Raw genomic sequence first — 115,343 nt, forward strand, 5'->3', positions numbered from 1 at the left:
TCTGCACGGTGTTCGTGCTCCTGCGCCGGCATTTCCCCGACCTCACGGCCAATCTGCTGCAGACGATCGTGTTCGTGTCGTTCCTGTGGGAGCTCGGCTACCAGGCCTGGGGTCCGGCGCTGACGATCCCGTTCGCCCTCATCCAGGGCTTCCTCTTCTTGAAGACCCGGTCGCTCTGGTACGTCGTGACGGTGCACCTGCTGTTCGACGCCGTCGTCTTCGGAGTGCTGGTGCACGCCCACAACCCCGGCGCGGCGTCGATCTTCCTCATCTGAGGTCGATCCCGGATGCCGGGCCCCGGCGTCGTTCGCGTCGTCCGACCCGTGCACGGGCGCTGCCCAGGCGCGCTCGCTAGCCTGAGGGTCGGACGCCTCCCGCGTCCCCGGACGACGGATCAGTACCCGGACTGCGACAAGACTGGCCAAGGAGCACAGCCATGTCGTGGATCGTCCTCATCGTGTCCGGTGTCCTCGAGGCCGTCTGGGCCACCGCCCTCGGGCGTTCCGAGGGCTTCACCAAGCTCTGGCCGAGCGTCGTCTTCGGCGTCGCGCTGGTGGCATCCATGGGCGGGCTCGCCTATGCGATGCGGGACATCCCCACCGGCACGGCGTACGCGGTGTGGGTCGGCATCGGCGCCGCACTGACGGTGGTGGTCGCCATGATCAGCGGCGCCGAGGCGATCTCGGTCGTGAAGGTGCTGCTCGTGCTGGGCCTCGTCGGGTGCGTGATCGGCCTCAAACTGGTGGGCGACGCCCACTGACCAGGGGATTTCCTGAAAGTCAACCGCAGGGAACGTTCGGGTTGATCCGCTACTATCTGGCTTCACTGCACTTGTCCGGGCCCGACACCGTCGTCACTCGCCCACATCTTCCCCTGTGAAAGGTTCCGAGTGAGCGCACCGCCGAGCGAGCTTGCCTCCCCGACGCGTCCGTCGCGCGTCATCGAGCGACCGAGTCGACTCGACCGCTTGCGCGACTCCCGAGCGGGTCGGGCACTGCGTCAGTACGGGCACGACGTGCTGCGTACGCCCGAGGGCATCGTCCCCGTCGAGCGCGGCGCGTTCACGCGCGTGCTGCTGCTGTGGGCCATCGCCCGCGCGGTCAACTTCGGTTTCCTGTGGGGCTTCTACTCCATCGCCAAGGCGGCGCGGTGGGGCTTCGGTCCCGACAGTGAGCGCCTCGGCACGTTCTTCGACTACCTGACCGGGTGGGACGCCGACCGCTACGGCCAGATCGCCGCGCAGGGCTACCCCACCTCGCTGCCGATGAACGTCTCGGGCGACATCCTTCCGAACAACTGGGCGTTCCTGCCGGTGTTCCCCACGATGGTGCGCGTGCTCTCGGGCGCGACGGGCCTGGGGTGGCAGCCGGTCGCGATCCTGCTGAGCATGGGCGCGAGCCTGGGTGCGACGTGGCTGCTCTTCCTGCTGCTGCGCACGGTCACCAAGCCGCAGCCGGCGTGGTGGGCCGTGGTGTTCTTCTCCTTCGCCCCGATGTCGTTCCTCTTCGTGATCGGCTACAGCGAGGGCCTGTTCATGCTGCTGATGTTCGCCGGCATGCTGCTGGCGATCAAACGGCGGTACCTGTGGATCCTGCCGATCGGTCTGATGACGGCGTACACGCGTCCCGGGGTTCTGGCCCTGGGGTTGGCGCTCGGCATGGTCTTCCTGGTGCGGTTCTTCCGCCGCCGGGTCGACCCGTTCCCCGTGCGCGAGTGGGCCTCGCTCATGGCGAGCGGGCTCGTCATCGCCGCCGCGGGTCTGTCGTGGAACCACATCGCGCAGCACTTCACGGGCACGCACAACGCCTACATCCGCACCGAGCTCGGATGGTGGCTCGACTACGTCGGAAACGACGAGTTCACCCCGTTCACGCCGTGGTTCCGCCAGGCGGGAACGCACCTGGGCGTCGTGGGCATCATCCTGGTCGTCGCCCTCATCGTGGCCTTCCTGGCCCTGATGTGGTCGCGTCCCGTTCGCCGCATGGGCCTCATGGTCGTCACCTACGGCTTCAGCTACGGCATCTACATCCTGGCCGTGTTCCTCCCGCAGCAGAGCACGTTCCGACTGCTCATGCCGATGGCGCCCCTGATGGGCGACGAACGGTGGTCGTCGACGCCTCGGCGTCGCACGGCGATCCTCGTCGGATGCCTCGTGTTGCAGGTCGTGGCGATCCTGCTGCTGTGGACCCGTGGCAACCCGTGATCCGCTGACCTCCGAACGATGAAGGGGCGACGCCGTGACGGCGTCGCCCCTTCGTCGTTCTCACGGGCGTCAGTCGGGTCGGCCGGCCGGATCGATGGCGTCGATCATGTCCTGCTCGACGGCGTTGTCGGCATCCATCTCGGCCGTGCCGACCGCGCCGCTCTCGTCGTCGGCGAAGGCTCCCGCGGAGTCGTCGTCGTGACCGGCCGGTGCGGGCGCGGTCTCGGGAGCGAGCGGCACCGTGGGTTCGGCGGGGGTCGGGACCGTCGGTTCCGACGGGGTCGGAGCGAGCGGTTCGTCGGGAATCGACGGGGTTCCCGGGTCGGAGGGAGCCTGGGGGAGGGGGGTCGGGGTGCTCATGCCCCCACTCTGGGTGCCGCGTGCCGATCGGGCGACCCCCTTTCCGCCGGACCCCGCGGGGTGTACCGGCGCTAGGCTCGACGACGGAGGAACGACGTGAAGGGAAAGACGTGTCCACGGCGCACGATGTGACGCGACGCGAGGCGATCGCGCAGTACCGACTTGTCGGCGAACCCTCCGAGCCCGATCTTCAGGGGCTCGTCGAGCTCGCGGCGACCATCTGCGGCGTTCCCACCGCGGTGATCAACATCATCGACGATCGCATGCAGCACCAGATCGCGGCGGTCGGCATTCAGGCGGCGTCGTGCGCCCGCGAGGACTCCATGTGCGCCGCGGTCATCAGCACGCCCGGACGCGTCGTCGTGCCCGACGCGCGTCTCGACGAACGGTTCGCGCGGAGTGGTTTCGTCACGGGCGAGATCGCCCACGTGCGTTTCTACGCGTCGAGCCCCCTGATCACCCCGGCCGGTGTCGCGATCGGGACGCTGTGCGTCTTCGACGACGTGGTCGGAGAACTCTCGGATGCCAGCAGCCGCGCCCTCGATCTGCTCGCCCACCAGGTGATCGACGTGCTCGAGCTGCGTCGCGTGCAGCGCGACCTGATCGAATCGAACGCGTCGCTCGAGCACTTCGCCGTGCAGGTCAGTCACGACCTGCGCAACCCGCTGACGGCGCTGACGGGCTTCATCGAGCTCGCCTCGGACAGCCCCGAGATGGCGGCCGCGCCGCGCGCGGCGCAGTCGCTCGTCCGCGCAGAGGCCGCCGCCGGACGCATGACGTCGATGGTCACCGACCTGCTCGACTTCGCGCGCATGGGGGGCACGCGCCCCCACCTCGTCGAGGTCGACGTCGCCGACACCGTCGATGCGGTGCTCGAAGACCTCGATGGCGCTCTCGTGCGCACCGGCGCCGAGGTGACCGTCGACGCCTCGGCCCGGGTGATCGCCGATGACACTCTGCTCCGCGTGCTGCTGCAGAACCTCATCGCCAACGCGGTGAAGTTCACGGTGGCCGCCGAGAAGACGCCGACCATCCGCGTGAGCGTCGAGGTCCTGCCCGACGGCTGGCGCATCAGCGTCGACGACAACGGCGAGGCGGTCGAGCCCGAGCTGCGCGAACGCGTGTTCGAGCCCATGCAACGCGGCCACGGCGGCGAGGTCCCGGGCATCGGCATCGGCCTGGCGACGTGCCGGCGCATCGTCGACGCACATCGGGGATCGATCGGACTCGACGCCTCGCCCGCCGGAGGTACCCGGGCCTGGTTCGTGCTCCCTCTGCAAGACGCGGCCTGACCGATACCGGCCGCAGCCGTCGGACGCAACCATCGCGACACGGTGCCGCGTGAGCCGTAGCGTGGGCCCATCGAGACGCGGCGGCCCCGTCATCCGTCTCGCCCGAACCCCGCCGCCGAGGAGGAGCGTCCCATGGCCCGCAACGTGCGACTGATGCGCTGCACCCCCGACGACGTCTTCCGCGTGCTGGCGAACGGGTGGCTCTACCCCCTGTGGGTGGTGGGGACCTCGCGGATGCGCGACGTCTCCGAGGCCTGGCCGGCCGAGGGTTCCACGCTTCACCACTCCTTCGGGTCGTGGCCCGCCCTGATCAACGACACCACCACCATGCGCGTGTGGGAGCCGCCGTATCGCGCGGTGCTCGAACCGCACGGCGGTCCCATCGGTGTCGCCCGCGTGGCGATCGACGTGAAGGCGCGCGGTGACATGTGCGTCGTCCGTATTCAGGAAGAGCCGGTCACCGGACCGACGACCCTGCTTCCCGACACGGTCTTCGACGCGATCACGCGCTGGCGCAACGCCGAGACCCTGCACCGCCTCGCCTACCTGGCGGAGGGGGGCGCCCCCGGAACGCAGGGCGGAGCGTCGGCCCTCGGGTACGAATCCACCGCCGAGAGGGAGGCGATCGACCGATGAGCGAGACCTACGACGCGATCGTCGTCGGATCCGGACCCAACGGCTTGGCCGCGGCGGTCACGCTGGCGCGCGCGGGGTTGTCGGTCGCGGTCTACGAGCGTTCGACGACCTTCGGGGGCGCCGCCTCGACGGCCGAACTGACCCTCCCGGGTTTCCGGCACGACGTGGGCTCGGCGGTTCATCCCCTCGCCCTCGAATCGTGGTTCTTCCGCGAGTTCGGTCTCGATCGGCGCGTGCCGCTCATCGTCCCCGAGATCTCGTACGCGCACCCCCTCGACGGCGGGCGCGCCGGGCTCGCCTACCGCGATCTCTCCCGCGCGGCCGAGGGCCTGGGCGTCGACGGTCCCGCCTACGAACGCCTCATGCGCCCCCTCGTCGATCACCTGCGCGGGGTCGCCGACTTCACGGGCAACGCCCTCCTGCGCGTACCGGGCGATCCCCTCGCGGCCTTCTTCTTCGGCATCCGCTCTCTCGAGCAGGGCGGGCCCTGGTGGAACGCGCGGTTCCGCGAAGACGTCGCGCCGGCGCTGGCCACCGGTGTCTCCGCGCACACGATCCTGCACCAGCCGAGCCTCGCGGCCGGCGGTGCCGGTCTCGTGCTCGCCACCTACGGGCACGGCCGCGGATGGCCGATCCCCGTCGGCGGCAGCCAATCGATCGCCGACGCGATGATCGCCGACATCCGCGCGCACGGGGGCGTGTTCCACGCGGGCGTCGAGGTCACCGCCCTCGACGAGTTGCCGCCGTCGCGGGCGGTGCTGCTCGATACGACGCCGCGGGCATTGATCCGCCTGGCCGGTGACCGGATGCCGGCGGGGTACCGCCGCGCCCTGCAGCGGTTCCGCTACGGCGGGGGTGTCGCCAAGGTCGACTTCGCGCTGAGCGACCCCGTGCCGTGGACCCACCCCGACATCGGCGGCGCCGGAACGGTGCACATCGGCGGGACGCGGGCCGAGATCGCCGCCGCCGAGAACGCCGTCGCGCGCGGCGATCTGCCCGACGCGCCCTACGTGCTCGCCGCGCAGCCGACGCTCTTCGACCCCACCCGTGCGCCCGAGGGCAAGCACGTGCTCTGGGCGTACACGCACGTGCCGGCGGGGAGCCCCGCCGACCGGGAGGAGGCGGTGGTGCGTCAGATCGAGCGCTTCGCGCCCGGCTTCCGCGACACGGTTCTGGCCTCGTCGTCGCGCACGGCCGTCGACATCGCCGCGTGGAATCCGAACTTCCCCGGCGGCGACATCTCGGCGGGCGCGCCGACGCTCCCTCAGCTGCTGGGGCGGCCGGTGTACAGCCCCGAACCCTGGCGCACCCCGATGAAGGGCGTGTACCTGTGCTCCTCGTCGACCAGTCCCGGCCCCGGAGTGCACGGCCTCGCCGGGTGGCAGGCGGCCCTCAGCGCCCTGCGGCACGAGTTCGGCACGCGCCTGCGGCCCGACCTCGCCCCGCGCGCCGATCAGGTCTTCACCTCGGCGCCCTGACGGTGCCCGAGGGCGACAGCGTTCTGCGCCTGCGTCTGCGGTTGGATGCCGCGACGCGCGGCGCCCGCGTGGCCGAGGGCGAGCTGCGCTCCGGTTCGGCGGCCGGCAGGTCGCTCGCGGGGCTGCGGATCGAGGGGTACGACACCCACGGCAAACACCTGCTCACCCGGTTCGACGATGCCACGACCCTGCACACGCACCTGCGCATGCAGGGCAGCTGGACGATCACGCGCGCCGGGCGCTCCCTGCCGACGGCCGAGCGCGAGCGGGCGCGCGTGCGCCTGCGGTTCGACGACGGCCGGGAGATGTGGGGCATCGACCTCCCCGTCGTCGAGCTCGTCGCCACGGCCCGCGAGCGCGACGTGATCGGCCACCTGGGCCCCGATCCGTTGCGCGACGACTGGGATGCCGCCGAGGCGGTGCGTCGGCTGTCGGCGCGGCCGGAGCGCACGTTCGTCGCCGCTCTGCTCGACCAGACGCGCCTCGCCGGTCTCGGCAACCTGTGGGTGAACGAACTCGCCTTCCTCCGCGGCATCCATCCCTTCGCGCCGATCGGGGCGACGGATCTGCCCGCGCTGGTGGCCCTCGCCGCGCGGTGCCTGCGGACGTCGGCGACCGTGCCGGGGATGTACCAGGTGACAACGGGCGACCGACGCCGCGGTTCATCGCACTGGGTGGCGGGCCGAGCGGGGCGCCCGTGCCTGCGGTGCGGCACCCGGGTTCAGGTGCGCGCCGAGGTTGTCGACGACCCCGAGCGACGACGCACCTGGTGGTGCCCGCGGTGCCAGCCGGTGCCCTCGGCCGCCGAGGTCGGATCACCGGGGTAGAACAGCGCGGCCGCCGAGAACGAGAACTCGCTGCGGGTCACGGCGCGGTGTCGGCACCGCCGAAAGCCGGGGCCGTCGCGGCGCCGGCGGCCCTCGTCGCCGAGGAGCCGCCGGACCGTCGCGTGCAGCGCGCGATCAGGAGATGTCGCCGGTGGGGGAGTCCGCGGTGTTCGAGGCGTCGTCGGCGTCCTTCTGGGCCGCCGCTCCTTCTTCGGGGGATTCGCTTCCCGCGCCGTTCGAGTCCTGGTCGGGAGCGTCGTCGGTGCGTCCGTCGATGTCGGTCATGTCATCTCCATCCGTCAAGGGTCGTCGTGTCGACCCGGGCCGACGCTGTCACGCGTCGACGTGCGTGTCCAGGGGGTCGACGAGGGCCCAGCGGTCGGGCGCCGCCGCCGTCACGCCGACGGTGGTGTGGCGGGGAGCCCGGTTGGGCTCACAGGAACGGGGCGAGGGCGCCGGCTGTCAGCGCGAACGCCAGGGCCGTGCCGCCGACAACCGTGGCCGCGGTGGCGGTCGCACGTTCGGCGCGGTGACGCCGGGCGGTGTTGGCCGGGTGCGTCGTCGAACGCAGCGAGGATTTCGCGGCGGAGAGCTCGTCGTAGCGACCGACGGGGATGCCGTGCGCGTCGCGCGAGACGTATCCGCCGGTGACCTGGTCGACGCAACCGAAGTACTCGCCGCCGCGGTGGGCGACCCAGAAGCCGGTGTCGACCTTCGCCCAGAGGACACGGGTGGAGGCGAGCGCGCTGAGAGGCGCGAGGGAAGCGGTGCTCACGTCACGCCGCCACAGACAGGCTGGGGCGCCGAGCAGCGGGCGCGGTGCCGCGCGTCGCGGCGGCACGGGCGGGTGCCTCGGCCGTGGGGATCTCGGCGTTCAGGTCGACGACCAGACCGGCCGACGAGTTCGCCATGTCGGCCATGTCCTTGAGAACGCGGGGGTTGAGGGCCTCGGGCTCGGCCGAATCGAAGACGAAGCGCATCGGGATCGCCGGCTGCAGCCAGATCGTCGATCGTCCCGGGGTGCCGTCGACGTGAGCCCAGCTCAGAGTGAAGCTCTCGCTGCGGCGGAGTTTGGTGGTCGCGACGACTTTCAGGTGCGACAGCAGTCGATCGGGGATCTGGATCGACTCGCTCGTCGTGCCGTAGAACAACTGCCCCATGGGGTACTCCTCTCGCAGCGGTTTGCTGGGTTACGAACATACTCGACTAGTAACTAGTTTGTCTAACTATTGGTTTGGCGATATGGTTTCTCCACCAGGGAGGAGTGTGTCGTGACAGATGTCCGCGTCGCGCCTCGCGAGAGCGCCCCTCCGACCGACTCCGCTGAGCCGAGCTACTGGTACGGCGACGAACCCGCCGACCGACGTATGCGCAGCAAGGCCGTCCTCGAATCGCTCCGGGTGTACCGCGCGGCCGAGGTCGCGATGCGTCGCCGCACGCGCGACTCGATGTCGATGGGCGAGAACGAGCTGCTCGTTCTGCGTTACCTGCTGCGCGATTCCTCCCGCCGCGTACGACCGGGGGAGTTGACGAAGTACCTGGGTCTGTCGACGGCGTCCACCACGGCCATCCTCGACCGGTTGGAGCGATCCGGGCACCTCACCCGCGCCGCCAATCCCGACGACCGCCGCAGCATCTTCGTGCAGGCGACGCCGCGCGCCGATGCAGAGGTGCGGCAGACCCTGGGCACCATGCACGACCGCATGCTGGCCGCGGTGATCGACATGACACCCGAAGAATCGGCGAGCGTCGTCGCCTTCCTCCGGCGGATGAGCGACGCGGTCGACGGCGTCGCGGTCGAGACCCCGGCGGTCGACTCCCCGTGATCTACGTGCTCGTCGGCGGCCCCCGCGACGGACAGCACGTGGATGATCTGCCGCGCGGCTACCGTCTGTCGCTGGGCGACCCGCAGCCCGAACCGTTCGGCGAGTTCGAGACGGTTCGCGCCGTGTGGTTCGAGCTCGACGAGGCGATGTTCCGCACGGTGCAGCGACGCGACTGATCGGTACCTCACGTCGGCACGCCCGGCAACCCGCCCCCGTCGGGCGTCGAAGGCCCGCAGTCTGTGAGCATGCGCTGTGTCACCTACGCCGGAGAAACCGTCCTCACCACCGATGACGTCGCGTCGTCCCTGATTCTGTTGACGGCGGCGGTGGCGAAGGAAGGCCAAGCCGAGGCCGTCAGCATCCCGATCGTCACCGACGACAAGAAGGTCGCCCAGGCGGAACTCGTCATCGGAGTCGGCAACGACGTGCTGTCGGCACCGGTGGACTGGACCGACGAGGAGCCGGACTTCTCGCACGCGGCCCAGGAGCTGAAGGACCACCGTCTCTTCCCGCGGACGCACCTGCGCGCCGTCGAGCCCGCGGAGTCCGACGAGGGCGACGGCGAGCCCATCGACTGGGACTTCGACCAGCCGACACGGGCCTGACGCCTCCACGGGTGAGGCCCGGGCTCCGCAGGGTGGGAGTCACGCCGCGAGCCTTGCGCCGGGCTCGCGGCATCCGCTATGTTCGCAAGTCCGTGCCGACCGGCACGATGAGCCGAGGGGACGACACGATGACCGCGATGCGCGATCTTCGTCAGGAGCAGCAGGATGCGTACCTGCCGTTCCTGCTTTCGTCGTACCCTCCGGTGCCGGCCGCCTAGACCTCGTTCTCTCGCGCCCCGCCCGTCAGGTCGGGGCTTTTCTCTTTCCACCGTGTGGGGGAGTGCTCCGACCGGAGCTCACCCCAACCGCGCATCCGCGCACCACACGAAGGAAAGGATCCATGCAGAAGCTCACCGAACGACTGGTGTCGTGGGCGAGTCTGATCGATGACAAGACCATCGAGCAGGCCCGTACCTCGTCACGCATGCCGTTCATCTACCCCCACCTCGCCCTCATGCCCGACGCCCACCTGGGCCTGGGCGCGACGGTCGGGTCGGTCATCCCGACTCTCGGAGCAATCATGCCCGCGGCCGTCGGGGTCGACATCGGCTGCGGCATGATCGCGGTCAAGACGCAGTTCACGGCTGCCGACCTGGCCGGTCGCGACCTCGCGGAGCTGCGGCAGCAGATCGAGCGAGCCATCCCGCTGTCGGCCGGTCGCGACAACCGCAAGATCGTCGCCACCGCCGAGCCGCGCGTGGCCGAGCTCGAGTCGCTCGCCGAGAAGGCCGAATTCGACCCCGCGAAATACGCCGGTCACTGGCGGCACCAGCTCGGTTCGCTGGGCAGCGGCAACCACTTCATCGAGATCTCGCTCGACGAGAACGACGACGTGTGGATGTTCCTGCATTCCGGCTCCCGGGGTGTCGGCAACCGCATCGCGCAGCACCACATCAAGGTCGCGCAGCGCCTGGCGAAGCAGTGGTGGATCGAGCTCCCGCATCCCGACCTGGCGTACCTCGTCGAGGGGACCCCGGAGTTCACGCGCTACATCCGCGAGCTCCGGTGGGCACAGCACTTCGCCCTCCTGAATCGTGAGGAGATGATGGATCGCGTCGCGAATCAGCTCGGACGTTTCCTCGAGACGACCGTCGAGGAGAGGGAGCGCATCAACTGCCACCACAACTTCACGGAGTCCGAGAGGCACTTCGGCAAGCGCGTGTGGGTGTCGCGGAAGGGCGCCATCATGGCCGACGAAGGTCGGCCGGGACTCATCCCCGGGTCGATGGGCACCGCGTCGTACGTCGTCGAGGGGCGCGGCAATCCTGTCCCGCTGAATTCGTCACCGCACGGAGCAGGCCGGGAGTACTCACGCTCGGCGGCCCGCAAGACCTTCACGCACGAGCAGTTGCGTGACGCGATGGCGGGCATCGAGTACCGCGACACCGACGCGTTCATCGACGAGATCCCGCAGGCGTACAAGCCGATCGATCAGGTCATGGCGGACGCCGCCGACCTGGTGAGCGTGCGACACACGCTGCGGCAGATCGTCAACGTGAAGGGCGACTGAACAGGATGCCACGGGTGCGGCCGACGTGCCCGTGGCATCCTGCTCCCGCCGGTGGCGTTCGCGGGTCGCTCTCAGCGGGTGATTCCACCGATCAGCGGGGGGAGATACACCTCTGGGAGGATGCGGTCACTTCCCCCGGTTCGACAGCATGGGGTCAACGTCTGCCGCACCGCGCAGGCGTCGAATGCCCCCCCGGAGCGGAGAACCCATGCCCCCGACCGCCGACTCGGCTCCCGTGCCGACCGTCGAGCGCCCCGTCGACACCGCAACCGCAACGCTCGAGCGGCAGAGAGCCCGCATCCGCGCGGCGCAGGCCCGCCTGGCGGCATTCATCGCCAGTACGGCTGCTGATGTCGACGAGGTCGCCGGCGAGGCGGAGGCGGCGCTGCGTGCCGCGGTGTCGTCGGGCGCGGGTGTCGAGCGCGTCTCGGCCGAACTGGAGCTCAGCCCCCGGGCGCTGCGCGCGATCATCGACGGGTCGGTCCGGCTTCGTAATCTTCACCCCGACGAGCGCCTGAGGTCGGTGTAGCGAGGGCCCCCGCGAGCACGCGCCGTGTGCGCTCGCCGGGGCCCCCGTGGTGGCATCCGATCCGGGTCAGCTCAGACGCTCGGCCCGGTACTTGTCGCCGCTGAAGCCGAGGATGAGGTAGCCGATGACATGGAACACCACGAGCAGAACGAGCGAGAAGAACCACCCGTGGCCGAAGGCGCGGCCCACCCGCAGCGACACGATGATGTGGAAGACGAAACCGACGATCGGCACCAGGTAGAGCAGCGCGAACCAGCCCGAGAACCCGGCGATCTTGGTGAGGTAGACGACGTTCACGAGGGGGATGATCGCCAGCCACCCGGCATACCCCGCCTTGGTGAAGACACGCCAGAGCGCGATGACCAGCACGACGTACACGGCGATGGCGAGAAGCGAGTTGGTCGCGCTGAGCGCGAAGAGCGAGGTCTGCTCGGTGATGGAGGACGGGCTCGAAGTCAGCATGGGCTCATCGTAGGGCGTTGTCAGGGAGTTCCCAGGGTGGGCGTTCCGGCGCCGGAGCGCACCGCCGGGATTACGCTCGGTGCAGGTCGAGCGATGGCGGAGGCGGACGGCATGGGCGAGAGCCGATTCGAGTGGGGCGGCCTGAGTGCCGGTCGGGGCGATTTCGTCACCGCGCCCGAGGCCCTCGCGATGCTCGAGGTGCTGGCGATCGCGCACACCGACCTCGAGGTGTCCACCGAGCTGCGCGATGGCGCCGCCCGCGCGCGATTCGCCCGAGGCGCGCGGTGGGCCGTCGTCTCGACCCCCGGTTCGCGCTGGTTCTCGGTCGAGACCGACACCGGTCACCGCACGGAGCTCATCGACGCGTCGTCGTCGAAGGACGAGAGCGCGCGCTTGCTCGCCGCGTACGTGGATGTCGCCGAGGCCTACGTCCGCGGCGATGCGGTGCCCGCGCAGGGGCATGGGTTCGCGGGGTCGACCGTCACCCTCGACGTCGAGGGCCGACGCGTGGTCCTGACGCAGCCGCTCGGTCGTCGGGTGCGCGGGATGTTCGGACGCTAGGCCTCCGTCGCCTCCGCGGTCAAGCCGTTGGGGCCGAGGCCCCCTCGTTGACAGGCTGGACCGGTACGCGACGAAGGGAACACCATGAGCGACCCGCAGAACTCCGCCCCGGCCGACGACGCAACCGACCTCGGCGACGACCCGACGGTCAAGCCGAGCCAGGAGACCGACCCCGACGAGGGCTCCAAGGCCCCCACCAAGGACGACCCGAACGCCGACCACCAGGCCACCGGCATCGGGATCATCGACGGCGAGTGAACCGGATGCCGTGGGGTCGGAGCGCGAGTCCTCGCCCCCGCCCCACGGCGTCGGGGATGCCGCGGACGCGGTGATAACCTGGACCGGTCCGCCTCCGTAGCTCAGGGGATAGAGCGTTGGTTTCCGGTACCAAAGGTCGCTGGTTCGATTCCAGTCGGGGGCACCATACGAGACAAGGGATCGCGGGTCATTGAGACCCGCGGTCCCTTTCGTCTAGCGGCGGGCCTCGTCGGAGCGTCATCGTTCGCGCCGGGTGAGATCACGCGTTCGTGGCGAGATCACACGCTATGTGGCGTGATGTCGTGCGTAACGTGTGCGTTGGCGCCGGGCGTGTGCCGTCGCGCCGTGCGACGTGACGCCGCTGCCAGCCCGCGTGCGGCGATGCTGTCCTTCACCAGAGACGCCGGTCCGAGCGAATCGTCGAGCAGCAGCGGCCCGATGGAGGCTCTGCGCTACTCCGGGAGCGCCACTCCCTCATCTCAGATCTGCGCGATCAGAGCGTGCCGTGGTCTTCTCTGGGGATGCGCACGGGCCTCAGCCGCCAGGCGCTGAGTGAGCGCGTTGTCGGCGCCGACAGATAGGGAGCCACGCGTCATCGCCGGCCCGGTTTGTCGGCTGGAAGTTCCTGCCCCGTCCAGATTCGACAGCTCTGGAACGGAGCGACGGATTGACGTAGAATATGACTCTGAAATCATACTGCGATGGAGGGTGCAATGACTGCCTCGACGCTCATCCGCGCCGCCCGCAAGAGCCAGCGACTCACTCAGAAGCAACTCGCAGACCGCACTCAGATCGACCAGAGCCGCGTTTCCCGGTCAGAGGGCGGGCGAGATACCGAATTCGGCACGGTGGAGCGACTGCTCGCCGGCGCAGGGCATCGGCTGTACTCCGCACCGACCCAGCGTGACGACGCGGCGACTGCGGCTGAAGAGATTCGGCATCGGCTAGCGGAAGGGCAGAGGGACCGCGCTCTTCGCGCGCTCCTGCAACTCAACGACAATCTTCTCGCCGAGCGAGGGTTGGTGCGAGGGATTCTCGGCTTGGCCGAGCCTGCATCGACGCTGGATCGAGCGTGGGATGCTGCGCTCGCGGGTCTCGTCGCCTGGCGGCTGCGAGAGGGAGGACTCCCCGCACCCGAGTGGGTTTCAGATCCGAGCCGGTATCTCCGTGCGCCCGCGACGCTCGACGTCGACCCGGCCGACCCGACTCCGCCCCCGTCGGAGGTGCCAGACGAGTTCGCCGAGCGCGGTGTGCTCGTCTGGCGTGACACCTTCGCGAGCGTGTGAGCGTGGCGACGACGCTCGACAGAGAGGACATCCTCGACGGGCTCAGGGCCCTCATCGCTGAGCTGCACGACTCACACCAGGTCGCGGGTATCCGGATCGTCGGTGGAGCAGCTCTCGCGCTCCGCTACTTCGACCGTGGCACGACGCAGGATCTCGATTCGCTCCACATCGAGCCGGGAAGTGACGCCGAAGTCGCAGCAGCCGCGGCGAAGGTAGCCCAGTCCCGCGGGTGGGATCCGGGCTGGCTGAACTTCGACGTCGAGAAGGCCGATGCGCTTCCCACGTTCGGTCGTAGATCGGTCGAGTGGGAGACCATCTACGACCACGACGGCATCGTTATCCACGTCGCCGCTCAGGAAGCGATGCTGGCGATGAAGCTGCGCGCCAACCGGCCCGGCCGCGATACGAACGACATCCGGCAGCTTCTACGACTGTGCGACGTCACCACACTCAACGACGCCGAGGAACCCTACGAGGACTTCTACCCGGGGGATGCGCTCTCGGACCGCGCCGTGAATATGGTCGCCGCCATCCTCGAGGGCGGGCTGCCAGACGAGGTCCCCTCGCCGGGGTCCGATTCCCGTCGGGGGCACGTGTCAGCAGAGGGCCGCGAGTCGTTCAGACTCCGCGGCCCTCTTCTCGTTCGCCGACGCGTGCACACCCGGCGACTCACCCGTTCATAAAGCGAATTCACCCGCATCGGTGGTGAGTGCCAGCCGTCGTCGGTCGAGGGTGAATGGCCGCCCGGCGTGGTCGCGCGGCGGGTGCTCAGCCGTGATCGTCGCTGTGACGCGGCCCCGTGAGCAGCCCCACGTCGAGCAGCGAGTCGAGAGTCTGCCGAACCGACGCCCGCGCGTCGCCCCCGTCCGGTGCCCCATGGGTCTCCACGGCGGCGGTGACGAGTTCGTCGAACGAGGCGCCGTCGGCGGCGAGCCACAGGGTGGGGCCGATCCCGTCGAGGAGGTGCACGGTGGTCTGGTCGTCGGGAGCTCTCGTCAGCAGCGCCAGACGCCCGTCGAGCTCGACGGCATCCTGAACCGGTGTCCGGCGGAAGGGGTGCACGTCGGTGCGATGGCGATTGTTCCGGGCGAGGGGAACATTCAGCGCGATGGCACCCGGCAGGGCCGCCCGTTCGGTGTCGAATAGGGCTCGCACGAGGGGGAGTACCTCTTCGGCCTCGCGATAGCGCAGGCCGAGCGCGCCTCCCGTCCCCTGGATGTGGCCGATGAGGGTCTGCAGGGGCGCCGTGAGCTCGCCGAGATAGCTGCACTGCGGGGCGAGGGCGGCGACGGCCTCGTCGACGGGAAGCTCGACGAGTCGCGGCGGCGCGTCGTCGCTCAGGCGATCGAGAGCCACGATGGCGTGCAGCCGCAGAGGTACGTCGGGAAGATCCCGCAGCCCCAGGCTGCGCGGAGACAGCTGTCGCTTGGCCCGCGCGACATCGTCGATGATCGACAGCGGTTTGCGGTAGGCCACGACCCCGCCCTCTGCGGTGACGCCGACGCTCTCGTCGCTGACGTAGGCGTACTCGCGGGCGAGACGCGACATGAGCGTGGTCTTGCCCATGCCGGACCGACCGGAGAAGAGGATCACGCGGCCCCGGTCATCGGCGATGGCTCCCGCGTGGACCATCCAGAGGTGACCGCGTCGGGCAGAGAGCGCGGCGTGGGTCACCTGGGTCGTCAGATCGGCGACGGTCGCGTCGAAGTGGAAATGCGCCCGGGGAGCCACCGTGGCGACGGGCGACCGCGGATGCGCCGGGCGAGTGCCCGACCAGGCTTCGCCCAGCAGATCGCGGTCGGACGGGCGGAGCCCTGCGATCGCCATGCGCACGACGACCCCGAGTGCCTCGATGTCGAGATCGGCGTCGGCGGTGGTCGGCACGGACATGAGGCCCTCCCCGTGCCGTTGCGGGGGCGACACGGCTACCGAGTGTGCGAGGTGGTCGATACCGGCGGTGCCCGCCGAGCGCGATGGTCGACCGGGTGAAACCCTCGGCGCCCGCGGCGGAATCGCGCGCGCCGGCCCTTTGTCAAGACCGGTCGACGCATTCGTCACCGCTTGCGATGCTGGACCCACCTTGGAAAGGGGTCTGTCATGAGTATCGGAGCCGGCATTGCGCTCTTCGTCATCGGCGCCATCCTCGCGTTCGCGGTGAACCTGCCGAACGAATTCGTGGACCTCAGCATGATCGGGTACATCATGATGGGCGCGGGGGCGGTCGTGTTCGTGATCGGGCTCGTGCTGCTCGTTCGCCGCCGTCAGACCGACACCGTCACCCGCACCGAGGCCGCGGGCGGCGCGCAGGTCACCCGTTCCACCACCCGCTCCTCGAACGACGACCTCGTCTGATCGCTCTCGGGGGCATCACCCCGAGGGACTCGCCATGACCGAACCCCCTCCCACCGTCGCCGACGATTCCGCTGTCGACGGCCTCTTCGACGGTCGGTACCGTCTGGGCCGCGTGCTCGGACGGGGTGGGTACGCCCGCGTGTACGAGGCTGTCGACACGAGTCTCGGGCGCACCGTCGCGCTGAAGGTGATCGACGCGGGCAGCGCCGACCCGTCGGACGCCGCGCGCGTGCGCTCCGAGATCCGCCTGCTCGCCTCGCTCTCGCATCCCTCGCTCGTCACGCTCTACGACGCGCGTCTCGCCGCCGAACCGGCCTACCTGTCGATGGAGCTGATCGCCGGCCCGACGCTCAGCGAGCTCATCGCCCGCGGACCCCTCCCCGGCCCCGACGTCGCCCGCACGGGGCGCGAGATCGCCGAGGCGCTCACCGTCATCCACTCCCGCGGCATCGTGCACCGCGACGTCAAGCCGTCGAACATCCTCGTGCGCCCTGCCGCCCACGCGGGAGAGAGCCCCCGCGCGACGCTGGCCGACTTCGGTATCGCGTCGCTGGTGGGCGCGACGCGCCTCACGCGCGCCGACACCGTCATCGGCACCGCCGCGTACCTCAGCCCCGAGCAGGCGCGGGGGATGCCCGCGGCCCCGCCCAGCGACGTCTACGCCCTCGGCCTCGTGCTGCTCGAGGCGCTGACGGGAACGCGCGCCTTCGCTGGCCGCACGCCGCACGAGGCGCTCGCCGCGCGTCTGGTCGCAGCCCCCGAGATCCCGCCGTCGATCCCCGACCGCTGGCGTACGGTGCTGCAGGACATGACGGCCGTCGACCCGGCGAAGCGACCGGATGCCGCGGGCCTCATCGCTGTGCTGCGCCCCCTGTCCGACCTCGAGACGTCGCCGGCCGCGTCCTCTCCGCGCACCGCGCCGCTGCCCGACGCAACCGCGCCCACGCGCGTCCTCGACTCATCCGCATCGACGTCTCGACGCCCCTCGCGTCGGCTCGTGATCGTGGCGTCCGTGCTCGCGGTGCTCCTCGCCGCCGGAGCGGTGACGGCGGCCGTCGCCGTGTCGAGCGCGGGATCGAGCGTGCAGCCCGAGCTCCCGTCGCTCCCGCAGCCGCTCGACCAACACGTCGATGACCTCTGGAAGGAAGTCGCTCCATGAGGCGCCGTATCGCTCCCGCCGCCGGTCTCGTCTTGGCTGCGGTCCTGACCCTCTCGGCGTGCACGCCGCCCGCGGCCGAGCCGACCGCGTGGCAGTCGACGGTCGAGACGGTCGCCGCGCAGGCGTCCGGCGGTGACTACGTCGCCGCCCTGGCGACGCTCGATGCTCTCGAAGCCGAGGTCACCGCCCGCCGCGACGCCGGAGAACTCGCCGCCGACGAGGCCGAAGCCATCCTCAGCCGCATCGCCACCGTGCGCGCCGACCTCACCTCACTCACGCCGACGCCCACTCCCACGCCGACGCCGGAGCCGGTGCAGACGAGCGAGCCCGTGCAGCAGCCGACCGTGCCGGAAGAAGACGGTTCGAGCGATGACGGCACCGACGACGAGGTCGACCCGGGCGACCAGGGACCGGGCAACGGGCCGTCCGACCAGGCGCCGGGCGGCAGTGGCAACGGGAACGGCAACGGCAACAACGGGAACGGAAAAGACGGCGGGGGCGGCGGACAGGGAAAGAAGAACGGCTGAGTCCGCGTGAGGACCGGGGCGGCGGCCGTGCCCGCGTAGAGGGCGGTCGCGGGAGTCGGCCACGCAACGATCTCGACCCCGGACGACGACGCCCCATCTCGTTGCGCGGCCGCCGAATGGCATCCATTCATCCGCATTCGCCGGTCGCGAGCCGTCGTCCCCGCGCGGCGTGCGAGGATGGCCCGGTGCCGCGCCGAGTGACCGCTGAACTCGACCTCGATCTGGGGTCGTCCGTCGACCTGATCTTCCAGATCACCGCCGCCCAGGGGGTGCCCCTCGTGAGCGAGACGTTGACCTTCTCGCAGGGCGATCGCGTGTACACGCCGACCGAGATCGTCGACCAGTCGGGCAGCCGCTTGCACCGTCTCACGGGGGAGCAGGGCCCGCTGTCCGTGCGGTACGAAGCGCGGGCGCACGGCCCGTCGCAGAACCCCCGCACGAGCGACCTCGAGACCATCACCTACCTGCGCCCCAGCCGGTACTGCCAGTCCGATGAGGTGTTCGCCCAGGCTCGCCGCCAGTTCCGCGGGCTCACCGGCGCGGAGTTGGTCTCGGCGGTCTCGAGCTTCGTGGCGTCCACCGTCACGTACACCCCCGGGCTGAGCCTCGGGACCGACAGCGCGGTCACCACGCTGATGACCGGCCAGGGCGTCTGCCGCGACTACGCGCACGTCGTGATCGCGCTGCTGCGGGCCATGGACATGCCCGCCCGCTACGCCGCGTGCTACGCGCCGGAACTCGAACCGATGGACTTCCACGCCGTCGCCGAGGCGTACCTCGACGGCGCCTGGTACGTGATCGACGCCACCCGCCTCGCCGACCGGCGCTCGCTCGTGCGCATCGCGACCGGACGCGACGCGTCGGACTGCGCATTCCTGAGCTTCTACGGCGGCTACGTCGGCCTCGATCGCCTGCACGTCGACGCGGTGCTCGAGAACGAGGTCCCGGATGCCGCGACCCCCGACGACCACGAAGCCCTGGTGCAGATCGCCTGAGACCCCGCCCAACCGCAGACACGGCGTCAGACTCCGCGCGTCGTCGCCCACGGCCGCGACTCTCGCATCGTGCGCGCGGGGAGCGTGCAGCCGGCTCGGCCTAGAATTGCAGGGCTATGGATCCCGCTGCCCTCTCCGCTGCCCTGCTCGCCGTCATCGCCCCGCTCGCGGAGGCGCGCCGAGAGGGCTCTTCGGCGGGGATCACGGCCGCCGACCTTCCGCTCGAGCGCCCGAAGAACCGTGACCACGGCGACTGGGCCTCCAACGCCGCGATGAAGCTGTCGAAGGTCGTCGGCGCCAACCCGCGGGAGTTCGCCGCCGACATCGCCGCGGGTCTCGAGGCCGTCGACGGCATCGCCAGCGTCGAGGTCGCCGGTCCCGGCTTCATCAACATCCGCCTCGACGCGGCCGCCGCGGGGGCGCTGGCCAAGACGATCGTCGACCAGGGCGCGGCCTTCGGCACGAACGACTCCCGCGCCGACGAGATCATCAACCTCGAGTTCGTCAGCGCCAACCCCACCGGGCCCATCCACCTCGGCGGCACGCGGTGGGCCGCCGCCGGAGACGCCCTCGCCCGCATGCTGTCGGCGCAGGGCGCCCAGGTGACGCGCGAGTACTACTTCAACGACCACGGCGCGCAGATCGACCGCTTCGCCCGCAGCCTCGTCGCCGCCCACCAGGGCGACCCGACGCCCGAAGACGGCTACGGCGGCGCCTACATCGGTGACATCGCGCAGCGCGTGGTCGAGGCGTACGACGGTGACATCGACGCCCTCGACGCCGAGGCCAAGCAAGAGGCCTTCCGCGAGCTCGGCGTCAACCTCATGTTCGGCGAGATCAAGCAGTCGCTGCACGAGTTCGGCGTCGACTTCGACGTGTACTTCCACGAGAACGACCTGCACGACTCGGGTGCCGTCGAGCGCGCGGTCGCTCGCCTGCGCGAACTCGGCCACATCTTCGAAGCCGACGGGGCGACCTGGCTGCGATCGACCGAGTTCGGCGACGACAAAGACCGCGTCATCATCAAGTCCGACCGGCAGCCCGCCTACATCTCGGGCGATCTGGCGTACTACCTCGACAAGCGCGAGCGCGGCTTCAACCGCTGCATCATCATGCTCGGCGCCGATCACCACGGCTACGTCCAGCGCCTGATGGCGATGTGCGCGGCCTTCGGCGACGAGCCGAACGTCAACCTCCAGGTGCTGATCGGCCAGATGGTCAACCTCGTGCGCGACGGTCAGCCCATGCGCATGTCCAAGCGCGCCGGCACCGTGGTCACTCTCGAAGACCTCGTCGAGATCGTCGGGGTGGATGCCGCCCGCTACGCCCTCACGCGCAGCTCGGCCGACTCGAACCTCGACATCGACCTCGACGTGCTGCAGAAGCGCACGAACGACAACCCGGTCTTCTACGTGCAGTACGCGCACGCCCGTACGCACAACGTGGCGCGCAACGCCGCCGCCTCCGGGGTCGACCGCTCCGAGTTCGCGCCCGAGCTGCTCGACCACGAGACCGAGTCGGCTCTGTTGGGCGCTCTGCAGGAGTTCCCGCGCATCGTGTCGTTCGCCGCCGAGGTGCGCGAGCCGCACCGCGTCGCGCGGTACCTCGAGGAGCTCGCGGGTCTCTATCACCGCTGGTACGACAACTGCCGCGTCATCCCGCTGGGCGATGCGCCCGTCGAGTCGGTGCACCGCACGCGCCTGTGGCTGAACGACGCCACCGGCCAGGTGCTGCGCAACGGCCTGACGCTGCTGGGCGTCAGCGCTCCGGAGCGGATGTAAACGATGACGGATGCCACGACGCACAGCCGTCGGCCCCGTCGCCGGATCGCGGTGATCGTGGTGATCATCGTGCTGGTGGTGGCGGCCGTGGTCGCGGCGGAGTTCATCGCGCGCTCGGTCGTGACCGGGACGGTGCGTTCGCTCGTGGTCGAGAACGTCGGTCTCCCCGACGACCAAGACGTCGATGTGCAGGTGGGCGGTGGCCTGGTGCTGCCGCAGGTGCTCGGCGGACGACTGTCCGAGGTCACCGTCGCCTCGGACGATGTCACCCTCGGTCCGATCACCGGTGACGTGCTCGTCGATCTGCGGGGCGTCCCCGTATCGGGTGGCGCCGCCGCCGAGGGGGGCACTGCTTCCGTGCGTCTCGACCAGGATCAGCTCCGCGAGCTCCTCACCCAGATCCCCGACCTGCCGGCGAGCACCGTGACGATCGCCGCGCCCGACGTGATGCTCCAGGCGTCGTTGTCGTTGTTCGGCATCGCCATCCCGGTCGGCGTCGGGGTGACCCCGGGCGCCTCCGACGGAGACCTCACCCTGGCCCCCTCCACGTTCTCCGTCGGCGGCAACGCCGTGGATGCCGACACGCTCCGTCAGCAGTTCGGCGGCGTGGCCGACGCGGTGCTGCAGACCTCGAGCCTGTGCATCGCCGATCGTCTGCCCGCGGGGCTCACCCTGACCTCGGCGACCGTGCAGGGCCCGGATCTGGTGGCGACGTTCGACATCGCCGGTGGCATCCTGAACGACCCGGCCCTCCAGGCCGACGGTTCCTGCGGCTGACGTCGCCCGAGACGCGTCGTCCGCCGGGGCGACGGGTCGGCGCCACTCACCCTGCGCGTGACCGTATTTCACCTGCGCATGTCGAAGTGTCCTGCGTGATCGGTCGGTGACCACTCCTCATAGCGTGACGACGTCGGTGGCCTCGGCTCGAATCGAGGTCGGCGACGTTCATCGCCCACGTCGCCGTCACGGCGCATCGTCACGCACGGGAGCACCCCCTCATGGCCGACATCAGCTCTGTCTCCTCGATCCTCGAATCCCCTCCGACCGCATCACCGGCCGGCGCCGCTCTCTCGCGCCGGTCGGTCGTGGCAGCCGGTGTCTTCGCCGTTCCGGCCGTCACCCTCCTCAGCCAGTCGCCCGCGTCGGCGAACACCTCCGTCCTGCCGCAGATCGCGATCGAGGCGGCCGGGGGAGTCATCCCGGCCACGGGACCCGTCGCCGTCACGGTGACCGTCCGCTCACTTGCGGGCGCCTTGCTCCCCGGGCAGGTGGTCTCTCTGACGGGTCCGCCCGACTCGAACTTTGCCTCGAGCGACGGCACCACCGACGGCTCGGGTCGGTTCACGACGACGTTCTGGCTGGCGAAGCCGTGGATCACCCCCGGAACGACGATCACGATCACCGCCGTCTCCACGGGAACGAGCGCGTCACAGGCGTTCACGGTGGTCGGCTCCAACATGCTGGCGACGGGACCGAACACGTGGGGCCACATCGGTAATGGCGCTCCCGGCGGCCAGTGGGTCACGCCCGCGCAGACGCTGCCGGTGTTCCCGAGCCCCGTGGTGCAGGTGGCCAGCGGCGAGGCGCACACGGTGGTCCTGCTGGCAAACGGGACGGTGTGGACGGCGGGAAACCCCGCCTATGGGCGCCTGGGCCGCGACACGAACGTGGTGCCCTACACCCAGTTCGGTCAGGTGCCCGGCTTGTCCGACGTCACCCAGATCGCGGCGCAGCGCAACGGTTGCTACGCCCTGAGCGCGGGAAAGGTCTACGCGTGGGGCTGGAATAACTGGGGCCAGGTGGGTGATGGCACGACGGTGGACCGGGATCGCCCGACCCTGGTCAGCGGTCTGTCCGGCGTCATCACTCTGGCGGCGGGCCGGGTGAACGGACTGGTGATCCTGGCCGACAAGACCGTGCGCGCGTGGGGTGCCGCGAACGAGAAGGGGCAGGTGGGCAACGGCAGCACGAGCAACCAGCTCACCCCGGTGACGGTGACCGGACTCTCCGACATCGTGCAGCTCGCGGGCGGAAACGACACGCACTCCGCGCTGAAGTCCGACGGGACGGTGTGGGCGTGGGGTGCGAACGACCAGGGCCAGGTGGGTGACGGCACAAACATCACTCAGCTGACACCGGTGATGGTCGCTCCCCTGAACCCGGTCCGGTACTCGGCGATCGCCCGCGGTGGAGACACGGGGTACGCCATCGTCGCCGACGCCAAGCAGGTCGTTGCATGGGGAAGGAACAACGAGGGTCAGGTCGGCAGCGGCCCGGCAGGGGCGCCCACCGAACTCCTTCCCCGCGAGGTCGACGGAATGACGAACATCGTCATTCTCGCCGCGGGTGTCTCGAGCGCCTATGCCAAGAAAGCCGATTCCACGGTCTTCGCGTGGGGTCTCAACACCAACGGCGAACTCGGTGTCGGCGACACGACCAGCCGCAACCTCCCGACGCCCGTCGCAGGGCTCTCCGGCCGCTTCATCAGTGCGATCTCCTCGGGTGCGCAGATGACGGCGGCCTACTTCGTCGCCGAGTCCGCGACGGTGACGGTCGACGTCGACTCGCAGGTGACCGCGGGCGCCGCCGGCGCCGTGACAGCCTCGGTCGTCGCCCCGTCGAGCGCGGTGATGAACACGGCGCTGACGCTGTCGGCGACGGGGGACACAACCCTGGGTGCCACGTCGGGAACGACCGACGGCGCCGGGCACTTCAGTACGACGGTGACTCCGAACGTGTGGACGCGGCCCGGTTCGGTGTTGCGCGTGACCGCGTCGTGCGATGCCGGCGCGGCGACCGATACGTTCACGGTGCTCGGCGCGAACACGCTGCACGCGGGGTACTCGGCCTGGACCGCCGGCGGCGACGGGACGTGGAACAACCACACCGTGGCCACGCAGTCGTCGCGACAGTTCCCTTCGCCCGTGGTGCAGGTCTACACGGGCTTCATCTTCGCAGTGGCATTGCTCGCCGATGGGACGGTGTGGTCGGTGGGCCGAAACGACTCGGGGCAGCTCGGCGATCCCTCCATCCCCGTGTACGACGGCGGAGCGTCGTCGGGTCCGTCGATGCAGGGACGGTCGACCTGGGGACGGGTTCCCGGGCTTCCCACCAACATCGTTGAGATCTCCGGCGGACGCAGCACGGTCTACGCGCTCGGCGCCGACGGCATCGTCCACGCGTGGGGATGGAACGGCAACGGCCAGGTCGGCAACGGCAACACCGTCGATCAGACCGGCCCGGTGCAGGTGGCCAACTTGACCGGGGTGAAGCGGGTCTGCGGGGCCTATCGCTCGGCGTTCGCGATTCTGAACGACGGTTCGGTGATGGCGTGGGGCAGCGACCGTAGTGGCAACCTGGGTGACGGCCGTGGCGATGGCACCGCGACGGTCGATCAGTTGACCCCTCTCGCGGTTCCGGGATGGGGCACCGTCACGGACATCGGCGGCGATCACCAGCAGACCGCCGCCCTCCGCACCGACGGAACCGTCTGGACGTGCAGCGCGACCAGCGGAACACTTGGCAACGGCACGGCAGCTACCAGTGCGGTGCCCGTGCAGGTGTCGGGTCTGTCGAACGTGTCGGCGCTCGGTTTCGGCTTCGGCTTCTTCCACGCCCTGCGTGCCGATAAGACTGTCGTCGGCTGGGGCGCGAACGACGTCGGGCAGCTGGGTATCGGCTCTGTGTCGACGTCGCCGGCGCTGAGCCCGACTCCGGTGTCCGCACTGGCCGCCGTGTCGCAGATCGCCGATGGATGGGGCGGCGGCTACGCCCTCCTTTCCAACGGTCAGGTGTGGGGATGGGGTCAGAACAGCAGCGGGGAGCTCGCCGACGGGACCACGGCCCTCCGCAAAGCCCCGGTGCAGATGACCGGCATCGGCGCTCGCCCGATTTCTCGGATCGACGCCGGTATCTCCGCCGCCGGCGCCTACCTGATCACCGCAGACGCCACGGTCACGGTCGACGTCGATGCACAGGTGCCGGCAGGAACGGCGGGGGTCGTGCAGGTCGCCGTCACGGCGGCGTCGGCGCCGGTGGCGAACGCGTCGCTGACGTTGTCGGCCACGGGCGGTGCCGTGCTCGGCTCGGCCTCGGGCTCGACCAGCAACGCGGGTGCCTACCAGACGAGCGTCACCCCCGACGTCTGGACCATGCCGGGTTCGGTGCTGCGCGTCGCCGCGAACAGCGACCTCGGTTCCGGGGCCGACACGTACCGGGTGCTGGGGGCCAACGCGCTGGGGTTCGGTCGGCAGACGGGATACGAGTTGGGTGGTGATGGGGCGACAGGGCCGCAGTCGTCGTCGTCCAGCGTGTCGCGAACGCAGGCGACGCAGTTGTGGCGGGAGTTCCCGTCCCCGGTGGTGCAGATGGTGTCGACGGGGTCGAGCGGCGACTCGTTCTACAGCTACAACTCCTCGTTCGCGTTGCTGCAGGACGGGAGCGTGTGGGCGGTCGGTGGCAATAGTCACGGTCAGATCGGCGATGGTGTGCAGACCTACCACGCGTCCTGGACGAAGGTGCCGGGTCTTCCGGCTATCACGCAGATCAGCGCGGGCAACCTGTCGGTCTACGCCCTGGACAGTTCGGGCAAGGTCTGGGCGTGGGGTGACAACTATTTCGGTCAGATCGGAGCGAACGCTCCGGCGCAGGGTCGTGCGCAGACTCCGGTCCAGGTGCCGGGGCTGGCGACGGTGAGGCAGGTCAGCGCGGCGTCTCAGAACGCGTACTTCCTGGTGACCGACGGTTCCGTCTGGTCCGTGGGTCTCGGAGGTGCGTCTCTGGGGGCGGGCAGCACGACGCAGCCCGACACCTCGACGCCGGTGCAGGTATCGGGTCTGTCAGGTGTGACGCAGATCGCGGGCCGTGCAGGCGGAGGTATCGCGCTGAAGAACGATGGGACCGTGTGGTCGTGGGGTGTCGACTACTCCGGCGCCTTGGGCTCGGGGACGACTCCGGTCCCGCCGCGGTGGTCCTCGGGGATTCCGGAGTACAGCTCGGCGACGCCGGTGCAGGTGGCGAGGCTGACGGGCAAGACCGTTACCGCGGTGGCCGGGTTCCTGAGCGGTGGTGTGGCGCTGACGTCGGACGGCGCCGTCTTCGCGTGGGGTGACGGTGTGAGCGGCACCCTCGGTGACGGGGCGAGCACGTCGCGGTCGGTGGCGACACCGGTGCAGGGCTTGGACTCGGGGGTACGGGTCATCTCGGCGTCGGGTCTCTCGGCGTACGCGATCAAGACCGACGGTTCGGTCGTCGCGTGGGGAAACAACTCCTCCGGTCAGCTCGGTGACGGTTCCACGGCCAACCACGCCGCACCGGTCGCCGTGGCGGGACTGGCCGGACGCTCGGTGACCGCACTGATGACGAACTCGCCCGTCTCGTACCGCATGTTCACCATCACCTCCTGACCTGGGGAGTCCCTCAGTGCTCGATCGTCGCCCTGCCCGGGCGCGGAATGCGCCGGGCGGGGCGACGTCGCAGGTCGGCGACGNTGCCTGTCACCAGACCTGCCGCCACGAGCGCGTCGAGCGCGGCCCGTGTCGCCGCGACGGCGTCGGGGGCGCGGTGGCTCCGGGTCACGGCATCGACGAGGTCCTCGAAGAGGGTGTACTCGGCGGCCAACCAGACCTCGGGGGCGACCCCCGCCAGCACCCGCAGGGTGCCCTCGCCGCTCGTCTCGGCGGTGAGCACGGCCAGGAGCCCGCCGTCGAGGCGGCACCAGTCGACGACCGGCACTCGTCGGAAGCGCCGGCCCGATGCGGCAGCAACGTCGCCGTGGTCGAGCGGCGGAGTGCTGCCGGCCCGGTCGGGCTCGGGCCGCGCCGCGCCGCCGACCGCTGCGCGCGCTGTGATGAGGTCGTCGAGGAGCGGCACCAGGTCGCGTGCCTCGGAGTACTGCGCGCGGACTGCCCCTCCCGTCTGCGCGAGGAGCTGCACGATGGTCTGCAGGGGGCGGATGGTCGTCGTGAGGGCGCTCGAGTGCCCGGCCAGGTCGGCCAGTGCGTCGACGTCGGCGAGGGGGACCAGCACGGCGGGGGATATCCCTGGCTGCCGGTCGAGCAGCACGAGGCGCGACAGGTGCAGCGGGGCATCGGGCAGGGGCTGCAGGCCGAGGTCCTCGGGGGCGCGCTGCACCTTGAATCCGTAGCCGTCGGTGATCACCGAGAGCGGCTTTCTGTACGCGTGGACGGCGCCGTCGGCGTCGATGCCGATCGTCTCGTCTGAGACATACCCCCATCGCCGGGCGAGGAACCTCGTGGCGGTGGTCTTGCCGGCGCCCGATCGGCCGATCAGCACCACCACGCCACCGTCGGGGCCTGCCAGCCCGGCGGCGTGCAGCATCCACCGGTCGTGGCGCGGTGCCGTGATGGCGGCATGGGTCACCGCACCCGAGAGGCGCGCGAGCATCTCGCCGGTCTCGGCGAACCGCTGCGGCGAGACGGTGCGATCCGGCTGCGCCGACGAGGCCGAGACGGTGCTCCGCCAGGCCGAGCGCACGGCCAGGCGCTCCGGTGGATCGAGGGCGGTGAGATCGATGCCGATGCGCACGCCGACGGCATCCACGGTCATCACGTTCGCTGCGGGGGAGGATGCACGGCTCGACACCGCCTCACGGTAGGCGACGGATGCCGACGCGTTCGGCGTCCCGGAACCGCGTGCCGTGCGGGGCGGGATGCCGGCCGGGAAATGTTCACCTTCCGCTTCACCCGCACCGCCGGAGCCGCGCGCTCCTGAGTCGGGCGGCATCCGCGTGTGCCCTAGACTGCAGGGACTACCCGGCGCGTGACTCTCCGCGCGGGTGGGCGCCGTGATCCGCGGCCGTCGCGTCGCCGCAAAACCCGATTGGTTCTCCTGTGTCCGCCTCGCACTCCGCGCTCGTGCCCGAGTGGCTCACCGCCCCGGCCGAAGCGAATGAACTCGTCGCCCCCGTCTGGCCGTCGTCCGCTCACCGCGTCGACGACGGTTCCGTCGAGATCGGCGGCGTCTCGGTGTTCGACCTCCGTGACCGCTTCGGTACCCCCCTCTACGTCCTCGACGAGAACGAGGTGCGTGCCCACGCACGGCGTGCGCGCGAGGCGTTCGAGGCCGCGGCGGCTCGTCATGGCATCCGGGCTCGCGTCTACTACGCGGGCAAGGCGTTCCTGTCGACCGAGGTCGTGCGCTGGGTGGTCGACGAGGGACTCGCCGTCGACGTCTGCACGCGCGGTGAGCTCGAGGTGGCTCTGGCCGGCGGTGCCGAGCCCGCGCGACTGGGGTTCCACGGCAACAACAAGAGCGTCGGCGAGCTGGAGCGCGCGGTCGAGGTCGGTGTCGGCTCGGTCGTCGTCGACAGCCCCATCGAGATCGAGCGTCTGGCCGCCCTCGCCGACCGTCGCGGCGCGGTGCAGTCGGTGCTCGTGCGCGTGCGCACCGGGGTGCACGCCGAGACCCATGCTTTTCTCGCCACCGCCCACGAAGACCAGAAGTTCGGCTTCTCGCTCGAGGGTGCGGCCGACGCGGTCGCCCGCATCCGCGAGCTGCCCAGCCTGCGCTTCGTGGGCCTGCACGCGCACATCGGCTCGCAGATCTTCGACTCCTCCGGCTTCCGCGAATCGGCCGCCCGACTGGTCGACCTGCACGCCGACCTGCTCGCCGGGGGAGAGATCCCTCTGCTGAACGTCGGCGGCGGCTTCGGCATCTCGTACACCTCGGTCGACGACCCGAAACCCCTCGAAGCGATCGCCGACGGCATCCTCGACGCCATCGCCGACGAGTGCGCGGTGCGCGGCATCCCCATGCCCGACGTCGCGTGCGAACCCGGACGCATCATCGTCGGTCAGGCCGGCGTCACCCTGTACGAGGTCGGCACCGTGAAGACCGTCACCGCGGGCGAGAACCTCGACCGCACCTACGTCAGCGTCGACGGCGGCATGAGCGACAACGCCCGCCCGGCGCTCTACGGCGCCGATTTCTCTGCCCGCATCGTCTCGCGCAGCAGCCCCGAGACCCCCGTGCTGTCGCGCGTCGTCGGGCGGCACTGCGAATCGGGCGACATCGTCGTGGATGCCGAATACCTGCCGGGCGATGTCACCCCGGGCGATCTGCTCGCCGTGCCCGCGACCGGCGCCTACTGCTTCTCGCTCGCGAGCAACTACAACTACACGCCGCGTCCGCCCGTCGTCGCCGTGCGCGACGGAGCCGCCCGCGTGATCGTGCGCGGCGAGAGCATCGACGACCTCCTCTCTCGCGACGTCGGCGTTCCGGCATCCACCCTGATCGACACACCCCACGGAGACACCGAATGACCGACTACCGCACGCTCCGCGTGGCGCTCCTCGGCGCCGGCGCCGTCGGCTCGCAGGTCGCCGACCTGCTGCTCAAGCACGGCGACGAGCTCGCCGACCGCGCGGGCGCCAAGCTCGAACTCGCCGGCATCGCCGTGCGCAACCTCGACGCCAAGCGCGAGGCCGACCTGCCCCGCGAGCTCTTCACCACCGATGCCGAGACGCTCATCGTCGGCTCCGACATCGTCATCGAGCTGATGGGCGGCATCGAGCCGGCCCGCACCCAGGTGCTGCACGCGATCGCCTCGGGAGCCGACGTGGTCACCGCCAACAAGGCGCTGCTCGCGACCCACGGCTCCGAGGTGTTCGAGGCCGCCGATCAGGTCGGCGCCGAGGTGTACTACGAAGCCGCCGCCGCCGGCGCGATCCCGATCATCCGACCGCTGCGCGACTCGCTCGCCGGCGACCGCGTCGTGCGCATCATGGGCATCGTCAACGGAACGACGAACTACATCCTCGACCGCATGGACACCGAGGGCGCCGACTTCGCCGACGTGCTCGCCCAGGCGCAGGCCCTCGGCTACGCCGAAGCCGACCCCACCGCCGATGTCGAGGGCTACGACGCAGCCCAGAAGGCCGCGATCCTCGCGAGTCTCGCCTTCCACACCACCGTGCCGCTGGATGCCGTGTACCGCGAAGGCATCACCTCGGTCGACGCCGCGATGATCGAATCGGCGCGTCACGCCGGCTACGTCATCAAGCTGCTCGCCGTGTGCGAGCGTCTCGCCGCCGAAGAGGGCGGCACCGAGTCGATCTCGGTGCGCGTGTACCCGGCGCTCGTCGACCGCAGCCACCCCCTCGCGAGCGTGCACGGCGCGAACAACGCCGTCTTCGTGCAGGCCGAAGCCGCCGGCGACCTCATGTTCTACGGCGCGGGCGCCGGTGGCGTGCAGACCGCGTCGGCCGTGCTCGGCGACGTCGTGTCGGCCGCGCGCCGCCACATCGCCGGGGGAGTGGGCGTGGGCGAATCGACCCGCGCGAACCTCCCCGCCGTGCCCATCGGTCACGTCATCACGCGGTACCAGATCACGCTCGAAGTCGACGACAAACCGGGCGTCCTCGCCACCGTCGCCGGCATCCTGAGCGAGGGTCGCGTGTCGATCGCGACGGTCGAGCAGACCGTCATCGAGGCCGACGAGAACACTCAGACCGGCGGCTCCGCCCGTCTGGTCATCGGAACACACAAGGCCCGCGAGCAGGACCTGAGCGAGACCGTCGAGCGTCTCGCCGCGAGCGGCGTCGTCGAGCGCGTGGTCTCCGTGCTGCGCGTGGAAGGGAACTGAACATGGCACACCTCTGGCGCGGAGTCCTCCGCGAATACGCCGACCGTCTGGGCGTCACCGACGCCTCCACCGTCGTCACCCTCGGCGAGGGCGGCACGCCGCTCCTGCCCGCCCCGTCGCTGTCGCGCCGCACGGGCGCCGACGTCTGGGTGAAGTTCGAGGGGATGAACCCCACCGGCTCCTTCAAGGACCGCGGCATGACGGTCGCCCTCTCGCGCGCCGTCGAGCACGGCGCCAAGGCCGTCATCTGCGCCTCGACCGGCAACACCTCGGCGTCGGCGGCCGCCTACGCCGCGCACGCCGGCATCACCGCCGCGGTGCTCGTGCCCGAGGGCAAGATCGCCATGGGCAAGCTGAGCCAAGCCGTCGCGCACAACGGCCGCCTCATCCAGATCCGCGGCAACTTCGACGACTGCCTCGAGATCGCCCGCGAGCTCGCCGACCACTACCCGGTGCACCTCGTGAACTCGGTCAACCCCGACCGCATCGAGGGGCAGAAGACCGCCGCGTACGAGGTCGTCGAGCAGTTGGGCGATGCCCCCGACTTCCACTTCATCCCCGTCGGCAACGCGGGCAACTACACCGCCTACTCGCGCGGCTACCGCGAAGAGGCCGCCCGCGGCGCCGCCACGACCGTGCCCCGCATGTTCGGCTTCCAGGCCGCCGGCTCCGCCCCGCTCGTGCGCGGCGAGGTCGTGAAGAACCCCGAGACGATCGCCAGCGCCATCCGCATCGGCAACCCCGCCTCGTGGGATCTCGCCCTCGAAGCGCGCGACGCCACCGACGGCTGGTTCGGCGCGATCGACGATGCCCGCATCCTCGAAGCGCAGAAGATCCTCGCCGGTGAGGTCGGCATCTTCGTCGAGCCCGCCTCGGCGATCAGCGTCGCGGGACTGCTCGACCGGGCCGAGGCCGGGGTCATCTCCGCCGGCGCCAAGGTCGTCCTCACGGTCACCGGGCACGGACTCAAGGACCCGCAGTGGGCCCTCCGTCAGCCCGACGGCACCGACGTGCAGCCCACCGTCGTCGACGCCACCACCTCGGAGGTGGCATCCGTCCTGGACCTGCGGCCGGTGAGCGCGTGACCGCAGGCCCCGGCCGTCGGGTCGCGGTCCGCGTTCCCGCCACCAGCGCGAACCTCGGGCCCGGCTTCGACACGCTCGGCCTCGCGCTCAGCGTGTACGACGAGCTCGTCGTCGAACAGCTCGACGGCGACCGCCTCGAGATCGAGGTCGAGGGCGAGGGCGTCGCCGACGTCCCGCGCGACGCCTCGCACCTCGTCGTGCGGGCCATGGCGCACACCTACGCCTCCGTCGGGCGCGCCCTGCCGGGGCTGCGGCTGACGGCACGCAACGTGATCCCGCACGGGCGCGGCATGGGATCGTCGGGGGCCGCCGTGGTCGCCGGCATCCTCGCCGCGAAGGGACTGCTCGAGGGCGAGGCCGACTTCAGCGACGTCGACCTGCTGCGCCTGGCCACCGAGCTCGAGGGGCACCCCGACAACGTCGCGCCGGGCCTCTTCGGCGGACTCACCATCGCGTGGATGGACGCCGAAGGCCCGCAGCACAAGCAGCTCATCGTGCACCGCGGAGTGTCGCCCCTGGTGTTCGTGCCGAGCTTCACCATGTCGACCGCGGTCGCCCGCAGCCTGCAGCCGCTGCAGGTGCCCCGCGAGGACGCCGTGTTCAACGTCTCCCGCTCGGCGCTGCTCATCGCCGCGATGACGCAGAGCCCCGAGCTGCTCATGGCCGCCACCGAAGACAAGCTGCACCAGAACTACCGCGCGCAGGCCATGCCCGAAACCGACCGCCTCGTGCGGGCGTTGCGGGCAGAGGGCTACGCCGCGGTCGTGTCGGGTGCGGGGCCCAGCGTGCTCGTGCTCGCCGACGGTCCCGGACAGCGGCTCGCCGCGGCGGATCTTATGGCATCCGTGGTCGACACCCCGTGGCAGGCGCTCATGCTCGCCGTCGACGTCAAGGGTGGTACAGTGAAAAACGCAGAGGGTTCCGCGTAACTTCGCGAATCTGAGCCTCTGCACCACCTGCGAAATCCGCAACACATCGCGAACCCGGTATCGGCTGCAGTCTCCCGAACCGCTGGTGTCTCTTCGTCTGCGTTCTGCACGGCGAAGCGCGATCTGATCACGTAGCACTTCAGAGGAGCACTCGTGGAGTCCATCTCCGAGACCCAGCCCATCGACGCGCCCGAGGGCGCCGAGACCCCCGCCGAAGAGCAGCCCACGGCTGCGACGCCGGGTACCGACACCGCGCAGGCCGAGGCCGTCGCCGAGACGACGGATGCCGAGGGCGTCGACGCTCCGGATGCCGCTGCCTCCGCCGCCGCGACCGACGCGGCGCAGCCCGAGGCGCTGTTCACCGACGAGGCGCTCGCCTCGGACGCACCGGCCGCCGAGGCCGCGTCCGACGTCGCGGAGCCCGCCGCCACCGAGGCGCCCGCCGCCGAAGCGCCGGCCGAAGAGCCCGCGCCGGCCGAAGAGCCCGCGCCGGCCGAAGAGCCCGCGCCGGTCGAGAAGCCCGCCCGGGCACCGCGCAAGCGCGCACCCCGCCGCGCGACGACGGCCACCGCCAAAGAGAAGGCCGCCGCCGAGGCCGCTGCGGCCGAAGAGAAGGCTGCGGCCGACGCCGCCGCCGTCGAAGCCCCCGCCGCCGACGAGGCCGCAGCCGACGCTGCGGTCGTCGAGGCTCCCGCCGCCGAGTCCGTCTCGGACGACGCCGCGACCACTCCCGTGACCACCGCGGCCGATGTCGCCGACGAGGTGGCCGCCGCCGAGGCGACCTCGACCGTCGAGGCCGACGCCCCGACCGCTGGCGCGCCCGTCGCTGACGCACCCGCCGTCGACGCCCCGGCCGCCGACGAGGCCGCTGACGCGTCCGCCTCCGACGCCGACGGCGCAGACCAGGCCGACGAGACCCCCGCCCGCGGCCGTGGCCGCAGCCGGTCGCGCAACCGCAACCGCAACAAGCCCGACGCCGCGGACAAGCCCGAGGCGCAGACCGCGGCCGCCCCCGCCGACGAGGCCGAGGCCCCGCAGCAGGGTGGCCAGCGCGACAATCAGCGCGACGGTGGTCAGCGTGACAACCAGCGCGACTCGAACCAGCGTGACAACCAGCGCGAGGCCGGGCAGCGCGACAACCAGCGTGACTCGAACCAGCGTGACGGCAACCAGCGTGACGCCGCGCAGCGTGACGGCAACCGTCAGAACGGCCAGCAGGCCCAGCAGCAGCAGGACGGCACGAGCAACCGCAACCGTCAGCGCAACAAGCGCCGCGGCCAGAACACCACGGGCGACGAGTTCGAGACCGAGATCGGTGAGGACGACGTGCTCGTTCCGATCGCCGGTGTGCTCGACGTGCTCGACAACTACGCCTTCGTGCGCACGACCGGCTACCTCTCGGGTCCGAGCGACGTCTACGTCTCGCTCGGCCAGGTGAAGAAGTACAACCTGCGCAAGGGCGACGCCGTCGTCGGCGCGATCAAGCAGCCCCGCGAGGGCGAGCAGCAGGGGCGTCAGAAGTACAACGCGCTCGTGCAGGTCGACTCCATCAACGGCCTCTCGGTCGAAGATGCCGCGACGCGTGTCGAGTTCAACAACCTCACGCCGCTCTACCCGCAGGAGCGGCTGCGCCTCGAGACCGGTCCCGAGAAGCTCACCCAGCGCATCATCGACCTGGTCGCCCCGGTCGGCAAGGGCCAGCGCGGTCTCATCGTGGCGCCGCCCAAGGCCGGCAAGACGATCGTTCTGCAGCAGATCGCCAACGCGATCGCCACGAACAACCCCGAGGTCCACCTCATGGTCGTGCTCGTCGACGAGCGTCCCGAAGAGGTCACCGACATGCAGCGGACCGTTCGCGGCGAGGTCATCGCCTCGACGTTCGACCGCCCGGCCGAAGACCACACCACGGTCGCCGAGCTCGCCATCGAGCGCGCCAAGCGTCTGGTCGAGCTCGGCCGCGACGTCGTCGTGCTGCTCGACTCGATCACCCGCCTCGGCCGCGCGTACAACCTCGCCGCCCCCACCTCGGGCCGCGTGCTCTCCGGTGGCGTCGACGCGTCGGCGCTGTACCCGCCGAAGCGCTTCTTCGGTGCCGCGCGCAACATCGAGAACGGCGGATCGCTCACGATCCTCGCCACCGCGCTCGTCGAGACCGGCTCCAAGATGGATGACGTGATCTTCGAGGAGTTCAAGGGCACCGGCAACAGCGAGCTGCGCCTGAACCGTCAGCTCGCCGACAAGCGCATCTTCCCGGCGGTCGACGTCAACGCGTCGAGCACGCGTCGCGAAGAGATGCTCCTGTCGAACGACGAGGTCAAGATCACCTGGAAGCTCCGCCGCGCGCTGGCCGGTCTTGAGCCCCAGCAGGCCCTCGAGGTCGTGCTCGGCAAGCTCAAAGAGACCCAGTCGAACGTCGAGTTCCTCGTGCAGATGCAGAAGTCGATCCCCGCGCCCGCGCGCGGCGGTGACGACAACAGCATCCGCTGATCCGACAGGGAGTCGCGATGTCGGTACCCGCGATGTTCGAGTCGGTGCGCAGCCTGCTCGACGAGCACAAAGCCGTTCAGGAGGAGCTCTCCGACCCGGCCGTGCACGCCGATGCGGTGCGCGCCAAGCGGGTCAACCGGCGCTACGCCGAGCTCAGCCGCATCGTGCACGCGTACGAGTCCTGGGTCACGGCATCCGATGATCTGGACGCTGCCCGGGAACTCGCCCGCGAGGACCAGGCGTTCGCCGACGAGGTGCCGGCACTGGAGGAGCGCGTCGTCGAGACGCAGGAGCGTCTTCGGCGCCTCCTCATCCCGCGCGACCCCGACGACGCCCGCGACGTGATCATGGAGATCAAGGGCGGCGAAGGCGGGGCCGAGAGCGCCCTCTTCGCCGCCGACCTGCTGCGCATGTACCTGCAGTACGCGGCATCGATGGGGTGGAAGACCGAGATGCTCGAGCGCACCGAGTCCGACCTCGGCGGCTACAAAGACGTGCAGGTCGCGATCAAGGGGTCGTCGAGTGATCCCGCGCAGGGTGTGTGGGCGCACCTCAAGTACGAGGGCGGCGTGCACCGCGTGCAGCGGGTGCCGGCGACCGAGTCGCAGGGGCGCATCCACACCTCGACGACCGGCGTGCTGGTGTTCCCCGAGGTCGACGAGCCCGAAGAGGTCGGGATCGACCCCAACGATCTGAAGATCGACGTGTTCCGCTCGTCGGGACCGGGCGGCCAGTCGGTAAACACGACCGATTCGGCCGTGCGCATCACGCACGTGCCGACGGGGATCGTCGTGTCGATGCAGAACGAGAAGTCGCAGCTGCAGAACCGCGAGGCCGGCATGCGCGTCCTGCGCGCCCGCCTGCTCGCCAAGCAGCAGGAGGAGCGCGACGCGGTCGCCGCCGACGCGCGCAAGTCGCAGATCCGCGGCATGGACCGCTCCGAGCGCATCCGCACCTACAACTTCCCCGAGAACCGCATCGCCGACCACCGCACCGGGTACAAGGCCTACAACCTCGACCAGGTGATGGACGGCGCCCTCGGCCCGATCATCGAGTCGGCCATCACGGCCGACGAAGAGGCGCGTCTGACGGCACTGGCCGGCGAGTGACGCCACCGCGCCGCGGCCCGAACTCCTGACGAGTTCGCGATCTGGCGACTCCGCTCGCGCCGGGCACCGGTGCGAGACGAGAGTCTCAGGAGTCCGGCTCGCCCGCGGGCCCCGAGACGCTCAGGCGTACCACACCGGCGGGTGGGGGAGCGCTCCGCGGCGGCCCTCGAGCTGAGCGGCGAGCGACAGCAGCGCGGCTTCGCCGCCGGGGCGACCGACGAGCTGCACCGAGACCGGGTGCCCGGCGGGATCCGTCGTCACCGGCAGCGTCAGGGCTGGGAGCCCTGCGACGTTGACGAAGCTCGAGTACGGCGCGTACTCGACCTGCATCGCGAAAGTGCGTTCGGGATCGTGCCCCGCGTAGGAGCCCACGGGCTGGGGAGCCTGCGCCAACGCGGGGGTGAGCACCGCGTCGAACGCGGCGAAGTCGGCGATCGTGCGCCGTTCGAAGGCGCGCGCCGAGGCGAGACCTCCCAGCAGGTCGAGCGACGACAGTCGGCGCCCCTCGCGCACGAGCCACGCCGTCAGCGGCTCGACCAGTGTCATGTCGTCGTCGCTGAGGGGGATGCGCGCGGCGCTCGCGCGCCACAGCACGTGGAAGAGCGACGCGTAGCCGAACGGATGCCAGTCCGCGCCCTCGACGTCGTGCCCCGCGTCGGCGAGCCAGGCGGCGGCCGTGTCGTAGGCCGAGCGCGCATCGGGATCGAGGGTGATGTTCTCGTCGTCGTCCCACGGCGAGACCGTGGTGACGCCGATGCGGAGCGGGCCCGGGTCGCGCCGTGCGGCGTCGACGAACGGGCCGGTGCCGGGGGCGGCCGTGGCGTAGGTGAACGGACCGAGTCCCACCAGGGCGTCCAGCAGCAGTGCCGCATCTTCGACGCTCCGCGCGATCGGGCCGGTGACCGACAGCCCGTCGGGGGAATCGAAGCCCGAGCCGATCGGCAGCCGTCCGCGCGAGGGCTTCAGCCCGACGACGCCCGTCGTCGCCGACGGGATACGGATCGATCCGCCGCCGTCGGACCCCACCGCGGCGGGCAGCAGCCCCGCGGCGACGGCGACGGCGGCCCCGCCGCTCGAACCGCCCGCGCCCGCCGAGAGGCGCCAGGGATCGCGGGCCGGCGCGTGGATGAGGGGTTCGGTGAAGCCGGTGAGGCCGAACTCGGACGTGCTCGTCTTGCCGAGGTTCACCGCGCCCGCGGCATCGAGCGCCTCGGCCAGCGGGTCCGACGTCGAGGGGACGAGATGGGCGCGGGAGCGCGAGCCGTACCGCGTCGGCACCCCGGCGCGGGCGACGAGGTCCTTATCGGCGAGGGGGATCCCCCACAGCGGACCCCGGGTGGGGGAGGCCGTGACCTCTCCGGCTCGGCGGAGCGCGGCATCCGGGGTCACCTCGGCGAACGCCCCCAGATCCGCGAATCGCCGGATGCGGGCGAGGTAGTGGGCGGCGAGGTCGGTGGGCGAGAGATCGCCCGCGCGCAGCGCTGCGACCTGTGCGGCGAGGGAGAGATCGTGCAGCCGCGTCATGAGTGGAGGCACCGCGTCAGATCGAGTACTCGGGCGCGGTCAGCAGGGCGCGCGTGTCTTCGCCGCCCCGTCGCGAGCGCGCCGTGGCGGGAACACCGACCAGAACGCTGCCGGCGGGGGCGTCGCGCGTCACGACGGCGTTGGCCCCGACGACGGAGTGCGCACCCAGGGTGATCGGGCCGAGGACCTTCGCTCCGGCTCCGACGGCGACGCCGTCGTGCAGGGTGGGATGCCGCTTGCCGCCCTCGCGCTGACGACCGCCGAGCGTGACCCCGTGATACAGCATCACGTCGTCGCCGACCTCGGCCGTCTCGCCGACGACGACACCCATGCCGTGGTCGATGAAGAAACGTCGGCCGATCGTGGCGCCCGGGTGGATCTCGATCCCGGTGAGCCACCGCGTCACCTGCGACAGGGCCCGCGCCGGGAAGCGCAGGCCCTGTCGCCACAGGCGGTGCGAGACGCGGTGCATCCACACCGCGTGCAGGCCCGGGTACAGCAGGGCGATCTCGAGCCCGCTCCGGGCTGCCGGATCACGGAGTTTGGCGGCGGCGACGTCTTCGCGGATGCGGGAGATGGCCCCCACGTCAGTCTTCGCGCAGGTGCTCGTACAGGGCCGTCGAGAGGTACCGCTCGCCGTACGAGGGGATGATCACGACGATGTTCTTACCGGCGGCTTCGGGGCGGCGGGCCACCTCGAGAGCCGCCCAGATGGCGGCACCCGACGACATGCCGACCAGGATGCCGTCTTTGGCCGCGGTCTCGCGGGCCAGACGGATCGCGTCGTCGAACTCTACGTCGATGACCTCGTCGATGATGTCGCGGTCGAGGATCGCGGGCACGAAGTTGGGACCGATGCCCTGGATCTTGTGGGGTCCGGGGTGGCCCTTGGTGAGGACGGGGGAGTCGGCCGGCTCGACGGCGACGATCTGCACCCCGGGCACGCGCTCTTTGAGCACCTGGCCGACGCCCGTGATCGTGCCGCCCGTGCCGATGCCGGCCACGAAGTAGTCGACCTTGCCGTCGGTGTCGCGCAGGATCTCTTCGGCCGTCGTCTTGCGGTGGATCGCCGGGTTCGCCTCGTTCTCGAACTGGCGGGCCCAGACGGCTCCCGGGGTCTCGGCCACGATGCGCTTGGCCTCGTCGACGGCGTGCGACATGCCCTTGGTGGGGTCGGTCAGCACGAGGTCGGCGCCGAAGGCCTTGAGCAGGATGCGACGCTCTTTCGACATCGACGCCGGCATCGTCAGGATGACCTTGTACCCGCGGGCCGCGCCCACCATGGCGAGGGCGATGCCGGTGTTGCCGCTGGTGGACTCGACGATCGTGCCGCCCGGCTTCAGCTCGCCCGAGGCTTCGGCCGCGTCGACGATGGCGATGCCCAGTCGGTCCTTCACGCTGGAAGCCGGGTTGTAGAACTCGAGCTTCGCGAGGATCTGCGCGTCGGTACCCTCCGCCACGCGGTTCAGTCGCACGAGCGGCGTGTCGCCGAACGCAGAGGTGATGTCGGAGTGGATGCCGGGCATGGCTTGCCTTTCGCCGTCGATCAGAACCCCCTCATTTTAGGCGAGGCCACCGACATCTCCGGCCGTATGACGCCGCGCGACTAGGCTGGGCTCCCGTCATGCCAGAGACCGTCCCCGCCCCCGCCCCGCCGTCGGTCGCCGACGTCGTCCGCGACACCGCCCGGCGCTTCGGCGCAGCCGGAGTCCCCGACCCGCAGGTCGACGCCGAGCTGCTCGTCGCGCACGTGCTCGACTCCTCTCGCGGGGGAGTGCAGGCCGCCGCCATCCGGGGCGATCGGATGCCACCCCCCGCCGTCGCGGCCCTGGCGCCGCTCGTCGACCGACGCTGCGCGCGCGAACCGCTGCAGCACCTGACGGGTCTCGCGCCCTTCCGCTCCCTGGAACTGGCGGTCGGGCCGGGCGTCTTCGTGCCGCGACCCGAGACCGAGATGGTGGCGCAACTGGCGATCGACGCGTTGCGCTCCGTGGCATCCGAGAGTCCGATCGCCGTCGACCTCGGCACGGGCAGCGGCGCGATCGCGCTCGCGATGGCCACCGAGGTGTCGCACGCGCGGGTCTTCGCGGCCGAGAACTCGGTCGACGCCTACATCTGGACGAAGCAGAACGCCGCCCGCATCGGCGCGCGCAACGTCACGCTCGCCTTCATCGACCTCGCCGACGCGTTCCCCGAGCTCGACGGCACGGTGTCGGTCGTGGCATCCAACCCGCCCTACGTGCCCGACGACGCGATTCCCCGTGATCCGGAGGTGCGGCTGTACGACCCGCCGGCGGCGCTCTACGGCGGACCCGACGGATTGGATGCCGTTCGACAGCTGAGCCGGGTGGGTCTGCGTCTCGCCCATCCCGGCGGCTCGATCGTCATCGAGCACGGCGAGTGGCAGGGAGCGGCCATCCGCGACATCCTCACCGCCGACGGCTGGCGCGCGGCGGCGACGCACCCCGACCTCACTGCCCGGGACCGCGCGACGACGGCCGTACGACCCTGACCGTGACCGAGCGCGCGCGCGACTAGACTGGCGCGCGTTATGTCACCCGTCTACGACTGCCGTGACGAGTCGCAGCTGCTTCCCGGAATGCGCCACGCGCGTCAGGCGATCGGCCGAGGCGAACTCGTCGTGCTCCCCACCGACACCGTCTACGGAATCGCCGCCGACGCGTTCAATGCGCGCGCCGTCGCGGGACTCCTCGAGGCGAAGGGCCGCGGCCGCCAGCAGCCGCCGCCCGTGCTCGTCGCGGGCGTCGGGACGCTCCGCGCCCTCGTCGCCGAGATCCCGCCCGCGGTCGACGACCTCGTGCGCGAGTTCTGGCCCGGGGGTCTGACCATCGTGCTGCCCGCCCAGCCCTCGCTCTCGTGGGATCTCGGCGACACCCACGGCACGGTGGCCGTGCGCATGCCAGCCCACAAGCTCACCCTCGAACTGCTCGAAGAGACCGGTCCCCTCGCCGTCTCGAGCGCCAACCGCACCGGCATGCCCGCCGCGGTGAACATCGACTCCGCGCGCGACATGCTCGGCGACAGTGTCGCGGCCTATCTCGACGCCGGGGTGAGCGAGACCGGCATCGCCTCGACCATCGTCGACGCCACCACCCTGGTCGGGGGAGCGGAGCCCCGGGTGCGGGTGCTGCGCGAGGGGGCGATCTCGCGCGAGCGCCTTCGCGAGGTGCTCGGAGACCTGCTCGAGCCCGACCCGCTCGACGACCGCGACGTGACCCCGTCCGCTCCCGTGTCGCTCGACACCCCCTCGTCGTCCGACCCCGCGCCGCGGGCCGACGCTCACGAGACCCCGGATTCCGAGGCGCCGGGTCCGTGACCCAGTACCTTCTCACCATCCTCTTCACGGCAGCGGTGACGCTGGCGCTGTCGTGGGTGGTGTGGAAGCTCGCCCTGCGGTTCAAGCTGTACCCCGGGATCCGCGATCGCGACGTGCACAAGACGCCGACTCCGCGCCTGGGCGGGGTGGCGATGTTCCTCGGCGTCGTGGCCGCCTTCGCACTGTCGAGCCGCAACCCCTACTTCTCGATCTTCTGGACCGACCCGGTTCCGGTTCTCTCGCTGCTGGGTGCGGTGCTGCTGATCGTCCTCGTCGGTGTCGCCGACGACCTGTGGGACCTCGACTGGATGATCAAGCTCGGCGCGCAGTTCATCGCCGCCGGGATCATCGCCTGGTTCGGCCAGTTGCAGATCCTCTCGCTGCCGATCGGCGCCCTCACGGTCGGGTCGAGCTGGGTGAGTTTCCTGCTCACCGTCTTCGCCCTCGTCGTCGTCATGAACGCCGTGAACTTCATCGACGGCCTCAACGGTCTGGTCGCGGGGGTCTGCCTCATCGCCAACGGGGTCTTCTTCGCGTACTCGTACCTGCTCGTGCGCGACACCGGCGCCAGCACCTACTTCAACCTGGCGTCGTTCATCGCGGCGGTGCTGGTGGGGGCCTGCCTCGGGTTCCTCCCGATGAACTGGACGCCCGCCAAGCTCTTCATGGGCGACGCCGGCGCTCTCATGCTCGGTCTGCTCATGGCGAGCTCGGCCATCGCGATCACCGGGCAGCTCGACCCCGCCGTGCTCGACCCCGAGAAGATCGGGCGATCGCAGCTGCTGGGTGCGTTCATCCCCATCCTGCTGCCGGTCGTGATCGTGCTGCTTCCCCTGCTCGACTTCGGGCTCGCCGTCGCGCGGCGCCAGTGGGCCGGACGCTCGCCGTTCTCGCCCGACCGCAAACACCTGCACCATCGCATGCTCGACATGGGTCACACCGATCGCGATGCCGTGCTCATCTTCTACAGCTGGACCGCCGTGGTGAGCCTGGCGTTCCTGCTCATGTACATCGGCACCCAGCAGAGCTGGCCCGGCGACTACGCCTTCGGCATCGTCTTCGGCATCGTCGGCGTCGCCGCCTGCGTGGTGCTCACCCTGCTTCCGTCCCGGCGCTTCGCGCGTCGCCCCGTCCGTGAGGAACCGTCATGACCGCCCCGCTCTCCAGCACCCCCGTTCTGCGCGCCGCCCTGATCTGGTCGGCGGTGGTCGCGGTGGTCGTGCTCGTCGTCGCCGTCGGGGTGGGCGCTCTCGTCGCCGGGGGTGACGGAGCGCTCAGCGGGGGAGTGGGAGCCGCGGTGGGCGCCATCTTCCCGGCGCTGACGGCCGTGAGCATCCTGGTCGCCAACCGCTTCTACGGCCACCCGTCGTGGCTGCAGATCTTCTTCGGCGTGGTGCTGGGCGGATGGCTGCTGAAGTTCGTGCTCGTCATCGTGGCCTTCCTGGTGCTGCTGCGCCTGGAGTGGGTGGTGGCGCCGGTGTTCTTCTTCGCACTCCTGGCTACGGCCGTCAGCTCGCTCGTCGTGGACCTCGTCGTCATCTCGCGCATGCGTCTTCCCGCGGTCTCCGAGACCGTCCTGCCGACGCACAGTGATCCCAATGAGGTCTGACCACACTCGGATGCCGCAAATCCACCGATCTTTGATACTGTGTTCATACGCACCTCGGCCGGTGTGCGGCGGTAACGCCGAGGCCCCGGGGAGAGACGTTTCCCACCCTCCCCGAACCGCTTCGTTGCGGCTCGAGAAGCTGGAGCCACCCCGTTGACTCAGGCGAATACGATCGCGCACATCGTTGCTGACGCGAACACATTCCACCCCCCGTCCATCTCGGACTTCTTCCCGCCCGAACTGCTGTTCGCCGGGACGCCGTTCGCGGTCACGCGCATCACCGTCGTGCAGCTGCTCGCCACCGCGGTGATGGTTCTCATCATCGTCGTCGGCACGCGCCGCATGACGGTCGTGCCCGGTCGCTTCCAGAGCGTGATTGAGCTCGGCTTCGGATTCATCCGCGAGCAGATCGCCTTCCAGGTCCTCGGCGAGAAGGACGGCAAGCGCTTCCTTCCGCTGCTGACCGCGATGTTCTTCACGATCCTCGCGCTCAACCTCACCGGTGTCATCCCCGGACTCAACATCCCGGGTACCTCGGTGGCCGGAGCACCGCTGGTCTTCGCCCTGACCGCGTACGTCGCATTCGTCTACGCGGGCATCCGGCGCCACGGCGTGGGTCACTTCCTGAAGAACTCGCTCGTGCCGAGCGGTGTGCCTGTCTACCTCGTGCCGATCATCGCGATCGTCGAGCTGATCTCGGTCTTCATCGCACGGCCCGTGTCGCTCTTCCTCCGACTGCTGCTGAACATGATCGTCGGGCACCTCATGCTCGTCTTGTTCTTCTCGGCCACCCAGTTCTTCTTCTTCAGCTTCAACCTGCTCACGCCTCTCGCTGCGGGAACGCTGGCCCTCGGGTTCGCGTTCACCCTCTTCGAGGTGTTCGTGGCGCTGCTGCAGGCCTACGTCTTCACGATCCTCACCGCGGTCTACATCCAGCTCGCGGTGGCGGAAGAGCACTGACGACCAGCCGCCCGGCTGTTCGCCCTACGAAAGGAAACCCTCAGTGGACGCAACGACGATTCTCGCTCAGGTCACGGGCAACATCGCGACCGTGGGCTACGGTCTCGCTGCCATCGGCCCGGCCATCGGTCTCGGCATCATGATCGGCAAGACCATCGAGTCGACCGCCCGTCAGCCCGAGCTCGCCGGCCGCCTGCAGACCACCATGTTCATCGGTGTCGCCTTCATCGAGATCCTCGCGCTGATCGGCATCGCCACGCCCTTCATCTTCGGCGCGCTCTGATCCACCCGATCCCCGAGTAAGGAGACAGGATGCTTCAGGCTCTTGTCACGGTCGCAGCCGAGGAAGGCTCCAGCGGTAACCCGCTGCTGCCCGCTGTCTACGACATCGTTTGGTCGCTCGTCTGCTTCATCATCATCGCCTTCGTCGTGTGGCGCATCGCGCTTCCGCGCGTCGGCGCGGTGCTGGATCAGCGCAGCACGGCCATCGAGGGCAACATCGCGAAGGCCGACGAGGCTCAGCGCAAGGCCGAGGCCGCTCTCGAGGAGTACACCGCGCAGCTCGCCGCCGCTCGTAAAGAGGCCGGCGAGATCCGCGAGTCCGCTCGTGAAGACGGTCGCAAGATCGTCAACGAGGCCAAGGACACCGCGTCTCTCGAAGCGGCTCGTCTGACCGCTGCGGCGCACACGCAGATCGAGGCCGAGCGTCAGACCGCTCTGGTGTCGCTGCGCGCCGAGGTGGGCACGCTCGCCGTCGACCTCGCCGGCAACGTCATCGGGGAGTCCCTCTCCGACGACGTGAAGGCGCAGGCCGTGGTCGACCGCTTCCTGGCCGACCTCGAGGCATCCGAGAAGGCGGCCAAGTAATGGGCAGCGCGACCACTCAGGCGCGGGCAACCGTCGCCGGCGCCCTCGGCGCCGCGAGCGGTGTCGACCTCGACGTCACCCGCGAGCTCTTCGCCGCGGCACGCACCGTGGACTCGTCGTCGCACCTGAGCGGCGCGCTGGCCGACTCGTCGGCGCCCGCTTCGGCGCGGGCCGACGTGGTCACGGCCGTCTTCGGCCCGTCGTTCGCTCCGACGACGGTGGCGCTGCTGCGCTCCGTCGTCGAGCAGCGCTGGTCGAGCGTCAGCGACCTGATCGACGGGCTCGAAGAGCTCGCGATCCGTGCCGCCGCCGTGGCCGACACGCAGAGCGACGTCGAGGGGGAGCTGTTCCAGTTCTCGCGCACCGTCGCCGCCAACGGCGAACTCGAGCTCGCGCTCGGCAGCCGTGTGGGCGAGCCCGCCGCGAAGGGCGCGCTCGTCGCGTCGCTTCTCGAGGGTCGCGTCAGCGCCGCCACGGTGCTGGTCGCCTCGTCGCTCGTGCGGCAGCCCCGTGAGCGTCGCGTGCGTTCGCTCCTGCGGTGGGCCGAGCGGCTCGTCGCCGAGCAGCGCGGTCGCGTCGTGGCCACGGTGCACGCCGTCGCTCCGCTCAGCGAGGAGCAGGCGACCCGTCTGCAGAACGCCCTCGGCGCCCGGTACGGCGCCGTCGTGACCCTCAACACGGTCATCGACCCGACGGTGGTGGGTGGACTGCGCGTGCAGATCGCCGACGACGTCATCGACGCGAGCGTCTCGGCGCGTCTCGCCGACCTGCGGCAGCGGATCGCAGGCTAAGACTTCCCGCCTGAACGGGCGGAGATCTGGGGGCCGATGGCCCCACGAACGAAGGAAGACAATGGCAGACCTCTCTATCAGCCCCGACGTCATCCGTGACGCGCTGAAGGACTTCGTCAACGCCTACGAGGCCACTGGCGCCGCGGCGAACGAGGTCGGTTCGGTCGTGGATGCCGGTGACGGCATCGCTCACGTCGAAGGCCTCCCCGGTGTCATGGCGAACGAGCTCGTGCGCTTCGCGGACGGCACGCTCGGCCTGGCGCAGAACCTCGACGAGAACCAGATCGGCGTCGTCGTGCTCGGCGAGTTCTCCGGCGTCGAAGAGGGCCAGCCGGTCACCCGCACCGGCGAGGTGCTCTCGGTCGGCGTCGGCGAGGGCTACCTCGGCCGCGTGGTCGACCCGCTCGGCAACCCGATCGACGGCCTCGGCGAGGTCGCGACCTCCGGCCGTCGTGCCCTCGAGCTCCAGGCTCCGGGCGTCATGCAGCGCAAGAGCGTGCACGAGCCCCTGCAGACCGGCATCAAGGCCATCGACGCCATGATCCCCGTCGGCCGTGGCCAGCGTCAGCTGATCATCGGCGACCGCCAGACCGGTAAGACGGCCATCGCGATCGACACGATCATCAACCAGAAGGCCAACTGGGAGTCGGGCGACGTCAACAAGCAGGTGCGTTGCATCTACGTCGCCATCGGCCAGAAGGGCTCGACCATCGCTTCGGTGAAGGGCGCGCTCGAAGAGGCCGGCGCGATGGAGTACACCACCATCGTCGCGGCCCCCGCGTCGGACCCAGCCGGCTTCAAGTACCTCGCTCCCTACACCGGTTCGGCCATCGGCCAGCACTGGATGTACGAGGGCAAGCACGTCCTGATCATCTTCGACGACCTGTCGAAGCAGGCCGAGGCCTACCGCGCCGTGTCGCTGCTGCTGCGCCGCCCGCCGGGCCGCGAGGCGTACCCCGGCGACGTCTTCTACCTGCACTCGCGTCTGCTCGAGCGTTGCGCGAAGCTGTCCGACGAGCTCGGCGCCGGTTCGATGACGGGTCTGCCCATCATCGAGACCAAGGCCAACGACGTCTCGGCGTACATCCCGACCAACGTGATCTCGATCACCGACGGCCAGATCTTCCTGCAGTCCGACCTGTTCAACGCCAACCAGCGTCCCGCGGTCGACGTGGGTATCTCGGTCTCGCGCGTCGGTGGTGACGCCCAGGTGAAGTCGATCAAGAAGGTCTCGGGAACGCTGAAGCTCGAGCTCGCTCAGTACCGCTCGCTCGAGGCGTTCGCGATGTTCGCCAGCGACCTCGACGCGGCGTCGCGTCGTCAGCTCGCCCGCGGTGCGCGCCTGACCGAGCTGCTCAAGCAGCCGCAGTACTCGCCGTACCCCGTCGAGGAGCAGGTCGTCTCGATCTGGGCCGGAACGAACGGCAAGCTCGACACGATCGAGGTCTCCGACGTGCTGCGTTTCGAGCGCGAGCTGCTCGATTACCTGCGTCGCAACTCGACCGTGCTCGACACGCTGCGCGAGACCAACGTGCTGGGCGACGACACCGTCGCCGAGCTCACGCAGAAGGTCGACCAGTTCATCCTCGAGTTCCAGGCGGGCGACGACCAGGCTCTGGTCGGCACCGAGAAGGTCGAGGCCGCCGAGGCCGAAGACGTCAACCAGGAGCGGATCGTCAAGGGCCGTCGCTAAAGCGACGACACGAGAACGGAATCATGGGCGCACAACTACGGGTCTACAAGCAGAAGATCAGTTCTGCTCAGACGACCAAGAAGATCACGAAGGCGATGGAGCTCATCGCTGCGTCGCGCATCCAGAAGGCGATGGCGCGTGTGCGCGCGGCGTCGCCCTTCGCGCGTGCCGTGACCAGCGCGGTGTCGGCGGTGGCGACGCACTCGAGCGTCGACCACCCGCTGACCACCGAGCGTGAGACCATCCGTCGCTCCGCCGTGGTGATCTTCACCTCCGACCGCGGACTCGCGGGCGCGTTCAACTCGCAGATCCTCCGTGAGGGTCTCGAGCTGAGCGAGCTGCTGCGTTCGCAGGGCAAAGAGGTGGAGTACTACCTCGTGGGTCGCAAGGCCGTCGGCTACTTCCAGTTCCGACGCATGGCCAGCAAGGCCCAGTGGACCGGCGACACGGACACGCCCCAGTTCTCGACGGCCGAAGAGATCTCGGCCGCCGTTCTGGAGTCGTACCGCCGCTCCGGCGAGAACGACGGCGTCGATGAGATTCACCTCGTCTACAACCGTTTCGTCAGCATGATGACGCAGTCGCCCGAGACGGTGCGCCTGCTTCCTCTCGAGGTGGTCGAAGCAGACACCGCCGCGGCCCCCGCGACCGTCTACCCGCTCTACGAATTCGAGCCGGACGCCGAGACCGTTCTCGACGCGCTCCTGCCGGTGTACGTGCAGAGCCGAATCTTCAACGCCCTCCTGCAGTCGTCGGCGGCAAAGCACGCCGCCACGCAGAAGGCCATGAAGTCGGCCAGCGACAACGCCGACAAGCTCATCACCGACTACACCCGCCTGCGCAACAACGCGCGTCAGGCGGAGATCACGCAGCAGATCGCCGAGATCGTCGGCGGCGCCGATGCTCTGGCATCCGGCAAGTAAGTCCCAAGGAGAGAAGAAGCCATGAGCCTCACCGCCGAGAAGAGCGACGCGACCGTCGTCGGGCGCGTCGCGCGCGTCACCGGCCCGGTCATCGACATCGAGTTCCCCCACGACTCGATCCCCGAGATCTACAACGCGCTGAAGACGACGATCGTCATCGACGGCGTCTCCAACGAGATCACGCTCGAGGTCGCCCAGCACCTCGGTGACGACCTCGTTCGCGCGATCGCCCTGAAGCCGACCGACGGTGTCGTGCGCGGCCAGGAAGTGCGCAACACCGGCGGCCCCATCTCGGTGCCCGTCGGCGATGTCACCAAGGGCAAGGTGTTCGACGTCACCGGCGAGGTGCTCAACGCAGCGCCCGGCGAGACCGTCGAGATCACCGAGCGCTGGGGCATCCACCGTAAGGCGCCGAGCTTCGACCAGCTCGAGTCGAAGACCACGATGTTCGAGACCGGCATCAAGGTCATCGACCTTCTCACCCCGTACGTGCAGGGTGGAAAGATCGGCCTGTTCGGTGGTGCCGGCGTCGGCAAGACCGTCCTCATCCAGGAGATGATCCAGCGCGTCGCGCAGGACCACGGTGGCGTGTCGGTGTTCGCCGGTGTCGGTGAGCGCACCCGTGAGGGCAACGACCTGATCCACGAGATGGAAGAGGCGGGCGTCTTCGACAAGACCGCCCTCGTGTTCGGCCAGATGGACGAGCCGCCGGGAACGCGTCTGCGCGTCGCCCTGTCGGCGCTGACGATGGCGGAGTACTTCCGCGACGTGCAGAAGCAGGACGTGCTGTTGTTCATCGACAACATCTTCCGCTTCACGCAGGCCGGTTCCGAGGTCTCGACGCTGCTGGGCCGCATGCCCTCGGCAGTGGGTTACCAGCCCAACCTCGCCGACGAGATGGGTGTGCTCCAGGAGCGCATCACCTCGACGCGTGGCCACTCGATCACCTCGCTGCAGGCCATCTACGTGCCCGCCGACGACTACACCGACCCGGCGCCGGCGACCACGTTCGCCCACCTGGATGCCACCACCGAGCTCTCGCGTGAGATCGCGTCGAAGGGTCTGTACCCGGCCGTCGACCCGCTGAGCTCGACGAGCCGCATCCTCGACCCGCGCTACATCGGTGCCGACCACTACCGCGTGGCCACCTCGGTGAAGCAGATCCTGCAGAAGAACAAGGAACTCCAGGAGATCATCGCCATCCTCGGTGTCGACGAGCTCTCCGAGGAAGACAAGATCGTCGTGTCGCGTGCACGCCGCATCCAGCAGTTCCTCTCGCAGAACACCTACATGGCGAAGAAGTTCACCGGCGTCGAGGGCTCCACGGTCCCGATCAAGGAGACCATCGAGTCGTTCGACGCCATCGTCAAGGGTGACTTCGACCACGTCGCCGAGCAGGCGTTCTTCAACGTCGGCGGCATCGGCGACGTCGAAGAGAAGTGGGCGCAGATCCAGAAGGAGAACGGCTGACATGTCGTTGCGTGTGAGCCTGGTCTCGGCCGACGCCGAGGTGTGGACGGGAGAAGCATCTCTCGTCGTGGCCAAGACCGTCGAGGGCGAGATCGGCTTCATGCAGGGTCACGAGCCGGTGCTCGCTATCCTCGCTCAGGGTGAGGTGCGCATCACGCGGACCGACGGCACGAAGATCCTGGCCAACGCCAAGGACGGCTTCCTGTCGATGGCCGACGACGAACTCACCATCGTCGCCGGTAACGCCGCCCTCGTCTCCTGACGACTTCTTCGATCACGACGCGCGTCGCCCGGTTCGCCGGGCGGCGCGCGTCTTTCCCGTGCAAGGGTGTTCATGCTGGTCCTGCTTCCCCCGTCGGAAACCAAGCGCCCGGGCGGTGACGGCACCCCGCTCGACCTCGGGGCTCTCGCTCTGCCCTCCCTGCGACCGCACCGTGCGGCCGTGATCGACGCGCTCGTCGCTCTGTCGTCGGACGAGGACGAGGCCGCCCGCGTGCTCAAGCTCAGCGCGAAGCGCCGACACGAGGTCGCCGACAATGCGGCCCTGCGCTCGGCGCCGACCCTGCCGGCGATCGACCGGTACACCGGCGTGCTTTTCGACGCGCTGGATGCCGGGACCCTGAACGCCGAGCAGCGCTCCTGGCTCGGCGCGCACGTGCTGGTGCACTCGGCGCCCTTCGGGCCGGTCGGCGCCCTCGACGGCATTCCGGCGTACCGGTTGGCCGCGGGGACGTCGGTGCCGGGGCTGCCGGCGCTGCGCCGCGTCTGGGCGGAGGCCGTGACGACGGCGTTGTCGGCGCGGGGCGCGTCGTTCGTGCTCGACCTGCGCTCGGAGGCGTACGTGGCGCTCGGACCGGTGCCGGCGGGGGTCGACGCGGCATACGTGCGGGTGGTGACCGAGGGCGAGGGGGGCGCGGTGCGTGCGCTGAACCACTTCAACAAACACGCCAAGGGTGATCTCGTTCGCGCGCTGGCCCTGTCGAGCCCCGACATCGCGACGCGCGCCGACTTCGTCGCGTGGGCGGGCGGCGCGGGGTGGATCGTTCGCGAAATGCCGGCGGGTGAGGTGGAGCTTGTCGTCTGAGCCCGGCGTGGCCCTGTCAGGAAAGTCTCAGCTTCGCTAGCATGTGACTCGCACGGGGCGCACGGACGCTCCGCCGCGCATTCGCCTGGAAAGGAATCCGCAATGGATGACTCCTACTACTACTCAGACGACGGCGGCTTCGCAGCGCTGGCGTTCCTGGCCATTCTGATCCCCATCCTGCTCTTCTTCGTGGCCATCGCCTACGTCGTCTCGTCGTTCCTCTACATGAAGATCTTCGAGAAGGCGGGTGTGCAGGGCAAGTGGCGCGCGTGGGTGCCGATCTACAACACCCTGGTCGCCGCGAAGCTCGGCGATCTCTCGCCGTGGGTCTTCCTCATCGCCGTCGTCGCCTCCAGCGTCCTCTCGAACATCCCGGTGATCGGCTGGATCCTGTCGCTCGTGCCCCTCGCCGCGGGTCTCATGTACTCGTACCGCATCGGGCTCAAGCTGGGTAAGGACTGGCCCCTGCTGTTCCTCTGGCTCATCCCGGGCATCGGTGGCTTGATCTGGCTGGCGATCGTCGCCTTCAGCAGCAACCGCTGGAACCCCGAGGTCGGTCCCTCGCCGTGGGCGAAGACGTTCCTGGCAGACAAGACCGTCTGGAACGGCATCCCCGTTCAGCCCTACCAGAACGTCTCGGGTGGCGCAGGCGGTGCCGGTTACGGCTCGCCCGCCGCGGGGCCGGGCTACGTGCCGCCCACCGCTCCTCCGGCGCGGGGCTACACGCCCCCGCAGACCCCGCCCGCGGCAGGCCCGACGCCGCCGCCCCCGGCTCCGCCGGCCGGCCCGCAGGCCTGATGCCGCAGGTCTGATTTCGCAGAGGGCCCTCCGCTTCGGCGGGGGGCCCTTCGCTGTGCTCCTTCGCGGTGCGCCGGGATGCCGAGAGCCTTCACCCGGCCGGAGCACGCGGGGTTCGGGTCCCGGTGTCGTCGGTCGGGGATAGCGTGGAGGGATGACATCCCCCGCGCTTCCCCTTCGCTCCGTCGGTCGCTCCGGTCTGCGTGTCTCGGCCGTCGGGCTCGGCTGCAACAACTTCGGCCGAGCCGGCACCGCCACCGAGACCCTCGACGGCACGCGCGCCGTGCTGGGCGCCGCGATCGACGCGGGGGTCACGTTCCTCGACACCGCCGACGTCTACGGTCGCGAGTTCGGGTTGTCCGAGACCCTCATGGGCGAGGCGCTCGAGGGGCGCCGCGACGAGGTGGTGCTCGCGACGAAGTTCGGCCACTCGCACCTGGCGCCCGCACTCCCCGGCGGCTCCAAGGGTTCTCGCGCGCACATCCGTCGTGCCGTCGAGGGCTCGCTGCGGCGCCTGCGCACCGACTGGATCGACCTGTACCAGCTGCACACCCCCGACGACTCCACGCCGATCGACGAAACGCTCGACGCCCTGGCCGACCTCGTCCGCGAGGGCAAGGTGCGATACATCGGCCACTCCAACTTCGCGGGGTGGCAGATCGCCGAGGCCGAGTACGCGGCATCCGGAGTGCGGTTCGTCTCGACCCAGAACCAGTACAGCCTGCTGGCGCGCGCGGCCGAGCGCGAGGTGCTCCCGGCGGCCGAGCGCTTCGGGCTCGGGCTGCTGCCCTTCTTCCCGCTGCACAACGGACTGCTCACCGGCAAGTTCACGCGCGAGGGCGGTCCCGAGGGGAGCCGCATCATGCGTCAGCGTCCCCACCTGTGGCGCGACGCGCCGTGGGACGCCCTCGAGCGCTACCAGGCCTTCTGCGACGCGCGCGGCATCAGCATGCTCGAGGCGACGTTCGCCTGGTTCCTCGCGAACCCCCACGTGGCGAGCGTCATCGCCGGGGCGACCAGCGCCGACCAGGTGCGGGCCAACGCCGCGGCCGCCACGGCCTGGACCCCCGCCGCCGCCGACCTCGACGAGATCGACGGCATCTTCGCCCTCCCCGCCGATCCCGCGGCGGGATGATGGGGCGCGGCGCGTCCCCGGGCGATGCCGGGGTGTCCACTAAGATGACAGAGCCGTGCGTTTCCGCCGGCGCAGCTGTCGGCCAACCGGAGGATCTTTCGTGCCCGAGGTGACCACCCACACGCGTACCGTTCCCCTCGGCGCGGGCGACGTCGAGCTGTCGTGGGCGGCGAGCACCGACACGGGCCGCCGTCGCGAGGTCAATCAAGACGCCGTGCTCGCCGAGTATCCGCTGTTCGTCGTCGCCGACGGCATGGGCGGACACCTGGGCGGTGAGATCGCCAGTGCGAGTACCGTCGACCGGCTGAGCGCCGTCGTCGCCACCGGATCCGTCTCGTCGAAGAGCATCGAGAAGGCCCTGTCGCGCGCGGTGAAGGACATCATCGCCCACCCCGAGACCACCGACGAGGGCACCGGCACGACGCTCACCGGCCTGTATCTCGAGACGCACACCGACGAGCCGCACTGGGTCACCCTGAACATCGGCGATTCACGCGTCTACCTGCTGCGCGACGACGAGATCGTGCAGGTCACCACCGACCATTCCGTGGTGCAGGAACTCATCGCGGCAGGACGTCTCAGCCCCGAAGAGGCCGAGAACCACCCCTACGGCAACGTGATCACGCGCGCCGTCGGCCCGAGCGAAACCGTCAAGCCCGACTACCTGCGCCTCGACGTTCTCGACGGTGACCGTTTCGTCATCTGCTCCGACGGGCTCACGAAAGAGCTGACCGATTTCGGCATCCGCCACTTCCTCGAGGCCAACGCCGATCCGGCCGCAGCGGTCGAAGCCATGATGGCGGCGGCGCTCGAAAACGGCGGTCGCGACAACATCACGATCGTCGTCCTCGACGTGGCCCGCCGCTCCGCCTGAGAATCTCCTCTTGACCGCGGTGACCCGCGGATTCTACGTTCGGCATATGACCTCCGCTCCCGAACGGACGTCGGGCAAGGGATTGGCCAGCGGGACGCTCGGACTCTGGGGTTCGACCGTGATCGGACTGGCCTCCACTGCTCCCGTCTACTCCCTCGTCGCCACCCTCGGTTTCGTCGTGCTCGCCGTCGGCGCCTCGGCGCCGATCGCCTTCGTGCTCGCGTTCATCCCGATGCTGTTCATCGCCTTCGCCTACCGCGAGCTGAACAACGAGATGCCCGACTGCGGCACCACCTTCACGTGGGGGACCAAGGCCTTCGGCCCCTGGATCGGGTGGATGGGCGGCTGGGGCGTCGCCGTGGCTGGCATGGTCGTGCTGGCGAACCTCTCGCAGATCGCCGGCATCTACCTCTGGTCGCTGATCGGCGACGGCTCGCTCGCCGAGAACGTGCCCCTGGTGACGGCGACGGGCGTGGCGTTCATCGCCGCGATGACCTACATCAGCTACCGCGGGGTCGAGATCGGCGAGCGGATCCAGAACATCCTGCTCGCGGTGCAGTACCTCGTGCTGGTGCTGTTCGTCGTCGTGGCCCTGTGGAAGTTCTTCGACGGCACCGCACCCAACCCGACGCCGTTCGACCTGGCGTGGTTCAACCCGCTGGGGTTCACCGACTGGAGCGGCTTCACCGAGGCCGTGCTGCTGGCGCTGTTCATCTACTGGGGCTGGGACACCTGCCTCGCCCTGAACGAAGAGACCAAGGACCCGAAGCGCATCCCGGGCCGCGCCGCCCTGCTGACCACGGTCATCCTGCTCGCGACCTACGTCACCGTCACGGTGGCCGCCATGATGTACGCCGGGGTCGGCGAAGACGGCGCGGGACTCGCGAACGCCGAGAACGCCGACGACGTGTTCCTCGCGCTGAAGGACGACCTCTTCGGGCCCTTCGCCTGGGTGCTGATCGTGGCCGTGCTGATCTCGGCGGTCTCGTCGACGCAGACGACCATTCTGCCCACGGCGCGCGGCACGCTCGCGATGGCGGCGTACAAGGCGCTGCCCGAGCGGTTCCGCACCGTGCACCCGCGCTTTCACACGCCGTCGTTCTCGACGCTGGTGATGGGTATCGTCGCGAGCGTCTACTACGTCGGAATGACGCTCATCAGCGACAACATCCTGCAGGATTCGATCCTGTCGCTCGGGCTGGCGATCGCGTTCTACTACGCCATGACCGGCTACGCCTGCGTCTGGTACTACCGGCGCGAGCTGTTCCGCTCGGGCAAGAACCTCGTGTACCGCGGCATCCTGCCCCTGCTGGGCGCGCTCATGCTGACCTACGCCTTCGTGCAGTCGGCGATCGACATGTGGGACCCGGAGTACGGCAACACCGTGCTGTTCGGCATCGGCGGCACCTTCGTCGTCGGTATCGGCGCGTTGGCGATCGGCGTCGTGCTGATGGTCGTGTGGTTCCTCTTCCCCGCGTCGAAGCCGTTCTTCCGCGGCGAGAGCCTCAACCGCGAGACCGAGGTGCTCGTGCCCGACGAGCCGATCGCGTACCCGCGCTCGGTCGACGGCGGTATCTAGGCCGCGCTCCGCTCGGCCGGGCGTCGGGGAGACGCGTCGTGGTGCCCGGCCGGGCACGCGCACCCACGAGAGCACACGTTGCGCGTCTGGTCTCGCGACGGATCGGGGCGGGTCAGACCGCGGAGCGGATGGCGCCGACCTCGCGGCCGCCGCCCGAGATGCTGAGCGGCAGCAGGGCCAGAGTGTCGGCGACGGCCTCGGGCGACAGGGCTCCGGCGCGCTCGAGCAAGCGCAGCGCGACGGCGTGGCCGGCGCGGTTGGAGCCGTCGAGCATCTTCAACGCCACGGTGGTGCCGTCGGGGGCCGTCATGACCTGCACGCCCTCGGCGCCCATCTTCGAGAAGACGCCGAGACGCTCGATCACCACGGTGTCGGGGCGACCGGAGCCGTCGATCGTCCACGGGTGCTCGCGCACGGCCCGCACGAGGGTGCCGGCGCTGCGGTGCAGGGCGAAGGGGGAGCGCTCCGACGAGGTCGCGATGCGCTGGATCGCGCGCGCGAGGCCGATGAGGCTCATGGCGTAGACCGGGGCGCCGCAGCCGTCGATCGCGGTCGTGGTCATGCGCTCGCCGACGAGACGTTCCAGCACCTCGCGGATGTGCACCTGCAGGGGGTGCTGTTCGTCGAGGTAGTCGGCGGTGGGCCAGCCGTTCGCCACGCACGTGAGCAGCATGGCCGCGTGCTTGCCGGAGCAGTTCATCCGCAGGGGTGAGGGGGCACCGTGATCGCGGACGAGCTCGTCGCGCGCGGCGGTGTCGCTCGGCCACGCGGCGGGGCAGCCCAGGTCGTCTTCGGTCAGCCCGGCCGACTGCAGGATGCCACGGGCCACCTCGACGTGACGCTCGGTGCCGCAGTGGCTGGCCATCGCGATCGCCAGACGCTCACCGGACAGGTCGGCGCCCGCAGACAGGCAGGCCAGCGCCTGCAGCGGCTTCATGCTCGAACGCGGGAGGAACGACGCGGACGCCTCGCCCAGAGTCAGCTTCTCGGAACCGTCGGGGGCGAGCACGACGGCGACGCCGTAGTGGCGGGACTCGACGAATCCGCTGCGTTCGATGACGGCGAGCTCGACGGAGGCGGGGGGCGTGGCGGGCATCCCTCCATCGTATCCCCGCGGCCCCCTCGTATCCCGGGCCTGCCACCCGCGTGAGGTGCCGGTATTCGTCGCTTCGGCCGCGGGCTAAGCGACAAATACCGGCACCTCACGCCCGAGGGTCGGCGGGGGCGGCAGACTGGACAGCATGAACGGAGAACACCACTACCGCCTGCGCTCGACCTGGACCGGCGACCGGGGGAGCGGGACGAGCGGCTACCGCGACTACGACCGCTCCGTCACGCTCCACGTCGACGGCAAGCCCGAGGTCGCGGCATCCGCCGACACGCCCTTCCGCGGCGACCCCGGCAAGTGGAACCCCGAAGAGCTGCTGCTCGCGGCGCTGAGCGAATGCCACCTGCTGTCGTACCTGCACGCCTGCGTCACCACCGGCGTCGTCGTGACCGCGTATGTCGACGATGCGTCGGGCACGATGCAGGAGGACGGCAACAGCGGCGGGGCGTTCACCGAGGTGGTGCTTCGTCCTCGCGTGCAGGTCGCGGAGGAGTCGATGGTCGAGGCCGCCCGCGCCGCACACCGGCAGGCGCGCGAGTGGTGCTTCATCGCGAACTCGGTGAACTTCCCCGTGCGTCACGAACCCGAGATCACCGTCGGCTGAGCCGTCCGCTGCGGCGGCGCGCGGCGGCGTCGTACAGTGAGCGCATGCAGTTCGAACCGGCCCTCCGCCGCCTCGACCGGATCGCCGGCGGACGCCACGCCGATCATCGCGTCGCCGTCTCCGACGACCCCCGCGTGGTCCGGTCGTTCCGCTCGGTCACCGTCCTGCTGGCGATCGGCTTTGTGCTGGGGATCGCCACCGTCGTCATTGCGCTGGTCATGACGCTCGACGGCGCCGACGTCGGCCTCGCGGTGTGGATGCGCTGCCTCGTCGTGCTCGCCATCACCACGACGTTGTTCTACTTCCTGTGGCGCGCTCGCGCCGGGTGGTACTGGGCGTTCCGCCGCCTGCAGCTGTTCAGCCGGATCTTCCCCATCGTGGCCCTGGTGCTCGCGGCCATCCCCGGGTTGTACCCGTTCTGGGTCGTCACCGAGCAGATCCTCTTCGCGGTGCTGCTGATCGGGGTGTCGGACTACCTGCAGTCCGATGTCATGCGGGCGGCGTATCCCAAGCCTGAACGCTGAGTTCTCGGCATCCGGATGCCGGAGACCCGGCGTGTCGCGGGCGCCGCGGCGAGCACGGCTCCGGCATCGTGACCTCGCGAGGGGCCCTTCGCGCTCCGAGCGCGGGGTGTGCAGGAGTCGTGCGTGCCCCGCCGGGAGTCCCGACACGTTGGGCACCGCCGGCGATGTCGCTCGGTCGCGCAACGGAAAGGACCCCGCCGGCGCGAGGCCGACGGGGTCCGTTTCGTGAAGAGGGTGCTCAGCGCACGTCGTCGTCGACCCAGTCCATCGACTTGGTGACGGCCTTCTTCCACAGGCGCAGCTCGCGGTCGCGCTCGTCGGAGTCCATGTCGGGCTCCCAGCGCTTGTCTTCCTGCCAGTTGGCGCGGAGGTCGTCGAGGTTGTTCCAGAAGCCGACGGCGAGGCCCGCGGCGTAGGCGGCACCGAGGGCCGTCGTCTCGGCGACGACGGGACGCACGACCGGCACGCCGAGGATGTCGGCCTGGAACTGCATGAGCTCGTCGTTGGCGGTCATGCCGCCGTCGACCTTGAGCTCGGTCAGGTCGACGCCCGAGTCGGCGTTGACGGCCTCGAGCACCTCGCGGGTCTGGAAGGCCGTGGCCTCGAGGGCCGCGCGGGCGATGTGGCCCTTGTTGACGAAGCGGGTCATGCCGACGATCGCACCGCGGGCATCCGGGCGCCAGTACGGCGCGAACAGACCCGAGAACGCCGGGACGAAGTACACCCCGCCGTTGTCGTCGACGGTGCGGGCCAGGGCCTCCACCTCGGGAGCCGAGGAGATGATGCCGAGCTGATCGCGCAGCCACTGGATGAGCGAGCCGGTGACGGCGATCGATCCCTCGAGTGCGTAGTGCGCGGGCTGGTCGCCGAGCTTGTATCCGAGGGTGGTCAGCAGCCCGTTCTTCGAGCGGACGATCTCTTCACCCGTCTGGAAGATGAGGAAGTTACCGGTGCCGTAGGTGTTCTTGCTCTCACCCGGGTCGAAGGCGGCCTGGCCGAAGGTCGCGGCCTGCTGGTCGCCCAGGATGCCGGCGATCGGGGTCTCGCGCAGCAGCGACGAGGACTCGACGGCGCCGTACACCTCGGACGAGGAGCGGATCTCGGGCATCATCGAGCGCGGCACGCCGAAGTCGGCGAGGATGTCGTCGCGCCACTCGAGGGTCTCGAGGTCCATGAACAGGGTGCGGCTGGCGTTGGTCACGTCGGTGGCGTGGACGCCGCCGTCGATACCGCCGGTGAGGTTCCACAGCACCCAGGTGTCGGTGGTGCCGAACACGAGGTCGCCGGCTTCGGCCTTCTCGCGGGCTCCGTCGACGTTCTCGAGGATCCAGACGATCTTCGTGCCCGAGAAGTACGTCGCCAGGGGCAGGCCGACGACGCTCTTGTAGCGCTCCGGGTCGCCGTCGGCGAGACGGTCGACGATCGACTGCGTGCGGGTGTCCTGCCACACGATGGCGTTGTAGACGGGCTTGCCGGTGTTCTTGTCCCAGACCACCGCGGTCTCGCGCTGGTTGGTGATGCCGACGGCGGCGATGTCGTGGCGGGTGATGTCGGCGCGGCTGAGGGCCAGGCCGATCACCTCCTGGGTGTTGCGCCAGATCTCGAGGGGGTCGTGCTCGACCCATCCCGCGCGCGGGAAGATCTGCTCGTGCTCCTTCTGCCCGACGGAGACGACGCTCCCGGACTTGTCGAAGATCATCGCGCGCGTCGAGGTCGTGCCCTGGTCGATGGCGAGGACGTAGTCGGCCATGGAAGGACTCCTTTGTCTAGTTCAGTGTGAGGAAGGGATGAAGACGGGTGCGGGGGCGACGCGCAGTCGAGGGGCGCGTCGCCCCCGCGGGAGTGTCAGTTGCCGAGGCTGAGCAGCACGGGGGCCAGCAGACCCGCGAGCAGACCACCGACGAGGGGACCGGCGACCGGCACCCAGGCGTAGCCCCAGTCGCTGGAACCCTTGCCCTTGATGGGGAGGATCGCGTGCGCGATGCGGGGGCCGAGGTCACGGGCCGGGTTGATGGCGTAACCGGTGGGACCACCGAGCGAGGCGCCGATGCCGACCACGAGCAGGGCGACGGGAACGGCCGCGAGACCGCCGATGCCACCCGGAACGCCGATGTCGGCCACGCCGTAGTCACCGAAGCCGAAGATCACGAAGACCAGGACGAAGGTGGCGATGACCTCGGTGAGGAAGTTGAAGCCGTACGAACGGATCGCGGGGCCGGTCGAGAACACGCCCAGCTTGGCGGCCGGGTCGGGCTCGTCGTCGAAGTGCTGCTTGTAGGACGCCCACGCGAGCACGGCGCCGATGATGGCACCGACCAGCTGCGCGGCCACGGCCACGAGGAACTGGACGAAGGCGATCTTGCCGGCCACGAGGAGGCCGATCGAGACGGCCGGGTTCAGCTGCGCACCGGAGTACGCCGAGACGATGACACCGGCGAAGACCGCCAGGCCCCATCCCCAGTTGACCATCAGGGTGCCGCCGGCGTTGCCCTTGGTCTTGGCCAGGGCCACGTTGGCGACCACGCCACAGCCCAGCAGGATGAGCATCGCGGTGCCGACCACCTCCGAGAGGAAGTACAGCCCCAAGTTGACTTCTTGCATGTCGTCATCGACCTTTCTTCTGTCACCCGGACAACTTCGGCACGGGTGGTGTTATGCGGCTCGGTGCTCCGAACCTACGGCGAGCGTGCGGGCGCGCAACAGGCGGCGCGCCCGCACGTTCTCTCAGATTCGCGCGACGCCGGCCGACGCCAGATCGACGCGGTGGGCGGAGCGCAGGATCTCGGTCGTGCGGTTCACTTCTTCGTCGACACGGGCGGAGTCCCAACCGAGGGGCTCCGCGATCGTCTCGGCGACCTCTCGCAGCGTGCGCTCGGTCATCCCGCCCACGAAGGCGAGGTGGGTGCGGCGCAGCAGCACGTCGATCAGGTGCACGACCTGCTCGTTCTGGGCGATCCAGACCAGCTCTTCGCGGTAGTAACCGGCCGCGTCCGCCAGGGCGGTGGGCTCGGCGGGGAGAACCGCGAGGATCGCGTCGGCGCGCGTGCCGTACCGCTCGAGCATGGCATCCACGAGCTCGGCCGAGTGCGCATTCGTGCGCGTGGCGATCCAGCGGCGCCGCTGCTCGGGGGTCGAGGGGAAGCCCGCGCCGCCACCGATGGGCAGGCCCTGCGTGCTGATGCGGTGCGGACGACGCAGCTTCTGCAGCGTTTTCATGCTCAAGTGCTCGGCCAGCGCGCGGAACGTGGTCCACTTGCCGCCGACGAGGCTCATCGAGGGGACACCGGCGACCTCGTCTTCGACGATGCGGTAGTCGCGCGACACGAAGCCGGGCGCGGTGTCGTCGTGGCGGGGGAGCGGACGGATACCCGAGAAGGTGTACACGATCTGCGAGCGGTCGACGGCGACGCGGGGGAACACATGGCCGATCAGGTCGAAGAAGTACTCGATCTCGTCGTCGGTGCACACGACCGGCTTCGACGGGTCGGCGTCGATGTCGGTCGTGCCGACGAGGACGCGGTCCTTGAGCGGGTAGATGAGCACGATGCGGCCGTCGGAGTGCTCGAAGAAGATCTCGCGCCCACCGGTCGCCGCGAACAGCTCCGGGTTGTCGAGCACGATGTGCGAGCCCTTGGTGCCGCCCATGAACTGCGTCGTGAGCCCCATGGCGGAGTTCGCGAGGTCGGTCCAGGGGCCGGCGGTGTTGAGCACGACCTTCGCCTTGACCGAGAACTCCTCGCCCGAGACCTCGTCGCGCACGCGCACGCCGTTCGCGTCGGCACCGACGGCCGAGACGTAGTTGACGGCCTGGGTGCGACCGGCACCGGCTTCGATGCCATCGCGCAGCACGTCGAGCGCGATGCGCTCGGGGTCGTGCATCGAGGCGTCGAAGTACGTGGCCGTGTAAGCCAGGTCGGGGTTGAGCTGGGGGAGCTCGGTCAGCGACTTCTTCTTGCCGAGGAACTTGTGGCGGGGAACGGAGCCGCCGTCGCGCGAGAAGGTGTCGTACATGATGAGGCCGACCTTGATCAGCAGCGCACCACGCTCGTTGGGCTTTCCGCGGCCGTGCGTGACGAGCAGGCGGAAGGGCGCCGACAGGATGCCGGAGAACGTCTTGTAGATCGGGATCGTCGTCTCGAGCGGCTTGACGTAGTGGGGCGCGGTCTTGAGCAGGTCGTTGCGCTCGGTCACGGCCTCTTTGACGAGGCGGAACTCGCCGTTCTCGAGGTAACGGATACCGCCGTGCACCATGTGGCTCGACGCCGACGAGGCGCCCGACACGAAGTCGCCGCGCTCGACGAGGGCGACGCTGACGCCCTGCAGGGCGAGATCGCGGAGGGTGGCGAGGCCGTTGATGCCCCCGCCGATGATGAGGACGTCGAGGTTCTCGGCGTCGCGGAGCGCCTGGACGTCGGCGCGGAGCTGTGTTGCGGGGGACGACATGTCGACTGCGACCTTTCGTTGTTGGTACGACAGTCACAATGCGCCTGTCTGCACGTTGTTGCAAGCCCCTTGAACAAACGTGCACAATGGTGTTCATGGGAACGCAACCATGGTGACGCAGGCGGAAGAGCGGTCCCGTGATGCACTGCGCGCGGCGCAGCTGTACTACATGCAGGACCTGACGATGGACGCCATCGCGCACGAGATGCGCGTGTCACGCTCGTCGGTGTCGCGCCTGCTCCAGCACGCCCGCGACGTGGGTCTCGTCACGATCTCGATCAGCCCGCCCGACGACGCCCGGGGCCAGATGGCACAGCGCATCGCCGATCGATTCGGCATCACCGCGCACGTCGTGCCGACCCCGGCCCGCACCTCCGAGGCCGAGCGCCTGGAGCGCACGGCGCTGACCGCGGCGCGCATCCTCGCCGAGCGGGTGGAGTCGTCGATGACCGTCGGCGTCGCCTGGGGGTCGACCCTCTCGGCCGTCGCCCGTCACGTGCCGCTGAAAGACGTGCATGACACCCACATCGTGCAGATGAACGGAGCCGCGAACGTGCGCACCTCCGGCATCCCGTACGCCGGCGAGATCCTGTCGAAGTTCGGCACCGCCTGGTCGTCGTCGGTGCACCAATTCCCGGTGCCCGCGCTGTTCGACGACCCGCGCACCAAGCAGGCGATGTGGCGGGAGCGCTCGGTGCGCTCCGTGCTCGAGATCCAGCAGCGCGTCGGCCTGTTCGTCTTCGGCCTCGGCTCGCCGCACGCCGACGTGCCCTCGCACGTCTACAGCGGCGACTACTTCGACGAGCGCGACCGCGCCGTCATCGAACGCGAGGGCATCGTGGGGGACTGCGCGACGGTGTTCTACCGCGCCGACGGCTCGAGCGACGTCCCCGAACTGAACGCGCGCTCCAGCGGGCCCGACCTCGACACGGTCCGGCGCATTCCGCGCCGCTTCTGCGTCGTGTCGAGCCTCTCGAAGCTCGACGGCCTGCGAGGGGCCCTCGCCGCCGGTCTGATCACGGAGCTCGTCGTCGAGGAGTCGCTGGCGCGCCGCCTGCTGAGCGTGACCCGCTGACCCGCCTCGGTCAGCGCTCGCCGAAGCCCTCGTCGATCAGGGCGCGGAGCTCGTCGAGGGCCTGACGGGCCTGCGGGCCACTCGCGCTCACCCGCACCCGTGCACCCTGCCGGACGCCGAGCGCCATGAGAGCGAGCAGGCTCCGCGCCGACACCTCGTCGGAGCCCGCGTCGAGGTCGGCGATACGCACCTCGGCGTCGTACCGCGACGCCGCCTTGACGAACGTGGCCGCCGGGCGCGCGTGCAGGCCCGACGGGTTGACGACCACCGTCTCGAACGAGATCGCGTCCTTCTCGCCTAAGGGTGCAGAACTCTGGGAGTCGATGCCGTGCGCCGTCGGTTCGTCGTCGCGATCCGCGGATGCCGTGGCCTCGCCCTCGCCGAGCTGACGCTGTTTCGCCGCGCCCGCGCCCCGCACCTCGGCGGCCACGGCGTCGAGGTCGGCGCCGCCGGCCGCGGTGACCACCGCGGCCACGAGCCCCTCGACGAACGGCGCGGAGCTCAGCCGCACCCGGTCGGGCGCGGCGACGAACCCGAGGGCGGTCTCGGCGCTGAGGATCGCGGAACCGAGGTCCATCAGCACGAGCACCCCGTCGCCGGAGTCGGCGTCGTCGATCGCGGCGGCGATGGCGACGGCATCCGTGCCCAGATCGCCGTCGGGACCGCCCGCGGCCACGCGCACCCCGGGCGGCTGCTCGCCGCCCATCTGCAGGGCCAGGTGCACGGCGGCATCGGCCAGCGCGCGGCTGTGCGAGACCGCGACGATCCCGATCACTCGGACGCCGCCAACGTGTCGCGCAGTGCCTCGAGCAGCATCGTCGCCGAGGTCGCCCCGGGGTCGAGGTGGCCGGCGCTGCGCTCGCCGAGGTAGCTCGCCCGGCCCTTGCGGGCGACGAGCGGCTCGGTCGCGTCGCGACCGCGGGCCGCCGCCTCGGCCGCGGCCCGCGCGGCGTCGGCCGGCGTCGCCCCGGCGGCCGCGGCGGTGTCCCAGGCGTCCACGGCGGGCGAGAGCGCGTCGATCATCGTCTTGTCGCCGAGCTCGGCCTTGCCCCGGGCGACGACCCCCTCGACGCCGGCGCGGAGGGCGGCACCGAGGGTGGTGGCATCCACCTCTCCCTCGCTCAGCGCGGGCCCCATGCGCAGGAACAGGGTGCCGTACAGCGGACCGCTCGCGCCGCCGACCGACGAGACGAGCGTCATTCCGACGGTCTTGAACAGGTCGGTCGGGCTGGCGGGCAGGGGGTCGAGCCGCGCGACGACGGCATCGAGACCGCGCGCCATGTTCGAGCCGTGATCGGCGTCGCCGATGGCGGAGTCGAGCTGCGTCAGCTCGTCTTTGTGCTGCTGGACGGTGTCGCGGAACGCCCGGATCCACGACACGAGGTCGTCGAGCGCGACGGTGCCGCTCATGCGCCCCACCGCAGGCCCGGGGTCACGACGGGCGCATCCCAGAGGCGCAGCATCTCGTCGTCGGCCTTCACGACGGTGAGCGAGGCGCCGGCCATGTCGAGACTCGTGATGTAGTCGCCGATGAGGACCCGCTGCACCTCGACGCCGGCCGCGGCCAGCAGCGGAGCGATCTCTCCGTAGAGCAGGTACTGCTCGATGAGGGGCGTTGCGCCCAGACCCGACAGCAGCACGATCGCCGGTCCCACCGGCTCGCCGAAGTCGTGGACGATCGGGTCGACCAGGAGGCCGGCGATCTCGTGCGCGGATGCCAGCTTCACGCGCGAGCGGCCCGGTTCGCCGTGGATGCCGACTCCGACCTCCATCTCGTCGTCGGGCAGCTCGAACGTGGGGCGACCGGCGGCGGGCACCGTGCAACTCGTGAGCGCGACGCCCATCGAACGCCCGGCGGCGGCGACACGTCGGGCGAGATCGGCCACGGCGGCGAGGTCGGCGCCTTCTTCGGCCCGTGCCCCGACGATCTTCTCGAGGATGACGGTGGTGCCGGTCCCGCGGCGTCCGGCGGTCCAGGTCGAATCCTGCACGGCCACGTCGTCGGCGACGAGGACCGACTCGACCTCGACGCCCTCGGCGGCGGCGAGCTCGGCCGCCATCTCGAAGTTCAGCACGTCGCCGGTGTAGTTCTTCACGATGTGCAGCACGCCGGCTCCCGCATCGACCGCCTGCGTGGCGGCGAGCACCTGGTCGGGGGTGGGGGAGGTGAACACCTCGCCCGCGGCGGCGGCGTCGAGCATGCCCCGCCCGACGAACCCGCCGTGCATCGGCTCGTGACCGGACCCTCCGCCCGACACCAGCGCCACCTTGCCCGCGCGCGTGGGCTCCGCCCGCAGGATCACCCGGTTCTCGGCATCCACCCGTAACTCGGGGTGCGCGGCCTGGATCCCTCGCAGAGCTTCGGCCAGAACGTCGGCCGGGTCGTTCACGAACTTCTTCACGGGTGCCTCCTCGTCGTGGCGTCGACGGCTCGGGGCCGTCACTCCCGACCCTGCTCGCCGTGCGTCGCCGCGTCAAGCGGCAAAGGCTCAGAGGCGCTCGTGCGGCAAGACCTGCTTGATGCGCTCGAGAGGGTTCTGGGCCGGAGCCTCGTTGTACGCGTTCGCGAGCTGCTGCTCGCTGAGCGCGTGGATCGCGGCCATGATCTCGTCGGTCGCGAGTCGACGGGCGCGGCCCGAGGACGCGGGGCCGTGCGGGGAGAGGTCGAGGGGCGTGCCGAAGCGCACCGTGATGCGCTCCTGGGTCGTCGGGATCTTCGCGCCCACGGGCATGACCTTGTCGGTGCCGATGAGGCCGACCGGAACGACGGGGGCCCCGGTCTGCAGAGCGAGGAACGCCACACCCGTGCGCCCCTTGTACAACCGGCCGTCGAGAGACCGCGTGCCCTCGGGGTACAGGGCCACCGCGCGGCCGTCGTCGAGCAGGGCGCGTTGCTGATCGAGCGCGTCGAGGGCCTTCTGACCGGCGCCGCGCTCGACGGGGATGGCGCCGATGGCGGTGAAGAACTGCCGCGAGGCCCACTTCTCGAAGTACGACGACTTCGCCATGAAGTGCACGGGGCGGGGAGCGGCGACCGGGATGGCGATCGAGTCGATGAACGACAGATGGTTGCTGGCGAAGATCACCGGGCCCGTGCGCGGCACGTTCTCACGACCCTCGATGCGCGGGCGGTAGACGGCCCGCGCCAGCGGGGCGATCAGGAAACGGCCGAGGCCGTAGGCCGCACCCATCTGCTGCGGCGCGGCGGCGGGGGTCTCGGCAGCGTCGGAACTCACCCGTCGAGGTTACTCGCCGCCGCATGCCGGGTCGCGCATGCCCGCCCGCGTGTGCGCACCCGCGTCTGCGTGCCCGGGCGCGACGGTGTGCGCGCGGGGACTCCCAGGATCGACAAAGCCGGGTGCGTCAGGATGGACGTTCCCCGTTCTTCTCGAGAGGTCTCCCGTGCGCTTCCGCCCGATCGCTTCCCTGTCCGTCGCCGCCGCCGCCGTGCTGCTGCTGGCCGGATGCACCGGTTCGCCCGACCAGGCGCAGACCCCGGATGCCAGTGCGACCCCGGACGCCGGAGCGTGCCAGACCCCGTTCACCGGCGAGGTCCCCGCCGGGCTCGAGGTGTCGGGCGACTTCCAGGGCCCCGTCACCGTCACGCGTCCCGACGGCTTCGCGCCGACCGACGTGCAGCGCACCACCCTCATCGAGGGCTCGGGCGCCGAGATCGCCCCCGGCGACATCGTCAAGGCGAACTACACCGTCATCGACGCCGCCAGCGGTGCCGTCGCGCTCGACTCCCTGACGACCGATCCCGCGGGCATGGACATGGTCGTCAACGCGCAGCAGATCTTCGGCGCGGCCCTGTCGTGCGTGCCGATCGGCTCGCGCACGGTGTCGACCTTCCCCGCCGGGCTGCTCGGCGACGGGTCGCCGGCCTACGTGCTCGTGGCCGACGCCATCGCAGAGCTGCCCACGCGCGCCACCGGCACCGAGGTCCCGCCTGTCGACGGCATGCCCACGGTCACGCTGGCCGACGACGGCGCTCCCACCATCACCGTGCCGACCACGCCCGCTCCCGCCGAGACGCGCATCGAGAACCTGCGCCGGGGCGACGGCGACGTGGTCAACCCCGGCGACCAGGTGATCGTGCAGTACACCGGCGTGCTCTACGACGGCGGTACCGTGTTCGACTCGAGCTGGGACAAGGGCATGCCCACCGAGTTCCCGACCACGGGTGTCGTCGCGGGCTTCCGGCAGGCACTCGAGGGCCAGACGGTCGGTTCGCAGGTGCTCGCCGTCATCCCTCCCGCCGACGGCTACGGCGACCAGGAGCAGGGAGCGATCCCGGCGAACTCGACCCTCGTCTTCGTGGTCGACATCCTCGGCGTCCAGCACGCTCCCGCCGCCGCTCAGTAGGCTGACGGGATGCGCCGCGTCCTCATCCTCGGTTCCACCGGTTCGATCGGCACGCAGGCGCTCGACGTCATCCGCGCCAACGCCGACCGCTTCGAGGTCGTCGGCCTCGCCGCCGGCACCGATCGCGCCGGACTCCAGGCGCAGGCCGTCGAGTTCGGCGTGGAGCACACGGCGCTCGGCGCGATCGACGCCGAGCAGCTCGTCCGCGACGTCGACGCCGACGTGGTGCTCAACGGCATCACCGGTTCGGTCGGCCTCGGCCCCACGATCGCCGCGCTCGAAGAGGGCCGCACCCTCGCCCTCGCCAACAAGGAGTCGCTGATCGTCGGCGGTTCGCTCGTCACCGCGCTCGCCGCGCCGGGCCAGATCGTTCCGGTCGACTCCGAGCACTCCGCGATCGCGCAGGCGTTGCGCTCCGGTGAGGCGCACGAGGTGCGCCGGCTGGTGCTCACGGCATCCGGAGGCCCCTTCCGCGGGCGCTCGCGTGCCCAGCTCGCCGACGTCACCCCCGCCGAGGCGCTCGCGCACCCCACCTGGGACATGGGCCGCGTGGTCACCACGAACTCCGCGACCCTGGTCAACAAGGGCCTCGAGGTCATCGAGGCGCACCTGCTGTTCGACGTGCCCTACGACCGCATCGACGTCACGGTGCACCCGCAGTCGATCGTGCACTCGATGGTGGAGTTCGTCGACGGCTCCACGATCGCCCAGGCGTCGCCGCCCGACATGCGACTGCCCATCTCGCTCGGGCTCGACTGGCCGCACCGCGTCGCCGGCGTCGGCGCGCCCCTGGATTGGACGCGCGCGTCGCAGTGGACCTTCGAGCCCCTCGACGAGGAGGCCTTCGGCTCGGTCGCCCTCGCCAAGCGCGTCGGACGCGCGGGGGCGACCTACCCCGTCGTGTTCAACGCCGCCAACGAGCAGGCCGTCGACGCGTTCCACGAGGGGCGACTGAGCTTCCTGGGCATCGTCGACCTCATCGAGCGCGTGGTCGACCAGCACGAGCCGCCGTCCACGCTCACGCGGGAGTCGCTGGCCGAGGCCGAGGCCTGGGCGCGACGCACGGCCGACGAGATCATCGCCGCGCGCTGACGACGGCTCGCGGGCTCCCGCTCCCGCGGGACTTCGCGCGCGGGGCGGCAGAGCCGTCCTCACGCGCCGGGCGGCGTCGGGCCGCGGATCCGCGGGACGGCGGGCGTCAGGCCGGGAAGTCGACCGGGCGCTCGGGATCCGACGAGGGCGTCCGGTCGGCGGGGTACGGAACCGGCCACTGCGGATCCGGCACGGCCCAGCCGGCCGCGCGCAGCGCGCGGCGCGAGAGCTCACGGGCCGAGTACGGGGTGCGAACGCCCCGGATGTCGCGGTAGTCCTGGTGGCCGGGGCCGGCCCACAGGATGGCGTCGCCCTCGCCGACGAGCTTCACGGCCTCGAGGATCGCCCGCTCGGGCGGGGTGAACTCGTGGATCTCGGCGTCGGGACGGGCGCGGCGCGCGCCCTCGACGAGCACCGTGCGAATGGCATCCGGGTTCTCGTGACGGGGGTGGTGGTCGGTGACGATGAGCACGTCGCTGCCCAGGACGGCGGTGCGGCCCATGTCGAGACGCTTGGTCGCGTCGCGATCGCCGTCGGCGCCGAACACCATGACGACCTTTCCGGGCGTCACGCGGCGGACCGCCGCGAGCGTCTTCTCGAACGCGTCGGGGGAGTGCCCGAAGTCGACGTAGACCGCGGGCCCGTCGGCGCCCGAGACGAGCTGCGTGCGGCCGGGGAGCGAGGCCTCGATGCGCTCGCCGTCGAGGGTGCTGAACAGGTGCTCCCACGTGTAGCCGGTCTCGAGCAGCATGACGATCGCCAGACCCGCGTTGGCGGCCATGTGCCGGCCGATCACCGGCACCACCGTGGTGAGCGAGCGGCCCGCGCGATCGCGCAGCGTGAACTCGGTGCCCTCCTGACGCTCGTCGACGATCTCGACGACCCAGTCGGCGTGCTCCGCCGCGGCGGCGTCGTCGGCGATGGCCGGTGTCGCGATGGTCACGACCGGGATCTCGGCGCGGGCCGCGATCTCGGCACCCGAGGCGGAGTCGAGGCAGACGACCCCCCGTCGTGCGCGGTCGGGACGGAACAGCGGGAGCTTGGCCTCGAAGTACTCGCGCATGTCGGCGTAGTCGTCGAGGTGGTCGTGGGTGAGGTTGGTGAAGCCGGCGACGTCGAAGACCAGACCGTCGACGCGGTGCCGGGTGAGCGCCTGCGCGCTGACCTCGACCGCGACGGCCTGCACACCGCGCTCGCGCATGAGGGCGAGCAGGGCGTGGAACTCCGAGGCCTCGGGAGTCGTCAACCGCGACACGATGACGTCGCCCGCGATGTGACGCTCGGCCGTCGACGACAGACCCGTGACGACCCCGAGCTGCCCCAGGATCCCCTCGAGCAGGTGCGACACGCTCGTCTTGCCGTTCGTGCCGGTCGTGGCGAGCAACTGGGGGAGCTCGTCGTCGGGACCGGTGCCGTAGACCCAGGCCGACAGGTCGCCCAGCAGGGCGCGGGGGTCGTCGACCACGACGATCGGAAGACCCGCGGGTCCTGCGATCTCGGCGCCGTCGGCATCGGTGATCACCGCGACCGCACCGCGCTCGGCGGCGGTCGCGCTGAACTCGGCACCGTGGCGGTTGACTCCGCGGATCGCGACGAAGGCCTCGCCCGCGCGCAGGTCGGCGGTGGCCAGCGTGATGCCGGTGAGGGTCGTGCCGTCGACGTCGCCGGAGCTGCGCACGCCGAAGCGGCGGGCGAGTTCCGCGAGGTCGCGGCGGGGCGGACGCTCCGGCCGGAGCACGGGCGGGAGGTTCGAGGGCACGTGGGTCGGCATCTTGTCCATTGTCGCATCCGGTGTCGCACAGACACCGCATCGCGGCCGCACGGGCGGTTCAAAGGGATACGGCGGTATCGTCGCCGGGTGACTGCGATCGCGTTCCTCCTCGGCGTCATCGTGCTCGTGCTCGGCCTGGCCGTCTCGATCGCGTTGCACGAGGTCGGGCACCTGGTGCCCGCCAAGCTCTTCGGCGTGCGCGTCGGGCAGTACATGATCGGCCTGGGGCCCACGCTCTGGTCCAGGCGCATCGGCGAGACCGAGTACGGCGTCAAGGCCCTGCCGCTCGGCGGATACATCTCGATGGCGGGCATGTATCCGCCCGCCCCCGACGAGGACGAGCCCGGCACCCGCCGGTCGCGCTTCTTCGCCACGATGGTGCAGGACGCCCGCGACGCCAACGCCGAGACGCTCGTCGCCGCCGACGATCGCGTCTTCTACAAGCTCCCGGTCTGGAAGCGCGTGATCGTCATGCTCGGCGGCCCGCTGATGAACCTCGTGCTCGCCGTCGTGCTGTTCTCGATCGCGCTGAGCGGAATCGGCGTGCAGCAGGGCACCACCACCGTCGCGTCGGTCTCGCAGTGCGTGATCCCGGCGAGCCAGCAGCGCGACGCGTGCACGTCGGCCGATCCCGTCGCCCCCGCCGCCGCCGCGGGCATCGAGCCGGGCGACACGATCGTGTCGATCGACGGGACGCCGGTGGCGACGTTCGCCGACGCCGCGGCGATCATCCAGCGCTCGCCGGGCACGCCGCTCTCGGTCGTCATCGAGCGCGACGGGGCGCAGCAGACCATGCAGTTCACCCCGCAGACCACCGATCGCGCCGTGACCGACGCCCAGGGCCGCCCGGTCGTCGACGCGTCGGGTGCCCCCGAGTTCGAGACCGTCGGCTTCGCCGGCGTGACCGCGCAGCAGTCGCTCGTGCCGCAGCCCCTGTGGAGCGGTCCCCAGGCGACCGTCACCCAGATCGAGGCGGTCGGCCGGATCGTGGCGACCCTGCCCGTGCGCATCTACGACACCGCGGTCGACACCCTCACCGGTCAGCCCCGAGACCCCAGCAGCCCCATGAGCGTGGTGGGTGCGGGCCGCCTCGCGGGCGACATCGCCGCGGTGGACGCGCCGATCCTCGACCGTGTGCAGTGGATCATCGCCCTGCTGGCGGGTCTGAACGTCGCCCTCTTCGTTTTCAACCTCATCCCGCTGCTGCCGCTCGACGGCGGCCACATCGTCGTCGCCCTCTGGGACGGTCTGAAGAAAGCCCTCGCGCGCGCTCGCGGGCGCATCGCGAAGCCGGTCGACGCGACCCGCCTGGTGCCGGTGACCTTCGTGGTGGTGATCCTGCTCGTGGGGATGGGCGGCGTGCTGTTCCTCGCCGACATCTTCAACCCGGTGAAGCTGCTCTAGGCGGACGCGGCGCTCTCGTCGCCGGCGCAGTGCTCCGGCACATCGACGCGGCCGCACCCGGAACGGAGGCGGCCGCTGCCGCTCATGCAGGAGGCGTGCTGTTCGCCCCCGGCCTCAGAGCACGTGGGAGATGAGACGCTCGAGCGTGCGCATGCCGTCGCGCGACAGGATCGACTCGAGGTGACCCTGCACCGAGGCGTAGCCCGGGCCGCGGAGCGCGTAGACGTCGCCCGTCTCGGCATCCGCCGCGACGTCGGTGACGGTCTGCGTCGTGCCGGCCGCGGAGCCGACGGCGAGGCCGCGCCGCGTGTCCCCGGCAGCCACCCGCGCCGTGAACGTGTTGTAGAACCCGATCGAGGCGGATTCGCCGAACAGCTCGACGCTCTTCTGCAGGCCCTGGTGCGGCCGGGCGAGGGGCTCGAGGTCGATCCCCAGTGAGTCGGCGAGGATCTGGTGGCTCAGGCACACCGCCAGCAGCGGCGTCGATGCGGCGCGGCGGCGTCCGACGACGTGGCGCATCGCGCTCATGCGCGGGCTGTCGTCGCGCGGGTCGCCGGGGCCGGGGCCCGAGACCACCAGGTCGGCGGCGTCGAGGTCGTCGTCGGAGACCTCGGACCAGTGCACGATACGGGTGTCGAGACCCAGGTGGCGCAGCTGGTGCGCGAGCATCGTGGTGAAGCGGTCCTCGGCGTCGACGACGAGCGCCGTGCGGCCCGCGAAGGGACCGGAGGCGTCGGGATCCTGCGGGTTCATCCAGAACGGTGCGAGGCGGTCGTTGCGGGATGCCAGCAGCTCGGCGATCGCGGGATCCTCGCCGAGGGGGCGGCGCGGGGCCGCCGGTGCGTCGGGGTCGGCGTCGGCGGGAGCGGCGGGCGTCGTGTCGCGGGGGATCGCGCCGATCGCGCCGAGCACGCCGGCGGCCTTGCCGTGGGTTTCGCCGACCTCGCCGTACGGGTCGGAGTGGCGCACGAGCGTCGCGCCGACCGGCACGCGCAGTCGCCCGTCGACCAGATAGGCCGTGCGGATGAGGATGGGCGCGTCGAGGTCGTGCGTGGGTCCCTCGGTGGCGCCGTTCGGGGTGAAGAGCGCGGCGACGCCGGAGTAGTAGCCGCGGGGGGTCGTCTCGTGGCGCGCGATCACCGTGCAGGCGTTCTGCATGGGGGAGCCGGTGACGGTGGGCGCGAACATCGTCTCGCGCAGGATGTCGCGCGGGTCGAGGTCGCTGCGCCCGCGCAGCATGTACTCGGTGTGCGTCAGGCGCGACATCTCTTTGAGGTGGGGACCGGTGATGCGTCCGCCGTCGCTGCAGACGGCGCTCATCATCTTCAACTCCTCGTCGACGACCATGAAGAGCTCTTCGGTCTCTTTGGTCGAGCGCAGGAACTCCGCGAGGGTCTCGGCCGTCGCCCCGCCCGCCGGGTGGCGGAAGGTGCCCGAGATGGGGTTCATCGTGACGATGCCGCCCTGGGCGCTGACGTGCGCCTCGGGGCTCGCGCCCACGGCGATGTGCCCGTCGGTGACGACGGCGAAGGTCCAGTAGGCGCCCTTCTCGTGCTCGAGCAGCGCGCGGAACCAGGTGAGCGCGGCGATCCGCGGGTCGACGTCGACCCCGGCGACGAAGTCGCGACGGATGACGAAGTTGGCACCCTCGCCGCGGCCGATCTCATCGGCGATGACCTCGCGCACGATGTCGGCGTAGTCCTCGTCGGTGATGTCGAAGCCGGCGTCGTGCAGGGGGATCGCGGTCGTCGGCAGCGATGCCAGCACCTCGGCGCGGGGGAGCGAGACGCGCTGGTCGATGACGAGGCATCGCAGCGGCGCGCCGTCGTCGTGGCAGACGAAGCCGCGCTCGCGCACCTGGCGGTACGGCACGAGGGCGAGCACTTCGCGGGGTGTGCCGGCGTCGTCGACGAGCGGCACGTCGGCCAGCAGGTCGACGTCGACGACGTCGCCCGTGAGGACCTCGACCGTGACGCCGTCACGGGCGATCACGGCGAAGGGAGCAGAACCTGCGGCGAGGTCGAGGAGCAGGGAGGAGGGGTCGGGCCCGGTCATCGAGATAACTTCCGTCTGTGAGCGAGGGTCCAAAGCGGCCGCCGAAAACACGAAGACCGCCCGGATTCCCCAGGGGGAGGGCGGTCTGTTGCATGCGAGCGCACCGCCTAGACGGTGTGCCACCAGGATGTGTGCGCGCGCATGGCGCCGAACCTACCACAGGGCACCTTCAGCCCCCGTCCGGGTACCACGGCGTAGGCTGAGTCCGTGCCTGCAGTGAACATCGGGATGCCCCGCGTGCCGGAGGTCCTCGCGCCTCGTCGCAAGACCCGCCAGATCAAGGTGGGCAAGGTGCTCGTGGGCGGTGACGCCCCCGTGAGTGTGCAGTCGATGTGCACGACTCCCACCACCAATATCAACGCCACCCTTCAGCAGATCGCCGAGCTCACGGCATCCGGCTGCGAGATCGTGCGCGTGGCCGTGCCGTCGCAAGACGACGCCGACGTGCTGCACATCATCGCCAAGAAGAGCCAGATCCCGGTCATCGCCGACATCCACTTCCAGCCGAAGTACGTCTTCCAGGCAATCGACGCCGGCTGCGGCGCGGTGCGCGTGAACCCGGGCAACATCCGCAAGTTCGACGACCAGGTCGGCGCGATCGCGAAGGCGGCCAAGGCCGCGGGCGTGTCGCTGCGCATCGGCGTGAACGCCGGGTCGCTCGATCGCCGCCTGCTCGAGAAGTACGGCAAGGCCACGCCCGAGGCACTCGTCGAGAGCGCCGTGTGGGAGGCCTCGCTGTTCGAGGAGCACGACTTCCACGACTTCAAGATCTCGGTCAAGCACAACGACCCCATCGTCATGGTGAAGGCCTACCGACTGCTCGCCGAGCGGGGCGACTGGCCCCTGCACCTCGGCGTCACCGAGGCCGGCCCCGCGTTCCAGGGCACGATCAAGAGCGCCACGGCCTTCGGCATCCTGCTGTCGGAGGGCATCGGCGACACGATCCGCGTCTCGCTCTCGGCCCCGCCCGCCGAAGAGGTCAAGGTCGGCCACCAGATCCTGCAGTCGCTGAACCTCCGCGAGCGCAAGCTCGAGATCGTCTCGTGCCCCTCGTGCGGCCGTGCGCAGGTCGACGTCTACACGCTCGCCGACGACGTCACCGAGGGCCTCAAGGACATGACCGTGCCGCTGCGCGTGGCCGTCATGGGCTGCGTCGTCAACGGCCCCGGAGAAGCGCGCGACGCCGACCTGGGCGTCGCCTCCGGCAACGGCAAGGGCCAGATCTTCGTGAAGGGCGAGGTCGTGAAGACCGTCCCCGAGTCCGAGATCGTGGCGACCCTCATCGCCGAGGCCAACCGCCTCGCCGCCGAGATGGGCCCCGACGCCGCCACCGGCACCGCGCAGGTCATCACGGCCTGACGCGCCCCGGCTCCGCCCGGCCGCGGGGAGACCCGGCGCGCCGAGCGCTGGCCTGCGTGCGCAGTGCGGGCGTTGCGCCGTGACGGTCCGCTAGCGTCGGCATCGTCATGACCGAGAATCCCGCCGCCTCCCTCACCCGTCCGCTCATCGCCGGGGTGGTCACCGCCCTCGTCGGCTTCACCAGCACCTTCGCGGTCGTCCTCACCGGTCTCCGGGCCGTCGGGGCGACGGCGGAGCAGGCGGCCAGCGGGCTGCTCGCCATCACCCTCGTCGTCGGTGTCGGGTGCATCGTGCTCGCGGGGCGCTACCGCATTCCCATCACCGTCGCGTGGTCGACCCCCGGCGTCGCACTGCTCGCCGCCACGGGTGCGGTCGACGGCGGATGGCCCGCCGTCGTGGGCGGCTTCCTCGTGTCGGCGGCGCTCATCCTCTGCACCGCGCTGTTCCCCCCGCTCGGGGCCCTGATCGCCCGCATTCCCCCCTCGATCGCGCAGGCGATGCTGGCCGGCGTGCTGCTGCCGCTGTGCGTGGCCCCGTTCCTGGGCCTGATCCAAGACCCGTGGGGCGTGGCACCGGTGCTGATCGTCTGGCTCGTGGCCTCGCGTCTGCTGCCCCGCTGGGCCGTGCCGCTGGCCTTCCTCGCCGCCATCGCCGTGGTCGCCGTGGAGCTGGCGCGCACCGGCGTCGACGCGGATGCCGCGACCTTGCTGCCTCGGCTGGAGTTCACCGTCCCCACGCTCACCGTCGGATCGGTGGTGGGCATCGCGCTGCCGCTGTTCGTGGTGACCATGGCGTCGCAGAACGTCCCCGGCGTCGCGGTGATGCGCAGCCTCGGCTACACGATCCCGTGGCGCCCCGCGATGCTGGTCACCGGCCTCGGATCGGCCGCCGCGGCGGGCTTCGGCGGACACGCGATGAACCTGGGGGCCATCAGCGCGGCGATCGCCGCCGGCCCCGACTCCCACCCCGACCCGAAGAAGCGCTGGGTGGCGGGCGTCTCGGCGGGCAGCACCTATCTCGTGCTGGGCGCGCTGTCGGCGGCCTTCGCCGCGATCGTGCTGCTGGCCCCGGCCGGCGTCATACCGGCGGTGGCGGGCGTCGCGCTGTTCGGCGCGTTCGGCTCGGCGGTGCAGCAGGCCATCGATGATCCCGGCGAGCGGCTCCCCGCCGTGGTGACGTTCCTGGTCGCGGCATCCGGGATCGCGGTGTTCGGGGTGAGCGCGGCCTTCTGGGCGCTCGTGGCGGGCCTCGTCACGCGTGCGGTGCTGCACGTGGGGCGCCGCGCCGGGTGAGCCCGGGGGCTGCGCGCGGCCTCAGTGCAGGGTGCCGGCCGACACGGCGAGATCCGTCGGCACGTCGATCGCGGCGCGCACCGCGCTCTCGAGCGCGCGCACGATGTCGTCCAGCGGGAGCGACGGGGCGCCGGCGGGGGCGTCCTCGCTCGCGTACGGGACGTGCACGAACCCCGCGCGCGCCCCGGGCGTCGACGCCGTCGCGTGCAGGGCGGCGAACATCACGTGATTGCACACGAACGTGCCCGCCGAGTACGACACCGCGGCGGGAACGCCGGCCTCGCCCATCGCCGCCGCCATCGCCTTGACCGGGACGGTCGCGAAGTACGCCGCGGGCGCGCCCTCGACGATCGGGCGGTCGACGGGCTGGGCGCCGTCGTTGTCGGGGATGCGGGCATCGGCCAGGTTGATGGCCACGCGCTCCGGGGTGACCTGCGTGCGACCGCCGGCGAGTCCCGTGGCGATCACCACGTCGGGTCGATGCCGGTCGATGAGGGCCCGCAGCTGCGCGTCCGCCCGGTCGAAGGTGACCGGCAGCACCTCGACGATCAGCTCTTCGGGGCCGCTCCAGCCCGCCGCGACGGCACGCACCGCATCGCCGGAGGGGTTGGTGGCGTCACCGGCGAACGGCTCGAAGCCCGTGAGAAGCACCGTGGTCATCGTTCCAGGCTACGGCGCGGGGGCTGCGTCGACGATGCCCGCGGCGCGGGGGCCGCACACCCGGCATCCGGCGCGCCCGTCGACGCCGATCGGCGACGCCGTTACCGATTCGACATCGGAAACATTCCCCGCGAGGGAACCGATGGGCGGGATGTGGACACTACAGAGTGTGGATGACGACGACGCCGGGCTCTGGTCCCGGGTATGCCGAGGCGACGAGCTCGCGCTCGCCGCGCTGTTCGATCGGCACGAAGCGCGGCTGTTCCGCCACGCCACGAGACTGCTCACGCACCGGGAGGACGCGAAGGATGCCGTGACGGTGGCGTTCTTCGAACTCTGGCGCAAACGCGCGTCGGTGCGTCTGGTCGACGGGTCTCCGCTGCCGTGGTTGCTGACGGCGGTGGCGCACTGCGCCCGCAACCTCGAGCGCTCGGGGAGGCGGTACCGCACCCTGCTCGAGCGTGTGCCCGCGGCACTGCCCGCTCCGGCGCCCGACGTCGACGACGGCGCCGTGCTGGGCGCCCTGAAACGGCTCCCCGAACGGGAGCAGGCCGTCGTCGTGCTGGCGGTGCTCGAGGGCTACGCCGAACGCGAGGTGGCCCAAGCCCTCGGCATCCCCGCGGGAACGGTCAAGTCGCGTCTCGCCCGCGCGAAGGCGAAGATGCGCGACGACCTCGCGCCGGAAGGAGCACGGGCATGAACGACGAGCTGACGCCCGATGAGCGAGCGGCGATGCGCGCACGCATCCTCGGCGGTGCGCGGGGGATCACCCCGACGGGCGCCCACCGGGGCACCTGGATCGCGGGATCGGTGGCGGCGGCGCTGATCGTCGCGATCGCCGGGGGAGTGGCGGCGACGTCGACGCTGAGCGCGCCCGAGATCGCGACCTCGCCGTCGCCGAGCGCGACCGCGCCGACGCCCCGCTTCACCGCGACGCCGACGCCCACCCTGAGCCCGACCGCTCCCTCGCCGACCCCGACCGCGCCGGCTCTGGCTTTCGGCGGCGACTGTTCGACCGTCTTCGACGACAGCACGGTCTCGGCCATCGCGGGCGCGGAGATGCGGCTGTCGCGGGAGCCGATCGTGTGGGACGCGAGGTGGCTAGGCGGGATCTCGTGCCAGTGGCGCGCCCAGGACCCGACCGAATGGCAGGTGGTGAACCTCACCGTCCTGCCGTGGTCCGTCGTGCCGGACGAGGTCCGGTCGCGGGTGGGCGCGGCACCCGTCTGCGACGGGGGTGGACCCTGCGACTACTCGGAGCGGTTCGGCGACGCGTGGGTGGTCGTCGGTTCCGACGACGGCGCCACCGCAGTACGTGCGGTCGCGGAGGCGGGTGCGCGCGCAGCCGTGTCGCCGGGGACCGAGCGGCCCCTCTCGCCCGGCGCGTGGCGCCTCGCCGACTGCGGCGAGCAGCTCGAGGGGGCGGTGGAGGGGGCACTCGGGCGTGACGATCTCGGACCGCTCGGAACCGACAACGTGCCGCAAGGTCAAGCCTGGGAGGTTCTCACGGCCCGGGGCGCGGCATCCTGGTGCACGTTCGCCCCGGTCTCGTACGACGAGACGAATCCTCCCAGCCTGCGGGTCGGCCTCGCCGCGGGTGCGCGATCCGATCCGGGTGAGGGGGAGCAGTCGGGCGGCAGCCCCGTCGAGGTCGGCGGAGCGCAGGCAGCCTGGTGGATGCCCGCAGCAGACGGCAACGGCGGGCGCCTTCTCGCGAACGCCGCCGGAGGGGTCGTCGACGTCAGCGGCGAGAATCTGTCGAGGGAACAGCTGCGAGCCGTGACCGCGGCGATCATCTCCGCCCTCGGCTGAGCTCTCGGCATCCACCTCCCACCCGCCGCCCTAGACTCGACTCTCGTGGTGACCCGTCTGTCGAACTTCTTCCTCCGCACGCTCCGTGAAGACCCCTCCGATGCCGAGGTGGCCAGCCACCGCCTGCTCGTGCGGGCCGGCTACATCCGCCGCAACGCCCCGGGCATCTTCGCCTGGCTGCCGCTGGGCCTGAAGGTCAAGGCCAAGATCGAGGCGGTCGTGCGCGAGGAGATGGCGAACGCCGGTGCCTTCGAGGTGCACTTCCCGGCGCTCCTGCCCCGCGATCCGTACGAGCAGACCGGTCGGTGGGAGGAGTACGGCGACGCGCTGTTCCGCCTGCAGGACCGCAAGGGCGCCGACTACCTGCTCGCTCCCACGCACGAAGAGATGTTCACCCTGCTGGTGAAGGACCTGTACTCCTCGTACAAGGACCTGCCGCTGACGCTCTACCAGATCCAGGACAAGTACCGTGACGAGGCGCGCCCCCGCGCCGGCCTGCTGCGCGGCCGCGAGTTCACGATGAAGGACGCGTACTCGTTCGACGCGACCGATGCGGGACTCGACGTCTCGTACCAGGCGCAGCGCGATGCCTACGAGCGCATCTTCACGCGCCTGGGCCTCGAGTACGTCATCGTCGCCGCTGACGCCGGTGCCATGGGCGGCTCGAAGTCGGAGGAGTTCCTGCACCCGACCCCCATCGGCGAAGACACCTTCGTGCGCTCCGCCGGAGGCTACGCGGCCAACGTCGAGGCGTTCACCACGGTCGTGCCCGAGTCGCTGTCGATCGAGGGCCGCCCGGATGCCGTGATCTTCGACTCCCCGAACACCCCCACCATCGCGACCCTCGTCGACCACAGCAACGCCCACCTCGACGCACCCGCCCCCGGCATCGCCGGCCCGGCGACCGACGGGGCCACCGAGTGGACCGCCGCCCACACGCTGAAGAACGTCGTGATGGCCCTCACCCACCTCGACGGCACGCGCGAGCTCGTCGTCGTGGGTCTTCCCGGCGACCGCGACGTCGACGACAAGCGCGTCGAGGTCGCCTTCGCGCCCGCCGAGGTCGAAGCCGCGACCGAAGCAGACTTCGCCAAGCACCCCCTGCTGGTCAAGGGCTACATCGGCCCCTGGTCGCCGACGGGCGCCGTGCTGGGCGAGGAATCGGCCACCGGCATCCGGTACGTCCTCGACCCGCGCGTCGTCGACGGCACCGCCTGGATCACCGGCGCCAACGTCGACCAGAAGCACGTGCACTCGCTCGTCGCCGGCCGCGACTTCGTCGGCGACGGCTTCGTCGAGGTGTCGACCGTGCGCCCCGGAGACCCCGCTCCCGACGGCTCGGGCCCCGTGGAGCTCGCGCGCGGCATGGAGATCGGTCACGTCTTCCAGCTCGGTCGCAAGTACGCCGAGGCCCTGGGCCTGAAGGTGCTCGACGAGAACGGCAAGCTCGCCACGGTCACGATGGGCTCTTACGGCATCGGCGTCACCCGCATCCTCGCGATCATCGCCGAGCTCAACAACGACGCGAAGGGCCTGATCTGGCCCGAGTCGGTCGCCCCCTTCGACGTGCACGTCGTCGCCACCGGTCGCGACTCGGCGGCGTTCGAGCTCGCCGAGTCGGTCGCCGCCCAGCTCGAGGCCGCGGGGCGCGACGTGCTCTACGACGACCGCCCCAAGGTCTCGCCCGGCGTCAAGTTCGGCGACGCCGAGCTCGTCGGCATCCCGCGCATCCTCATCGTCGGCCGCGGCGCCGCCGAGGGCCAGGTCGAGCTGTGGGACCGCCGCACGGGCGAGCGCGAGACGCTCGCGGTCGCCGACGCGGTGGCGGCGCTCACCCGCTGATCGATCCGCCGGAACGGCACCCCGCCGACGCGAAGTCGACCGGGGTGCCGTTCCGCCTTTGACCGACCCGGTAGGTGCGCGCGCCGGTAGCGTGGATGCCATGATCGCCGCCCCCGCCTGTCGCTGTCCGACGGTTCCACGATCCCGCAGCTCGGCATCGGCACCTACAAGGTGCCCGCCGACGTCACCGCCGACCTGGTCGCCGGCGCGCTCGCCGCGGGCTACCGTCACGTCGACACGGCCGCGCTCTACGGCAACGAGACCGAGGTCGGCGAGGGACTGCGCGCGTCGGGGCTCGACCGCGACGACCTGTTCGTCACGACCAAGGTGTGGAACGACGACCAGGGGTTCGATGAGACGCTGCGCGCGTTCGACGCCAGCAGCGCACGGCTGGGCCTCGACCGGGTCGACCTGTACCTGATCCACTGGCCCATCCCCAGCGCGGACCGCTACGTCGACACCTGGCGCGCCCTGCTGCGCCTGCGCGACGAGGGACGGGCCACCTCGATCGGCGTCAGCAACTTCGCCATCCCGCACCTCGAGCGGCTGCGCGATGAGACGGGCGTGCTCCCCGCGGTGAACCAGGTCGAACTGCACCCGCGCTTCCCGCAGAACGGCCTCGTCGACTGGGACTCCGCGCACGGCATCGTCACCGAGTCGTGGGCGCCGCTGGCGCGCGGCGGACTGCTCGACGAGCCCGTGCTGATGCGGATCGCCGAGCGCTACGGCAAGACTCCGGCCCAGGTCGTCGTCCGCTGGCACCTCGACCGCGGCCTGGTCGTGTTCCCCAAGTCGGTGTCACTCTCGCGTCTGCGCGAGAACGGCGACGTCTTCGACTTCACCCTCGACGCCGACGACCACGCGGCGATCGCCACGCTCGACACGGGGGAGCGCACCGGGCGCGACCCCGCGTTGGACTGACGCTCAGACGTCGAGCCGGGCGTAGCGGGCACGGAACACCGTGAACACGCCGTAGGCGACGAAGCCCAGGCCCACGAGGAACGCCAGCACCGGCCCGGTGGGAAGCGCGATCAGCGCCGACACCGCGCCGTCGAGGCCGCCCGCGGTATCGGGCTCGACGGTCACGGCGGCCACGACGAGCAGCACCCCGACGATCCCGAGCGCGACGCCCTTGGCGAGGAAGCCCACCACCCCGAGCGCGCTGAGGGCGTGGCCCGCCGGTCCGTCGGGGATGCGCACCTTGGAGTGGAACGAGCGGCGCAGTCCCATCCACACGAAGCCGATGCCGACGCTCGCGACGACGACTCCGGTGGTGCCCAGCAGCAGCCCGCCGAGGGGAAGGGTCAGCACGGCGGCGCTGGCGTCTTCGGCGGCCTGCTCGGCGCGGGGGCGCGCGCCGAGCGCGACCGAGGCCGAGAGGATCCCGATGACGACGAAGACGAGGCCCTGCGGCGCCTCGGCCGCAATCCGCGCGAGGCGGCGCCACCCCGACAGGTGACGGGGAGCGACGGCCTGCAGCAGGTGCCAGCAGCCCAGGGCGACGAGTCCGATCGCCAGAGCCCAGAGGGCCACGGCACCGAGCGGCACCGCCGCGAGGGCTCGGAATGCCCCGGTCTGGTCGGTGTCCTCGGCAGCCCCGAAGCCGACGGCGAGCACGAGGGCGCCGATGAGCAGGTGCAGGATGCCGTTGGCGACGTATCCCGTGCGCGCCGCGACGCGGAAGGCGGGGTTGGCCTCGGCATCGCGCGCGGCTGTTCGGGCGGAAGACGGCACGGACGAACCGTATGCCGCGGTGCGGGAATCCGGTAATCGCGTGTGCCGTGTCCCTTGCGTCGTGTGCGGCGCCGTGCGTTCGCCCGCGTGGCCGCGCCCGTCGCGCGTCGTCTCGCGGCGTCCGCGGAGGCCCGAGCCCCGCGCCCCGCCCCTCGCCCGATTCGCGCGGTGCCGCGTTGCCTAGGATTGCCTGATGCCCGCTCCCCGCCGCCCGCGCCCGCGCCGGTGGAATGCGCTCCCCGTGCTCACCCGCCACGCCCCGCCGCGCGTGCTGCTGATCGTCGGGATCGTCGTGGTGGTGCTGGGGGCGTTGATCGTGTCGCGGCCGCTCACCTCGCTGGTCCTGCTCGGCATCTACGTCGGTGCCAGTGCCGTGGTGATGGGCATCGTCGAGTTGGTCGCGCGCCCCGCCGGATGGTGGGCGCGGTCGGTGGCCGCCGCCTGGATCGTCGCCGGTGTCGCTGTCCTGGTCTGGCTGGGGCGCAGCCTCGAACTGCTGCCGCCCGTGCTCGCGGTGCTGCTCGTCATCGGGGGGCTCGCGTCGGTGGGACGTGCCGTCTCGTCGGGTGAGGTCAGCGCCCGCGTGCTGTCGTTGGCCTGGGGTGTCGCCCAGATCGCCCTCGGACTGCTGTCGTTCACCTGGCCCGACGTCACGGTCCTGCTGCTCGCGGTGGTGTTCGGGGTCCGCACGATCGTGTTCGGCGTGGGGGTGTTCGCCCGCGGAGTCCGCGGCATCCGTCGTCCGCACGCGCCGCGGACGCCGTTCGACGCGCCGCGGGCCGTTCGACGTCGCCGGACGCGGCTGCGCTGGGCCGCCGCCGGCCGCTACGCCCTCTCTCTCGTGCTGGTCGCGACCGCCGCGGGCGGGTGGTGGCTGAACGACTGGCTCAACGACGGCGCCCCGGTCGTCGACGCCTTCTACGACGCCCCGGCCGAGGTGCCGAGCGGTCACGGCCGTCTCATCCGCTCCGACGCGTACCTCGGCCGTCTTCCCCAGAACGGCGACGTCACGCGCATCCTCTACACGACGAGGGATGCCGTGAGCCGGCCCGCCGTGGCGAGCGCCCTCGTGATCATGCCCAAGGACCCGCCCCCGGGACCGCGTCCCGTCATCATCTGGAACCACGGCACGACGGGGGTGGCCCAGGGGTGCGCACCGAGCCTGCGCGACGCCTCGGCGACCCGGTGGTCGATCCCGGCGCTCGAGCAGGCGCTGAAGGCCGGCTGGGTGGTCGTCGCCTCGGACTTCTCCGGCCAGGGTGCACCCGGCACCTACCCCTACCTGATCGGCCGGGGCGAGGCGCGCTCGTCGCTGGACGCGGTGCTGGCGACGGCGGAGCTGCGCACCGACGTGACGCTCTCGCCCGACACGGTGGTCTGGGGCCACTCGCAGGGCGGACACGCGGCGCTGTGGACCACCGCGATCGCCGAGGACTACGCCCCCGGGATCGACGTGCTCGGCACGGCCGTGGTCGCCCCCGTCGCCGACCCGCCCGCTCTGGCGCGCGAGCTGCTGTCGGGACCGCCGAACGCGATGCTCTCGGTGATCACCTCGTGGGTGCTGGTGCCGTACTCGCAGACCTACGCCGACGTGCACCTCGACGACTACATCGCCGAGGGCTCGCGCTCGATCGTGCTCGAGATGACCCAGCGATGCCCCACCGAGCCGGGCGTCGTCGTCTCGGTGCTGACGGCGCTCGGGGTGTCGGAGGACCGCCCGCTGTACAACGCCGACCTCACCGACGGCGCCCTCGGACGCCGACTCGCCGAGAACGCCATGACCGAGCCGCTCGGCACGCCGATGCTCGTGGCCTGGGGAGCCGACGACGAGGTCATCCCGCCGAGCCTGCAGCGCGACTACGTGCAGAAGCTCTGCGCCGAGGGGCAGCCGGTGCGGTGGGCGACGTACGCGGGCTACGACCACCTGCGCCCCATCCTGCCGAAGTCGCGCTTCCTGCCGGTCCTCTACACCTGGACGAAGAACCTCATCGAAGGCAAGACGCAGGTCGTCGACGGGTGCGGTCTGCGCTGACCGCCGGCATCCGGCATCCGGCACCCCGGTCGTCGTGCGGCGCGGTGGTGAAGATCATGTGTCGTTCTCGGTGAATCCTGGCAGGACGGGGTCGTTCTGATTACGGTCGGAGGGTGCCCGAGAACACACCAGAGCTCCGTCCCACCCACCCGCTCGCGATCGCGCCCGTCGTGGCGCCCGCAGCCTCGGTCGACGGCTTCACGAAACAGTTCCTGCAGAACCTGAACTTCGACCAGGGCGTGACCCTGTCGGCGTCCGACGTCAACGACCAGTACCTGGCGCTGGCGTTCACGGTGCGCGACTACCTCATGGCGCGCTGGTTCGACGATCGCGCCCAGCAGAAGAAGCTGCAGGCGAAGACCGTCTGCTACCTCTCGGCCGAGTATCTGCTGGGCCGTCAGCTCGACAACAACCTGCTCGCGGCGCGCCTCACCGACATCGCCACCGAGGCGCTCGCCCAGTGCGGCATCGACATCGACGCCGTGCGCGCGGTCGAGATCGAGCCGGGCCTCGGCAACGGCGGCCTGGGCCGTCTGGCCGCCTGCTTCATCGACTCGCTCGCGACGATGAGCGTGCCGACCATCGGGTACGGCATCCGGTACGAGTACGGCATCTTCCGTCAGGCGTTCGCCGACGGGCAGCAGATCGAGCAGCCCGACGCGTGGCTGCGCATGGGCTCGCCGTGGGACTTCCCGCACCCCGAGGCCGCACAGACCGTCTCGTTCGCCGGCACGACCGAGACGTACGACGACGACGGCGTCGAGCGCACCCGCTGGGTCCCCGAGTGGAACGTGCTCGCGGTGCCGTACAACATGATGGTCCCGGGCTATCACAACGGCCGCGTCAACACCCTGCGCCTGTGGCGTGCGGTGGCCACCAACGCCTTCGACCTGCACACCTTCAACTCGGGCGACTACGTCGAGTCGGTGCGCGCGCAGACGTTCGCCGAGAACATCTCGAAGGTGCTCTACCCCGAGGACTCCACGCCCCAGGGTAAAGAGCTGCGCCTGCAGCAGCAGTACTTCTTCGTCGCGGCCTCGATCGCCGACTTCATCGAGAACGTGCTTCCCGACGACTTCGACATCGAGGCACTGCCCGAGCGCGTCATCTTCCAGCTGAACGACACCCACCCCGTCATCGGCGTGCCCGAGCTCATGCGCGTGCTCGTCGACGAGAAGAAGCTCGACTGGGATGCCGCCTGGGCCATCACGCAGAAGTGCTTCGCCTACACCTGCCACACGCTGCTGCCCGAGGCGCTCGAGGTCTGGCCGGTCGACCTGCTCGGCCGCCTGCTGCCCCGCCACCTCGAGATCATCTACCGCATCAACGACGAGTTCCTGCTCGAGGTGCGCGAGCGCTTCGGCGACGACGAGATGCTCATCCGCAACATGTCAATCATCGGCGAGCACCCCACCCGCTCCGTGCGCATGGCCTACCTCGCCACCGTCGCCGGTTCCAAGGTGAACGGCGTCGCCGAGCTGCACTCGCAGCTGCTGCGCGACAACGTGCTCAAGGACTTCGCCCAGATGTGGCCCGACAAGTTCACCAACGTCACGAACGGCGTGACCCCGCGCCGCTTCCTGCGCCTGGCGAACCCCGACCTGTCGGCCCTCATCACCGAGGCCCTCGGCGCGGGCTGGACGGTCGACCTCGAGCGGCTGCGGGGGCTCGAGGCCCTCGCCGACGACGGCGACTTCCGCGAGCGCTTCGCCGCGGTGAAGCTCGCCAACAAGCGGCGCCTCGGGCGGGTGCTCGAGTCCCGCGGTGACGCGCCCCTCGACGACACCCACATGCTCGACGTGATGATCAAGCGCCTGCACGAGTACAAGCGGCAGACGCTGAAGGTGCTGCACATCGTCAGCACGTACGAGGGGATCGTGTCGGGGCGCCTGCCGATCGACGAGGTGCAGCCGCGCACGTTCCTGTTCGGGGCGAAGGCCGCACCCGGGTACGGCATGGCCAAGCGCATCATCCACCTCATCAACGCCGTGGGTGAGGTCGTCAGCGCCGACCCGCGCGTCGAGGGCAAGCTCCAGCTGCTGTACCCGGCGAACTACAACGTGACGTTGGCCGAGAGCATCATCCCCGCCGCCGACCTGTCGGAGCAGATCTCGCTCGCGGGCAAAGAGGCCTCGGGCACGGGCAACATGAAGCTCGCGCTCAACGGAGCGCTCACCATCGGCACCGACGACGGAGCGAACGTCGAGATCCGCCGCCTGGTCGGCGACGACAACTTCTTCCTCTTCGGCATGAGCGAGCCCGAGGTCGAGGCGCTCTGGAGCGAGGGCTACCGCCCCGCCGACCACTACCAGGGCGACGAGCGGCTGCGCAGCGCCATCGACCTCATCGCCTCGGGAGCGTTCTCGGACGGCGACCGCACGGTGTTCGAGCCGCTCGTGTCGAACCTGCTGTACGAAGACCGGTTCATGGCCCTCGCCGACTTCTCGTCGTACCTCGACGCGCAGGAGCGGGTCGACGCCGCCTACGCCGACCAGGACGGCTGGGTGCGCTCGGCGATCCTCAACGTCGCGCGCAGCGGGTACTTCTCGTCGGACCGCGCGATGCGCGACTACCTCGAGCGCATCTGGCACGCGTCGCCCGTGAGCTGAGCGGTTCCGGATGCCGCGGCCCCCTCGGTCGCGGCATCCGCGTTCCGTGGCGAGCGCGCGTCGCACGACCGGCGTGCCGCTCGGGGCCCCGCGGGGTGCCCCGCTCTGGCAGGATGCCTTCGGTCGCTGACCGGAGCGGGTCTGTCGGCGCCGGGCGCGCGGCGGAAGAGTGAGGGTTCACCCGACCCCGGAGGCCCCGTGCAGATCGCCGACATCCCCGTGCCCGACACCCTCGCCGCGCGCGGTGCTCTCGAACTGGCGACGCAGTACCAGTCGCCCGCGATCACCGCACACGCCCTGCGCTCCTGGCTGTGGGCCGAGGCGTTCGCGCGCGTCGACGGCATCACCGGCATCGACCACGAGCTGCTGTACGTCGCCGCCGTGCTGCACGACGTCGGCACGGTCGCCGAGTACGACAACCACACCCTCTCGTACGAGCACGCGGGCGGCCACGTCGGCATCGCCCTGACCACGGGGGCGGGGTGGGAGCCCGCGCGGCGCCAGCGCGTGCTCGAGGTGATCGTGCGGCACAACTGGCCGAGCGTCGACCCGGCGATGGATGCCGAGGGCCACCTGCTCGAGACGGCGACGGCGCTCGACATCTCGGGCGCCCGCCCCGACGCGCTGCCCGAGGACTTCCGCCGCGAGGTGCTCCGCGCCCATCCGCGGGGAACGCTCGCCGCCGAGTTCGGCGCCTGCGTGCTCGACCAGGCCGCGCGAAAGCCCGACACCGCGGCGCGCCGACTGGCGGAGGGGGGAGTGGTCGCGAAGCTGGCCGCGAACCCGCTCGAGCGCCTGTGACGCAGGCTCCCGTGCGTCGGGCTGCCCGCCACCGGCCCTCCCGTGCAGAACTCCTGAGCTTCGCGACGTCGCGCGGGTCGAGGTACCGAGATTCCGCGGGTCGGCGGGGAGGCAGTGGGCGGATCACAGGAGTCGTGCGCAGCCCGGGCGTCGGCCGAATCGCTCGCCGGGTCGCGGGGCGGGTGGCATCCCGGGTATCGTAGGGGGGTTGTCGGCGCCGGTCGCGTCGACGAGAGCTGAATAACGGAGGGCCCTTGTGGACATCGATCTCGCACTTCTGAAGACGATCGAACGCGAGAAGGAGATCCCCTTCGATGAACTCGCGCGCATCATCGAGCAGGCGATCCTGACCGCCTACGCCAAGCACATCTCGCCCACCGGCGAGATCCCCGCCGGCGCCCGCGTCGAACTCGATCGCAAGACCGGACACGTCGGCGTCTTCACGCCCGTGACCGACGACGAAGACATCGTCATCGGCGAAGAGGAGCAGTCCTCCGACGACTTCGGTCGCATCGCCGCCTTCGCCGCCAAGCAGGTCATCAGCCAGCGTCTGCGCGACATCGCCGACGACGCGGTGCTGGGGGAGTTCCGCGGCAAAGAGGGCGACATCGTCGCCGGCGTCGTGCAGCAGGGCCCGAACCCGCGCATGGTGCACGTCGACCTCGGAACGGTCGAGGCGATCCTCCCGCCCGAGGAGCAGGTTCCCGGCGAGACCTACGCGCACGGCTCGCGTCTGCGCGTCTACGTGACGAGCGTGTCCAAGGGCAACAAGGGGCCGCAGATCACCGTGTCGCGCACGCACCCGGGCCTGGTCCGCAAGCTCTTCGCCCTCGAGGTGCCCGAGATCGCCGCGGGCCTGGTCGAGATCGTGTCGCTGGCCCGCGAAGCCGGTCACCGCTCGAAGATCGCCGTCAAGGCCAACGACCCGACAGTTAACGCCAAGGGCGCCTGCATCGGTGAGCTCGGCCGCCGCGTGCGCGCCGTCACCGAAGAGCTCGCGGGCGAGAAGATCGACATCATCGACTACGACGCCGAGCTGCCGCGCTTCGTCGCGAACGCGCTGTCGCCGGCCAAGGTCACGTCGAGCTTCGTCCTCGATGCCACGACCAAGGCCGTCCGGGCGCTCGTGCCCGACTACCAGCTGTCGCTCGCGATCGGCAAAGAGGGGCAGAACGCGCGTCTGGCCGCCAAGCTGACCGGCGCGAAGATCGACATCCAGCCCGACAGCATCCTCGAAGACAACTGAGCGTCCGTCGCTGCGGCGACGGCGAGGTGTACGATGGAACCAGTACGAACGTGCGTCGGATGCCGCGCACGCGCCCCCCGATCCTCGCTTCTGCGTGTGGTCGCCGACGGATCTCAGCTCGTCCCCGACGAGCGGGCGGTCCTGCCGGGCCGGGGTGCGTGGGTGCACGAGACGGACGCGTGCGTGAGAAAAGCTCTCGCGCGTCGCGCCTTCGTACGAGCATTGCGTGTGTCAAGCCCGCTTGACACGCAGACCTTCGAATCACACCACCAGCGAAAAGGCTGAACGGCTATGGACACGAAGTGAACGGCTCGAAATGAGACCCGTCCGCAAGTAACGGTCTGCCCTGTCCGGGGTAGGCCCTCAGACAGGAGAATTGTGGCAAAACCACGCGTGCACGAGATCGCTTCCGAGCTCGGCGTCGACAGCAAGGTCGCGCTTGCGAAGCTGAAGGAGCTCGGCGAGTTCGTCAAGAGCCCCTCATCCACCATCGAGCCCCCCGTGGCTCGTAAGCTCCGCGCCGCCCTCGCGGCCGAGAGCTCCTCCGGATCCTCGGATGCCAAGCCCGCCGCCGCTGCGGCGCGCCCCGGCGCCCGTCCCGGCCCCGCTCGTCCGGCAGCGACCCCGGGCGCCCGCCCGTCGGGTCCGACCCCGGGCCCCGCCAAGCCCGCAGCCCCCGCCGCCCCGGCTCCGGCCGAGGCCGCTCCCGCGGCGGCGACCCCCGCGGCATCCGCTCCCGAGGCCTCCGCCCCGGCTGCGGCGACCCCCGCTCCCGCAGCTCCCGCGTCCGGTGACGCCGAGGCGTCGTCGTCGGCGACCCCCGGTGCCCCCAAGCCCGGCCCGAGCTCGCCCCCGCGTCCGGGTGGCGCGCGTCCGGGCAACAACCCGTTCGCGTCGGCCCAGGGCATGGGCCAGCGTCCCGCCGGTCCCCGTCCGGGCAACAACCCGTTCGCGTCGGCGCAGGGCATGGGCCAGCGCCCGACGCCCGGCAACATCCCGCGCCCGCAGGCTCCGCGTCCCGGTGCCCCGCGTCCCGGCGCTCCCCGTCCCGGCGGTGCCGGTCGTCCCGGCGGTGCCGGTCGTCCGGGCGCCCCGTTCCAGCAGCGTCCCGGCGGCCCCGGTCGTCCCGGCGGTGCCGGTGGCGGCTTCCAGCGTCCCGGTGGCGCACCCGGTGCGGGCGGCGGCGGTTTCGCCGGTCGTCCCGGCGGTGGTGGCGGTCGTGGCCGTGGTCCCGGCGGTGGTACCGCAGGTGCCTTCGGTAAGGGCGGCGGCAAGTCGAAGCAGCGTAAGTCGCGTCGGGCGAAGCGGCAGGAATTCGAGATGCGGTCGGCGCCGGTCGTCGGCGGCGTCAACGTCTCGAAGGGCAACGGCGAGATCATCCGCCTCCGTCGCGGCGCATCGATCTCCGACTTCGCGGACAAGCTCGAGGCCCTGCGCGGCTACAACGTGCAGCCCGGCACGCTCGTGACCATCCTGTTCAACCTGGGCGAGATGGCCACCGCGACCGAGTCGCTCGACGAGGCCACCTTCGAGGTGCTCGGCGCCGAGCTCGGCTACAAGATCCAGATGGTCTCGCCCGAGGACGAGGACAAAGAGCTCCTCGAAGGCTTCGGTCTCGACCTCGACGGTGAGCTCGAAGCCGAGAGCGAGGACGATCTCGAGATCCGTCCTCCCGTGGTCACCGTCATGGGCCACGTCGACCACGGTAAGACGCGACTGCTCGACGCCATCCGCCAGACCAACGTCGTGGCGGGCGAGGCCGGCGGCATCACGCAGCACATCGGTGCGTACCAGATCTGGACCGAGCACGACGGCATCGAGCGCGCGATCACCTTCATCGACACCCCGGGTCACGAGGCGTTCACCGCCATGCGTGCCCGCGGTGCGCAGGTGACCGACATCGCGATCCTCGTGGTCGCGGCCGACGACGGCATCATGCCCCAGACGGTCGAGGCGTTGAACCACGCCCAGGCGGCGAACGTGCCGATCGTGGTCGCGGTCAACAAGGTCGACAAGCCCGACGCCAACCCGGCCAAGGTGCGCCAGCAGCTCACCGAGTACGGTCTGGTCGCCGAGGAGTACGGCGGAGACGTCATGTTCGTCGACGTGTCGGCTCGCGAGAACCTCAACATCCAGGCTCTGCTGGATGCCGTGTTGCTCACCGCCGACGCGGGTCTGGACCTCACGGCCAACCCGAATAAGGCGGCCCGCGGTGTCGCGATCGAAGCGAGGCTCGACAAGGGCCGCGGCTCGATCGCCACGGTGCTCATCCAGTCGGGAACTCTGCGCGTCGGAGACGCGATCGTCGCCGGAACGGCTTACGGCCGCGTCCGCGCGATGATGGACGAGAACGGCGACGCGGTCGACGAGGCCTACCCCTCGCGCCCCGTCTCGGTGCAGGGCCTCAACTCGGTTCCCCGCGCCGGCGACGTCTTCATCGTCACCGAAGAAGACCGCACCGCGCGTCAGATCGCCGAGAAGCGTGAAGCCGCCGAGCGCAACGCCCAGCTGGCCAAGGCCCGCAAGCGCATCTCGCTCGAGGACTTCACCCGTGCTCTCGAAGAGGGCAAGGTCGAGTCGCTCAACCTCATCATCAAGGGTGACGTGTCGGGTGCCGTCGAGGCGCTCGAGGAATCGCTGCTCAAGATCGAGGTCGACGACAGCGTCCAGCTGCGCATCATCCACCGCGGTGTGGGTGCGATCACCGAGTCGGACATCAACCTGGCCACGATCGACAACGCGATCGTGATCGGCTTCAACGTCCGTCCCGACACGAAGGCCCGCGAGCGTGCCGCCCGCGAGGGTGTCGACGTGCGGTTCTACTCGGTCATCTACAACGCGATCGACGATGTCGAGCAGTCGCTCAAGGGCCTGCTCAAGCCGGAGTTCGAAGAAGTGCAGTCGGGTGTCGCCGAGATCCGCGAGGTGTTCCGCTCCTCGAAGTTCGGCAACATCGCCGGTGTCATCGTGCGATCGGGAACGATCACGCGAAACGCCAAGGCTCGTGTCATCCGCGACGGTGTCGTGCTGGCCGACGGCCTGGCCATCGAGTCGCTGCGTCGCTTCAAGGACGACGTCACCGAGGTGCGTACGGACTTCGAGGCCGGTATCGGTCTCGGCAAGTTCAACGACATCCAGATCGGTGATGAGATCGAAACGACGGAACTCATCGAGAAGCCGCGAGGCTGATCCACGGGGCGGGGGTCGCGCTGTTCGGCGCGGCTCCCGCTTCGGCCTGCGGGGGTGTGCATTCCCCCGAGCAGAGCGGGGCCCCTACCCCGATGCTCGGGAGAATGCACACCCCCTCCGGCCTACGCTGGGTGCAGCGGCGAACGGCGCCACCTCACCCGGCGGATGAGCCACGGGGCGCTCGACTCGCGGCGGTAGTGAAACAAAGGAGAAGGCAGTGGCAGGAGAGCGACAGGCACGAGTGGCGGACCGGATCCGCGTGGTGCTCGCCGAACGTCTCGAGAAGGGGCTGCGTGACCCGCGGCTCGGTTTCGTGACGATCACCGACGTACGCGTCACGGGCGACCTGCAGCACGCGTCGGTGTTCTACACCGTCATGGGCGACGAAGCGCACCGCAACGACACCGCGGCGGCATTGAAGTCGGCGACCGGACTGCTGCGCAGCGAGGTGGGAAAGAACCTCAACACGCGCCTCACCCCGTCGCTGGAGTTCATCCTCGACGCCATTCCCGAGAACGCCGACCACATCTCGGCGCTGCTGCGCGAAGCGCGCGAGCGCGACCAGTCGGTCGCGGGTCTCGCCGCCGCGGCCACGTACGCCGGCGACGCCGACCCGTACGTCAAGCCGCGCGAAGACGACGCCGACGACGAAGACGAGCTCGACGAAAGTGACACGGACGACGACGACGCCGCCGACGACGACGACGCCCCGCGGGCCTGAGCCCGCGCGACGACACGGCCGGATGCCGCCCCTCGGGGCCGGCGTCCGGCCGTTTCTCGTATCGCGGGCGTGCCGGAGCTCCCGGGCGGGACTCAGGATGCCGGGTGGCCCGGCAGGTGCAGGAGGCCGTCCGATGCCTCGGCGAGGCCGTCGGCGATGAGGGAGTCGATCGCGCGGTCGCGCTGAACGGCGTCGGGCCAGTCGGGGACGACGGCGAACAAGGCGACGGGCGCGGGGGCGGCCTCGCGCAGCACCCTCAGCACGGCGCCGCGCGCCTGGCGGTCGCTGCCCTCGTACTTCGCCTGACGTCGGCGGCGGTCCTCCGACTCGGGGTATCCGGCCGCGCGCCAGGCGCACTGCGCCGCCAGCGGGCAGACCTCGCATCTCGGCGACCGAGCCGTGCACACGATCGCGCCCAGCTCCATCGCCGCCGCGTTGACGATGGCCGACTCGACGATGTCGTCGGGCAGCTCGGCATCCATCCGCGCCAGGTCGGCCTTGTTCGGGGATCCCGGCTGCGCGCGCCCCTCGACGACGCGGGCGAGGACGCGCCGCGTGTTCGTGTCGACGACCGGATGCCGGTCCCCGTACGCAAAGACCGCGACCGCGCGCGCCGTGTAGTCACCGATGCCGGTGAGGGCCAGCAGCGCGTCGACGTCGCGCGGAACCACACCGTCATGACGATCGCGGATCTCGACCGCCGCGCGGTGCAGCCACAGGGCCCGCCGCGGGTAGCCGAGATTGGCCCACTGCGTCACGGCGTCGGCCGGGGGAGCAGCGGCCAGGTCCGAGGGCGTCGGCCATCGGGTGAGCCAGGCGTCGAGGTGCGGGATCACCCGTGCGACCGGGGTCTGCTGCAGCATGAACTCGCTGACGAGCGTGCCCCACGCGCCGAACCCCTCGCGGCGCCACGGAAGATCGCGCGCCGCGTCGCGGTACCACTCGATGAGCGGGGCGGCGAGTGCGGGCATCCGTTCAGCCTAGAACGCCGCGGGCGGGCGGAGCGTGCGGGGAGGTCGCGAGAAACGCCGATCGTGCCGAGACACGCGGTGTCGCGCCGTGTCTCGGGAGGATCCGTGTTTCTCGCCCCGCGCGAGCCGGATACGCCGGGGGCGAGAGCCTCGGGCGGGGGTGCGATGTCGGTGGTCGACCGTAGGCTGGAGGCATGTCGTCCGAGAACACCGCCCCCGAATTGCCGCGGAGCCTGCGCGATCTGATGCGGCAGAACAACCGCGCGGGGCGCGTCGTCGTCGCCGTCGACGGGCTCGACGCCGCGGCGGCGGGCGCCTTCGCCGATGCGTTCGCGGCGGCTGTCGACGAGGAGGGCACGGCGGTCTTCCGAGCGGCCCTCGCCGACGGGGCGCCGCGCGCCCGTGAGCGCCTGATCGCGCCCTTCCGAGCGGGCGAGTCGTTCGGGCCGGGCGAGGTCGCCCCCGCCGACGCGGTGCTCGTCGTCTCCGGACGTTTCCTCCACGCCTCCGAGGTGCGCGGACTCTGGAACTTCTCGATCTGGCTCGAGAGCAACCCGCCCATCGGCACGCCCCGTCCGGAACTGCCCGAGGCCGAGAAGCACTACCTCCGCACGGCGCGACCGAAGGCTGCGGCATCCGTCATCGTCGAGAACTCCGACCCCGCCCACCCCGTGCAGGTCTTCGGAGACTTCTGCTGATGGTGCGCCCCGGAATCCTCCTGGTCGACAAACCGGGAGGCATCACCAGCCATGACGTCGTGTCGCGGGCGCGCAAGGCGCTCGGCACCCGCAAGATCGGTCACGCTGGCACCCTCGACCCGATGGCGACCGGCCTTCTCGTGCTGGGCGTCGAGGGGGCGACGCGCCTGCTGACCTACATCGTGGGCGCCGACAAGACCTATGAGGCCACCATCCTGCTGGGTGTCGCCACCGACAGCGACGACGCCGACGGGATCGAGACGGCCCGAGCGGATGCCACGGCCCTGGCCGCCGTGACCGACGCGGCCATCGCCGCGGGCATCGCCGACCTGACCGGCGAGATCGAGCAGGTACCGAGCACGGTGTCGGCCATCAAGGTGGACGGGCGCCGCGCCTACGACCTGGCCCGCGCGGGGGAAGAGGTCGTGCTGAAGGCCCGGCGCGTGACGGTGTCGCGCTTCGCCGTTCGAGAGACCCGCCGGGGTGAGGCGACGATCGAGCTCGACGTCGTCGTCGACTGCTCCAGCGGGACCTACATCCGCGCCCTCGCCCGCGACCTGGGTGCGGCCCTCGGGGTGGGCGGGCACCTGACGATGCTGCGCCGCACGCGGATCGGCTCCTTCGACGTCGCCGTCGCGGCACCCGTCGACGACATCGCCGAGAACGAGCTCGTGCCCCCCGCGACCGCCGCGGCCGTCGTCATGGGGGCGTTGGCCGTGGGCGCCGACGAGGCCCGCGACCTGCGACACGGCAAGCGCATCGACGGCGGCGGGCGCCTCACCGGAGCCGTGGCCGCGGCCATCGACCCCGACGGAGAGCTGATCGGCGTCGTCGAGAAGCGCGGCGCGCAGCTGAAGAGCGTCATGAACATGCCGACGGCGGCCGCCCGATGATCCTGTGGTTCACCCTCGCGCAGGTCGGCATCGCCGTGCTCGCCGGTCTCGTCGCCGTCGTGGCGGGGCTCGCCGGTCGCCGCCCGGGCGACGTCACGGTCGGCTCCCTCGCCCTCATCGAGCTGCTGCTCATCGTGCAGATCGTCGTCGCGATCATCGCGCCGTTCGCGGGAAACCCGCCGTCGGGCAGTCTGCTCGAGTTCTGGACCTACCTCGTGTCGGCGGCTCTCGTCCCCGTGGCCGGCGCCGCGTGGGCGCTCATCGAGCGCAGCCGCTGGAGCACCGTGATCATGGGCGTCGCCGCCCTCGCCGTCGCGGTCATGGTGTGGCGCATGTACGTCATCTGGACGGTGCAGATCGCCTGAGCGCCTTCGCCGACGACCCGGCCGAGCCGTCTCGCGCACGAGGCATCGCGCCATCAGGGTGCCCGACGGGCTCGGCGACCTCGCGCAGGGCGCATCCACGCCGGCGGCGGGGCCGCGCGGCGCGACGCCCTCGACGGGCTCGAGCAGCCCGCGGCGGGGGAGCGCCGCTCGACGGCGGCGTGAGCGAACTAGAATCGTGGGGTCATGGCATCCACCACTCCCACCCGCTCCCGGGGGATGACCGGCATCGGCCGTGTCCTCGTCGTCGTCTACGGCATCATGGCGCTCGCCGCCACGGGCCGATCGTTCGTGCAGATCGTGCGCGAGTTCGACGACGCCCCGCTGGCGTACTCGCTGTCGGCGCTCGCCGCGGTCGTGTACATCCTCGCCACCCTCGCCCTCATCTTCTCGGCGCGGCCCGCCTGGTACCGCGTCGCCTGGATCGCGATCGGCTTCGAACTCGTCGGCGTGCTCGTCGTCGGGACGCTCAGCCTCGTGCTGCCGGCGCTGTTCCAGCACCCGACGGTGTGGTCGGTGTACGGCTACGGCTACCTCTTCATCCCGCTCGTCCTGCCCTTCCTCGGCCTGTGGTGGCTCACGCGCCATCGCCGGATGGCACCGTGATCGTCTTCCGCGATCCGGCGGAGGTGCCGGCGGGGTTCGGCCCCTCGGTCGTCGCGATCGGCAAGTTCGACGGCGTGCACACCGGGCACCGGGCCGTCATCGATCGCGCGCGGGTCGATGCGTCCGACGGCGCCCGCGTCGTCGCCGTCACCTTCGACCGCAACCCGCTCCGCGTGCTGCGACCCGATCTGTGCCCGACCGACGTGATCGGTCCGCACCAGAAGCTTGAGTTGCTCGAGCGCGCGGGGGTGGATGCCACCCTGTTGCTGACCTTCGACGAGGCGCTCGCCGCCCTTCCCGCCGAGGAGTTCGTCCGCCGCATCATCGTGGACGCCCTGCAAGCGCGGACGGTGCTGGTCGGCAGCGACTTCCGCTTCGGTGCCGGGGGAGCGGGTGACCCCGCACTGCTCACGCGCCTGGGCGCCCAGCACGGCTTCCGCGTCGACGTCGTGGACGACGTGCGCGCGGTGCACGCCGACCGACGGGTGTCGTCGACCTGGATCCGCGAGACACTGTCGGCCGGAGACGTGACCACCGCGGCTCGACTGCTCGGCCGTGCGCCGTCGGTCTGGGGCGAGGTCGTGCACGGCCTGAAGCGCGGGCGCGAGCTGGGGTATCCGACGGCCAACCTGTCGAGCGACCTCGAGGGCTTCGTGCCCGCCGACGGCGTCTACGCCGGATGGCTCGTCGACGTCGAGGGCGGCCGGCGCATCAGCTACCCCGCCGCGATCAGCGTCGGCACCAACCCGACGTTCGACGACGTGCACTCCCGCCAGGTCGAGGCGTACGTGCTCGACGAAACCGACCTCGACCTCTACGGACACCACGTCGAGGTGCGGTTCGTCGAGCGGGTGCGCGAGATGACGGCGTTCGATGGCATCGACGCGCTGCTCGTGCAGATGGCCGACGACGTGGAACGGACGCGCGCGATCCTCGCGTGAGGCGGCCGGGGGCGGCGCGCTGCGGGCGTGAGCGTCGGATGTGGCCCCGGGGTGCGGGGTAAGGCCGCGCGGCCACCCACGGCCGAGCGGATCCGGCCGTCAGTCCTGTCGCGACAGGTGATTGCGGATGCCGAGGAACGCGGCCGTGGCGCCCAGCACCATCAGTGAGGCGGTGACGATGGCCGCCCGGTGGAAGCCGCCGAGATCGAGCGCGCCGCCCACCACCGCCGACACGCCCGCGATGGCGAGGAGACCGGCGACGCGGGAGACCGCGTTGTTGACCGCCGAGGCGATGCCCGAGCGCTCGGTGTCGATCGCGCCGAGCACGGCGGCGGTGAGGGGTGAGATCGTGGCGGTCAGGCCCAGGCCGAACACCACGATGCCGGGCAGCACCTGCGTCCAGTAGTCGAAGTCCTCGCCCACGGTGAGCAGTAGCAGCGAGCCGGCGGCCATCGCGAGCGGGCCCAGGGTCATGAACAGGCGCGGTCCGAAGCGTCCGGCGAGGGCGCCCATCCGGGAACTCAGCGCGATCATGAGCAGCGTGCTCGGCAGCGACGCGAGACCCGCGAGCGTGGCGGGCAGGCCCGCGCCCTGCTGCAGGTAGACGCTCACGACGAAGCCGTTCAGCGACAGGGCCGCGTACACGAACGCGGTGGCGAGGTTCCCGGCCCAGAAGTTGCGGGCGCGGAACAGATCGAGCGGCATCATCGGATCGCGCGCCACGCGCTGACGCACGAGGAAGCCGACCAAGGCTGCGGCGCCGATCACCCCCGGCATCCAGATCACCGGTGAGGTCCACCCGAGGTTCGGCTGCTCGATGAGGGCGAAGACGACCCCGCCGAGACCCGTTGCGCAGAGCACCGCGCCGAGGATGTCGACCCGGGCGCCGGGGCGACGATGGTCCCGCCGGCCCAGACGGGTGAGCAGCCACATCGTCACCGCGATCGGCAGCACGTTGACCAGGAACACCAGGCGCCACGACAGGGTGTCGACGAAGACGCCGCCGATCAGGGGTCCCGCGATCATGGCGACGGTGGTGGCCCCGGTCCAGATGCCGATCGCGCGGGACTGCGCGGGTCCGCGGAAGGTCGAGGTGATGAGGGCGAGAGAGCTCGGCACGAGCAGGGCCCCCGCCACGCCCTGCAAGGCCCGCGCCACGATGAGGAACTCGGCCGTGGGAGCCGCGGCGATCGCCACCGACGTGATGCCGAAGCCGATCAGGCCGACGCGCAGCACGACGACGCGGCCGAAGACGTCACTGAGCGAACCCGCCACGAGGATGAACGCACCGAGGGTCACCAGGTACGCGTCGACCACCCACTGCTGGGTCGACAAGCCCCCGCCCAGCTCACCGGCGATCGCGGGGAGGGCGACGTTGACGACCGTTCCGTCGAGGAACGACACGAACGAGGCCAGGACCGCGATCGCGAGAACGGTGCGCTGCTCGCGTGTCATCGGCTCGGCCATGGCTCCAGCGTAGGGTCGCGCGACGGGGGCGGGTCCGGTTCGGCCGCGGGACGGGCGGCCGGGGGAGGGAGCCTCGTGCAGCAGAGCCGGCGCGCGGCGGGGCGCGGGGTGCGCGGCGGACCGCCGCACCGTGTTTGGGCGAGCCCACGGAATACCCCCAGGGGGTATCGTGTTGTCCCGGGGGACACGAGGAGGAGCCATGCGCGAGAACACGGATGCCACCGCACCCGCCGCCGAGGCGGTGCTCGACATCGAAGGCATGACGTGCGCGAGCTGCGTCGCACGCGTCGAGAAGCGCCTGCACCGCGTCGACGGCGTCGAGGCGGCGGTGAATCTCGCGACCGAGACCGCGCGCGTGCGCTACCCGGCCGAGCTCGACCCCGCCGCGCTGGTCGACGCCGTACGGGCGGCCGGGTACGACGCCCGGGTGCGCGCGCGCGGCGCGACGGCAGCGCCCGCCCCCGTCGCGGCGGTCGCCGTGCCCGCCCCGGGGGGAGAGATCGACGCCGTCACCGGTCGTGACATCGTCGCGCCGCACGGTCGCGCGGCGTCGACTCCTGTCGAGGTCGAGACCGCCCGCGACGACGCCGCCGCCGGACCCGACGCTCGCACGCACGACCACGCCGGCCCCGACGCGCACGGCGACCACGATCACGCGCACGACCCCGGCGACCCCGGCGCCCCCGGCGCTCACGCCCACGACCACGCCGACGCCCCCGGAACCACGCCCCTGCGCGTGCGCCTCTGGGTCTCGCTCGGCCTGGCGGTTCCGGTCGTCGCGCTCGGAATGGTGCCCGCGTGGCAGTTCCCCGCCTGGCAGTGGGTCTCGCTCGTGCTCGCCACCCCGATCGTGCTCTGGGGCGGGTGGCCCTTCCACCGCGCGACCCTGCGCAACGCGCGCCACGGCGCGGCGACGATGGACACGCTCATCACCCTGGGCACGTTCGCGGCCTACCTGTGGAGCGTGTGGGCGCTCGTGTTCGGGACGGCCGGGCGCATCGGCATCCGGCACGAGGTGATGCTGTTCGGTCCCGTGCACGACTCCACCTCGGTCGTCTACTTCGAAGTCGCCGCGGCCGTGACGGTGTTCCTGCTGCTGGGTCGTGTGATCGAGCAACGATCGACGCGTCGCGCCGGGGCGGCGCTCCGCGCTCTGCTCGACCTGGGCGCCCGCGAGGCCGAGCTGGCCGACGGCCGCCGCATCGACGTCGACGCGCTCGCCGTGGGCGACGAGTTCGTCGTGCGCCCGGGCGCCACCGTCGCCACCGACGGAGAGGTGCTCGAGGGGCGCGCCTCGGTCGACGAGAGCATGCTGACCGGCGAGTCGGTTCCCGTCGAGGTCGGGCCCGGGTCGCGGGTCACCGGCGGCACGATCGCGGCGGGCGGTCGCCTGGTCGTCCGCGCGACGGGTGTCGGCGAGCAGACGCGCCTCGCCCGCATCGCGCGCCTCGTCGAAGACGCCCAGCTCGGCAAGAGCCGCGTGCAGCGCCTCGCCGACCGCATCTCGGGCGTCTTCGTGCCCGTGGTCATCGTGCTCGCGGTGCTCACCCTCGTGGCGTGGCTCGTCGCCGGCCAGCCGGTCGCCGCCGGATTCACCGCGGCCGTGGCCGTGCTCATCATCGCCTGCCCGTGCGCGCTGGGTCTGGCGACCCCGATCGCCATCCTCGTCGGCACGGGGAGGGGCGCGCAGCTCGGCATCCTGGTCACGGGTCCGGCGGCACTGGAATCGGCCGAGCGCATCGACACGATCGTTCTCGACAAGACCGGCACCCTGACCTCGGGCCGCATGAGCGTCACGACCGTCACGGTCGTCGACGGAGGGGATGCCGCCGACGCCCTGCGGCGCATCGCGGCGGTCGAGCGCGGGTCGGAGCACCCCGTCGCCCACGCGATCGTGGCGGCCGCCGGTGACGGACCCGTCGCCGGCGACCTCGAGGCGCTCCCCGGTCGGGGGATCGTCGGCGTCGTCGACGGGGTGCGCGTATTCGCCGGGCGTCCCGCGCTGGCCGCCGACCTCGGTGCCGCGCTGCCGCCGGCGCTCGCCGCGGCGGTCGAGGCGGGCGAGCAGCGCGGAACGGTGGTCGTGGCCGGATGGCCCGACGATCTGGGCGTCGTGCACGCCCGCGCCGTGATCGAGGTCGCCGACACCGTGCGCCCCGAGAGCGCCGAGGCCGTCGCCGAGTTGCGCCGGATGGGTCTGGAACCGGTGCTGCTCACCGGCGACAACCCGCACATCGCGCGCGCGGTCGCCGCGGAGCTCGGCATCGAACGCGTCCGCGCCGGGGTGCTTCCCGAGGGCAAGGTCGCCGAGATCGCGGCGCTGCAGGCCGAGGGACGCACCGTCGCCATGGTCGGTGACGGGGTCAACGACGCCGCCGCCCTGGCATCCGCCGATCTGGGGATCGCGATGGGTGGGGGAACGGATGCCGCGCTGCACGCCAGCGACGTCGCCCTCATGCGCGACGACCCGCGCGGGATCGTCACCGCCGTCGCGCTCAGCCGTCGCACGATGCGCGTGATCCGCGGCAACCTGTTCTGGGCGTTCGCGTACAACGTCGCCGCTCTGCCGCTCGCCGCACTCGGGCTGCTCAACCCCATGCTCGCCGGGGCGGCGATGGCGTTCTCGAGCGTCTTCGTGGTGCTCAACAGCCTGCGTCTGCGCCGCGCGTCCTGACCCGAGGCCACTCGCGTGAGGTGCCAGTATTCGTCGCTTCAGCGGGCTCCGAGGCGACGAATATCGGCACCTCACGCGACGAGGGGGTCGGGACCGCTAGAATATCGATGACCTCGTCATCCGCTTTCTCGCGAGCCGTTCCGGCCGTAGATGCGTTGCGGGTCGCCGACACCGCCTCTTCGGCGGCGGTTCGCGCGACGATTCCCGGGGTCACTGATCCACCGGCATTCGCCGGACGCTCCGGACTGTCATCCGGACGACACGCTCAGGAGGAGCATGCCGACCACGGCAACCGCCGCCCGAGGCTCGAGCCAGCGGCGCAGGAAGACCACGTCATCCCGACGCGACGAAGAAGCCCCCGTCATCCCGATCCTCGCCCGCAAGGTGCGCGAGATCGAGGCCAAGGCCCAGCGCGGAAAGCTGGGGCCGACCAATCGCATCAAGTTCCAGGTCATCGCGTTCCTGGTGCGCGAAGAGCGCGCCCGGGTCAAGGCCGACACCGAGATCACCGACGCCGCGCGCGCCGAGCTGCTCAAGCGGCTCGACGGAGTGGCGACGATCCTCGCCAAGACCGCCGCGCGCGACACCTCGCTGATCCAGCTGCTCGAGGTCGACCAGACCACCTCGCCGGTCGCCCGGCGCATGCGCCGCGACTGGCTGATCGAGTCGGGCGCCGAGCTGCCGCCCGACGAGCTGATCATCACCGACACCGCCCCGCAGGTGACGCCGATGGTCTCGGCGGCTCTCGCCGAGAAGCAGGTGGTGCCGGCATCCATCGAGGCGCGCCAGATGGCGAACCCGTTCCTCGCCCCCGACCTCACCCCCCGCGCGACCGGCGACGCCCCGCGGCGCCGCCTCGACGGCTGGGAGCTCATGGGCCCGCTGTACAAGGCGTTCGAGATCGGCGCCGGTGGCTCGGCCGCCAGCATGGACCTCCCGCCCGTGCCCGAGTTCGACCGGCTCTCGCCGCGCGGACTCGAGGTCATGCCGCACCAGTCGCGCTTCCTCGAAGCCGTGCGCGAGGGGCACCGCTCCTTCCTGCTCGCCGACGAGCCCGGCCTCGGCAAGACGGCCGAGTCGGTGCTCGCGGCCTCGGTCGCCGACGCGTACCCGCTGCTCGTCGTGGTGCCCAACGTCGTCAAGATGAACTGGGCCCGCGAGGTGCAGCGCTGGACTCCGCAGCGTCGGGCCACCGTCATCTCGGGCGGTGGAGCCGACATCGACGCCTTCGCCGACGTCTTCATCGTCAACTACGAGATCCTCGACCGTCACCTGTCGTGGCTGTCGTCGATCGGCCTGAAGGGCATCGTCGTCGACGAGGCGCACTTCATCAAGAACCTCACGTCGCAGCGCTCGCAGAACGTGCTGGCCCTGGCCTCGCGCGTCCGCCAGCAGACGCGGGACCCGCTCATGCTCGCCCTCACGGGCACGCCGCTGATCAACGACGTCGAGGACTTCGACGCGATCTGGCGGTTCCTCGGCTGGACCAACGGCGAGAAGCCCGGTCCCCAGCTCATGGAGAAGCTGGATGCCACGGGCCTGACGCCCGCCGACAAGGCGTTCTACCCCGAAGCGCGTGAGGCCGTCATCTCGATGGGCATCGTGCGGCGCAAGAAGAAAGACGTCGCCGCCGACCTGCCCGACAAGCTCGTGGCCGATCTGCCCGTCGAGCTCGACGACGAATTCGGTCGCTCGATACGCCAGGCCGAGCGCGAGCTCGGTGCCCGCCTCGCGGCGAAGTACCGCCGCATCATCGAGGCCCGCGGCGATCGCGGACTCGCCGCCGGCGAGATCGACGACGACATCGTGCGCCTCGTCGCCCACGGCGAGCTCGAAGAGGCCAAGGCCGCCGGTTCCGGCAGCGAGAACGTCTTCACGATGGTCCGCCGCATCGGTCAGGCCAAGGCGCACCTCGCGGCCGACTACGCCGTGCAGCTGCAGCGCTCGGTGGGCAAGGTGGTGTTCTTCGCCAAGCACATCGACGTGATGGATGCCGCCGAGGCCCACTTCAAGGCATCCGGGCTCAAAGCCGTGTCGGTGCGCGGGGAGCAGACATCGACGGCTCGCCAGGCCGCGATCGACGCCTTCAACACCGACCCGAGCGTCGGCATCGCGGTGTGTTCGCTCACCGCCGCCGGCGTCGGCTTGAACATGCAGGCGGCGTCCAACGTCGTGCTCGCGGAGCTGTCGTGGACCGCGGCCGAGCAGACGCAGGCGATCGACCGCGTGCACCGCATCGGTCAGGGCGAGCCCGTGACCGCGTGGCGCATCATCGCCGCGCACACGATCGACACGAAGATCGCCGAGCTCATCGACTCGAAGGAGGGACTCGCCCAGCGCGCCCTCGACGGGCAGTCGGTCGAGGCCGGCTCCAGCGATTCCGTGCAGCTCTCGGCGCTCATGCACCTGCTGCGTCAGGCGCTCGGCGCGGCCTGAGCCGTCGCTTCACGCACGCCCCGGGGCTTCGGCCTCGGGGCGTTCGTGCGCGGTGCTCGGTTTCCCGCTCCGTCCTGCGGCGGAGAAGAAGAGGGAGGCTAGGGTCGGCACATGACCCTCCATCCCGACGCGTTGCTAGCGGGACCACGAGGGCGCCGCTTGTGTCTCGAGGTTCTGCTGGGCGAGAAGGGCCGGCGCGGCGTTGAGGATGCGGCCGCCGCGGTGTCGTGGGCCGCGCGCCCCCTGGCCGAAAACCCGGGTACGTTCTTGGTCATCGGGTCCCACACGTCCGCGTTCGTCGAGCCCCAGGTGAGCCCCGCCGACGCGGCCGCGGCGCTCGGTCGCCTCCGGGCCACCGCCGTCACCGGTGCTGTGCTCGACACGGCGCTCGCCGTGGCCGTCGATCTGGCCGCCTACTGGCAGCCGCCGTACGGCGAGGACGTCCTGTTGGCGACCGACGAGATGCATCCGGTCCTCGAGCCGGTGGCAGCAGCGATCGCCGCCTCGCCCCTTGCCGAGTGGTGGACGAGTCCGGTGGACCACGCGGCCCAGGCGACGGTGTGCTGGGAGACTCCTCGCCCGCCGGCAGCACACCCGGTCGTGGTCCTGGCCCGCTGGCGCGACGATGTCGCAGCGGAAGAACACAGCTTCGCGACGGAATTCGCGGGCCGGGACGTCTCGGGAACCTGGTGGTCGACGCCTCCGACCGGCCTCCCGCGCACGACTCGCGTGCGCGGCACGACGGGTCCCGCCGGACTGACCCTCGTCGAAGACTCCCTCGGATGGGAATCGGCCCGCGTCGAGCCCGTGCGCGCGCCCCATGGGGACGTCATCGAGATCGACGGCCCCGAGACCTGGGCGGCGTTGTGCCGGCGGCATCCGCTCCCCGTCACCGCCTCCCGCCGACACGTGTGGTCCATGACCACCGGACGTGAGGGAGCGTGGGTGCAACCTGATTGGGCGGCGTTCGCGCGTGAGGCCGTCGGCGTGCACCTCAGTGTCGCGGGATACCTCACGACGGCCGGGCGTGCCATCGACGTCGGCGATCTCGGGGCGAGTGTGCTCGCCGGCTGGGGGCCGGACGAGACGTTCTGGTTCGAGGTGGCGCCAACAGTGGGTCCCGCGGAAAGCTGGGTCATCGACCCGCACGGAGACGAGCGCCGATGGCGCCGGTCGTGACGGCTGCGCGGGGTCCCGGGCCCACGGCATCCGGAGGCGGCGCTCCCGCCGTGTGGCACCGCTCCCGTCTGCGGCGATAGGGTCGGAGACGGCAACGGCGCCGACCTCCACCCGAACCACAGCACTTGAGGACTCTGCCCATGAAGATCGGCATCCTGACCAGCGGCGGCGACTGCCCCGGGCTGAACGCGGTCATCCGTGGCGTCGTGCTCAAAGGCACGACCAACTACGACATCGAATTCGTCGGCATCCGAGACGGGTGGCGCGGCGTCGTCGACGGCGACTTCTTCCCCCTGACGCGTCACGAGGTGAAGGGGCTGTCCAAGGTCGGCGGCACCATCCTCGGCACCAGCCGCACCAACCCCTACGAGGGCGCGCGCGGCGGCGCCGAGAACATCTCGAAGACCATGTACGGGCACCGCATCGATGGCATCCTGGCCATCGGCGGCGAGGGCACGCTCGCGGCGGCCGACCGTCTGTCGAAGGACGGCATCAACGTGCTCGGCGTCCCCAAGACGATCGACAACGACCTGCGCGCGACCGACTACTCGTTCGGCTTCGACACCGCCGTCAACATCGCGACGGATGCCATGGACCGCCTCCGCACGACCGGCGACTCGCACCAGCGCTGCATGGTGGCCGAGGTCATGGGTCGCCACGTCGGCTGGATCGCGCTGCACGCGGGTATCGCCGCGGGCGCGCACGTCATCTGCATCCCCGAGGTGCCGATGTCGATCGACGAGATCGTCGAGCAGGTCACCCGCGCCCACGACCGCGGCCGCGCGCCGCTGGTCGTCGTGTCGGAGGGCTTCAAGCTCACCGGCATGGACGAAGCGTTCAGCGACAAGGGCCTCGACGCCTTCAACCGTCCCCGCCTCGGCGGGATCGGCGAGCTGCTCGCGCCCGAGATCGAGCGCCTCACCGGCATCGAGACCCGCTCCACGGTGCTCGGCCACATCCAGCGCGGTGGCTCGCCGTCGGGCTTCGACCGCGTTCTCGCGACGCGCCTCGGCCTGCACGCCGCCGACGCGCTGAACGAAGGCGCCTGGGGGCAGATGGTCGCGATGCGCGGCACCGACATCGTGCGCGTGCCGTTCGCCGACGCCCTCGGCGAGCTGAACAGCGTGCCCCTGTACCGCTACGAAGAGGCCGCCGCGCTGTTCGGTTGAGCCGCGCTCGTTCGTCGCCCCGTCCCGCTCGCGCGTGGCGGGGCGTCTGCGTTGGCGCGAGGGATCCGACCATGTCCCGATTCGGTCGAGGTGTGTCCCCGATCCGGTTGGCTGGCGGTATCTCAGGCAGCCGAAAAGGGGACATGGGTGGAGCTCTGGCCGGTGCGCTCGCTCCGACGCCTGTGGATAGCGCCGAAGGAGGGCGGACGAGACGGGATGCTGAGGCATGCCGAGCCCTGCTCCCCTTCCCGCATCGATTCCCCGCTCTTTCTCCGTTGCCGACGCGGCGGAGCTGGGGGTGACGCGTGCTCGATTGCGCGCCGCCGATCTGGAGTCGCCGTTCCACGGCATCCGGTCACGGGATCGCGCGCGCCCGACGACCCTGGTGGAGCAATGCCTCGTCTACGCCCCGCGATTGAGGCCGTGGCAGTTCTTCAGCCACGAAACAGCACTCGCACTCCACGGGGTCAGCACGCCGGAGTGGCCGTACGTGCCGAGGATCCATGTGTCCGCTCATCGCCCCGCGCGAGAGCCTCGAACGTCGGGCGTCGTCGGGCACCGATTGCAGACCCGGGCGCCGGCCGTACGCTCGGCAACGCATGGCTTGCCTGTCGAGGATCCTGTCCGAGCGTGGCGCCAGTGCGGTCGACTATGGCCGCTGGACGACCTGGTGGCCGCCGCGGATTCGCTCGTCGGCGGAAAGGCGCCGACCGCGTCGGTGGAGGACCTCCGTTCTGAGATTCGTGAGATGGGCGATGTCCGAGGTGGCATCCTCCGTGCTGCAGCGGATCTCGCCCATCCGGGCGTTCGTTCGCCGCGGGAGACGCGTCTGCGACTCCTGCTCGCCCGGAATGGTCTTCCCGCGCCCGACGTCAACGCCGACATCTTCGACGAGCGGGGGAACTTCGTCGCCGAGATCGACCTGGCCTACCCGCGATGGAAGGTGGCCGTCGAGTACGACGGAAGAGTCCACGCGGAAGACGAACGGCAGTTCGCTCGCGACGCCGATCGATGGGCCGAGATCCGGGCGGCGGGCTGGGATCACGTGCGCGTCCTGAACCATCATCTCCGCGGCGACGGCGCGCGAGCCGTCTCGCTGGCCCGTGACGCGCTCGTCCGAGCGGGTTGGCGACCGGGGTTGGCGGCTCGCTGAGGGTGATGCGCGTCCCGAAAATGGTCGGCTGGAGGGGCTTTAGGCAACCGAAAGTGGGACACGACGTGCACAAATCGGGACGCGGGTCGCCGCGCGGCGCGACAACGCCGAACGCCCCGCCGCACGAAGCGACGAGGCGTCCAGCGACGAGGCGTCCAGCACCGGGGCATCCAGCGGCGGCTCGGCCTACTCCGCCAGGCCCAGCACGTCGAGCAGCCACGCGATCTCGAAGGCGCGCTCGCGCCAGGCGTTGTAGCGGCCGCTGACGCCGCCGTGGCCGGCGACCATCTCGCACTTCAGCAGCGCGTCGGCGCCCACGTCGCGCAGGCGCGCGACCCACTTGGCGGGCTCGACGTACAGCACGCGGGTGTCGTTGAGCGAGGTGACCGCCAGGATGCGGGGGTACTCGACGCCCTCGCGCACGTTCTCGTACGGCGAGTACGACTTCATGTACGCGTAGACGTCGGCGTCGTGCAGGGGGTCTCCCCACTCGTCCCACTCGATGACGGTGAGGGGGAGCGAGGGGTCGAGGATGGTCGTCAGCGCGTCGACGAAGGGCACATCGGCGAGGATGCCGGCGAACAGCTCGGGCGCGAGGTTGGCGACGGCGCCCATGAGCAGTCCGCCCGCGCTGCCGCCCTCGGCGACGATGCGGTCGGGCGTGGTGTACCCGGCATCGACGAGGTGACGGGCGGCGGCGACGAAGTCGGTGAACGTGTTGCGCTTGGCGCGCATCTTGCCGTCTTCGTACCACTGCCGACCCATCTCGCCGCCGCCGCGCACGTGCGCCACGGCGAAGACGACGCCTCGGTCGAGCAGCGAGAGACGCGGCACCGAGAAGCCGGGCTCGATGGAGTGCTCGTACGATCCGTAGCCGTACAGGTGCACCGGACGCGGAGCCGCACCGGGCTCGCCGAACGAGCGCTTCCACACCAGCGACACGGGCACCTGCGTGCCGTCGTCGGCGGGGGCCCACACCCGTGCCTGGCCGTAGTCGTCGGGGTCGAAGCCGCCGAGCACGGGCTGGCGCTTGCGCAGTAGCAGCTCGCCGGTGGCGACGACGTAGTCGAACACGGTGCCGGGGGTGACGAACGAGCCGTAGCCCAGCCGCAGAACCGGGGGAGCGTACTCGGGGTTGCCGCCGGTGCCGACGCTGTACAGCGGCTCGTCGAAGGCGATCTCGGTCACCGCGCCATCGGCGTACGACAGCATCCCCAGGCGCGCGAGGCCGTCGCGACGGTAGCCGACCACGCCCCAGTCGCGGAACGTGTCGACGCCGAGCAGCCGCTGACCGGTGCGGTGGGGGATCACCGTCTCGCGGGGGCCTTCGGGATCGGATGCCGAGACCCGCACGAGTTCGAAATCGAGGGCGCCGTCGTTGTGGAGCACGTAGAGCACGTCGTCGCCGTCGACGACGGCGTGCGACGAGGAGTACTCGACTCCCTCACGACGCGGCCACACCACGCGGGGCTCGCCGCGGAGATCGTCGGCGTCGAGCAGCCACTCCTCGGAGGTGATCGAGGAGCCCATCTCGATCACGAGGAAGCGATCGCTGCGGGTGAAGTCGGCACCGACCCAGTAGCGGTCGTCGGGCTCGTGGAACAGCTTCACGTCGGCATCCACGGGGGTGCCGATCTCGTGCAGCCACACGGTGTCGGGACGCCAGGCGTCGTCGACGGTCGTGTAGACGATGAAGCGCCCGTCGGGCGAGAAGGTCGCCCCCGAGAAGGTGTCGGGGATCTCGTCGGCCAGCGTCTCGCCGGTGGTCAGGTCGCGCACGCGCACGGTGTACCGCTCGTCGCCGGCGACGTCGACGCCGTAGAGCATGCGGGTGCCGTCGTTCGAGATCTCGAAGCTGCCGAGCGAGAAGAAGTCGGTGCCCTCGGCCTCGACGTTGCCGTCGAACAGCACCTGCTCGCCGGCGACGGGGGTGCCGGGCGAGAGAGTGGGCGGGGTCCAGTCGTCGGGGGAGTCCAGGGGTGCCCGGCACTGGATGCCGTACTGCGCGCCCGCGACGGTGCGGCCGTAGTACCACCAGTCGCCGCGGCGCGCGGGGACCGAGAGGTCGGTTTCGAGGGTGCGGCCCTTGATCTCGCCGAAGATCGTGTCGCGCAGGCCCGCGAGGTGCCCGGTGCGGGCCGTCGTGTAGGCGTTCTCGGCCTCGAGGTGCCCGACGACCTCGGCGTCGTCTTTCGCGCGCAACCACTCGTACGGGTCGTCGAAGGTGTCGCCGTGGTGCGAGCGCGAGACGGGCCGGCGGGCGGCGACGGGCGGGGTGGGCTGCGGGTCGAGGTCGGTCACCGTTCCACGGTAGTGCGCTCCTCCGACGCGGGCTTCGGAGAACGCTCAGCGAGCCGCGCGCGTTTGACCCCCGGGGTCCCCGATGACAGGATGTGGACGCGACCCCGGTGAACGGGTGTCGAACTCCAGGTGAACTCTTCGTTCGTCGCGCCGATCCCGTCGGCATCCCTTCTTCCTTCTCACGGAAAGCGAACGGTGGAGAGCGCAGCCCTCATCATCGTGCTGGTCATCGCGCTGGCACTGTTCTTCGATTTCACCAACGGATTCCACGACACCGCCAACGCGATGGCCACCCCCATCGCCACCGGTGCGTTGAAGCCGAAGGTCGCCGTCCTCTTGGCGGCCTCGCTCAATCTGGTGGGCGCGTTCTTATCGACCGAGGTCGCCAAGACGATCTCGGGCGGCATGATCCGCGAAGACCAGTTGAGTCCCGACATCTTCCCGCCCATCATCTTCGCCGGTCTGATCGGCGCGATCACCTGGAACATGCTGACGTGGCTGCTGGGGCTCCCCTCGAGCTCGTCGCACGCGCTGTTCGGCGGCCTGATCGGCGCGACGCTCGTGGGCGTCGGCGCCTCGGCGATCGACACGGGCGTGGTGCTGAGCAAGGTGATCCTGCCGGCGTTGATCGCCCCTCTGACGGCCGGCATCATCGCCTTCACCGTCACCAAGATCGCCTACGGCATCACGCGCCGGTACGACATGAAGGCCGACGGGCGCGACGGCTTCCGCTGGGGCCAGATCTTCACCTCGTCGCTCGTGGCTCTGGCGCACGGCACCAACGACGCGCAGAAGACGATGGGCGTCATCACCCTCGCCCTCATCACCGTCGGGTGGCAGTCGTCGGCGAACCCCGACCCGCAGCTGTGGGTCGTCTTCGCCTGCGCGATCACGATCGCGCTCGGCACCTACATGGGCGGCTGGCGCATCATCCGCACGCTCGGCAAGGGGCTCACCGACGTCAAGCCCGCGCAGGGCTTCTCGGCCGAGACCTCCACGGCGGCCACGATCCTGGCATCCAGCGCCCTCGGCTTCGCGCTGTCGACGACGCAGGTGGCCTCGGGATCCGTCATCGGTTCGGGCCTCGGCCGCCGCGGCTCGACCGTGCGGTGGAACACCGTGGGCCGCATCATGATCGGCTGGGTGCTCACGCTTCCCGCCGCCGGCGCCGTGGGCGCCGCCGCGGCCCTGATCGTGGTCTGGCTCGGCGGATGGGGCGTGGCGGTGGATGCCGTGATCGCGGTCGTCATCGTTCTCGGTCTGTTCCTGCGCTCCCGGCGCGACTCGGTGACCTCGGCCAACGCGATGAGCGAGGTCGCCGACTCCGGCGCCGCCGTGAAGGTGCCGCGCAAGCCCGAGCCCACGCGCGGCCAGCGCCGCCACGACGACGCGAGGAAGGACCGCGCGTGAGCATCGACTGGGAAGCCTTCCTGCACGTCTTCGTCGCCGCCCTGCTCGGGGCGACGGTGGTCGTGACGTTCTACGCCCTGGGTTTGCGCCTGCTGGTGCGCGGTGGCCGTCCGCCGCTGGTGGCGCCGGCGGAGTTCACCGACGCCATCACCGTGCTCACCGACAAGCAGAAGCGTCGCGCCGAGAGGGCGGTCGACAAGGCCGCCGCGCGCAACCCGCTGAGCGAGGGGCAGAAGCGCCTTTCGCTGGTCGCCGCCTACCTCTGCTTCGCCGTGTGCGCCGCAGTCGTGCTCGGCGCGCTGCTGCTGATCCTGCTCAACCACTGATCCTGTTCACCCGCGGAGGCGCCCGGGGAGCGGTGTCGGAGGCCCCTCGTAGGCTGGGGGCATGGCATCCGTGCAGTTCGGTCAGCATGCGCCCGCCGCGCGCGTGATCCTCCACCTCAGCGACACGCACCTGCTGGGCGGCGACCGACTGCTCGGCGATCGCTACGACACGGCGCAGCACCTGCGCCGCACGCTCGCGGCCGCCGAGGCGACCGGGGTGCGACCGGATGCCGTGGTCTTCACCGGCGATCTGACCGACCTCGGCGAGCCCGAGGCCTACCGAGCGCTGCGCGCCGAGGTCGAACCGTGGGCGGCGCGTCTGGGGGCGCCGGTCGTCTGGGTGGCCGGCAACCACGATGAACGGCCCGCGCTGCGCGCCGAGCTGCTCGACGGCGAGCCGAGCGAGGAGCCCGTGACCGGGGTGTACGACCTCGGGGGACTCCGGCTCATCGCGCTCGACTCGACCGTGCCGGGGTGGCACCACGGCGACCTCGACGCCGCCCAGCTCTCGTGGTTGCGCGCCGAGTTGGCCGAGCCGGCGCCGCGGGGCACGATCCTGGCGCTGCACCATCCGCCGCTGCCCTCGCACATCCCGTTCTTCGACATCCTCGAGTTACGCGATCAGCGCGGTCTCGCCGACGCGATCGCGGGCACCGACGTGCGCGCGATCCTCGCGGGCCACCTGCATTACTCGACGTCGGGGACCTTCGCCGGGGTGCCGGTGAGCGTGGCCGCGGCCTCCTGCTACACGATGGACCTCGCCCGCCCCGCCGACGAGGTCAACGGCATGGACGCCGGGCGCGCGTTCCACCTCGTGCACGTGTGGGACGACACGATCACCCACGCGGTGGTCCCGGTCGTCGACGCGCAGGCCACGGGCTTCTTCACGCCCGAGTGGACGGCGCGCATGGCGGCGTTGAGCCCCGAGGAGCGACTCGAGGCGTTCTCGCGCAAGCGGTGACGCCGCCGTGCGACGGCCGCCGCGTTCGGTGTACGCGCGGGAGCGTGTCGGTCGGGCGACAGGCCGCGGCGTCGAACGACCGCGACGGGACCGGTGGCTAGGCTCGTGGCATCCCTGCTCGCCGTGACAACCCACGAGGACACCACATGGCTTTGGACGCAATGACGCGCACCCGTACCGAGACCGATTCCCTGGGATCCCTCGAGATCCCCTTCGAGGCGTACTGGGGCATCCACACCGCGCGCGCGCTCGAGAACTTCCCCATAGCGAAGCGGCCGATCTCGGTCTACCCCGATCTCGTGCGAGCCCTCGCGATGGTCAAGCAGGCCTCGGCCCGCGCGAACCGCGAGATCGGCGTGCTCGACGCGGCGAAGGCCGACCTCATCGACCGCGCCGCCCAGCGCGTGATCGACGGCGAGTTCCACGACGAGTTCACCGTGGGCGTCATCCAGGGCGGGGCCGGCACCTCGACCAACATGAACGCCAACGAGGTCATCACCAACATCGCCCTCGAGCTCGCCGGCCGCGAGAAGGGCGACTACGGCTTCCTCTCGCCCATCGACGACACCAACCGCAGCCAGTCCACCAACGACGTCTACCCGACGGCCATCAAGATCGGGCTGGCGCTCACCCTGCAGAGCCTGCTCGAAGAGCTCGCGCTGCTGCGTCAGTCTTTCCTGACGAAGTCCGAGGAGTTCCACGACGTCCTCAAGGTCGGCCGCACCCAGCTGCAGGATGCCGTGCCCATGACGCTCGGACAGGAGTTCCACGGGTTCGCCACGACGTTGGGCGAGGACTACAGCCGTCTGACCGAGAACGCCTACCTGCTGTACGAGATCAACATGGGCGCCACGGCCATCGGTACGGGCATCACCGCTCACACCGGGTACGGGGCCGCTGTTCTGCGGCACCTGCGCCAGATCACCGGGCTCGATCTCGAGACCGCGACCGACCTGGTCGAATCCACGAGCGACACCGGCGCGTTCATGTCGTTCTCGTCGTCGCTCAAGCGCAACGCCGTCAAACTGTCGAAGATCTGCAACGATCTGCGTCTGCTCTCCAGCGGTCCGCAGGCGGGCCTCGGCGAGATCAACCTCCCGGCGCGCCAGGCCGGCTCGAGCATCATGCCCGGCAAGGTCAACCCCGTCATCCCCGAGGTCGTGAACCAGGTCGCGTTCTCGGTCGTGGGGGCCGACATGACGGTGACCATGGCGGTCGAGGGCGGGCAGCTGCAGCTCAACGCCTTCGAGCCCGTCATCGCCCACTCGATCTACCAGTCGATCACGTGGATGCGGCAGGCGATGTGGACCCTGCGGGTCAACTGCGTCGACGGCATCACCGCGAACCGCGAGCGCCTGGGAGCCATGGTCGGCTCCTCGGTCGGCGTCGTGACGGCGCTGACGCCCTTCATCGGCTACGCGGCGTCGGCGGCCCTGGCCAAGACGGCTCTGCTGACGCACCGCAACGTCGCCGACCTGGTCGTCGAGGCCGGGCTGATGACGCGCGACGAGGTCATCAAGCAGCTCTCGCCGGCGCGCCTGTCGGGCCTGCACCCGATCACCGAGGCGATCCCGGTCATCCGTGCCGTCGAGGACGTCGTCGAAGGCTGACACGACGAACGACGGGGCCGGGACCGAGTGGTCGCGGCCCCGTCGTCGCGTCGAGGGTGAGCGCCGAGTCGCCCGCCCGGGGGCCGGGCGTCGGTCACCGGGCAGCCGTCACCGGGCAGCGGTCACCGGCGGTCCGGCGGCACCGTCGCCGCGCGGGGCGTGGCTCAGTCGACGATCCGGCAGTGCGTGGTCAGCTCGCCGATGCCGTCGATCCCGACGGTCACCGTCGAGCGGTCGCGCAGGAAGATCTGCGGGTCGCGCGAGTAGCCCGCTCCGCCGGGGCTGCCGGTCGAGATGAGCGTGCCGGGCAGCAGGGTCGCCGACTCCGACAGCTTGTGGATGAGCGTCGCGACCGTGCGCACCATCTGGCCGGTGCTGGCATCCTGCACCGTGTGCCCGTCGACGACGGTCCAGATGTGCAGGTCCTGCGGGTCGGGGATCTCGTCGGCGGTCACCACGAACGGGCCCGTCGGGGTGAAGCCGTCGAACGACTTGCACCGCGACCACTGCGCCTCCGAGAACTGGATGTTGCGCGCCGTGATGTCGTTGACGACGGTGTAGCCCCACACGTGGTCGAGGGCGTCGGCCTCGGCGACGTCGCGCCCGGGGCGCCCGATGATTACGCCGAGCTCGGCCTCGTAGTCGACGGCCTCGCTGAGCTGTCGCGGCCACGTCGTCGTCGCACCGTGGGCGGTGAGGGAGTTGGGCCACAGTACGAAGACGGTGGGCCCGGTGTCGGTCTTCAGCCCCAGCTCGCCCGAGTGGGCGGCGTAGTTCAGGCCGACCGCGAGGATCGCCGGGGGAGCGAGCATCGCCGAGGCGAAGGCGACGCCCGAGAGCGGATGCCGCGGTGCACCGGCGGACGCCGCACGCACGCGCTCGAGCAGGGCGTCACCGCCGGCGATGAGCTGTTCGAGCTGGCGGGGGGCACCCTCGAAGAACTCGTCGACGAACGAGAACTCGTCATCGTGGACGCTGACGAGACGGGGGGACTCCGCCCCCTCCGGGGAACGGACGTGGGCGAATCGCATGCCTCCACGCTACCGGGCCGCACCGGCGGGGAGTCGTCGCAAGCCCGGGATGCCGTGTCGCCGGCCGCCCCTAGGCTGTGCGCATGAGCTACCCCTCGCCGTTGGCGCAGCCCGGTTCCGCCGAGCCCGCCCGCATCTCCCCGGCACCGCAGGCAGCCGGCTCGGCTGCGCCTCCGCGCCGGCGCCGCGGGGGCATCGCCCTGTGGGTGGTGGCCGTACTGCTGGTGCCGGTGCTCGCCCTGCTCGTCCGCTACTTCACGGGCGTGTTGGGAACGGCGGCCTCGTTCATCGGGCTCGTGCTGGCGGTGATCCCGTTCGTCATCGTCTGGTTCGCGGTGCGCTACATCGACCGGTGGGAGCCCGAACCGCGCCGCCTGCTCGTGTTCGCCGTGGCCTGGGGCGCGGTGGCGGCCGTCGCCCTCGCGCTGGGGGTGGACCTGGTCCTCACCCTGGCGGTGGGCCGGCTGCCGGCCGAGTTCAGCTCGGTCGTGCAGGCACCGATCGTCGAAGAGCTCGCGAAGGGCCTCGGCGTGCTCCTGATCTTCGTGTTCGCCCGACGGTTCTTCGACGGCCCGGTCGACGGGATCGTCTACGGCGCGCTGATCGGTGCGGGCTTCGCCCTGACCGAGAACGTGCAGTACTTCGCCATCAGCTATCTCGAGGGCGGCCCGGGCCAGGTCGCCACGACCTTCTTCCTGCGCGCGGTGCTGTCGCCGTTCGCGCACGTCATGTTCACCAGCCTCACCGGCTTCGCGTTCGGCCTCGCCGCGCGTCGCGGGCTGCGCGGGGGCGGTGCCCTCGCCTACGGGATCCCCGGAGTGCTCGCCGCGATCGTTCTGCACGGGCTGTGGAACGGCTCGGCCACGTTCGCCAACTTCTTCGAGGTGTACG

General features: G+C 70.8%; 105 protein-coding genes, 1 tRNA gene and 1 riboswitch (2 of these 107 only partly in view). Of the genes, 81 read left to right on the plus strand and 25 right to left on the minus strand.

Annotated features, from left to right (window positions below; translation table 11 throughout):
* The 3 genes from IFU19_RS10310 to IFU19_RS10320 all read left to right on the plus strand — a co-directional run.
* Positions 1–275, plus strand: partial view of a CPBP family intramembrane metalloprotease gene (locus IFU19_RS10310; protein WP_191915248.1) — the final stretch only. The gene continues 592 nt to the left of window position 1, outside the view; only the last 275 of its 867 coding nucleotides appear in the window; its start codon lies beyond the left edge, outside the window; the stop codon is at positions 273–275.
* Between the two features lie 86 nt (positions 276–361).
* Positions 362–426: riboswitch (guanidine-III (ykkC-III) riboswitch) on the plus strand.
* A 10-nt stretch (positions 427–436) separates the two neighbouring features.
* Positions 437–760: a DMT family transporter gene (locus IFU19_RS10315; RefSeq protein WP_055834729.1), complete on the plus strand. Its 324-nt coding sequence runs from the start codon at positions 437–439 to the stop codon at positions 758–760.
* A gap of 207 nt (positions 761–967) precedes the next feature.
* Complete coding sequence (locus IFU19_RS10320) at positions 968–2,203, plus strand: hypothetical protein (protein ID WP_192013633.1); 1,236 nt, start codon at positions 968–970, stop codon at positions 2,201–2,203.
* Between the two features lie 69 nt (positions 2,204–2,272).
* Here the strand turns inward: IFU19_RS10320 and IFU19_RS16865 are convergent, their stop codons facing one another.
* On the minus strand, positions 2,273–2,563 hold the full coding sequence (locus IFU19_RS16865) for a hypothetical protein (RefSeq protein ID WP_191915250.1): 291 nt from the start codon (positions 2,561–2,563) through the stop codon (positions 2,273–2,275).
* A 110-nt stretch (positions 2,564–2,673) separates the two neighbouring features.
* Here IFU19_RS16865 and IFU19_RS10330 point away from each other — a divergent pair, with 110 nt between their 5' ends.
* The 4 genes from IFU19_RS10330 (at position 2,674) to IFU19_RS10345 (ending at position 6,796) form a co-directional block, all read left to right on the plus strand.
* A complete protein-coding gene (locus IFU19_RS10330; RefSeq protein WP_070408314.1) occupies positions 2,674–3,855 on the plus strand; it encodes a sensor histidine kinase in 1,182 nt (393 codons plus the stop codon).
* Positions 3,856–3,987: 132 nt separating this feature from the next.
* The gene (locus tag IFU19_RS10335) at positions 3,988–4,491 is read left to right on the plus strand and encodes an SRPBCC family protein (protein WP_192013635.1); all 504 of its coding nucleotides are present in this window, start codon (positions 3,988–3,990) and stop codon (positions 4,489–4,491) included.
* Positions 4,488–5,969, plus strand: a complete 1,482-nt coding sequence (locus tag IFU19_RS10340; RefSeq protein ID WP_192013637.1) for a phytoene desaturase family protein — start codon at positions 4,488–4,490, stop codon at positions 5,967–5,969. Before IFU19_RS10335 ends, IFU19_RS10340 begins: the two co-directional genes overlap by 4 nt.
* Before the next feature lie 2 nt (positions 5,970–5,971).
* Entirely contained in the window at positions 5,972–6,796 is an 825-nt protein-coding gene (locus tag IFU19_RS10345; RefSeq protein ID WP_192013639.1) for a DNA-formamidopyrimidine glycosylase family protein, read from the plus strand.
* Positions 6,797–6,931: 135 nt separating this feature from the next.
* Here IFU19_RS10345 and IFU19_RS10350 read toward each other — a convergent pair whose 3' ends face one another.
* The 3 genes from IFU19_RS10350 to IFU19_RS10360 all read right to left on the minus strand — a co-directional run bounded on the left by IFU19_RS10350 (position 6,932) and on the right by IFU19_RS10360 (position 7,956).
* A complete protein-coding gene (locus IFU19_RS10350) occupies positions 6,932–7,081 on the minus strand; it encodes a hypothetical protein (RefSeq protein WP_156458740.1) in 150 nt (49 codons plus the stop codon).
* A 148-nt stretch (positions 7,082–7,229) separates the two neighbouring features.
* The gene (locus IFU19_RS10355; RefSeq protein WP_055834749.1) at positions 7,230–7,571 is read right to left on the minus strand and encodes a hypothetical protein; all 342 of its coding nucleotides are present in this window, start codon (positions 7,569–7,571) and stop codon (positions 7,230–7,232) included.
* Position 7,572: 1 nt separating this feature from the next.
* Positions 7,573–7,956: a DUF7882 family protein gene (locus IFU19_RS10360; protein ID WP_192013641.1), complete on the minus strand. Its 384-nt coding sequence runs from the start codon at positions 7,954–7,956 to the stop codon at positions 7,573–7,575.
* 111 nt (positions 7,957–8,067) lie between these two features.
* Here IFU19_RS10360 and IFU19_RS10365 point away from each other — a divergent pair, with 111 nt between their 5' ends.
* From IFU19_RS10365 to IFU19_RS10385, 5 genes are all read left to right on the plus strand, one after another.
* A complete protein-coding gene (locus IFU19_RS10365; protein WP_342343403.1) occupies positions 8,068–8,622 on the plus strand; it encodes a MarR family winged helix-turn-helix transcriptional regulator in 555 nt (184 codons plus the stop codon).
* Positions 8,619–8,798, plus strand: coding sequence for a hypothetical protein (locus tag IFU19_RS10370; protein ID WP_070408309.1), 180 nt, complete (start codon positions 8,619–8,621; stop codon positions 8,796–8,798). The genes IFU19_RS10365 and IFU19_RS10370 overlap by 4 nt, the downstream gene beginning before the upstream one ends.
* Positions 8,799–8,867: 69 nt before the next feature.
* Positions 8,868–9,227: a hypothetical protein gene (locus tag IFU19_RS10375; RefSeq protein ID WP_070409836.1), complete on the plus strand. Its 360-nt coding sequence runs from the start codon at positions 8,868–8,870 to the stop codon at positions 9,225–9,227.
* A 340-nt stretch (positions 9,228–9,567) separates the two neighbouring features.
* On the plus strand, positions 9,568–10,737 hold the full coding sequence (locus IFU19_RS10380) for an RtcB family protein (RefSeq protein ID WP_192013643.1): 1,170 nt from the start codon (positions 9,568–9,570) through the stop codon (positions 10,735–10,737).
* 208 nt (positions 10,738–10,945) lie between these two features.
* Positions 10,946–11,266 carry a hypothetical protein gene (locus IFU19_RS10385; protein WP_192013645.1) on the plus strand — a complete coding sequence of 107 codons (321 nt, stop codon included), beginning with the start codon at positions 10,946–10,948 and terminating at the stop codon, positions 11,264–11,266.
* A gap of 66 nt (positions 11,267–11,332) precedes the next feature.
* On the opposite strand, the gene IFU19_RS10390 is transcribed toward IFU19_RS10385, so the two are convergent.
* Entirely contained in the window at positions 11,333–11,728 is a 396-nt protein-coding gene (locus tag IFU19_RS10390) for a DUF5684 domain-containing protein (protein ID WP_055936837.1), read from the minus strand.
* A 111-nt stretch (positions 11,729–11,839) separates the two neighbouring features.
* On the opposite strand from IFU19_RS10390, the gene IFU19_RS10395 reads away from it, so the two are divergent.
* From IFU19_RS10395 to IFU19_RS10415, 5 genes are all read left to right on the plus strand, one after another.
* Positions 11,840–12,289, plus strand: a complete 450-nt coding sequence (locus IFU19_RS10395) for a hypothetical protein (RefSeq protein ID WP_192013647.1) — start codon at positions 11,840–11,842, stop codon at positions 12,287–12,289.
* 84 nt (positions 12,290–12,373) lie between these two features.
* Complete coding sequence (locus tag IFU19_RS10400; RefSeq protein WP_156458742.1) at positions 12,374–12,547, plus strand: hypothetical protein; 174 nt, start codon at positions 12,374–12,376, stop codon at positions 12,545–12,547.
* A gap of 90 nt (positions 12,548–12,637) precedes the next feature.
* A tRNA-Arg gene (locus IFU19_RS10405) sits at positions 12,638–12,713 on the plus strand.
* A gap of 547 nt (positions 12,714–13,260) precedes the next feature.
* Positions 13,261–13,833, plus strand: a complete 573-nt coding sequence (locus tag IFU19_RS10410; protein WP_055834781.1) for a helix-turn-helix domain-containing protein — start codon at positions 13,261–13,263, stop codon at positions 13,831–13,833.
* Between the two features lie 2 nt (positions 13,834–13,835).
* The gene (locus tag IFU19_RS10415) at positions 13,836–14,516 is read left to right on the plus strand and encodes a hypothetical protein (protein WP_192013649.1); all 681 of its coding nucleotides are present in this window, start codon (positions 13,836–13,838) and stop codon (positions 14,514–14,516) included.
* An 85-nt stretch (positions 14,517–14,601) separates the two neighbouring features.
* Here the strand turns inward: IFU19_RS10415 and IFU19_RS10420 are convergent, their stop codons facing one another.
* The gene (locus IFU19_RS10420) at positions 14,602–15,723 is read right to left on the minus strand and encodes an ATP-binding protein (protein ID WP_192013651.1); all 1,122 of its coding nucleotides are present in this window, start codon (positions 15,721–15,723) and stop codon (positions 14,602–14,604) included.
* A 207-nt stretch (positions 15,724–15,930) separates the two neighbouring features.
* Here IFU19_RS10420 and IFU19_RS10425 point away from each other — a divergent pair, with 207 nt between their 5' ends.
* From IFU19_RS10425 to prfA, 13 genes are all read left to right on the plus strand, one after another.
* The gene (locus IFU19_RS10425) at positions 15,931–16,185 is read left to right on the plus strand and encodes a DUF6458 family protein (RefSeq protein WP_055834791.1); all 255 of its coding nucleotides are present in this window, start codon (positions 15,931–15,933) and stop codon (positions 16,183–16,185) included.
* A gap of 34 nt (positions 16,186–16,219) precedes the next feature.
* Positions 16,220–17,344, plus strand: coding sequence for a serine/threonine-protein kinase (locus IFU19_RS10430; protein ID WP_192013653.1), 1,125 nt, complete (start codon positions 16,220–16,222; stop codon positions 17,342–17,344).
* Positions 17,341–17,871 carry a hypothetical protein gene (locus IFU19_RS10435; RefSeq protein ID WP_192013655.1) on the plus strand — a complete coding sequence of 177 codons (531 nt, stop codon included), beginning with the start codon at positions 17,341–17,343 and terminating at the stop codon, positions 17,869–17,871. The genes IFU19_RS10430 and IFU19_RS10435 overlap by 4 nt, the downstream gene beginning before the upstream one ends.
* 185 nt (positions 17,872–18,056) lie before the next feature.
* On the plus strand, positions 18,057–18,866 hold the full coding sequence (locus IFU19_RS10440) for a transglutaminase family protein (protein WP_192013657.1): 810 nt from the start codon (positions 18,057–18,059) through the stop codon (positions 18,864–18,866).
* A 116-nt stretch (positions 18,867–18,982) separates the two neighbouring features.
* Positions 18,983–20,647: an arginine--tRNA ligase gene (gene argS, locus IFU19_RS10445; RefSeq protein ID WP_192013659.1), complete on the plus strand. Its 1,665-nt coding sequence runs from the start codon at positions 18,983–18,985 to the stop codon at positions 20,645–20,647.
* A gap of 3 nt (positions 20,648–20,650) precedes the next feature.
* Positions 20,651–21,424, plus strand: a complete 774-nt coding sequence (locus IFU19_RS10450) for an LmeA family phospholipid-binding protein (RefSeq protein WP_192013661.1) — start codon at positions 20,651–20,653, stop codon at positions 21,422–21,424.
* A gap of 221 nt (positions 21,425–21,645) precedes the next feature.
* Complete coding sequence (locus IFU19_RS10455; protein WP_192013663.1) at positions 21,646–26,052, plus strand: RCC1 domain-containing protein; 4,407 nt, start codon at positions 21,646–21,648, stop codon at positions 26,050–26,052.
* A gap of 1,446 nt (positions 26,053–27,498) precedes the next feature.
* Entirely contained in the window at positions 27,499–28,929 is a 1,431-nt protein-coding gene (gene lysA / locus IFU19_RS10465) for a diaminopimelate decarboxylase (protein WP_192013668.1), read from the plus strand.
* Positions 28,926–30,251 carry a homoserine dehydrogenase gene (locus IFU19_RS10470; RefSeq protein ID WP_055834822.1) on the plus strand — a complete coding sequence of 442 codons (1,326 nt, stop codon included), beginning with the start codon at positions 28,926–28,928 and terminating at the stop codon, positions 30,249–30,251. The genes lysA and IFU19_RS10470 overlap by 4 nt, the downstream gene beginning before the upstream one ends.
* 2 nt (positions 30,252–30,253) lie before the next feature.
* On the plus strand, positions 30,254–31,336 hold the full coding sequence (gene thrC, locus IFU19_RS10475) for a threonine synthase (RefSeq protein ID WP_192013670.1): 1,083 nt from the start codon (positions 30,254–30,256) through the stop codon (positions 31,334–31,336).
* A complete protein-coding gene (gene thrB, locus IFU19_RS10480) occupies positions 31,333–32,265 on the plus strand; it encodes a homoserine kinase (protein ID WP_191915286.1) in 933 nt (310 codons plus the stop codon). The genes thrC and thrB overlap by 4 nt, the downstream gene beginning before the upstream one ends.
* Before the next feature lie 153 nt (positions 32,266–32,418).
* Entirely contained in the window at positions 32,419–34,752 is a 2,334-nt protein-coding gene (gene rho, locus IFU19_RS10485; RefSeq protein WP_192013672.1) for a transcription termination factor Rho, read from the plus strand.
* A 32-nt stretch (positions 34,753–34,784) separates the two neighbouring features.
* Positions 34,785–35,861: a peptide chain release factor 1 gene (gene prfA / locus IFU19_RS10490; protein ID WP_055835947.1), complete on the plus strand. Its 1,077-nt coding sequence runs from the start codon at positions 34,785–34,787 to the stop codon at positions 35,859–35,861.
* Positions 35,862–35,981: 120 nt separating this feature from the next.
* Here prfA and IFU19_RS10495 read toward each other — a convergent pair whose 3' ends face one another.
* Genes IFU19_RS10495 through cysK form a run of 3 tightly spaced genes read right to left on the minus strand, consistent with a single transcriptional unit; the run spans position 35,982 to position 38,911 of the window.
* Positions 35,982–37,385: an amidase gene (locus IFU19_RS10495; protein ID WP_192013674.1), complete on the minus strand. Its 1,404-nt coding sequence runs from the start codon at positions 37,383–37,385 to the stop codon at positions 35,982–35,984.
* Between the two features lie 16 nt (positions 37,386–37,401).
* Positions 37,402–37,971, minus strand: coding sequence for a serine O-acetyltransferase EpsC (gene epsC, locus IFU19_RS10500; RefSeq protein WP_192013676.1), 570 nt, complete (start codon positions 37,969–37,971; stop codon positions 37,402–37,404).
* Between the two features lies 1 nt (position 37,972).
* The gene (gene cysK / locus IFU19_RS10505) at positions 37,973–38,911 is read right to left on the minus strand and encodes a cysteine synthase A (protein ID WP_055834839.1); all 939 of its coding nucleotides are present in this window, start codon (positions 38,909–38,911) and stop codon (positions 37,973–37,975) included.
* Positions 38,912–39,009: 98 nt separating this feature from the next.
* Between cysK and prmC the strand changes: the two genes are divergently transcribed.
* From prmC to IFU19_RS10590, 17 genes are all read left to right on the plus strand, one after another.
* The gene (gene prmC, locus IFU19_RS10510; protein WP_192013678.1) at positions 39,010–39,897 is read left to right on the plus strand and encodes a peptide chain release factor N(5)-glutamine methyltransferase; all 888 of its coding nucleotides are present in this window, start codon (positions 39,010–39,012) and stop codon (positions 39,895–39,897) included.
* Positions 39,898–39,936: 39 nt separating this feature from the next.
* The gene (locus tag IFU19_RS10515) at positions 39,937–40,722 is read left to right on the plus strand and encodes an L-threonylcarbamoyladenylate synthase (RefSeq protein ID WP_192013680.1); all 786 of its coding nucleotides are present in this window, start codon (positions 39,937–39,939) and stop codon (positions 40,720–40,722) included.
* On the plus strand, positions 40,719–41,873 hold the full coding sequence (locus tag IFU19_RS10520; RefSeq protein WP_055834846.1) for an MraY family glycosyltransferase: 1,155 nt from the start codon (positions 40,719–40,721) through the stop codon (positions 41,871–41,873). Before IFU19_RS10515 ends, IFU19_RS10520 begins: the two co-directional genes overlap by 4 nt.
* Positions 41,870–42,331, plus strand: a complete 462-nt coding sequence (locus IFU19_RS10525; protein ID WP_055834849.1) for a hypothetical protein — start codon at positions 41,870–41,872, stop codon at positions 42,329–42,331. The genes IFU19_RS10520 and IFU19_RS10525 overlap by 4 nt, the downstream gene beginning before the upstream one ends.
* Positions 42,332–42,484: 153 nt before the next feature.
* Positions 42,485–43,291 carry a F0F1 ATP synthase subunit A gene (atpB, locus tag IFU19_RS10530; RefSeq protein ID WP_197978624.1) on the plus strand — a complete coding sequence of 269 codons (807 nt, stop codon included), beginning with the start codon at positions 42,485–42,487 and terminating at the stop codon, positions 43,289–43,291.
* 43 nt (positions 43,292–43,334) lie between these two features.
* Positions 43,335–43,574 (plus strand): F0F1 ATP synthase subunit C, encoded by a 240-nt coding sequence (gene atpE, locus IFU19_RS16460; RefSeq protein ID WP_055834851.1) that lies wholly within the window; start codon positions 43,335–43,337, stop codon positions 43,572–43,574.
* Between the two features lie 29 nt (positions 43,575–43,603).
* Positions 43,604–44,158, plus strand: coding sequence for a F0F1 ATP synthase subunit B (locus tag IFU19_RS10540; protein WP_191915292.1), 555 nt, complete (start codon positions 43,604–43,606; stop codon positions 44,156–44,158).
* Entirely contained in the window at positions 44,158–44,949 is a 792-nt protein-coding gene (locus tag IFU19_RS10545) for a F0F1 ATP synthase subunit delta (protein ID WP_191915293.1), read from the plus strand. Before IFU19_RS10540 ends, IFU19_RS10545 begins: the two co-directional genes overlap by 1 nt.
* 61 nt (positions 44,950–45,010) lie before the next feature.
* Positions 45,011–46,642, plus strand: coding sequence for a F0F1 ATP synthase subunit alpha (atpA, locus tag IFU19_RS10550; protein WP_055834859.1), 1,632 nt, complete (start codon positions 45,011–45,013; stop codon positions 46,640–46,642).
* 23 nt (positions 46,643–46,665) lie between these two features.
* Positions 46,666–47,565, plus strand: coding sequence for a F0F1 ATP synthase subunit gamma (locus tag IFU19_RS10555; RefSeq protein WP_055834862.1), 900 nt, complete (start codon positions 46,666–46,668; stop codon positions 47,563–47,565).
* A gap of 21 nt (positions 47,566–47,586) precedes the next feature.
* The gene (atpD, locus tag IFU19_RS10560; RefSeq protein ID WP_055834865.1) at positions 47,587–49,035 is read left to right on the plus strand and encodes a F0F1 ATP synthase subunit beta; all 1,449 of its coding nucleotides are present in this window, start codon (positions 47,587–47,589) and stop codon (positions 49,033–49,035) included.
* A 1-nt stretch (position 49,036) separates the two neighbouring features.
* Positions 49,037–49,297, plus strand: a complete 261-nt coding sequence (locus tag IFU19_RS10565; RefSeq protein ID WP_055834867.1) for a F0F1 ATP synthase subunit epsilon — start codon at positions 49,037–49,039, stop codon at positions 49,295–49,297.
* 72 nt (positions 49,298–49,369) lie between these two features.
* Complete coding sequence (locus IFU19_RS10570) at positions 49,370–50,119, plus strand: YaaA family protein (protein ID WP_192013682.1); 750 nt, start codon at positions 49,370–49,372, stop codon at positions 50,117–50,119.
* Positions 50,120–50,221: 102 nt separating this feature from the next.
* On the plus strand, positions 50,222–50,917 hold the full coding sequence (locus tag IFU19_RS10575; RefSeq protein ID WP_191915294.1) for a large exoprotein: 696 nt from the start codon (positions 50,222–50,224) through the stop codon (positions 50,915–50,917).
* 154 nt (positions 50,918–51,071) lie between these two features.
* The gene (locus tag IFU19_RS10580) at positions 51,072–52,052 is read left to right on the plus strand and encodes an aldo/keto reductase (RefSeq protein WP_055936902.1); all 981 of its coding nucleotides are present in this window, start codon (positions 51,072–51,074) and stop codon (positions 52,050–52,052) included.
* 100 nt (positions 52,053–52,152) lie between these two features.
* Positions 52,153–52,926, plus strand: coding sequence for a PP2C family protein-serine/threonine phosphatase (locus IFU19_RS10585; RefSeq protein WP_055834876.1), 774 nt, complete (start codon positions 52,153–52,155; stop codon positions 52,924–52,926).
* A gap of 46 nt (positions 52,927–52,972) precedes the next feature.
* Positions 52,973–54,505, plus strand: a complete 1,533-nt coding sequence (locus IFU19_RS10590) for an APC family permease (protein ID WP_055834879.1) — start codon at positions 52,973–52,975, stop codon at positions 54,503–54,505.
* 112 nt (positions 54,506–54,617) lie between these two features.
* Here the strand turns inward: IFU19_RS10590 and IFU19_RS10595 are convergent, their stop codons facing one another.
* Positions 54,618–55,601 carry an asparaginase gene (locus IFU19_RS10595; RefSeq protein WP_192013684.1) on the minus strand — a complete coding sequence of 328 codons (984 nt, stop codon included), beginning with the start codon at positions 55,599–55,601 and terminating at the stop codon, positions 54,618–54,620.
* Between the two features lie 145 nt (positions 55,602–55,746).
* Between IFU19_RS10595 and IFU19_RS10600 the strand changes: the two genes are divergently transcribed.
* Together IFU19_RS10600 and IFU19_RS10605 are read left to right on the plus strand one after the other, a co-directional pair.
* Entirely contained in the window at positions 55,747–56,217 is a 471-nt protein-coding gene (locus IFU19_RS10600; RefSeq protein WP_055834885.1) for an OsmC family protein, read from the plus strand.
* Between the two features lie 44 nt (positions 56,218–56,261).
* Positions 56,262–56,741, plus strand: a complete 480-nt coding sequence (locus IFU19_RS10605) for a hypothetical protein (protein WP_191915295.1) — start codon at positions 56,262–56,264, stop codon at positions 56,739–56,741.
* A 238-nt stretch (positions 56,742–56,979) separates the two neighbouring features.
* On the opposite strand, the gene glpK is transcribed toward IFU19_RS10605, so the two are convergent.
* The 3 genes from glpK to IFU19_RS10620 form a co-directional block, all read right to left on the minus strand.
* Positions 56,980–58,491, minus strand: a complete 1,512-nt coding sequence (gene glpK / locus IFU19_RS10610) for a glycerol kinase GlpK (RefSeq protein WP_055834891.1) — start codon at positions 58,489–58,491, stop codon at positions 56,980–56,982.
* 95 nt (positions 58,492–58,586) lie between these two features.
* Positions 58,587–59,342: an MIP/aquaporin family protein gene (locus tag IFU19_RS10615; protein ID WP_055834894.1), complete on the minus strand. Its 756-nt coding sequence runs from the start codon at positions 59,340–59,342 to the stop codon at positions 58,587–58,589.
* 123 nt (positions 59,343–59,465) lie between these two features.
* Entirely contained in the window at positions 59,466–61,184 is a 1,719-nt protein-coding gene (locus tag IFU19_RS10620; protein ID WP_055834898.1) for a glycerol-3-phosphate dehydrogenase/oxidase, read from the minus strand.
* A gap of 109 nt (positions 61,185–61,293) precedes the next feature.
* On the opposite strand from IFU19_RS10620, the gene IFU19_RS10625 reads away from it, so the two are divergent.
* Complete coding sequence (locus IFU19_RS10625; protein ID WP_055834901.1) at positions 61,294–62,259, plus strand: sugar-binding transcriptional regulator; 966 nt, start codon at positions 61,294–61,296, stop codon at positions 62,257–62,259.
* A 10-nt stretch (positions 62,260–62,269) separates the two neighbouring features.
* On the opposite strand, the gene dhaM is transcribed toward IFU19_RS10625, so the two are convergent.
* The 4 genes from dhaM to IFU19_RS10645 all read right to left on the minus strand — a co-directional run bounded on the left by dhaM (position 62,270) and on the right by IFU19_RS10645 (position 65,450).
* Complete coding sequence (gene dhaM / locus IFU19_RS10630) at positions 62,270–63,034, minus strand: dihydroxyacetone kinase phosphoryl donor subunit DhaM (protein ID WP_192013686.1); 765 nt, start codon at positions 63,032–63,034, stop codon at positions 62,270–62,272.
* Positions 63,031–63,669, minus strand: a complete 639-nt coding sequence (dhaL, locus tag IFU19_RS10635; RefSeq protein WP_192013689.1) for a dihydroxyacetone kinase subunit DhaL — start codon at positions 63,667–63,669, stop codon at positions 63,031–63,033. Before dhaL ends, dhaM begins: the two co-directional genes overlap by 4 nt.
* Positions 63,666–64,661 carry a dihydroxyacetone kinase subunit DhaK gene (dhaK, locus tag IFU19_RS10640; protein WP_192013691.1) on the minus strand — a complete coding sequence of 332 codons (996 nt, stop codon included), beginning with the start codon at positions 64,659–64,661 and terminating at the stop codon, positions 63,666–63,668. The genes dhaL and dhaK overlap by 4 nt, the downstream gene beginning before the upstream one ends.
* A gap of 87 nt (positions 64,662–64,748) precedes the next feature.
* A complete protein-coding gene (locus tag IFU19_RS10645) occupies positions 64,749–65,450 on the minus strand; it encodes a lysophospholipid acyltransferase family protein (protein ID WP_194717045.1) in 702 nt (233 codons plus the stop codon).
* 211 nt (positions 65,451–65,661) lie between these two features.
* On the opposite strand from IFU19_RS10645, the gene IFU19_RS17050 reads away from it, so the two are divergent.
* The gene (locus tag IFU19_RS17050; RefSeq protein ID WP_192013693.1) at positions 65,662–66,624 is read left to right on the plus strand and encodes an FKBP-type peptidyl-prolyl cis-trans isomerase; all 963 of its coding nucleotides are present in this window, start codon (positions 65,662–65,664) and stop codon (positions 66,622–66,624) included.
* Between the two features lie 9 nt (positions 66,625–66,633).
* The gene (dxr, locus tag IFU19_RS10655) at positions 66,634–67,716 is read left to right on the plus strand and encodes a 1-deoxy-D-xylulose-5-phosphate reductoisomerase (RefSeq protein ID WP_192013695.1); all 1,083 of its coding nucleotides are present in this window, start codon (positions 66,634–66,636) and stop codon (positions 67,714–67,716) included.
* Between the two features lie 106 nt (positions 67,717–67,822).
* On the opposite strand, the gene IFU19_RS10660 is transcribed toward dxr, so the two are convergent.
* Positions 67,823–69,487: a Mur ligase family protein gene (locus IFU19_RS10660; protein ID WP_192013697.1), complete on the minus strand. Its 1,665-nt coding sequence runs from the start codon at positions 69,485–69,487 to the stop codon at positions 67,823–67,825.
* Between the two features lie 87 nt (positions 69,488–69,574).
* Here IFU19_RS10660 and IFU19_RS10665 point away from each other — a divergent pair, with 87 nt between their 5' ends.
* A complete protein-coding gene (locus tag IFU19_RS10665) occupies positions 69,575–70,891 on the plus strand; it encodes a site-2 protease family protein (protein ID WP_192013699.1) in 1,317 nt (438 codons plus the stop codon).
* A 114-nt stretch (positions 70,892–71,005) separates the two neighbouring features.
* Here IFU19_RS10665 and IFU19_RS10670 read toward each other — a convergent pair whose 3' ends face one another.
* Positions 71,006–72,946 carry an anthranilate synthase family protein gene (locus IFU19_RS10670; protein ID WP_192013701.1) on the minus strand — a complete coding sequence of 647 codons (1,941 nt, stop codon included), beginning with the start codon at positions 72,944–72,946 and terminating at the stop codon, positions 71,006–71,008.
* A gap of 207 nt (positions 72,947–73,153) precedes the next feature.
* Here IFU19_RS10670 and ispG point away from each other — a divergent pair, with 207 nt between their 5' ends.
* Positions 73,154–74,305 carry a flavodoxin-dependent (E)-4-hydroxy-3-methylbut-2-enyl-diphosphate synthase gene (ispG, locus tag IFU19_RS10675; RefSeq protein ID WP_181015976.1) on the plus strand — a complete coding sequence of 384 codons (1,152 nt, stop codon included), beginning with the start codon at positions 73,154–73,156 and terminating at the stop codon, positions 74,303–74,305.
* Positions 74,306–74,412: 107 nt separating this feature from the next.
* On the plus strand, positions 74,413–75,597 hold the full coding sequence (locus IFU19_RS10680) for a benzoate/H(+) symporter BenE family transporter (RefSeq protein ID WP_070408272.1): 1,185 nt from the start codon (positions 74,413–74,415) through the stop codon (positions 75,595–75,597).
* Positions 75,598–75,618: 21 nt separating this feature from the next.
* Here IFU19_RS10680 and pcp read toward each other — a convergent pair whose 3' ends face one another.
* Positions 75,619–76,257 (minus strand): pyroglutamyl-peptidase I, encoded by a 639-nt coding sequence (pcp, locus tag IFU19_RS10685; RefSeq protein WP_192013703.1) that lies wholly within the window; start codon positions 76,255–76,257, stop codon positions 75,619–75,621.
* Between the two features lie 169 nt (positions 76,258–76,426).
* Between pcp and IFU19_RS10690 the strand changes: the two genes are divergently transcribed.
* From IFU19_RS10690 to IFU19_RS10705, 4 genes are all read left to right on the plus strand, one after another.
* Entirely contained in the window at positions 76,427–76,957 is a 531-nt protein-coding gene (locus IFU19_RS10690) for a sigma-70 family RNA polymerase sigma factor (RefSeq protein WP_192013705.1), read from the plus strand.
* Positions 76,954–78,069: a hypothetical protein gene (locus tag IFU19_RS10695; protein ID WP_192013707.1), complete on the plus strand. Its 1,116-nt coding sequence runs from the start codon at positions 76,954–76,956 to the stop codon at positions 78,067–78,069. Before IFU19_RS10690 ends, IFU19_RS10695 begins: the two co-directional genes overlap by 4 nt.
* 45 nt (positions 78,070–78,114) lie before the next feature.
* Entirely contained in the window at positions 78,115–79,911 is a 1,797-nt protein-coding gene (locus IFU19_RS10700) for a proline--tRNA ligase (protein ID WP_192013709.1), read from the plus strand.
* 117 nt (positions 79,912–80,028) lie between these two features.
* The gene (locus IFU19_RS10705; RefSeq protein WP_192013795.1) at positions 80,029–80,832 is read left to right on the plus strand and encodes an aldo/keto reductase; all 804 of its coding nucleotides are present in this window, start codon (positions 80,029–80,031) and stop codon (positions 80,830–80,832) included.
* Between the two features lie 3 nt (positions 80,833–80,835).
* On the opposite strand, the gene IFU19_RS17055 is transcribed toward IFU19_RS10705, so the two are convergent.
* Positions 80,836–81,645 (minus strand): DUF1206 domain-containing protein, encoded by an 810-nt coding sequence (locus tag IFU19_RS17055; protein ID WP_192013711.1) that lies wholly within the window; start codon positions 81,643–81,645, stop codon positions 80,836–80,838.
* Positions 81,646–81,838: 193 nt separating this feature from the next.
* Between IFU19_RS17055 and IFU19_RS10715 the strand changes: the two genes are divergently transcribed.
* The 7 genes from IFU19_RS10715 (at position 81,839) to rbfA (ending at position 92,243) form a co-directional block, all read left to right on the plus strand.
* Complete coding sequence (locus IFU19_RS10715) at positions 81,839–83,677, plus strand: lipase family protein (RefSeq protein ID WP_192013713.1); 1,839 nt, start codon at positions 81,839–81,841, stop codon at positions 83,675–83,677.
* Between the two features lie 113 nt (positions 83,678–83,790).
* Entirely contained in the window at positions 83,791–86,286 is a 2,496-nt protein-coding gene (locus IFU19_RS10720) for a glycogen/starch/alpha-glucan family phosphorylase (protein WP_192013715.1), read from the plus strand.
* Between the two features lie 198 nt (positions 86,287–86,484).
* Positions 86,485–87,087 (plus strand): HD domain-containing protein, encoded by a 603-nt coding sequence (locus IFU19_RS10725; RefSeq protein WP_055834953.1) that lies wholly within the window; start codon positions 86,485–86,487, stop codon positions 87,085–87,087.
* Between the two features lie 256 nt (positions 87,088–87,343).
* Entirely contained in the window at positions 87,344–88,333 is a 990-nt protein-coding gene (gene nusA, locus IFU19_RS10730) for a transcription termination factor NusA (RefSeq protein WP_055834956.1), read from the plus strand.
* A gap of 33 nt (positions 88,334–88,366) precedes the next feature.
* Complete coding sequence (locus tag IFU19_RS10735) at positions 88,367–88,618, plus strand: YlxR family protein (protein ID WP_082509308.1); 252 nt, start codon at positions 88,367–88,369, stop codon at positions 88,616–88,618.
* A 93-nt stretch (positions 88,619–88,711) separates the two neighbouring features.
* Positions 88,712–91,522 carry a translation initiation factor IF-2 gene (infB, locus tag IFU19_RS10740; protein WP_191915314.1) on the plus strand — a complete coding sequence of 937 codons (2,811 nt, stop codon included), beginning with the start codon at positions 88,712–88,714 and terminating at the stop codon, positions 91,520–91,522.
* A gap of 217 nt (positions 91,523–91,739) precedes the next feature.
* Entirely contained in the window at positions 91,740–92,243 is a 504-nt protein-coding gene (rbfA, locus tag IFU19_RS10745) for a 30S ribosome-binding factor RbfA (RefSeq protein ID WP_192013717.1), read from the plus strand.
* A 92-nt stretch (positions 92,244–92,335) separates the two neighbouring features.
* On the opposite strand, the gene IFU19_RS10750 is transcribed toward rbfA, so the two are convergent.
* Positions 92,336–93,214 carry an A/G-specific adenine glycosylase gene (locus IFU19_RS10750; protein WP_192013720.1) on the minus strand — a complete coding sequence of 293 codons (879 nt, stop codon included), beginning with the start codon at positions 93,212–93,214 and terminating at the stop codon, positions 92,336–92,338.
* Positions 93,215–93,408: 194 nt separating this feature from the next.
* Between IFU19_RS10750 and IFU19_RS10755 the strand changes: the two genes are divergently transcribed.
* The 5 genes from IFU19_RS10755 (at position 93,409) to IFU19_RS10775 (ending at position 96,735) form a co-directional block, all read left to right on the plus strand.
* Positions 93,409–93,912: a hypothetical protein gene (locus IFU19_RS10755; RefSeq protein WP_192013722.1), complete on the plus strand. Its 504-nt coding sequence runs from the start codon at positions 93,409–93,411 to the stop codon at positions 93,910–93,912.
* The gene (truB, locus tag IFU19_RS10760) at positions 93,912–94,805 is read left to right on the plus strand and encodes a tRNA pseudouridine(55) synthase TruB (protein ID WP_192013724.1); all 894 of its coding nucleotides are present in this window, start codon (positions 93,912–93,914) and stop codon (positions 94,803–94,805) included. The genes IFU19_RS10755 and truB overlap by 1 nt, the downstream gene beginning before the upstream one ends.
* Positions 94,802–95,170: a hypothetical protein gene (locus IFU19_RS10765; RefSeq protein ID WP_055834974.1), complete on the plus strand. Its 369-nt coding sequence runs from the start codon at positions 94,802–94,804 to the stop codon at positions 95,168–95,170. The genes truB and IFU19_RS10765 overlap by 4 nt, the downstream gene beginning before the upstream one ends.
* 204 nt (positions 95,171–95,374) lie before the next feature.
* On the plus strand, positions 95,375–95,794 hold the full coding sequence (locus IFU19_RS10770) for a hypothetical protein (protein WP_055936972.1): 420 nt from the start codon (positions 95,375–95,377) through the stop codon (positions 95,792–95,794).
* Positions 95,791–96,735, plus strand: a complete 945-nt coding sequence (locus IFU19_RS10775; protein ID WP_192013726.1) for a bifunctional riboflavin kinase/FAD synthetase — start codon at positions 95,791–95,793, stop codon at positions 96,733–96,735. Before IFU19_RS10770 ends, IFU19_RS10775 begins: the two co-directional genes overlap by 4 nt.
* 99 nt (positions 96,736–96,834) lie before the next feature.
* On the opposite strand, the gene IFU19_RS10780 is transcribed toward IFU19_RS10775, so the two are convergent.
* Positions 96,835–98,202: an MFS transporter gene (locus IFU19_RS10780; protein ID WP_192013728.1), complete on the minus strand. Its 1,368-nt coding sequence runs from the start codon at positions 98,200–98,202 to the stop codon at positions 96,835–96,837.
* Positions 98,203–98,401: 199 nt separating this feature from the next.
* Here IFU19_RS10780 and IFU19_RS10785 point away from each other — a divergent pair, with 199 nt between their 5' ends.
* The 5 genes from IFU19_RS10785 (at position 98,402) to IFU19_RS10805 (ending at position 106,813) form a co-directional block, all read left to right on the plus strand.
* Entirely contained in the window at positions 98,402–100,876 is a 2,475-nt protein-coding gene (locus tag IFU19_RS10785) for a heavy metal translocating P-type ATPase (protein WP_192013730.1), read from the plus strand.
* 276 nt (positions 100,877–101,152) lie between these two features.
* Positions 101,153–103,312: a DEAD/DEAH box helicase gene (locus IFU19_RS10790; protein ID WP_192013733.1), complete on the plus strand. Its 2,160-nt coding sequence runs from the start codon at positions 101,153–101,155 to the stop codon at positions 103,310–103,312.
* A 111-nt stretch (positions 103,313–103,423) separates the two neighbouring features.
* Positions 103,424–104,491 carry a hypothetical protein gene (locus IFU19_RS10795; RefSeq protein WP_192013735.1) on the plus strand — a complete coding sequence of 356 codons (1,068 nt, stop codon included), beginning with the start codon at positions 103,424–103,426 and terminating at the stop codon, positions 104,489–104,491.
* A 140-nt stretch (positions 104,492–104,631) separates the two neighbouring features.
* On the plus strand, positions 104,632–105,660 hold the full coding sequence (locus IFU19_RS10800; protein ID WP_055834994.1) for a 6-phosphofructokinase: 1,029 nt from the start codon (positions 104,632–104,634) through the stop codon (positions 105,658–105,660).
* A gap of 226 nt (positions 105,661–105,886) precedes the next feature.
* Complete coding sequence (locus IFU19_RS10805; protein WP_192013737.1) at positions 105,887–106,813, plus strand: hypothetical protein; 927 nt, start codon at positions 105,887–105,889, stop codon at positions 106,811–106,813.
* A gap of 186 nt (positions 106,814–106,999) precedes the next feature.
* On the opposite strand, the gene IFU19_RS10810 is transcribed toward IFU19_RS10805, so the two are convergent.
* Entirely contained in the window at positions 107,000–109,114 is a 2,115-nt protein-coding gene (locus tag IFU19_RS10810; protein ID WP_055936989.1) for a S9 family peptidase, read from the minus strand.
* Positions 109,115–109,309: 195 nt separating this feature from the next.
* On the opposite strand from IFU19_RS10810, the gene IFU19_RS10815 reads away from it, so the two are divergent.
* The 4 genes from IFU19_RS10815 (at position 109,310) to IFU19_RS10830 (ending at position 113,421) form a co-directional block, all read left to right on the plus strand.
* Positions 109,310–110,524, plus strand: coding sequence for an inorganic phosphate transporter (locus IFU19_RS10815; RefSeq protein WP_055835004.1), 1,215 nt, complete (start codon positions 109,310–109,312; stop codon positions 110,522–110,524).
* Positions 110,521–110,850 carry a hypothetical protein gene (locus IFU19_RS10820; protein ID WP_055835008.1) on the plus strand — a complete coding sequence of 110 codons (330 nt, stop codon included), beginning with the start codon at positions 110,521–110,523 and terminating at the stop codon, positions 110,848–110,850. The genes IFU19_RS10815 and IFU19_RS10820 overlap by 4 nt, the downstream gene beginning before the upstream one ends.
* 61 nt (positions 110,851–110,911) lie before the next feature.
* Entirely contained in the window at positions 110,912–111,811 is a 900-nt protein-coding gene (locus IFU19_RS10825; RefSeq protein WP_055835012.1) for a phosphodiesterase, read from the plus strand.
* A gap of 146 nt (positions 111,812–111,957) precedes the next feature.
* Positions 111,958–113,421 carry an aspartate ammonia-lyase gene (locus IFU19_RS10830; protein ID WP_192013739.1) on the plus strand — a complete coding sequence of 488 codons (1,464 nt, stop codon included), beginning with the start codon at positions 111,958–111,960 and terminating at the stop codon, positions 113,419–113,421.
* A 164-nt stretch (positions 113,422–113,585) separates the two neighbouring features.
* Here the strand turns inward: IFU19_RS10830 and IFU19_RS10835 are convergent, their stop codons facing one another.
* Positions 113,586–114,452 (minus strand): fumarylacetoacetate hydrolase family protein, encoded by an 867-nt coding sequence (locus IFU19_RS10835; protein ID WP_191915322.1) that lies wholly within the window; start codon positions 114,450–114,452, stop codon positions 113,586–113,588.
* Between the two features lie 83 nt (positions 114,453–114,535).
* Between IFU19_RS10835 and IFU19_RS10840 the strand changes: the two genes are divergently transcribed.
* Positions 114,536–115,343, plus strand: the 5' portion of a protein-coding gene (locus IFU19_RS10840; protein ID WP_055835021.1) for a PrsW family intramembrane metalloprotease. It continues 353 nt past the right edge of the window; only the first 808 of its 1,161 coding nucleotides appear in the window; the start codon lies at positions 114,536–114,538; its stop codon lies beyond the right edge, outside the window.

Origin of the sequence: Microbacterium sp. CFBP 8794 (assembly GCF_014841235.1) — a bacterium.
Lineage (GTDB): Bacteria > Actinomycetota > Actinomycetes > Actinomycetales > Microbacteriaceae > Microbacterium.

Coding starts and splice junctions, on each gene's coding strand:
- IFU19_RS10315 (WP_055834729.1), top strand. CDS start 437: ATGTCGTGGATCGTCCTCATCGTGTCCGGTGTCCTCGAGGCCGTCTGG.
- IFU19_RS16865 (WP_191915250.1), bottom strand. CDS start 2,563: ATGAGCACCCCGACCCCCCTCCCCCAGGCTCCCTCCGACCCGGGAACC.
- IFU19_RS10335 (WP_192013635.1), top strand. CDS start 3,988: ATGGCCCGCAACGTGCGACTGATGCGCTGCACCCCCGACGACGTCTTC.
- IFU19_RS10340 (WP_192013637.1), top strand. CDS start 4,488: ATGAGCGAGACCTACGACGCGATCGTCGTCGGATCCGGACCCAACGGC.
- IFU19_RS10350 (WP_156458740.1), bottom strand. CDS start 7,081: ATGACCGACATCGACGGACGCACCGACGACGCTCCCGACCAGGACTCG.
- IFU19_RS10360 (WP_192013641.1), bottom strand. CDS start 7,956: ATGGGGCAGTTGTTCTACGGCACGACGAGCGAGTCGATCCAGATCCCC.
- IFU19_RS10375 (WP_070409836.1), top strand. CDS start 8,868: ATGCGCTGTGTCACCTACGCCGGAGAAACCGTCCTCACCACCGATGAC.
- IFU19_RS10380 (WP_192013643.1), top strand. CDS start 9,568: ATGCAGAAGCTCACCGAACGACTGGTGTCGTGGGCGAGTCTGATCGAT.
- IFU19_RS10385 (WP_192013645.1), top strand. CDS start 10,946: ATGCCCCCGACCGCCGACTCGGCTCCCGTGCCGACCGTCGAGCGCCCC.
- IFU19_RS10390 (WP_055936837.1), bottom strand. CDS start 11,728: ATGCTGACTTCGAGCCCGTCCTCCATCACCGAGCAGACCTCGCTCTTC.
- IFU19_RS10395 (WP_192013647.1), top strand. CDS start 11,840: ATGGGCGAGAGCCGATTCGAGTGGGGCGGCCTGAGTGCCGGTCGGGGC.
- IFU19_RS10400 (WP_156458742.1), top strand. CDS start 12,374: ATGAGCGACCCGCAGAACTCCGCCCCGGCCGACGACGCAACCGACCTC.
- IFU19_RS10410 (WP_055834781.1), top strand. CDS start 13,261: ATGACTGCCTCGACGCTCATCCGCGCCGCCCGCAAGAGCCAGCGACTC.
- IFU19_RS10420 (WP_192013651.1), bottom strand. CDS start 15,723: ATGTCCGTGCCGACCACCGCCGACGCCGATCTCGACATCGAGGCACTC.
- IFU19_RS10425 (WP_055834791.1), top strand. CDS start 15,931: ATGAGTATCGGAGCCGGCATTGCGCTCTTCGTCATCGGCGCCATCCTC.
- IFU19_RS10430 (WP_192013653.1), top strand. CDS start 16,220: ATGACCGAACCCCCTCCCACCGTCGCCGACGATTCCGCTGTCGACGGC.
- IFU19_RS10435 (WP_192013655.1), top strand. CDS start 17,341: ATGAGGCGCCGTATCGCTCCCGCCGCCGGTCTCGTCTTGGCTGCGGTC.
- argS (WP_192013659.1), top strand. CDS start 18,983: ATGGATCCCGCTGCCCTCTCCGCTGCCCTGCTCGCCGTCATCGCCCCG.
- IFU19_RS10450 (WP_192013661.1), top strand. CDS start 20,651: ATGACGGATGCCACGACGCACAGCCGTCGGCCCCGTCGCCGGATCGCG.
- IFU19_RS10455 (WP_192013663.1), top strand. CDS start 21,646: ATGGCCGACATCAGCTCTGTCTCCTCGATCCTCGAATCCCCTCCGACC.
- IFU19_RS10470 (WP_055834822.1), top strand. CDS start 28,926: ATGACCGACTACCGCACGCTCCGCGTGGCGCTCCTCGGCGCCGGCGCC.
- thrC (WP_192013670.1), top strand. CDS start 30,254: ATGGCACACCTCTGGCGCGGAGTCCTCCGCGAATACGCCGACCGTCTG.
- prfA (WP_055835947.1), top strand. CDS start 34,785: ATGTTCGAGTCGGTGCGCAGCCTGCTCGACGAGCACAAAGCCGTTCAG.
- IFU19_RS10495 (WP_192013674.1), bottom strand. CDS start 37,385: ATGACGCGGCTGCACGATCTCTCCCTCGCCGCACAGGTCGCAGCGCTG.
- cysK (WP_055834839.1), bottom strand. CDS start 38,911: ATGCCCGGCATCCACTCCGACATCACCTCTGCGTTCGGCGACACGCCG.
- prmC (WP_192013678.1), top strand. CDS start 39,010: ATGCCAGAGACCGTCCCCGCCCCCGCCCCGCCGTCGGTCGCCGACGTC.
- IFU19_RS10515 (WP_192013680.1), top strand. CDS start 39,937: ATGTCACCCGTCTACGACTGCCGTGACGAGTCGCAGCTGCTTCCCGGA.
- IFU19_RS10525 (WP_055834849.1), top strand. CDS start 41,870: ATGACCGCCCCGCTCTCCAGCACCCCCGTTCTGCGCGCCGCCCTGATC.
- IFU19_RS10540 (WP_191915292.1), top strand. CDS start 43,604: ATGCTTCAGGCTCTTGTCACGGTCGCAGCCGAGGAAGGCTCCAGCGGT.
- IFU19_RS10545 (WP_191915293.1), top strand. CDS start 44,158: ATGGGCAGCGCGACCACTCAGGCGCGGGCAACCGTCGCCGGCGCCCTC.
- atpA (WP_055834859.1), top strand. CDS start 45,011: ATGGCAGACCTCTCTATCAGCCCCGACGTCATCCGTGACGCGCTGAAG.
- IFU19_RS10555 (WP_055834862.1), top strand. CDS start 46,666: ATGGGCGCACAACTACGGGTCTACAAGCAGAAGATCAGTTCTGCTCAG.
- atpD (WP_055834865.1), top strand. CDS start 47,587: ATGAGCCTCACCGCCGAGAAGAGCGACGCGACCGTCGTCGGGCGCGTC.
- IFU19_RS10565 (WP_055834867.1), top strand. CDS start 49,037: ATGTCGTTGCGTGTGAGCCTGGTCTCGGCCGACGCCGAGGTGTGGACG.
- IFU19_RS10570 (WP_192013682.1), top strand. CDS start 49,370: ATGCTGGTCCTGCTTCCCCCGTCGGAAACCAAGCGCCCGGGCGGTGAC.
- IFU19_RS10575 (WP_191915294.1), top strand. CDS start 50,222: ATGGATGACTCCTACTACTACTCAGACGACGGCGGCTTCGCAGCGCTG.
- IFU19_RS10580 (WP_055936902.1), top strand. CDS start 51,072: ATGACATCCCCCGCGCTTCCCCTTCGCTCCGTCGGTCGCTCCGGTCTG.
- IFU19_RS10590 (WP_055834879.1), top strand. CDS start 52,973: ATGACCTCCGCTCCCGAACGGACGTCGGGCAAGGGATTGGCCAGCGGG.
- IFU19_RS10595 (WP_192013684.1), bottom strand. CDS start 55,601: ATGCCCGCCACGCCCCCCGCCTCCGTCGAGCTCGCCGTCATCGAACGC.
- IFU19_RS10600 (WP_055834885.1), top strand. CDS start 55,747: ATGAACGGAGAACACCACTACCGCCTGCGCTCGACCTGGACCGGCGAC.
- IFU19_RS10605 (WP_191915295.1), top strand. CDS start 56,262: ATGCAGTTCGAACCGGCCCTCCGCCGCCTCGACCGGATCGCCGGCGGA.
- glpK (WP_055834891.1), bottom strand. CDS start 58,491: ATGGCCGACTACGTCCTCGCCATCGACCAGGGCACGACCTCGACGCGC.
- IFU19_RS10615 (WP_055834894.1), bottom strand. CDS start 59,342: ATGCAAGAAGTCAACTTGGGGCTGTACTTCCTCTCGGAGGTGGTCGGC.
- IFU19_RS10620 (WP_055834898.1), bottom strand. CDS start 61,184: ATGTCGTCCCCCGCAACACAGCTCCGCGCCGACGTCCAGGCGCTCCGC.
- IFU19_RS10625 (WP_055834901.1), top strand. CDS start 61,294: ATGGTGACGCAGGCGGAAGAGCGGTCCCGTGATGCACTGCGCGCGGCG.
- dhaL (WP_192013689.1), bottom strand. CDS start 63,669: ATGAGCGGCACCGTCGCGCTCGACGACCTCGTGTCGTGGATCCGGGCG.
- IFU19_RS10645 (WP_194717045.1), bottom strand. CDS start 65,450: ATGGGTGCGGCCTACGGCCTCGGCCGTTTCCTGATCGCCCCGCTGGCG.
- dxr (WP_192013695.1), top strand. CDS start 66,634: ATGCGCCGCGTCCTCATCCTCGGTTCCACCGGTTCGATCGGCACGCAG.
- IFU19_RS10660 (WP_192013697.1), bottom strand. CDS start 69,487: ATGCCGACCCACGTGCCCTCGAACCTCCCGCCCGTGCTCCGGCCGGAG.
- IFU19_RS10670 (WP_192013701.1), bottom strand. CDS start 72,946: ATGACCGGGCCCGACCCCTCCTCCCTGCTCCTCGACCTCGCCGCAGGT.
- IFU19_RS10680 (WP_070408272.1), top strand. CDS start 74,413: ATGACCGAGAATCCCGCCGCCTCCCTCACCCGTCCGCTCATCGCCGGG.
- pcp (WP_192013703.1), bottom strand. CDS start 76,257: ATGACCACGGTGCTTCTCACGGGCTTCGAGCCGTTCGCCGGTGACGCC.
- IFU19_RS10695 (WP_192013707.1), top strand. CDS start 76,954: ATGAACGACGAGCTGACGCCCGATGAGCGAGCGGCGATGCGCGCACGC.
- IFU19_RS10715 (WP_192013713.1), top strand. CDS start 81,839: ATGCCCGCTCCCCGCCGCCCGCGCCCGCGCCGGTGGAATGCGCTCCCC.
- IFU19_RS10735 (WP_082509308.1), top strand. CDS start 88,367: ATGGAACCAGTACGAACGTGCGTCGGATGCCGCGCACGCGCCCCCCGA.
- IFU19_RS10750 (WP_192013720.1), bottom strand. CDS start 93,214: ATGCCCGCACTCGCCGCCCCGCTCATCGAGTGGTACCGCGACGCGGCG.
- IFU19_RS10755 (WP_192013722.1), top strand. CDS start 93,409: ATGTCGTCCGAGAACACCGCCCCCGAATTGCCGCGGAGCCTGCGCGAT.
- truB (WP_192013724.1), top strand. CDS start 93,912: ATGGTGCGCCCCGGAATCCTCCTGGTCGACAAACCGGGAGGCATCACC.
- IFU19_RS10765 (WP_055834974.1), top strand. CDS start 94,802: ATGATCCTGTGGTTCACCCTCGCGCAGGTCGGCATCGCCGTGCTCGCC.
- IFU19_RS10770 (WP_055936972.1), top strand. CDS start 95,375: ATGGCATCCACCACTCCCACCCGCTCCCGGGGGATGACCGGCATCGGC.
- IFU19_RS10780 (WP_192013728.1), bottom strand. CDS start 98,202: ATGGCCGAGCCGATGACACGCGAGCAGCGCACCGTTCTCGCGATCGCG.
- IFU19_RS10785 (WP_192013730.1), top strand. CDS start 98,402: ATGCGCGAGAACACGGATGCCACCGCACCCGCCGCCGAGGCGGTGCTC.
- IFU19_RS10790 (WP_192013733.1), top strand. CDS start 101,153: ATGCCGACCACGGCAACCGCCGCCCGAGGCTCGAGCCAGCGGCGCAGG.
- IFU19_RS10795 (WP_192013735.1), top strand. CDS start 103,424: ATGACCCTCCATCCCGACGCGTTGCTAGCGGGACCACGAGGGCGCCGC.
- IFU19_RS10800 (WP_055834994.1), top strand. CDS start 104,632: ATGAAGATCGGCATCCTGACCAGCGGCGGCGACTGCCCCGGGCTGAAC.
- IFU19_RS10805 (WP_192013737.1), top strand. CDS start 105,887: ATGCCGAGCCCTGCTCCCCTTCCCGCATCGATTCCCCGCTCTTTCTCC.
- IFU19_RS10825 (WP_055835012.1), top strand. CDS start 110,912: ATGGCATCCGTGCAGTTCGGTCAGCATGCGCCCGCCGCGCGCGTGATC.
- IFU19_RS10830 (WP_192013739.1), top strand. CDS start 111,958: ATGGCTTTGGACGCAATGACGCGCACCCGTACCGAGACCGATTCCCTG.
- IFU19_RS10835 (WP_191915322.1), bottom strand. CDS start 114,452: ATGCGATTCGCCCACGTCCGTTCCCCGGAGGGGGCGGAGTCCCCCCGT.